Raw genomic sequence first — 114671 nt, forward strand, 5'->3', positions numbered from 1 at the left:
CCCGCCCGCCGGCCCCCCCCCCCGCCCGCCGCGGCCCCCCCCCCGGCCGGGGGGCCCCCCCCCCCCCCCCCCCCGCGGGGGGGGGGGGGGGGGGGCGGCCCCCCCCCCCCCCGCTCTGTGTGCGTCGTCATCGCTGGGACGTCCCGTACTGCCTTAGTTGCTGGCCGTCGCGACGGCCTGGATCTGGTCCAGGACGCCCTTCGGGTCGGAGGTCACGGCCTTGCCGACGATGTCCTTGACCTTCTGCGAGGCCGGGTCCCAGTTCGGGTCCGAGCTCGGGTACCAGGCGGCCGAGGGCAGCGCGTCGATGAACGGCTTCAGGGTCGGGTTCGAGCCGGACAGGTCGCTGGCCGCGTCCTGGGTGGCCGGCAGCAGGTCGTACTCGTTGTCGAACTGCTCCTGGTACTTCTTCTGCAGCGCGAAGTCGAGGAACTCGCCGATCGCGGTCTTGTGGTCCGAGTGGGTGTTGAAGGCCTCGATGAAGTCGGCGACACCCAGCGGGGAGGACACCGGGCCGGACTTGCCGGGGATCTGCGCGGACTTCCAGTTGTCGCCGATGTTGCCCTCCTTGAGGATCGGCACCAGCGCCGGGGAGCCGTTCAGCATGCCGATGTTGCCGGCCGCGAAGTCCTTCCACAGGTCCGTGCGGTCCTTGGTGCCCGGGTCCGGCTCGGTCAGGCCGGGCTTGACCAGGTTGTCGGTCAGCCACTGGAAGGTCTGGACGTTGGCCGGCGAGTTGATCGCCCACTTGCCGGAGGAGTCCTTGTAACCGCCGCCGTTGCCCAGGGTCCACAGGTAGGTCTCGGCCTGCGCCTCCTCCGAGCCCAGCGGGAGGCCGTAGCCGGTCTTGCCCAGCGCCTTGATCTTGGCGGCGTCGGCCGCCACGTCGGCCCAGGTCTGCGGCGCGGCGGTGATGCCGGCCTGCTGGAACAGCTGCGTGTTGTAGAAGAACGCGCGGGTGGAGGTGGTGAACGGTATGCCGTACTGCGCCTGGCTGCCGTCCTGGCCCTTGGTCTGGCCGAGCTGGGCCACGTGCGGGATCAGGTTGGACAGGGTCGACGGGGAGACGATGTCCGAGGCCTTGTAGAGCAGGCCCTGCGCCGCGACGTCGGCGTAGCCGCCGCCCTCGAACAGGTCCGGCGCGTCGTTGTTCTGCAGCGCCGTGGTCAGCTTGGTGGCCAGGTTGTCCCAGGTCGCCATCTCCAGGTTGACCTTGACGTTCGGGTACTTGGCCTGGAAGTCGTTGATGATCTGAGTCCAGTACAGCTTGGTGTCGTCCTTGTCGGTGCTGCCGTAGTTCGGGGCGAGCAGCGTGATCGTCACCGGCTTGGAGGAGCTGCCGCCGGAGGACGAGGACGAGCTGGAAGAGGACTTGCTGGACGAGCACGCCGACAGGGCGAGAGCCGCGGCCAGACCGGTCGCGGCGATAGTGACGAGACGCTTCACCTGGGATCCACCTTTGTAGGAAGGGTGAGGGTTGGGGACTTCAGGTCGTGACGCTGGGACACGCTAATCACCTTTGGCCCGGCGGTATAGACCAGAGGAGCCTCAGGTATAGACCAGTTATCGAACCGTCATCTCGGGATCCCCTCAAAAGCGGACATAGTCGGGCGTAATCAAGCCCTTGAAAGCGTCTTCACGATGAACCGCTGTTGAGCCGCAGATGTTGGCCGGGCGCTCCGGCGCGGTCTCCCGCGCCGGCGAAGGACGCCGCCGGTGTGACCGGATCGTTCCGTATCGAGGCCGGAACGGGTCTGCCGTCCGCCGGCCCGGGCGCCGATCATGGAGGCATGACACAGCGAGCCCTCATCATCATCGACGTCCAGGAGTCCTTCCGCGCCCGCCCGATCTGGCGGCTGATCGACAACCCGGACATCGCCGACGACGTCAACCGCCTCGTGGACCACGCCCGCGCCAACGACGACCTGGTGGTCTGGGTCCTGCACGAGGAGCCGGGCAGCGGCACCGCCTTCGACCCGGCCTCCGGGCACGTCCGCTACCTGGACGGCCTGCGCGAGCCGGCCGCCGGCGACATCGAGGTCCGCAAGACCTCGCACAACGCGTTCACCACCACCAACCTGCAGCAGCGGCTCACCGAGCACGGCGTGACCGAGCTGGCGATCTGCGGCATCCGCACCGAGCAGTGCTGCGAGACCACCGCGCGGGTCGGCTCCGACCTGGGCTACCAGGTGACGTTCGTGGTGGACGCGACCGCGACCAACCCGATCCCGCACCCGGACGGGCCGCAGGACCCGACCCCCGAGGAGTTGGAGGCCGACCCGCGCGCGCTGCCGGCCGCGGCCGTCGTGGAGCGCACCGTCTTCGCGTTGGCGCACCGCTTCGCGACCATCGCGACGGTGGACGGCGTGGTCGGCGCGGTCGGCGCGGTCGGCGCGGGCACCGCGGCCGCGGTCCCGGTAGGCTGACCGGATTGTGAGGGTCGTCTTCCTGCTCATCCCGCGCCTGCACCTGTTGGACCTGTCGGGTCCGGCGCAGGCCTTCTCCACCGCGGACGATTGCGGCTACCCGTACGAGCTGCGGTACTACGCCGAGCAGGAGGACATCGTCAGCGCGCAGGGCGTCCGGCTGCGCGCCGAGACCGAGTGGCCCGGCGCCGGCCCGGAGGACCTGGTCGTGGTCCCGGGCTGGCGCTCGCCCAGCCTCAAGGGCAGCCCGCGCCCGGGACGGGAGCTGCTGCGCCGGCTGGCCGAGCACCACGCCGCCGGCGGCACCGTGGCCAGCGTCTGCTCCGGCGCCGAGGTGCTGGGCCAGGCCGGGCTGCTGGACGACCGGCGCTGCACGACGCACCACGATCTGCAGGACGAACTCGCCGCGCGCTACCCGCGGGCCCGGGTCGAACGCGACGTGGTCTACGTGACCGACCACCGGGTGGTGACCTCGGCCGGCATCGCCAGCGGCATCGATCTGGCGCTGCACCTGGTGGCCGAGCGCCACGGCCCGGCCGCCGCGGCCAAGATCGCCCGCGAGATGGTGGTGTACGCGCGCCGCTCCGGCGAGGAGTCCCAGGACAGTGCGATGCTGCGGCACCGCTGGCATCTGCGCGACGCGGTGCACCGCGCGCAGGACCGGATCGACGCGGCCTACGCCGAGCCGTTGCGGCTGGCGGATCTGGCGCGCGCCGGCGGCGTCAGCGAGCGTACTTTGACGCGGCAATTCGTGGAGAGCACAGGCATGACTCCGTTGCGTTACCAGCAAACGCTGCGGGTGGAGCGCGCCGAGAATCTGATCGGGCACGGCGCGACGGTCGAGGCGGCCGCGCGCGCTGTGGGCTTCGCCGATGCCCGTATGCTGCGCCGACTGCGTTCGCGCGTGATGTAGGACACGCCGTTTCACCCATTTTCATCGCAACCGCGTACCCCGGTGTAAGCGTCTGAGGACCGGCGGGCAATTCCAGCAAGCTGGCGGTGGCCATCAATGAATGGCCATACTCTGAGGCTGGATCGGGGACCGGAGCGAGAGGATTGTGGATGACACCGGCACCGACGGGAAGGACCGGCGACGGCTATCCGGGACGCGGGGTACCTCCGCGGCCGGACCGGCCGCAGGGACCGCCCCGCAGCCGTGACGTACCGCGTCCCCGGCCCCCTCAGGACCCGCGCCAGGGCCCTCCGGCCGAGCCGCGGACGCCGTGGGACGACTACAACCAGGCTCCGCAGTACCCGCAGGGCCGGGACCCGCGGGCCGGGCAGCAGCCGCCGCAGCGTGATCCGCGCGATCCGAGCTACCAGCAGCGCGATCCTCGTGATCCCGGCTACCAGCAGCGCGATCCCCGCGATCCTCGCGACCCGAGCTACCAGCAGCGGCCGGAGCACCCGCGTAACGGCTACCCGCAGCCGGGCCAGCCGCCGGCCCCGGGCCGCCAGCAGGCCGGCCGTCAGCAGCAGGCGCCGAGCTACCAGCAGAGCCCGAGCTACCAGCGCGTGGACCGGGCGGCGCAGGACATAGGCTCGCTGGACGAGACCCACATCCCGCGCGGCACGCGGCGCCGGATCCCTCAAAACCCTGAGGAACTCCGTCACCCTGAGGATCTTCATCCGGCGGAGTACTCCTCGAGCCACCAGGACGGCTACGGCCCCGACGGCTACGACGAAGACGGCTTCGGCCCCGACGGCGAGGACGAGGACGACCTCGCGGAGTCCGGCGAGCGCGGGGGCCGCGGCCGCCGGCGGGCCGGCTCGCGCCGCAAGGACCGGCTGACCCCGGCCCAGCGCCGCCGCCGGAAACTCATATTCCGGGGCGTGGCCGGCGTCATGGCCATATTCCTGTTCCTGACCAGCTACTCGCTCTACGGCGCGCTGAGCGCCCCGGGCAACATGAGCAACCAGGCGCGGATCGCGGAGTGGGCCCGCGGGAAGGGCATGGGCTTCGCCGTGTCCTGGATGGAGAACCAGCAGTACCAGAACAACAAGCCCAAGACCGGCGGCAACCTGTCCCCGCAGCAGCTGGCCGACCTGGCCCCGCCGTCGGCGACGCCGACGCTGGCCAAGAACGACCACCTGCTGCCGCCCATGAAGCCGTTCGTGCCGAACCCGGCGCCCGGCGAGGGCGACTGGCAGCCGGCGGTGGTGCTGAACGGCGCCCCGGTGATCCAGATCGCGAAGCTGCGCTCGGACCCGCAGCACCTGGAGTACCTGTCGGCGGTGGCGTGGATGGACCAGAAGCACGCCAGCTTCATCCTGCACCCCGGCTCCCAGCAGCCCGGCACGTCCGGCTACAGCCAGACCGACCACCTGGCCGGCGACCAGCTCAAGAACCTGATCGCGACGTGGAACGGCGCCTTCCTGCTGAACCCGAACGACGCGCACGGCGGCTTCTACCTCAACGGCAAGACCTACGGCACCCTGATGCCGGGCGCGGCCTCGGAGGTGTTCTACAAGGACGGCACGATGAACGTCGGGTCCTGGAACTCCGGCGCGGGCTTCCAGATGGACCCGAACGTGGTCGGCGTCCGGCAGAACCTGCAGCTGCTGGTGGACAACGGCCAGATCAACCCGCAGGTGAACAGCGACGACAAGAAGCTGTGGGGCGTGACCATCAAGAACGCGTACTTCGTGTGGCGCTCCGGGATCGGCATCACCGCCGACGGCAGCATCGTCTACGCGATGGGCCCGGCGCTGTCCGTGCCGACCCTGGCCGAGCTGTTGCAGCGGGCCGGCGCGGTCCGGGGGATGGAGCTGGACATCAACCCGGAGTGGGTGTCCTACATGACCTACGACGGCAGTAAGGACCCGACGAACCCGGTCCCGACGAAGCTGCTGGACTTCGCCCGCACCGGGCAGCGGTACTTCTCCACCGAGGAGCGCGACTTCGTGGCCGTATACAGCCGTTAACCCAAAGGTCTCTCGCTCTCACGCTCCCCTGTCGCTACCTTGGTTCGGTAGCGAGAGGGGAGCGCTGTTTTCCATGAACGGGACCGTTTTCGGGATCATCCTGATCGTGCTCGCGGCGGCCGGAGGGGCCGCTTTGTGGGTGGACACCATCCGCAAGCGCGACAAGCAATAGTCGGCTGGAGCTCAGTACCCGCCGCCACCGCCACCAGAACTGGAACTCGGAGGACTGCTCGGGTTGGACGGCATCGAGCCGGGTGCTCCGGCTCCGACGGCCAGGGCCGGGGTGGCGACGTACCAAGTGCCACCGCTGCCCTCGCCGTTCGCCTGGCCGGCAGCGCTGTCACCGGTGTACTCGTACAGCGGGTGGCCGTTGTAGACGACCTGGCCGTTCGAGACGGTCAGCTTGCCGGTGACGGTGGTGGCCGCGCTCGGAGTGGCGGCCTTCAGTCCCGGCCAGACCGCGGCGCAGCTGCCCGTGCACGTCGGCATGCCGCCGGCGGTGTCCGGGGTGAAGTAGTAGAGCGTGTGGCCGTCCGGTGCGGTGAGGACCACGGTCTGCGTCCCGTTGACGCCGACCGTGGCGCTGTTCACCGTGGTGCCCGTGGTGCTGGACATGCTCGGCGGGGTGGACGGCGTGCTCGAGGCCGAGGAACTCTTGCCGGACGACGACGAGCAGGCCGAGGCCAGTGCCAGCAGCGCCACCGCCGACACCGCCCCGGCGACACGCGCGGTGCGGGGGATACCCGGCTTGACCATGATCGTGCCTCCTTACGGCAGGTGGAGGTTTCGAACCTCCACTTTTGGCACGTATCGGGGGCCGTCGTGGTTCGGCCGGGCTCCCCGCGCTCCCGCGCGGGCCGGCCGGCTCAGTCGAGCTGGATCAGCGTCAGCGTGGTCCACACCCCGACGTGGATCCGGTACCCGGCCTCGACCGGGAACGCCTGGTTCGCCGGGATCGGGGCGGTGTCGTCGTTGAGCACGGTGCCGTTCATCGACTCCAGGTCCACCACCTGCCAGCCGCCGTCCGGGCGGTGCTGGAGCACCGCGTGCAGATGCGACACCCCCGGGTCGGTCGGCGGGCCGGTCAGGTCGATGTCCACGGTGCCGCGCTTGCCCGTGCGGCCGATGCGCACCGTGTCGCCCTTGAGCTCGAACTGGCGCTCCGGACAGTACGGCGGGAAGGGGTAGGCGTTGGGGTCGATCTCGCCCTCGGCGACCACGGCGTCGTAGTACGCGCGGTCGGCGCTGGCGATCGCGATCCACTGCGCAGTGCTCCCGGAGGCGGCGCCGCCGATACCGGTCGGATCGGACGTGACAGTCCGGGCCAGCGGGTCGGAGTCCGGGTCGGTCTGCGGACCGGGGTTCACCGGGCCGCCGGTCTGGCTGGAGCCGGACCGGCCCGATCCGGTCTGGCCCGAGTTGCTCTGGCCGGAGCCGGTCTGTCCAGATCCGGTCTGCGCCGAGCCGTTCTGGCCCGAGCCGCTGCGCAGGCGCTCCGCCTCCCGCTGCTCGGCCTCGCGCTGTTCGGCCTCCCGCTGCGCCTTCTCCGCCTTGCGCAGCTCGGCCTCGATGTCCAGCTGCGGCTGGTCGACCGTCTTGCCGGTCTGCTCGTCGGCGAAGTTGAACCCGCAGCCCTCGCAGAAGGTGTCGCCTGCCTGCCTGGGCAGCAGGCAGTTCGGGCACGGCTCGCCGGCCGAGCCGTAGTTCGGCGCGCCGCCGCCGCTCGGGGACGAACCCCCGGCCGCGTGCGCCGGCGTGCCGATCGACAGGCCGCACTCGTCGCAGTAGTCGGTCGCGACCGACTGGTGTCCGTCCGGACACTGGGCCATCATCGTCCACCCGCCTCAACGCCGGCCGCGGCACGCCGCCGCGGCTTGTCCACCGTCGCCATCCTCAGCACCCCCGCCAGATCTCAGTTCCGCTTGGCGCGCACGGTCTTGGTGGAGTCCACCTCGAGCTCCATCGCGTCGCCCTTGTCCACCTTGGCCTTGGCCCGCACCTTGGACGTGGCCGGGTCGACCTCGGTCACCTTGCGCAGCATCTTCACGGTGTCCTCGTGCCCGGACTCCACCGCCAGGTCCATGGCGCGGCCCAGGCGCGCGGTGGCGGTGTCCAGGTCTCCGGCGGCCTGGGCGTCCAGGCCCTCCTGGATGGCCGAGGCCATCTCGGCCTGGCCGGTGTAGTGCGCCACCCGGCCGTTGATGCGGGTGGACAGGTCGGTGTCCTCGGTCCACACCGCGCGGATCTTGCCCTCGCCCAACAGCGTGGCGCCGCCGGCGTCCTTGGCCACCAGCTGCACCCGGCCGGCCAGCTTCTCCTGGCCGATGTTGCCCGGCTCGACCTCGACGCAGACGTGGTACTCGCGCGTCTCCGCGCCCCACGCGCCGGTCGGGTAGTCGCCGGTGAGCGGGTTGTCGCCGGGCACGCGCATCCCGGACAGGTCCGCCAGGTTCGGGCTGACCTGCTTGACGTAGCGGACGGTCGCGCCCTTGGGCGCCCACAGCCGCAGCGCGACGTCGGCGACCTCCTTGCCCATGGAGTTGACCATCATCTCGCGGAAGTCGTCGGCCAGCTTGGCCGGCTCGCGGATGATGCCCACGGTGCCCAGCAGCGCGTCGGCGATCTTGCGCAGCTCCTTGGGCTCCCAGTCCTCGCCGATGCCGCGGCAGTCGGCGGTGAAGTTGCCGACGCTGGACTGAATGGCGCGCGCCAGGTCCGCCGGCGTCTCGGACTCGTCCTTGCCGTCGGTGAGCAGGATCGCGTGCTTGATCGCGTGCGGGTGGGTGTCGAAGATCCGGCCGGCCTGGGCCAGCCAGCGGCCCATCGCGGTGCCGCCGTTGGCGTGCAGGCGCCCGACCGCGTCCTTGGCCGCGGCGCGGCTCTGGTAGTCGGCGCGCAGCAGCTGCCCGCCGGTCGGGTAGACCACGCGCGCGCCCTCGGTGCCGGCCACCACCGCGAAGTAGGCGCCGTCGCTCAGGGTGTCGATGGCGACCTTGGTGGCCTCCTTGGCCGCCATCATCTTGGTCCGCGGGTAGTCCATGGACCCCGAGCAGTCGATGATGATGACCTCGACGTTCTCCGTGCCCGAGGCCGGAGCCCCGTAGGAGGCCGCGGCCGGGGCCGGTGCTCCCCCGGCCGCCGCGGTCGCGGTCAGCGTGACCACCGCGTGCACCTCACGCGCGCCGGCGGCCAGGAACTCGTTCTGGTTGATCTCGAAGGCGAAGTCTGGGTACTGGCTCATGGCTGCTGACATGCTCCTGTCATGCGGACGGTTCGGCGGGTGCCTGAACCGGATAGGGAACGAGTACGGCGGTGATGTTGTCGTGGCCGCCGGAGTCCAGGGCCTTCTTGACCAGCCGCGCCGCCGCGCCGAACGGGTCCGTCAGCGCCTCGGGCAGCGCGAGCCCGGCCAGGTCCACGGCCTTCTCCACGTAGTTCCACAGGCCGTCGCTGCACACCAGGACGGCGCCGGGCCCGTCCGGGGTGAAGCGCGCCAGGTGCGGTTCGGGGGTGCCGGAGTCGGCGCCGAGCCAGGCCTCGATGGCGTGCGAGCCCTCCTCGGCGTCGTCCTTGGTCAGCGCGCGGGAGGTGCCGCGCTCGTCGAGCCAGTAGGCGCGGCTGTCGCCGAGCCAGGCCACCGTCACCTCCTGCCCGACGATCGCCGAGACGTAGGTACAGGCCGGCGGGTTGCCGTGGTCGGCGTCGCGGGCCAGGTCGGCGACCGCGCGGTCGGCGTCGGCGACGGCGTAGCGGGAGATCAGGCGCAGGTCCGCGGGCAGCGGTCCCGAAGCCGCCGGCACGCCGGGACCCTCGGGGCTCTCGGGGACCTCGGGGACCTCGGGGCCCTTGCGGCCCTCGCGGCCCTCGGGGTCGTCGGCCGGGACCTGCGGCACCGTGGCCATCACCGCGGTCTCGACCGGTTCGCTGTGCGCGTAGCGCGGCGCGGACCCGCCGGCCGGCTCCGGCAGGCCGGCCGCGATCGCGGTCAGCAGCAGCTTGGCGGCGGCCGAGACCGCCGCGGCCGAGGCCTCGTCGGGCCGCTCGGAGGTGGAGACCCCGTCGCAGACCACGGCGACCACCAGGTTCTCGCCGTCCAGCCCGAGGGCCGGGCGCAGCGCCATGGAGTCCTCGTTGCGGTGGTGGCGAAGGCCGCGGTCGCTGATGCCGGCCACGATCGTGAGATCCACCTCCATCCGGTCGCGGCGCCGCGGCTGCAGGTCCCCGCAGTCGGTGCAGTAGCCCTCGTCGTCGATCTCGGTGCCGCCGCAGGAGACGCACGGCTTGGGGCCGAGGTACTCCGAGGGCTCCTCGTCCCCGGTCCGCGGCTCGTCCACGCCGTAACCGCAGCCCTCGCAGAACCGGGCGCCGGCCTCCATCACCAGGTCCGTGGCCCCGCAGTTGGGACACGTCAGCTGCAACGGCATGGCGGGCTCCGCCTCTCTGGACTCTGGGGAGGCCGACGGCACGCCCGGGAGGCTCCCCAGGGCGGCCGCGGCGGCGGTCTCGATCGTCACGTCAGCGTCCTGGGCCGCACGGCGTTCGCCTGGTCGACCAGCTCGACGCGCTTGGCCCGGTCGGTGGCCAGCCGGGCCAGCGAGCGGTACGCGTGCTCCATGCCCTCGCGCAGCGAGCGGTCGTCGACCTTGCGGTCGATCAGCTTCTGCCCGGGGCGCAGGTCGGCCGGGGTCTGGACGCCCAGGCGCGTCCCGGCGGCGCTGAACACGTCCAGCGCCAGCCAGTTCGCGTGCTCGGGGTCCAGCCGGGCGGCCAGCCAGGCGTAGCGCAGGTCGATGTCGGCCAGGTCGGCGCCGGTCAGGTCGCGGTCCCGGTCCACCAGCAGGGCGCGCAGCGCGGCCTCGGCGGCGGCGGTGTGGTGGGTGGAGGTCTGCGGCACGGCGCCGAAGGCGCGCACCGCCGCGTCCCGCTGCCCGGTCTGCAGCAGCGCGCGGGCCAGGCCGAAGGCAGCGCTGACATAGCCGGGGTCGGTCCGCCAGACCATGTCGTAGTAGCGGCTCGCGGTGGCGTAGTCCTGCTGCAGCTCGGCGCAGGCGGCCAGGGCCAGCTTCGGCGCCGCCTCACCGGGCAGCGCGTCGTAGACCGCCATGAACATGCGCGCCGCCTCGCCGGTCCGGCCGGCGGCGAGCTGGATCAGGCCGCGGTACCAGAAGGTGCGCCAGTCGCCGCCGTTGGCGTTCTCGAAGTCGTCCAGGCGCTGGGTGGCCACGGTGAAGTCGCCCTCCGCGGTGGCGACCAGCACCAGGCGCAGCTGGATCTCCTGGGAGGCGGCCGACAGCGGCGAGCTCTCCAGGGCGAACCGCTGCTCGACCAGATCCACCGCGCCCAGGCCCGCCAGCAACTGCGCGCCGGCGTCCTCGCGGTCCACCAGCGGCACCGGCAGCGCCCGCACCACCTCGCGCACGTCCGGGACCGACGCGGTGGTGCTCGGGACCCGGACCTCGGGCCCGAACATCACCGAGGCGCCGGGGTGCGGCTTGTCCTCCTCCAGCGACAGCACCTCGCGCAGCACCGCGGTCAGCTGCTGCGCCATCTGCTCGGCCGAGCCGAAGCGCATCGCCGGGTCCTGGTCGGTGGCGCGCTGCAGCAGCTTGTAGAACGACTCGTGCCGGCCGAACAGCGGCACCTCGGCCGGCGTGGGCAGTTTGTTCAGATAGGTGGTCTGGTAGGTCCGGGAGTCCAGCGAGGTCAGCACGGCCAGCGTGCGGCCGACGGTGTACAGGTCGGACTCGACCGTCGGGCCCTCCTCGGCGATCTCCGGGGCCTGGTAGCCCTTGGTGCCGTAGATCGCGGAGTCCTCGTCGTCCATCCGGATCACGCCGCCCATGTCGATGAGCTTGAGCTGCTCCTCGTCCTGGATGATGTTGTCCGGCTTGAAGTCGTTGTAGACCAGGCCCAGGCTGTGCAGGTAGCCGAAGGCGGGCAGGATCTCGATCGCGTAGGCGATGGCCTGCGCCACCGGCAGCGGGCCCGCCTGCCCGGCCGGGTCGCGGTAGTCGGCCCGGATCTGCTTCAGGGAGCTGCCGCCGACGTACTCCATGACGATGTAGCCCACCGGGGCGCCGGTGGCGGCGTCCGGGTGCTGCACGAAGTTCAGGATCTGCACGATCGAGGGGTGCTTCACCTCGGCCAGGAACCGGCGCTCGGCGGCCGCGGCGGCCATCGCGTCGGCGTCGCCGGAGTCCAGCAGGCCCTTGAGCACCACCCAGCGGTCGGAGACGTTCTCGTCCTTGGCCAGGTAGATCCAGCCCAGACCGCCGTGCGCGATGCAGCCCAGGATCGCGTACTGCCCGACCTTGTCGCCGGGCTTCAGCTTGGGCTCGAAGGAGAACGCGGTCCGGCACTTGCGGCAGAAGCCCTCGGTGCGCCCCGGGTTGCCGTCCCGGCCCCGGCCCACCGGCGCCGAGCAGTTGGAGCAGAACCGCTTCCCCTCCGGCACCTGCGGGTTGACCATGATCTCGGTCATCGGGTCCTTGGCCGGGACCGGCGGCACCTCGATCAGCCCGGCGCCGAGGTTGCCGCGGCGCGAGCGGCCGGTGCTGCCGCCGCGCGAGCCGCGGGTGCGGCTGGACACCGAGGTGGAGTTGCGGCTGGAGGCCGACGTGGACGTGGAGCGCGTGGCGCTGGTGCGCGTGGAGTTCGCGGTGCGCGACGAGGCCTGGCCGGCCCCGGCGCGCGGTGCTGCCGGCCGCGCCGCCGCCGGAGCGGCGGCGGTGCCGCAGGTGTCGCAGTAGCCGTCGGCGTCGATGGTCCCGTCGCAGCCCGGCTCAAGACAGGCGGTCACTGGTCTTTCCCTCTCCCCTGTAGAACTCTCGTGGAGCCCTGTGTGAAGTCCTGTACCGATCCTCGGTGGCCCTGGTCGTCCTCGACATCAGTGGACACCAGACCTATGACATGCTCGGCAGCGACGCCCCCACGGCTGCCTGGTAGTGGCGGACGGCGGCCTCGGCGCCGCGCAGGTCGCACGGCGCGGACCACAGCAGGTCCCGCGCCAGCCCGTGCGCGGCGGTCAGCGCCGGGGTCTCGGCGATCCCGTGGCGGGCGGCGCGCGCCCGGTAGGCCTCCAGCAGCCCGCGCAGCTCGTCGCGCCGGTCCAGCGGCGCCCGGATCTCGCCGACCCGCTTCTGGGCGTTCTCCAGGATCACGCTGCTGTTCTTCTCCAGAGCCGACAGGTTCCGTCCGAGCAACGTCCAGGACTGCCCGGACCGTTCCCGCAGCAGTTCGTCGACCTTGCCCCGAAGGTGCGCCGCGGCCGCCGAGGCCGGCGGCAGCTTCGGCGCGGTGATCTTCTCCCGCACCTCGGCCCGCACCCGCTCGGCCTCGGCCTCGGCCCCGGCGATCAGCGCTATGACGTCCTGGACGGCGGCCAGCCGCTGGTCGAACTCGGTCCGGGCGGCCAGCGCCTGGTCCAGCTCGGTCTGCACCCCGGCCAGCTCGGCGAGCAGCCGCGCCACCCGGGCCGGGGTGTCCGTCCCGCCGGCCACCATGCCGAGCGGGTCGGACAGCGCCCGGCGCCGCAGGTCCGAGGTCTGGGCCTGGATCCCGGCCAACCGGTCGAAGACCGGATCGGCGCTCACGCCGACCCGGTCGGCGGTGCCGCGCGCGGCCCGGGCCCGGGCCTGGAGCTCGTCCAGCGGCTCCAGCAGCCGGTTCCAGGCGTTCTCGGCGTCCACCGCGACCCGCTTGACCACGTCGTAGGTCCGGGTCATGGACTCCACGGCCTCGTCCAGGGTCAGCAGGTCCTGGGTGCTGGCCGGGTCCAGCAGCCCGCGCCGCTCGAACGGCACGGCCTGCCGGGGCAGCGCCACCGAGCGGCCGGTGAGCAGGTCGGCCATGGCCGCCAGCTCCCGGTCCCCCAGCCGGGTCTTCGGGCCGCCGCGCATCGCCACGACCCGGTCGAGCACCTTCTGGTACGCCTCGAAGACCGTCCACAGCCCGGCCAGTTCGGCCGAGGCCTTGCCCCAGGCCTGAGCCGTGGCACCGGACAGCTGCGCGCCGTCCAGCAGCCGCCGGCCCGGATGGTCGTCCAGTTCCAGCAGACCCGCCGAAACCCCCGAGCGCTCCTGGGCGCGGCGGTCGATCGCGGCGTCGATCGCCTGCCGGGTCCACATGGTCGTCACGGCCGTGCTCTTGCTCCCCCCGTGCCCGTCTGCCTGGAGTCCTTGGTCCGTTCCATCAGATCAGCCACCCAGAGGGTACTGCGCGGGGATCTCCGGAAGGGATGTCGGTGCAGAACCCAAATCCTTTGCAAACAGTGAGCGCCAGCCGTTCGGACCGGTGTCCTGGATCAGGTTCGTCAGGGCGGTGTTCACGAACGGCGTCAGGTCGTTCGGCGGACTGGTGTAGTTCGTGACGATGCCGTAGGGCTGGGACTCTCCGGCCGGCGCGGTGGTCATCGCGACATGCGGGTCCTGACTCTCCATGCCGCGCAGCAGGGCGTCGTCGGTGTAGACCGCGCCGACCTCGTCTTGTTGCAAGTCTGCGAGGCAGTCCAGCGCGTTGGGCACCTGGAAGGCCGCATCGTCGCCGAGGGTCTTCTTGATCTCGGCGACCGGAGTGGAGTTCAGCGTCGCGCAGACCTTGGTGCCGGTGCCCTTCAGCTGGGCCAGCGACGTGCTGCGCGGTTTGCCGTCGTCGCCGCGCGCCATCAGGAGCTTCAGCTCGGCGGTGTAGTAGGGGTTGGAGAAGTTCATGCGCTCCGCGCCCTCCATCCGCGCGCAGGTGATGGTCGTGGTCTGCACCACCAGGTCCACGTTGCCGGAGTGCAGCTGCGCGTACTCGCCGGTCTTGGGGTCGGCGAGGGTGACCACGCGGAACTGGATGTGGCCGTCGGAGCCGAAGATGGCGCGCGCCATCGCCCGGGCGATGTCGACGTCGAAACCCTGCGGGTTGTTGTCGTGCTGCGGGTCGTAGCCGAACAGCTCGGTGTTCAGGTCGATGCCGGCGATCAGGAAGCCGCGCTTGCGGATCTTGTCGAGGGTGCCGCCGGCCGTGACCGCGTCGTTCGGTCCGGGCAGCGACCCGTTCCAGACGGCCGAGGTGGCCTCCGGCCCGCAGGGGGTCGGCGGGGTCTTCGGGGTGTTCGGCAGGGCGCCCGGGCCGATGCCCTGGCCGGCCCGGGGTTCGATGGCGCTGGACGAGGCACCCTTGGTGCTGCTGCACGCCGCGGTCAGCCCGACGGCCGCCACGAGCGCCGCGGCGCCCCAGATCCGCATGCTGACGTGCTTGCCGTTCTTGCTGGTCATCCCCGCCCCCTCAGTGGTATTCCGCGATCCGGCGGCCCAGGCCCCGGACCACCGCCCCGGCCATCGCCAAAGCCAGTACCCCCAGGCCGATCTCCAATCCGGCCAGCGCCCCGGCGCCGTCGGCGGCCTCGGAGGTGAAGGAGGCCTCGGCGTGCTTGATGGCCTGGTCCAGGTCGGACTGCAGCGCGGTGAACGACTCGGCCGCGCTGGCCGCCGGGGCCGTGAAGTCGTGCTGGCCCAGCGCCGAGTCCACGGCCTTCTCATACTGGTTCTGCTGGTCGAAGGCGCGCAGGTCCTGGTGCTGCTTGTGCCAGGCGGCCTCGTCGCTCGCCGCGGCGGCGGCCAGCTTCTGGCCGGGGGTGTCGGTCGCGAGCCCGCCGGCGTTCTTCAGCTCCTGGGCCAGCAGTTCCTCCGTGCCGGGAGTGTGAGTCCCGTCCGCCGCGGTGACGCCGGCGTAGTCGGCCTCCTTGTCGTCCGCGGTGCCGCGGCCGACCAGCGTCAGCATCTCGTCGGTGCGCGCCTGCAGGGACAGGATGCGGGCCGTGGCCAGCGCGCTGACTTGGTCCGAGCCGCGCTTGGCGGCGTCGTCCTCGTGGCTGTTCTGGACCGTCATGTCGACCCCGGCCCAGACCAGCGACAACACGAGCCCGGCCGTGGCGCCCAGCAGCCCCAGGTTGAAGGTCCGGTTGGTCCGCCTCGACTCCCGGACCTGTACCACCAGCAGCGCGATCAGCAGCGCGACGCCGACCGCGATCATCAGCCACGGGAACTGCTTGGCCGTGCTCTCCGCGGACGCGAGGTTCTTGGCCTCGGTGTCGGACAGTTTCTGCGCCGCGGGCAGGATCGTGCCCTGCATCAGGCTCGAGGCCTGAGTCAGGTAGCGGAAGCCGACCGGGTAGCCGAGCAGGTTGTTCGCCGCCGCGGTGGCGTTCAGCTTCACGTACTGCGGCAGCTGCGCGGCGATCGCGCCGAGCGCGTCCTTGGCGGCGGTGTCGCCGCCGGCCTCGTTGGTGGCCGCCAGCAGAGCCGCCTGGGCCTTCTGCAGGTCGGAGTTGTACGTGCCCAACAGGTCCGGGGGCGCCTCGCCGACGTGCAGGTAGATGGTCGTGGAGGTGGCGTCGGCGTCGGACAGGCTGTGGTAGAGCTGCTCGGCCTGCTGGATCAGGACACCGCTGTGCGACTTGGCGTCGCCGGCCCCGTCGGCACGGACCTGGGTCCCGATGATCCCCACGGCGCCGAACAGGAGCGCGCCGGCAGCCAGGGCGGCGCGGACCCGGACCAGTCTGCGGTCCGTACGCTGCCCGGGCGGTTTCGCCGGTCGACCGGACACGGCCGGTACCGCTGCCCGCTGCGCGGCCAGTACCTGGGTCGGCGCTTGTGCGCTGGCTGTCGTCATCCAGAAGCCCCCCTTTGGATCATTCCCGACAGGAGTCGGCTTTGCCTTCTCCCCTGCCTCTGCTCTGGTTAAGGAAAACCTAACGGTTCACCAGCAGGCTGCGGTGCCATTGGTACCAGCCAGTTATAGGATCGAGCACGGGAGGCGATTATGCGCAGACTGCACAAGCTCGCCGTCGCGATGGCCGTTTTGGGCCTGACCGCCGCTTGTGGCGGGGGCGGGAACTCACCGAAGACGGCGTCCGTCGCGCCGGTCGCGAACGGCTCTTCGCCCTCTTCAACAGGGTCTTCGCCCGGCAGCGCGTCGCAGAGCTCTGCGCCGAGCGCCCCGTCGAGCTCGGCCCCGGCCGACACCTCCCCGGCCCTCGTGGTGATCAAACCCGCCGCGAACTCCTCCGATGTGGACCCCTCCTCGCCGATCGCGGTGAGTGTTGCCAACGGGAAGCTGACGTCGGTCACCGCGCAGGTTTCCGGCGGCAGCGCGGTGGACGGCACGCTGGATCCCTCGGGCGCGTCCTGGACGTCGGCCGACCCGGTCGGCATCGGGCACACCTACAAGGTGACGGCGGTCGCCATGGGCGACGACGGGAAGCAGCAGACGGTGACGTCGCAGTTCACCACCGGCACGCCGGGCAACACGTATGCGGGCACGTACACACCGGACCCGGGTACGACCTACGGCATCGCGCAGCCGGTGTCCATAACGTTCGACAAGCCGATCCCGGACGAGGCCGCGGTCGAGAAGCAGCTGACCGTCACCTCCGACCCGCCGGTGACCGGCTCCTGGCACTGGTTCGGCTCGCAGCGCGTGGACTTCCGCCCCCAGCAGTACTGGGCGCCAGGGACCAAGGTGACGCTGCACATGCGCCTGGACGGGGTGAAGAGCGGCAGCCTGTACGGCAAGCAGAACCGGGACGTCACCTTCACCATCGGCCGCTCGCTGGTGGCCACCATGGACGCCAGGACGCACCGGATGACGGTGACCACCGGCGGCAAGACCACGACGCTGCTCACCAGCTCCGGCAAGACCGGCTTCGAGACCTGGAACGGCACGATGGTGGTCCTGGAGAAGGACCAGGACATCAGCATGAACTCCGACACCGTGGGCATCTTCGGCGTGAACGCCTACGACATCCCGAACGTGTACTGGGACGTGCGGCTGACGCCCTCGGGGACGTTCGTGCACGCCGCGCCGTGGAACGCCGGCAAGTTCGGCAACGTCAACGGCAGCCACGGCTGCATCGGCATGTCGACCTCGGACGCGGAGTGGTTCTTCAACCAGGTGATCCCCGGGGACCCGGTTACTGTCGTGAACTCCAAGGACACGGTGCGTGCCGATAATGGCTTCGGGGACTGGAACCTGAGCTGGTCCGACTGGGTCGCCGGCAGCGCGCTGCCGCACTGAGACCGGCGCCGGGAAGGGCGCCCCGGAACGGCCCGGCAGGGGCGCCCTGGAATGGTCCGGGAGCGGGCTCCCGGGAATGTAAAGTCTGCGCATGACCTCGAGCACGCACCCCTACCCCGCGATCGACGATCACGGGCTGATCGGTGACCTGCGCACTTGTGCGCTGGTGGCCGGCGACGGCACCGTGGACTGGTTCTGTCCGGGGCGGTTCGACGCGCCGAGTATCTTCGGCGCGATGCTGGACCACGAGCGGGGCGGGGCGTTCCGGATCCGGGTCGAGGGGGCGGCCTCCCGCCAGTCGTACGTGCCGCGCAGCGCGGTGCTGGTGACGCGGTTCGAGACCGCCGAGGGCGGCGTCGGCGAGATCGTCGACTTCATGGTGCCGCCGGAGGCGCGCACCTCGGCGGCACCCGGTTCGACGGTCATCTACCGGATCGTGCGCGCGGTGGCCGGCGACGTCCAGTTCTCCGTGGACTGCCGGCCGCGCTTCGACTACGGCCGCTCGACCGCCGACCTGGCCCGGCTGCTGCAGCACGGCGGCGGCACGGCGGTGGCCTTCTCCGGGCCGGACAGCGCGGCGACCCTGTTCTCCACCGCTCCCCTGGCCCTGGACTCCGAGACCGGCAGCGCGACGGCCGAGGTCCTGCTGAGCGCCGGCGAGGCCGCGGCCTTCATCCTGGCCGCCGACCTCGCCGAGCCCTCGGGCTGGCAGCCGGACGTCGCCGCCGAGGTGGAGCGCGCGCTTGAGGAGGCGCTCATCTTCTGGCACGGCTGGCTGTCGCAGAGCACGTACCAGGGGCGTTGGACGGACGCCGTGCACCGCTCGGCGATCACCCTCAAGCTTCTGACATACGCGCCGACCGGTGCCTTCCTCGCGGCGGCCACCACGGCCCTGCCGGAGGAGATCGGCGGCCCCCGCAACTGGGACTACCGCTACACCTGGGTCCGCGACGGCTCCTTCAGCGCCCGCGCCCTGGCCGATCTGGGGTTCCAGCAGGAGGCCGAGTCCTTCGCCCGCTGGGTCACCGACCGGCTGGCCGAGGGCCCGAACCCGGTGGGCGAACCGCTGGACATCATGTACCGCGTCGACGGCACCTCGGACCTGGTCGAGGAGGAGCTGCCGCACTGGGAGGGCTACCGCAGGTCGGCGCCGGTGCGCATCGGCAACGGCGCGGCCGAGCAGCTCCAGCTCGACGTCTACGGCGAGTTCCTCTACTCCCTGTCGGACACCGAGCACCTGCACAGCCCCGAAGGCCGGGCCGCCGTCGCCGCCCTGCTGGACTGGCTGGTCGAGAACTGGGCCCGGCCGGACGAGGGCATCTGGGAGACCCGCGGCGGACGCCGTGACTTCACCTACAGCCGCCTGATGTGCTGGACCGCCTTCGAACAGGGCCTGCGCATCGCCCCGACGCACGAGAACGCCGGCATGTGGGCCGTGATGGCGCACTCGATCGCCGCCGAGATCCGGGACAAGGGCTGGGACGAGGAGCAGAAGGCCTACGTCCAGAGCTACGGCGAGGGCGCCCTGGACGCCTCGATCCTGTTCATGCCGGTCGTGGGCTTCACCGCCCCGGACGACGAGCGCTGGGCCGCCACCCTGGCCGCGATCGAGCGCGGCCTGGTGCACGACGGCCTGTGCGACCGCTACAGCCTGGCCGAGTTCAGCGACGGCCTCGAAGGCGAGGAGTCGAGCTTCGACCTGTGCACCCTGCTGTACTTCGTGGCGCTGGCGCAGACCGGCGCGGTCGAGCAGGCGCAGAAGATGTTCGAGGCGTTCCTGGGGCACGCCGGCCCCACCGGCCTGTTCGCCGAGGAGCTGACGCCGCACGGCGAGCAGCTGGGCAACTTCCCGCAGGCCTTCACGCACCTCGGGCTGATCTGGGCGGCGCTGGCGCTGGACAAGGCTTTGGACCGGATTCCGGACAGGGTGATGGCCGCCGCCGTGGAGCACGCCGGGGTGGTGTAGCGGGACGGCGTTCGTCCCGGCCGTCCCGTTCACGCCACCCCCACGCCGTAACCCGTTGGCATGAGTTTCCGATGGCGATGCCTCCTTCCCGGGAACAGTTCCCTACAATCGCGATCGTCACTGCCATCGCCGTCCCTCGGGCACTGCTTGGAATGGGGAGCTGTCTGACGCTGTCGCAGCGTCCCGTGAGAGGAACCCTGAGCATGCACAACCCGGGCAAGTCACGCACCATAGACGCGGTCGTCTTCGACGTCGGGGAGACGCTCGTGGACGAGAGCATCGAGTACCACAACTGGGCCGACTGGCTGGGCGTCCCCCGCCACACCTTCTCGGCCGTCTTCGGAGCGGTCATCGCCTCGGGCCGCTCGCACCTGGAGGCCTTCGAGTACTTCCGGCCGGGCTTCGACCTGGAGGCCGAGCGCCGGGCCCGCACCGTCGCCGGCCGCCCCGAAGGCTACGGGGAACGCGACCTGTACCCCGACGCGCGCCCGACCCTGGCCGCCCTGAAGGAAGCCGGCTATCTGGTCCTGATAGCCGCCAACCAGACCACCGCCTCGCACCGCATCCTGGAATCGCTCGACCTGCCGGTGCACCTGGTGACCACCTCCGGCATGTGGGGCGGCCTGGAGAAGCCCGACCCGGCGTTCTTCACCAAGGTCGTCGAGGTCTGCGACGACGTCTCGCGCGCCGAGGACCGCGGCCCCCTGGTGGACGCCGGCCGCATCCTGTACGTCGGCGACCGCCTCGACAACGACCTGCGCCCGGCCTGGGGCGCGGGTCTGCGCACCGCCTTCGTCCGCCGCGGCCCGTGGGGCACGGTGTACGGCGACCACCCGGATCTGGTGGCCAAGACGGACTTCTATCTGACCGCCCTGGACCAGCTGCCGGGGATGCTCGCCGACGAAGTCTGACGGCGGCTCCGCGGGCCTTCGGCCCCGGCGCCGGACTGAAGGGCTCCGGCGCCGGGGCTTCGCCGCCGTCCGTTCAGACGGCGATCATCGCAGAGCTCTCCTTCACAAAAGCACCATCGCCAACTCCTTCCCCCCGACGGCCCGTCATTCGAACTCGGCTGCCCGCAAGCGCACCGAGACCCGCTCCCGGCGCCGCAGTGCGGCCTCAAGCACGACCCCGCCGACAGTGCACGCGGCGACCGCGCCGATGACGGGTACCAGCCACCCGTCCCTCGGCACGCCCGGGACCTGGGCACCCAGAAGCGGCGCGAACGACGCTCCCATCGCCAGGCCGCCGGCTGTCGCCAGGGCCAACAGCGGCAGCGTAGTAGCGGGGCCGAGCAGCCGCCCCCCTCTTTCAGAAAGACCTAAGACTCGAAGTAGCAGAGCACTGTCACGGGCCGCAGAGCGACTTCCCGCCATCGTCCGCGCCAGGCACAGCAACCCGAAACCGATCGACAGCAGCTCGGCCATGCGCAGGACGGCGTGCGCGGCGGTGGTGCGGCCGTCCGCGTAACCAGCGGCGGCGGCCTGCGCGTAGGAGCCGGACGGGAAGTAGGGCCGGATCCCGGGCAACGCTCGCAGGGCTTTGATATCAGGGCTCCCCGTCACCCATAGCGCGTCCGGCTTCAGCGCCTTGGCGCCCATCTGATCGGCGGGCAGCACGACGTATCCAGGCCCGTATTCGCCGGCGATCACCGAGGCGGTCGGCAGGTCCGCGGCGGCGACGAAGTCCACGTCGACGGTCTCGGTGGGCAACGCCAGTGTGGCGTGCGTCCCGACCAGGCCGGCCAGGTCCGGCGAGACCAGCGCGGTCACCGTCCCGGGCCGGCTGGGCGCGGTCGGCCAGTCGTCGGGCACCCGGCCCGACCGCCCGCCGGACTCGCTCGCGGCGCGCTGTGTCAGGGCCCGCAGTTCGCCGGAGTCGGCGGCGAGCACCGCGACGTTCGCCGGCGCCGACGGGACGCCCGAGATCCCCGCCGCGCCCACGAACGCGGTCAGCACCTGCCCGGCGCCCGGCACGGCGGCGGCCTTCGCGGCGAACCCGTCGGGCAGCGACACCGTGGCGCCGCGGTTCAGCGCGATCGCCGACGGATCGGGGATCGCCTCGACGCGGGCGCCGGCGCCGACCGCGTACAGCGCGTCGTCCCGGACGCCCTGCGTCACCGAGGAATCCAGCCGCGCGGCGAAGGTCGCGGCCGCCGTGGCCACCACCAGACCGGCCAGCGGCGCGGCCAGCACGCGCACCCGACGCCCGCCCAGCGCGGCGGCGACGAACGCCAGCGCCCCGCGCCGCCGCCCGGCGATCGTGAACGGCACCGACCACAGCACCGGGACCAGGCGCACCACCGCCAGCGCCGCGGCGAACGCCAGCAGCGCCGGGGCGGCGATAGCCAGCCAGTCGAAGGATCCTGATCCGTTGTGCGTGCCCCGGCTGCGCATCACGCCCACCGCCGCCGCGGCGCCGAGCGGGACCGCAATGTCGCGGACCAGCCGCGGGATCCGCGCGGCGGCATCGGCATCGGCCTCGGTCGGCTCGCGCCGCGCCGCACCGGGCTGATCGGGGTGGGCCGCGACCCGGCCGAAGACCGAGCCGACCCCGGCCAGCGTCACCAGCACCGCGCCCGGCCAGGCGCGGACGGTCCCGGCCGCGGCGACGCCGGCCGCCGTGGCGATGAGGACTCCGGCCGCCGCGCCGAGCGCGACGACGAACCCTGATTGCGCCGCGAACCGCACGGCCAGCCGGCCCGGCGCCGCTCCCCGTGCCTTGCACAGCACGATCTCGGCCGAGCGCCGGACGACCACGGTCCGCAGCATCAGGAAGAACGCCGCGAGCGCTCCGGCCAGCGTCGCGCCCAGGACCACGTAGTCCAGCTGCCGCGCCTGCCGCTCGACGGAGAGAGCCTGCCCGGCGAACACGTCGAGCCGGGTCGTGGCGGCCACCGGGAACGGATGGCCGCCGGGGTCCTGCAACGCCAGGCCCTGTCCCCCGACCACCAGACGGTGCACCGCGTCGGCCAGGGCCGCCAGCTCCGAGACCGTGATGCGCGCCGGATCGATGGCGAACTCGATGGTCGTGCCGCTCCGGCCGGTCCCGGGGATCAGGCTCATGGCGTCCACGTCGGAGACCGATGGCAGCAGCAGGTCCGTCCGCCATACGGACTGCGGCTGCGCGCAGGACGGATCGTTCACGTAGAAGCCCTGCACGGGATCGTCGTAACCGCAGATGGTGCCCAGGCCCAGCCCTTGCGCGTCGGCGGCGTACCGCCAGAAGGCCGCGTCACCCGGATCGTCGGCGACGTAGATCCCGGTGATGGTGTAGGTGATGTCCTCCCGGCCGCCGGCGGAGCTGCCGGCCGTCTTCAGCACCGATCCGACGTGCAGGCCCAGGGCGTCGGCGGCGGCCTTGCTGATCGCCGCCGCCGTCGTGATCGTGGCGTGCGGCGGGTAGCCGTTGACGTCGTGGACGTCGCTCCGGGCGGTCGGCGCGGCGCCCGCCACGAAGCGGACGTGGCTCTGGTAACCGAGCAGCGCGGCACCCTGGAGGTGTACGGGCATGCCCCGGGGCCCGGCCAGATGCACGATCGGGAACTCGCCTGAACTCACGACACTGATATCGGCCGCGGTCACCAGTCGCGCCAGCTGCGGCGGCATGGCGGTCCGCGACGCGGCGGCGACGGATTCCATGAAGGCGTTGCTGTACTGCTGATCGCTGGGCGCGGTCAGGGTCACGTCCCGGTCCAGGCTGTCCGCCCCGCCGACGGCGTCGGCGACGATCGCCCGGTCCGAGCGGCCGATCTGGTATGGGACCGCGGCGGCGGTGGCCGCCGTCGCCCCGGCGAACAGCGCGAGCAGGGCCAGCACGCCGCGCACCCGCGCCGCCTCGCCCCACCACCGCGGCCGGCGCATCAGCTCACCTCCGCACGCATCGAGGCGCGCCCGCTGAGGGCGTACGTGATCAGGACGGCCAGCGCGCCGAACACCGCCGCCGCGGCCCCGGCCAAGCCGAGCGCCGGCCAGTCGTAGACCCGGACCGGCGGCGGGGTCGGGGGCGCCCCGGAGGGCGTGAACACCATCAGCTTGAACTCCGATCGCAGGGCCAGGGCGCCCAGTCCGAGGCCGGCCAGGGCACCGAGCAGCGCGACGCCGGCTTGTTCGGCCAGCAGCAGGACGGCCGCGCGGCGGCGGGTCAGCCCGAGCGCGGCCAGCACCGCGAGTTCCCGCGCGCGCTCGCGCAGCGTGGAGACGGTGTGCAGGGCCAGACCGAGCAGGACGAAGGCCAGCGCGGCCAGGGTGCCGAGTTTCAGGGTCAGGCTGAAGCCGGCGGCGAAGGGGTAGTCGCGCAGTGCCTTCTCCTCGGTGGCGCGGTCGTCGACCGTCGCGGGCTGGGACAGGTGGGAGGCGGTCAGGGTGCTGCGATACCGGTCGGCGAGGCTCGCGGCACCGGTGCCGTCGGTGTCGGCCCACCATTCGCCGGTGAGCGGTGCGAGCTGCTGCCCGGCGGCCCCCGACCCGGCCGAGGCCCGCTCCGCCGCGCGGTCCAGCAGGCCGATCGGGACGATGAGCGCGTCCTGGCCGCCGGTGCCGGATCCGGGCGCGGCGGCGATCGCGGCGACGAAGCGCAGGGTCACCGGCTGGGAGAAGGCGCCGGTGGCGAAGGTGTCGCCGACCTGCTTGTCCAGAGCGGCCAGCAAGTGCCGGGTGGCGATCGCCGGGACGATCAGGGGGCCGGCGCTCCCGGCTTTGGTGAGTTGCAGGACCTGGACCGGCGCGGAGGTGGTACCGGCCTTCACCGGAGCGGCGGGAGCCGCGGGAGCGGAGTCGGCGGAAACGGCGGGTGCGGTGAACGCCATGCCGGCAGGGATGGTCACCGCCTGGCCGTCGGCCTGGAGAGCGAGGACTTTCAGCACGCCGATGGGACAGGCCGGAGCGGTCGACGACTCCGACAGAGCGCTGATGCTGATCGGGTAAGCGATGCTCTTGCCACTGTCGACGAGGGTTCCGGTCAGCGTGCGCGTAGCGCCGTCAGGAGCGTCAACGGTGCCGAGAACCGCTTCGCCGGGGTAGCCGTAGGCATCGGTGAACTGAGCGGTGACCTGAAGCGGGCCCGGATCGCAGGTGCTGTTCGCACTCGGGCTGTAGGAGAGATCCGCGCTCAGGCGGCTCGGGGTGCCGGGCAGCGGGACTCCGACGGAGCCGTGCGGTTCCCAGCCGTCATTGGCCAGCAGGGTACTGACATCCGGCCAGGTCCTCCCGCCGGCCAGATCGGCGCGGAGGTCGAGGACTCCGCTGGAGCGGACCGGATCCAGGCCGATCACGTCGGCCGTCGGCGTGGTCTCGTCGAGCCCCTGGGACGTCGCGGCCTGGTCGGCGCGGACCATGCGGTAGGGCGCGCGCAGGGCCACGAAGCCCGCGCCGGTGCCGGGCGTGGCCGCGAGCGCGCGGACGGTCTCGGGGCCGGTGGACACCAGCCCCGAGATGCGCACCTGGGCGCCGACCGCGAAGCCGGCCTGGTCGGCGTCCGAGCGGTCGGCCGAGGACAGCAGGACGCCGGCCTGCACGCCGATGGCCACGGCGAGCACCAGGAGCGCCATCGGCAGCGCCTGGGTGCGCGCGGCCCGGCCGAGACGCCAGCCGACCAGCGCCGCGAGCGTGCCCCTGCCGCGCGCCGCGAACCGGCCGGCCGGGGCCGCCACGAACGGCAGCAGCCGCAGGACGATCAGCGCCCCGGCGGACAACAGCACCGCGGGCGCCACCACCTGCGGCCAGGGCAGCGCGCCGGTGCGCGCCGTGTCGTCGCCGGCCTGGAACAGCTCCCACAACGCGGCGAGGCCGAACGCCAGGACCGCCAGATCGATGGTCGCGCGCTGCAGAGCGGTGCGCAGCGTGGACCGGCGGCGGACCCGGGCGACGGTGCTGTAGCTGAGCGCGGAGCGGGTGCCGACCGAACCGAGCAGGACCGCGGCCAACACCGCACCGATCAGCGCGACCACCCACTGCGCGGTCTCGATGTGGTCGGCCCCGTCCACGACCCCCGCGACGCCGGAGTCCCCGTGCGCCCACGCCGCCCCGATGCGCTGCTCCAGCCACCGTGCCGCCCACGGCGCCAGCGCCGCAGGGCAGCGCCAGTGCGAGCCCTTCGCCGATCTGCACCCGGCCCAGAGCACGGACGGAGGAACCGCGGGCGCGCAGCAGGCCGTCCATGGCGTGCCGGCGGTCGGCCAGGGCGCGCGCGATCTGCGCCAGCGCCGCCGCCGACAGCACCCCGAGCTCGGCGGCCACCAGCCACTCCAGGCGCACGCTGACCGCCGTCACCCCGACCAGCGCGGCCATGCGCGGCGCGAGTTGGTCGTTCAGCGCGGGGGTGAAGTCGCCGTCCGGCGAGGACGTGGCCGGCACCCACGCGTCGAAGGCGGCGAGCTGGGCGGCGAACCGCGGCAGCCGGCCGGCCGGGAAGCCGGCGGGGTCCGGCGCCGCGGAGACGGCAGCCTGCGTCAGCAGGATGTCGGGCCGCGCGGTGACGGAGGCGTCGACGAGGACCGGCGCCTCGTCGCCGTCGTGCAGCCAGAAGCGGTCGGCGGGATCCACGGGCTGGTAGACGCCGGCGATGCGGAAGGTGAGGGCGTTGGAGGAATCCCAGCCGGAGCGGGTGGAGACGGTGTCGCCGACGTGCCAGTGGTGGACGGCGAGGGTCGGCTCGGATACGAGGGCTGAGAAGGCGGTCGTGGTCGCGGTCGATGGTGCGGCGGTCGGCCACGCCCCCTGAAGCAGCCGCGCCTTGTCCTTCAGCGCGCCGCTGGACCAGAACGCGACGGCGTCGGTGTTGGAGACGGTGGATTGGAGCAGGACGTAGGGCCCGGACACGACCGTGGTGTCCACTTGCGACCCGACCGCGGCGAACGCGGCGGCGACGTGCTCGTGCAGCTGCGCGAAGAACGCGGTGCGCTGATCGGGCGTCGCCTCCCACTGGGTCCCGGATCCGTAGACCACGCGGACCGTCCGCGCATCCGGCGCCATCGCCTTGAGCGCGCTGCGCACCGACGCGGCCCGCACCGCCGAGGCATGCATGCCGATGAGCGTGACCAGCATCAACGCCGGCATGAGCACCGCCACGGCGGCGGCGAGCATGGCGCGCTGGTGCACGGCCCGGCGGAGCAGGAGACGGGGTGCGGTCATGCGGGTTAGGACGGGGAAGGGCCCGCGGGCCGTTGCGGGTGTTACCGAACGGTGATCAAGACAGGGGTCGCATATGCGGCGCCGGCGCCTCAATCCAGCAGCCCGGCAGGCGCTCGACCGAGAGCCCGGCAGGCGCTCAGTCCGGCAGCCCGGCAGACGCTCGGCCGAGTGCCCGGCAGGCGCTCAGTCCGGCAGCCGCGCCCCGTTCCCGGCATCGAACAAATGCAGCGCCGCCCCGGCCCGCACCCCCAGCACCACGCTCTCGCCCTTCACCGGCACCGGCCCGTTGGCGTGGCGGATCACGAGGTCGCTCTCCTCGCCGTCCACCACCGTCCGCGCCGTCACCAGGTAGTCGCGTCCCGTGTCGCGCACCAGGACCGCCGTCGCGCGGATGCCCTCGGCCTCGGCGCCGATCGACAGGTCCTCCGGGCGGACGCCGATCACCACCCGGTTGCCCGTCAAAGCTGAGGATTGCGTTGAGGTGAGCGCCACCGCGAGCCCTCCGAGCCGCGCCACGCCGTCGGCGGCGACCGCGGTCGCCAGGTTCATGCCCGGCTCGCCGAGGAACTGCGCCACCGCGATGGTGGCCGGCCTGCTGAACACCTCCGACGGGGTGCCCACCTGCTGCACCCGGCCGCTGTCCAGGACCGCGATCCGGTCGGCGATCGACCAGGCGTCGACCGAGCTGCACGTCGCGTACAGCGTCGTGATCCCCAGCTCGCGCTGCAACGCCGCGATCGGCGAGCGGCCCCGCATCATCAGCGGGACGCCCGAGCCGGCCAGCGGCTCGTCGAGGCACACCACGTCCGGGCGGCGGACGATCGCCCGGGCCATCGTCGTGCGCTGGCGCACGTCGTAGCCCACCGCGTCGGGCTTGCTGTTCAGGTGGTCCGCGACGCCGCACAGCTCCGCGACCTGCTGGACGCGGGCCGCCGCGGACTTCACCGAGTTCTTGCGCATGGTCAGCGGCAGCGCGATGTTCTCGCGGATGGTCTGGTTCGGGAACAGGGCGAAGCCCTGGAAGATCATCGACACGCCGCGCTTGTCCGGGGCGGTGCGGCCGACGTCCTTGCCGCCGATCAGCACCGTGCCCCGGTCCATCGGCTCCAGCCCGGCGAGCATGCGCAGCAAGGTGCTCTTGCCGCTGCCGGAGGGGCCGGTCAGGACGAGGAGCTCGCCGTCTCGGACGTCGATGTCGACGCCGTCGACGGCGGGCCGCCACGCCCCGTGGAACACCCTCGTGGCGTCGAGGAAACGGACGTCCGCCACGGTCGTGCGCTCTCCTGCCTTCGTTCGTCGCCTGGTTCGCCTGGTTCGCCGCTAGCCCTTGACCGAGCCGGCCATGAGTCCTTGGACGAAGTATCTCTGGAAAGCGAAGAAGACCACGAGGGGCACGGACAGCGACAGGAAGGCGCCGGGCGCCAGGATGTCGATGTTGCTGCCGAACTGGCGCATGTTGGACTGCAGCGCGACGGTCAGCGGCTGCGTCTTCGCGTTGGAGAAGACCAGCGCCACCAGCAGGTCGTTCCAGACCCACAGGAACTGGAAGATGGCCAGCGAGGCGATGGCCGGCAGGCCGAGGGGGACGATCACCTTGCGGAAGATCGTCCATTCGCTGCCGCCCTCCATCCGGGTGGCCTCCAGCAGCTCGCGCGGGATCGCCGCGAAGAAGTTGCGCAGGAGGTAGATGGCGAACGGCAGGCCGAAGCCGACGTGGAACAGCACCACGCCCAGGATCGTGCCGAAGATGTGCAGGTTGCGGTACAGCGAGGCCACCGGCAGCAGCGCCACCTGGATCGGCACCACCATCAGCCCGACCACGACCACGAACAGCCAGTCCCGGCCCCGGAAGTCGATCCAGGCGAAGGCGTAGGCGGCCAGCGCGCCGAGGAACACGACCAGGGCGGTGGCCGGCACGGTGATCAGGACGGTGTTCCACAGCGACTGGATGATGCCGTGGTTGGCGAACAGGCTGGTGTAGTCCTTGAAGGTGAGCTGCGCCGGGTGCGAGAAGACCGTCCACCAGCCGCTGTTGCTGATGTCGGAGGCCTTGCGCAGGGAGCTGATGAACAGCCCCAGCGTCGGGATCAGCCAGACGACGCCGACCGCCAGCACGATGAGGTAGATCGCACCGCCGGTGAGGCGCTTGGCGACGCGGGTGCCGACCGGGATGCGGCCGGGCACCGCCACGGGACGCGTGACGCTCATCGCCCCTCCTTCTTCTCGTTGCGCAGGCGGCGGATGTTGAAGTACATGGCCGGCAGCACCAGGACGTACAGGAACACGCCGATCGCGCTGCCCAGGCCCTGGTCCGCGCCGCCGCCGAACGACACGTTCCACATCTGCACGGCGAGCACGTTCGCGTTCGGCAGCGTGGAGCCGGGGGCGATGACGTACACCAGGTCGAAGACCTTCAGGACGTTGATGATCTGGGTGACCATCACCACCAGCAGTACCGGCGCCAGCAGCGGCACGGTGATGCGCCAGAACACCTGTCTGTCGTTGGCCCCGTCCACCCGCGCCGCCTCCTGCAGCTCACGCGGGATCGAGGCGAGCCCGGCCGCGATCAGCACCATCGCGAAGCCGGCCCAGATCCACAGATAGGAGGCGATGATCGCCGGGGTCACCAGCGAGGGGCCGAGCCATTGGATGCCTCGGTACGGTTGGGCGAAGTTGCTGCCCGGCAGTTCTAGTCGGTAGCTATCACCGGGTTTCAGTCCCTTGATGGTGAAGGTGCCGTCGTTGTGCGCCGAGGCCGATCCGGCGCTCTTGCCGGTCGCGACGTCGATCGCCTTGACCGAGATCCCCGGCATGCCCTTCTTGCCGGCGTCCAGGTGGTTCGGCGTGCCCCCGCCGCCGTAGATGATGTCCAGCCAGACCGTGCCCTCGATCTGGTCCGCGGCCGGGGCCGCGCTCGGGGCCGCGGCCTGCGCCGCCTTGCCGGGCAGGCCCGCGGCCTGGATGCCGACCAGCGGCAGCTGCGCGACGGAGCCGGCCTGGAAGGTCTGCACCGAGGTGAACGATCCCGCCGTGCCGGGCTTGGCGGTGACCGGACGGGGCCGCGCGCCGGGGTACTTCGACGACGGCGCGAAGGTGTCGTGCACCCCGACGGCCACCGCGTTGGCCACGCCCTGGTGCGGGTCCTGCTGGTAGACCAGCTCGAAGATGACGCCGGCGGCCAGGAACGAGATGGCCATCGGCATGAAGATGACCGCCTTGAACGCGGTGGACCAGCGGATCTTCTCGGCCATCAGCGCGAACATCAGGCCCAGCGCGCAGGCCACGGTCGGCGCGCAGACCACCCAGATGATGTTGTTCTTCAGCGCGGTGAGCGTTGCCGAGTCCGTGAACAGGGTGTGGTAGTTGTGCAGCCCGACCCACTTGGAGCCGTCGGCGTTGTGCACGCTGAGCCAGACCGAGTCGATCGCCGGCCAGATGATGATGGCCGCCAGGATGACCGCGGCCGGTATCAGGAAGCCGGCGCGGACCCGGACCGGTATGCGCAGAGGGCTGCGGCCGTGGTCGGCCAGCGGATGCGGGTACGGGTGCGGGCGCGGGTGCGGCCCGGACCCTTGGCCGGGGACGCTAGCGGGGGCGTTTTCTGGAGGCGGCCCCGCCGCCGGGACGGACCCGGCGGCGGCGGCCGCGGACAGGGGCTCGTCCATGGCTACTGCCAGGTCTCCTTCGCCGCGTCCTTCTCCAGCTGCGCGGCGGTGCCGTTGACGTCGCCGCTGCTCAGGAAGTCCTGCAGGTCCTTCCACTCCCCGGCGCCCTTGGTGCCGCCGAAGCCGACCGGGGCCTGGTCGGACATGTCGAACCGGAAGCCGCTGCCGGCGCTGACGAGCATCTGCGCCTCGGCGCGCGTGGTGTCGTCGGGGTAGGACGACATCGGCACGCTCTTGTCCGGCGAGACGAAGCCGCCGGCCGACGCCCACGCCTCGGCCGCCTCCGGCGAGGCCAGGAACTGGATGAACGCCATCGTCGCCGGGTTGTCGTTGGTGGCCAGCGCGGCGTCGCCGCCGCCGACGACGAAGTCGGTCAGCGAGCCGGCCGCCGGGAAGGCGAAGAACTTGGCGTCGGTGCCGAGCTTGGCCTGGGTGGTCGAGGTGATGACCGAGCCGGAGAAGTCGCCCTCGTAGACCATGGCGGCCTTCGGCGGGCTCTTGAAGGTCTGGGTGACCGAGTCGTTGAAGGAGGTCTGGAGCGCCCCGGACTTGCCGCCGGCCATGAACTGGTCGTTGCCGAACAGCTGCTTCAGCGTGGTCAGCGCCTGGATGACCGAGGGGTCGGTCCAGGGGATCTGGTGGTGCGCGAGCTTGTCGTACATATCCGGGCCGGCCTCGGACAGGTAGACGTTCTCGAACCAGTCGGTGAGCGTCCAGCCGTCCGCACCGCCCACCGAGACCGGGGTGATGCCGGCGTCGGAGAGCGTCTGGCAGTCCTTCAGGAAGTCGGCCCAGGTCTTCGGCGGCGTGACGCCGGCCTGCGAGAACTGCGCGGTGTTGTACCAGAACGTCGACTTGTTCGCGGCCTTGAACATGATCGAGTAGACCTGGCCGTTGACCGTGCCGAGGGTCTTCCAGCTCGGGTCGTAGTCGGCGTCGATCTCGGAGATCACGTTGGCGCCCAGCGGCTTGATCTGCCCGGCCTTGGCGAACTGCGCGATGGCGCCGGGCTGGGCCAGCAGCGCCACGTCGGGGGCGCCGCCGCCGGCCAGCTTGCTGCGCAGGACGGTCGGCGTCTGGTCGCCGGCGCCCTGGTAGCTGACCTTGGCGTGGGTCTTGGCCGTGAAGGCGTCGATCACCTTCTGGAAGTCCTGCTGCTCCTGCCCGGACCACTCGGCGAGGACCTGGATCGACTTGCCGGACAGGTCCGGCAGCGCCGGCCCCGCCGCCGCGCCGCCGGACGAGGAGGAGGACGACGAGCCCGCCGTGGATCCGGCCGAGGAGGTCGAGGCGGCCGCCGAGGGCTTGGAGGAGCTGGAGGAACAGCCGGCCAGTGCCAGGCCGGAGGCCAGTCCGACGGCTGCGACAACCGTGACGGACCGGTGGGAGCGTGCGCCCATGATCAGCCTTCTTTCGTCAACTCGAGTGAGGGAACTGTCGTCTTGCGAAGTGGGGCGGCGATGCCGGAAACGTAAAGGTGACGAAATGAGGGCGTCAAGCGTGTTGCGATTCTGTGATAGACGAACAAATTCGACCGAACTAACCGGGGCTTCAACCCCTGTATTTGTTTGATCCTTGACTAATGGCGCCCTATCGCAGCATCCTCGCTGTCATGAGGACGCCCCCCACGGAGTCCCGTGCCGAGCGCAGCCGACTGGCCGTCGTACGGCTGCTGCGCGAGCGCGGGACCATGAGCCGCGCCGACATAGCCCGCTCGGTCGGACTGTCCCGCTCGACGGTCTCCGGCATCATCGCCGCCCTGGTCGCCGACGACCTGGTGGTGGAACTGGACGCCAAACTGGCCCCGGCCGGCGGCGGCGCCGGCCGCCCGGGGGCCGCGGTGATGCTCAACCCGGCCAGCGGCGAGGCGATCGGCGTCGACTTCGGCTACCGCCACGTCCACGTGATCATCGCCAACGTCGCGCACGCGGTCCGCATCGCCAAGTCGGTCCGCCTCCCGGTCGGCTACGACCCGTCCCAGGGCTTCGACCTGGCCGCCGACCTGGTCCGCACCGCCATCGACGAGGCCGGCACCGACCCCAGCCGCATCCTGGGCGTCGGCGTGAGCGTGCCGGGCCCCTTCGACACCGCGCGCGGCGTCCCCAGCTCCGGCATGCCCTCCCGCTGGGCCGGCATCCCCGTCGCCGCCGAACTGGGCGCCCGGCTGAACCTCCCGGTCCTGGCCGACGGCGACACCCGCCTCGGCGCCCTGGCCGAACGCCGCTGGGGCGCGGCCCGGGGGTGCGACGAGTTCGTCTACATGAAGCTGCACGGCGGCGTCGGCGGCGCCTTCGTCTCCAACGGCCGACTGGCCCGCGGCGTCAACGGCGGCGCCGGGGAGATCGGCCACCTGGTGGTGGACGCCACCGGTCCGCTGTGCCGCTGCGGGAACCGCGGCTGCCTGGAGACCTTCGTCGGCCTGCCGGTGGTGATGCGCGCCCTGGAACCGGCCTACGGCGACCGGCTGACGCTGCGCAACGTCATCACCATGGCCTGGCAGGGCGACCGCGGCTGCATCAGGGCCCTGTCGGACGCGGGCACGATGGCCGGCCGCGCGGTGGGCATGCTCGGCAACATCCTGAACCCGCAGAGCGTGATCATCGGCGGCGCGCTCTCGGCGGCCGGCGAACTGCTGATGGGGCCGCTGCGCGAGGCGGCGGCGACGGCCTCGCTGCCGCTGGCCGGGGACGCGATGACGATCCAGGTCGGGGCGCTGGGGCCGCAGGCCTGCGCGCTCGGGGCGGTGGCGATGGTCTTGGGCGAGACGGATCAGAAGCTGATGGCGGCGCTGGGGTCCTGAACGGACGGCGAGGAGCCGGTCCGACCGCATTCACGCGGTCGGACCGCCGAGCTTGCTCGAACCGCTCCCCTCACGCCTTGCGGAACAGCGTCACCACCGCGGCCCCGCCAAGCCCGATGTTGTGCGCCAGCCCCACGTTCGCGCCCTCGACCTGCCGCGCTCCGGCCCGCCCCCGCAGGTGCCAGGTGATCTCAGCACACTGCGCCAGTCCGGTCGCGCCCAGCGGATGCCCCTTCGAGATCAGTCCGCCGGAGGGGTTCACCACCCAGCGTCCGCCGTAGGTCGTGGCCCCGTCCTGGACCAGCTTGCCGCCCTCGCCCTCGCCGCACAGGCCGAGCGCCTCGTAGGTGATCAGCTCGTTGATCGAGAAGCAGTCGTGCAGCTCGATCACGTCGAGGTCCTCCGGTCCGAGCCCGGCGGCGTCGTACACCCGGCGGGCCGCGTCCCGGCTCATCGGGCGGCCGACGACGTCGATGCAGGTGCGCGTGTCGAAGGCCTCGGCGGTGTCGGTGGCCATCGCCTGGGCGACGATCTCGACGGCCTGATCCGCCAGGCCGTGCTCGTCCACGAAGCGCTCGCTCACCACCACCGCGGCGCCGGCGCCGTCGGACGTGGGCGAGCACTGGAGCTTGGTCAGCGGGCGGTGGATCTCCCGGGCGTCCAGGATGTCCTGCACCGAGTACTCGTCCTGGAACTGGGCATTGGGGTTGTGCACCGAGTGCCGGTGGTTCTTGGCGGCGACCATCGCCAGCTGCTCGGCGGTGGTGCCGTACTTCTCCATGTGCTCGCGGGCGGCGTCGCCGAAGATCTGCGCCGTCGGCGGGGTGGCCTCGAACGAATGCAGCTCGGCCATCAGCGTGTAGTGCCGGGCCAGCGGGGAGGCGGCGAAGTCGTCGTTGTTCATGCCGCCGCCGAGCGCGCCCTTCTTCATCTGCTCGAAACCCAGGGCCAGCACGCACTCGTTGAGGCCGCCGCGGACCCACTGCGCGGCCATCATCAGCGCGGTCGAGCCGGTGGCGCAGTTGTTGTTGACGTTGTAGACCGGCACGCCGGTCAGGCCGAGCTCGTAGGCCGCGCGCTGGCCGCACGTGGAGGGGCCGAAGACGTAGCCGGCGGCCACCTGCTCGACCTGGTCGTAGCGCACGCCGGCGTCCTCCAGCGCCGCGCTCCCGGCTTCGCGCGCCATGTCGAAGTACCGCCACTGGCGGGTCTCGGGCTTCTCGAACTTCGTCATGCCGACGCCGACGACGTAGACCTTGTTCACTGTCGCATCCCCTTTATCAGAGTTCAGAGTTCGAGGTTCGGAGTCGGTCTCAGTCGCGGGGCAGCCCGAGGATCCGCTCCCCGATCACGTTCAGCTGCACTTCCGTAGTCCCACCTGCGATGGTCAGGCAGCGGCTGGACAGGAACCCCTGCGTCCACCCGGCCGCCGCCCCCGCCTCCTCGGTCGCGCCCGCGCCGCCCAGCAGCTCCAGCCCGAGCTCGGCGACGTCCTGCGCGAGCTTCATCGAGATCAGCTTCCTGATGCTCGCCTCGGGCCCCTGCTCCATCCCGGACAGCTGGCGCAGCGTGGTCCGCAGGCCCAGCAGCGCGGCGGACTGGCCCTGGCAGACCAGTTCGCCCAGCCGTTGCGCCACAACGGGATCCAACTCGCCGCGCGCCGCCACCGAGCTGAGCAGCCCTTCCAGGGAACCGCCGAGGACCGGCCCGGAGGCCAGCGACACCCGCTCGTTCCCGAGGGTGTTGCGGGCCAGCGGCCAGCCGCCGTCCACCTCGCCGACCACCAGTTCGTCGGGCACGAACACGCCGTCGAGGAACACCTCGTTGAACATCGACGCGCCGGTGATCTCGCGCAGCGGCCGGACGTCCACGCCGGGGGACTTCATGTCCACTAGGAAGTACGTGATGCCCTCGTGCTTGGGCTTGTCAGGACTCGTACGCGCGATGCAGATCGCCCACTGCGCGAAGTTCGCCACCGAGGTCCACACCTTCTGGCCGTCCAGGCGCCACCCGCCCTCGACCCGGGTGGCGCGGGTGGTCAGCGCCGCCAGGTCGGACCCGGCGCCGGGCTCGCTGAACAGCTGGCACCAGATGACCTCGCCGCGCAGGGTCGGCAGCACGAAGCGCTCGCGCTGCGCGTCGCTGCCGTACTTGACCAGCGTGGGGACCACCCAGTTGCCGATCACGAGGTCGGGCAGGCGCACCTTGGCGGCCGCCATCTCCTGCGCGATGACGATCTGCTCGACCGGCCCGGCCGACAGGCCGTAGGGCTTGGTGAGGTACGGCGCGGCATAGCCGGTGGCGGCCAGCGCCTTGCGCTGCTCCGGGGGAGTCAGGCCCTTGACTCCCGCGAGGGCCGCACGGGCCGCTTCGCGATGGGCGTCGGCCTCCTCGGGGAGCTCGACTCGGAGCTCCCGGCGCCGGCCGGCGGACGTGAGGGCGGCGGCCCGGGCCCGCCAGCGGCTGGTCGGGCCGTGGATCTGCCGCAGGCTCAGGGCCCTGCGAAGGTAGACGTGCGCGTCGTGCTCCCAGGTGAAGCCGATCCCGCCGAGCACCTGGACGCAGTCCTTGGCGCATTCCACCGCAGCGTCCAGGGCGAGCGCCGCCGCGATGGCGATCGGCACCTCGGGGTCGTCGGCGGCGATGCCGGATCCGGATCCGGCGACGTAGGCGGCGTCCCAGACCGCGCTGCGGGCCTGCTCCATCCGGGCGACCATGGCGGCGCAGCGGTGTTTGACGCCTTGGAACTGGCCGATCGGCTTGCCGAACTGGACGCGGACCTTCGCGTACTCGGCGGCGGTGCGCGTGCACCAGTCGGCGATGCCGACGGCTTCGGCGGACGCCAGGAGCGCCGCGATCCGGTCGAGCAGGGCGGTGGCGCCGACGACCACCTGGGCGCGGGGCACGAAGACCCGCCCGACGACCACCTTCGCCACCCGCCGGGTGCGGTCCAGGGAGATCAGAGGACTGATGGCGAGGTCGGCGGACGGGACGAGCGCCTGGATCTCGGAGCCGTCCGAGCGGCGGGCGGTCAGCAGCAGCCAGTCGGCGAGCGCCGCGCCGATAACCGGTTCTACCTCTCCGGCGAGCAGGTACCCGCCTTCGATGGGCTCGGCGACGACGGTGCCCGGGTGCAGCGCGACGGCGGCGGTGGCGCTGCCGTCGGCGAGCGCCGCGAGGATGTCCGAGCTGCCGGAGGTGCCGGAGCTGCCGGAGCTGCCGGAGCCGCCCGCGGCGTGCAGGAACACCGCGGCGGTCACGGTCGGCAGCAGAGGCCCGGGGGTCGCGGCGCGGCCGGTCTCCTCCAGCGTGACGGCCAGCGGCAGAAGGCCTGCGAGGTGGGCGTCGGCGGCGGCGGCCTCGGGGTCGGGGTCGGGGTCGGCGTCGAGTTCGTCGCCGTAAAGAAGTCCTTGTTTCGCCAGATCACCCCAGAACGCAGGGCGTTCCTCCTGCTCGGCGTCCAGCGCGGCGCGCACGGCGGACGGCGGCACGGCCCGGGCCAGCCACCCCCTGACCGCCTCGGCGAGGTCGCGGTGCTCACTGGTGATCCCTATGGAGCCGATTCCGGCGGTCACTGAAGCCACGTGGCGGATAGTAGAACACGTTTCAGTTATCCGGAAGATAGAGTGACCGCATGGATCAACAGCTGCGCGCCGCCGCCGAGGCCGCCCCCGGCTTCATGCCCGCCGACGAGGGCCTGGCCCTGTACGAGGCGGCCGAGCGCGCCGCGAAGGTCGGCGACCTGTTGGAGATCGGGACGTACTGCGGCAAGTCGACCATCTACCTGGCCGCGGCCGCCGCCACCGCGGACCGCGTGGTGGTCACCGTCGACCACCACCGCGGCTCCGAGGAACAGCAGCCGGGCTGGGAGTACCACGACCCGACGCTGGTCGACCCGGAAGTCGGCCTGATGGACACGCTGCCGGCGATGCGCCGCACGCTGCACGCGGCCGGCGTCGAGGACCGCGTGATCGCGGTCGTCGGCCGCTCCCCGGCCGTGGCCCGGCTCTGGAACACGCCAGTCGGCCTGTGCTTCATCGACGGCGGCCACACCGACGAGCACGCGCGGGGCGACTACGAGGGGTGGGCGCACCACGTCGCGCCGGACGGCCTGCTGGTCATCCACGACGTGTTCCCGAACCCCGAGGACGGCGGCCAGGCGCCGTACCGGATCTACCTGCGGGCGCTGGAGTCGGGCGACTTCGTCGAGGAGTCGGTGACGGGATCGCTCAGGGTGCTGCGACGGGTCTAGCCGGGCACTGTCGGGGTTCAGAAGACAGCCTCGCGCGCCGCGTTAAGGAACGCGGTCTGCGGCTCGTCCGACACATCCCACAGCCTGCCGCCTTCGGCGATCTCGTCGGGATCGCGCCACATCACCCTGTTCACGGCGGTCGCGTATTTCCAGGCTCGCTGGTACAGGTCGCGGGAGAACAAGATCTGAATCATCCGCTCGGTCACGAAGAGGCGGTCGATCACGTCGCGGGCCGCGGCGAACCACTCCGGGGTGCCCGCGGCGGCCCAGTCGGCGGCGATCTCGCGCTGCTCGGCAATGCGGACACCCTGCTGGGCGATGGTGATGAAATCGCGCAACAGCTGCAACTGTTCCTCGCGGCGCGCTTCGGCACGCTGGTCCGCGCGTCTCCGATCCTCGTTCCTCGATGTCAGACGGGCCGTGCTGAATTGGGTCAGGTAGGTCAGGGCGCCGCCGACGGCTACACCGGCCAGCCCGATCCACTCCTGGGTCTGCATGTCAGTTCTCTACCACGCAGAGTTCCCACCACGCAGGGTCGAGCAGCTACATAGGCAATCCCTCGAGCTTGCCCCGCAGCACGGCCTGCTCGCGCTCGTTGCCGCAGAGCTTGACGGCGTGCTCCAGCTCCACACGCGCCTCGTCGAAGCGCTCCAGGCGGATCAGCAGCTCGCCGCGGACGCTCGGCAGCAGGTGGGAGTTCGCCAGCGCGCCGTCCGCCGCGAGCTCGTCCACGGCTTCCAGCGCGGCGGCCGGCCCGCGCGCCATCGACACCGCGACCGCGCGGTTGAGGGCGACGACCGGCGAGGGCGCCAGGCGGTCCAGCGCGTCGTAGAGGACGACGATGCGCTCCCAGTCCGTGGCCTCGACCGAGGCGGCGACGGCATGGCACTCGGCGATCATCGCCTGCAGCCCGTACGCGCCCACGCCCCGGCCGCCCTGCTGCGCGCGGGCCAGCGCGGCCCGGCCGCGCCGGATCGCGGCGTGGTCCCACCGGCCGCGGTCCTGGTCGGCCAGCAGCACCGGCTCGCCGTCCGGTCCGACCCGGGCCGGGAAGCGCGCGGCGGTCAGCTCCATCAGTGCCAGCAGCCCGTGGACCTCCGGTTCGTCGGGCACCAGGCGGGTCAGGATGCGCGCCAGCCGCTGCCCCTCGCCGGCCAGGTCCAGGCGGATCAGCGCGTCGCCGGCACTGGCCGACGAGCCCTCGGTGAAGATCAGGTAGACCACGCTGAGCACCGACCCCAGCCGCTCGGCCCGCTGCTCCGGCGGCGGCACCTCGAAGGGCACCCCGGCCGCGGCCAGCGTCTTCTTCGCGCGGGTGATGCGCGCCTGCACGGTGGCAGTCGGCACCAGGAAGGCCTTGGCGATCTCGTCGCTGGTCAGCCCGCCGACCACGCGCAGGGTCAGCGCGATGCAGGCCTCGCGCGAGAGCACCGGATGGCAGGAGACGAACATCAGGGCGAGCAGATCGTCGTCGATCTGGTCCGGGTCCCACAGCACCGCCTCGCCGGCCCGGAGCGGATCGAGGGGCTCGCCGCCGGTGGCCGCACCGCCCTCGCCGAGCTCCTGGGCGAGGACCGCGTACTTGCGGTCCTGCACGGCGTGGCGGCGGAAGTGGTCGATCGCACGCCGCCGCCCGACGGTGAGCAGCCACCCGGCCGGCTGCCGCGGCACGCCCTCGCGCGGCCAGGTGACCAGCGCCTCGGCGAGCGCCTCCTGGGCCACGTCCTCGGCGAGGGCGAAGTCGCCGGTGTAGCGGGCCAGGGCGCCGACGATGCGGGCGGACTCGATGTGCCAGACGGCGGCGACGGCGGCGCGGCCGGTGGGGTCGGTGGTGCGGGCTGCGGAGTCGGTGGTGCGGCCGGTGGGGTCGGTGGGGTCGGTCATGACATCTCCCCGGCCCGGCCGACACCGCCGCCTACCCCGCCGCGGACCCCGCTCAGATCTGCCCGGTGGCCTCGCGCCACGCCCGCTCCTTCTTGATCCACTCGTTGTCCTGCGGCATCTCGTCGATCGTCGTCACCCGGCGGATCTCGGTCTTGAAGCCGGGCCCGGTGATCGGCGAGCGCTTGGCCCACTCCACCGCCTCCTGCTTGGAGGCCACGTTGAGGATGTAGAAGCCGTTGAACAGCTCCTTCGTCTCCCCGTACGGCCCGTCGGTGACCACCGGCGGCTCCGAGGAGTAGTCGACGACGACCGTGTCCTCCGGCTCGGCCAGGCCCTCGGCGGCCAGCAGGACGCCGGCGCGGATCAGCTCGTCGTTGAACTTCCCGACGGTGGCGATCATCTCGCTGAAGTCGGCGGTGGCCATGGACTCCATCGCCTTGTCGTCGGCGCGGAAGATCAGCATGTACTTCATGGTCGGTCTCCTTCGGCTCGCGAGCCCCTGGTCGGGGCCGCTCTCATCCCTAGGTCGAACGGGCTGTGCCGCGGATCGACATCTGGCCACACTGAATCTCGCCACACTTTAGGCGATGAAATCGGCCGCCCCCGATCGTCTACATCTTTCGGGGCACCGATGCCCCCGCACCGAACCGGAGGCACCATGACCGAGAAGCCCGAGAAGATCGACAAGCCCGAGAACACTCCCCCGCTCCCGCCGATCACCGACCGCCAGAGCTGGCAGGCCCGCCTCGACGAGCTCGCCGTCCGCGAGAAGGCGCACACCCGCGAGGGCGACAAGCTCGCCGCCGAGCGCCGCCGCCTGCCGATGGTCGAGGTGGACCCCTCGATCCCGGTCCTCGGCGCGAAGGGCCCGGTCCGGCTGCGCGACGTGTTCGAGGGCCGGCGCATGCTCACCGTCTACTACGCCATGTGGCACGACGACCGCTCCTCGAAGGACCAATGCGAAGGCTGCACCTTCTTCACCGCCGAGGTCCGCGAGCTGTCCTACCTGCACTCCCGCGACGTCACCTACGCGATCTTCTCGCAGGGCCCGTACGAGCAGAGCCGCGCCTACCACGACTTCCTCGGCTGGGACGTCCCCTGGTACTCGGCCCGCGACTCCGCCGAGCAGCTGCTGGCCGGCCGCTTCTTCGGCATGCGCGTCAGCTACCTGCGCCGGGGCGACCGGGTGTTCGAGACCTACTGGACCACCGGACGCGGCGTGGAGCGCGCGGCGCCGAGCTACGCCATCCTGGACGAGACCGCCTACGGCCGCCAGGAGACATGGGAGGACTCTCCGGAGGGCTGGCCCCGGGAGTTCGGCGTCACCGGCGAGCAGTTCCGGGTCGGGGGCCGGCCGACGGCCCAGTGGGTCCAGCTCACCGCCGGCAAGCCCGAGCCTTTCTAGGCCCGAGCCGTTCCGGGCCGGCGCTGGTAGAACCCTGTTTCCCGTTTCCTGATCAGGCGAGAAACAGGCAACACCTGAAGATCTCCGGGAAGTCCGGCGAGATCGTATGAGGATCACCTCCGCGCAGCGCCGCGCAGGCGTCGCCTTCGCCGTCGTGGCCGCGGCCCTGATGGCCGCCGCGGCCCCGGCGTCCGCCGACACCGGCGGCAGGATCACGCCGGGAACGCCGGCCATCAAGGCCGGCCCGGACCACGCGGCGAACGGCCGCCCCGGGCATGAGCCGGGACGCGTGAAGGACTGAGCCCGGACTCAGTCCTTCACGTTGTACTGGTCGTGCTCCAGGAAGAACGCCTCGCCCATCGTGTTCTGCATCCCCTCGACCAGGCCGCGGAAGTAGTTCTCGCGCGGCGCGCCGGGGGCGAACATCAGCAGCATCGAAGCCGGCTCGCCGGATTCGTTGCGGAACGCGTGCAGCCCGCCGGGCGGCACGAACAGGTAGTCCCCCGGCGTGGCCTCCACCCACTTCTCGCCGTTGAACAGGCGCACGGCGCCCTTCAGGACGAAGAAGGCCTCGCTCATCGTCTTGTGGAAGTGCGTGCCCGGACCGCTCGGCGCCGCGGCGAAGTCCCAGCGGTAGAGCCCGTACAAGCCGTCGGAGCTGTCCGAGGTCGACAGCAGGCTGCAGGTCCCGCCGGAGGCGAAGGTGATCTCGGGCTCGGCACCGGCCGGCCGGAACGTGGCGCTGACCTCACCGGTGTCGGCGAAATAGCGCGGGCCCGGGTAGGACATGTACGCATTCCTTCCTGAGTACTTCGGCGGATGTGATCAACACGCCGCTTCCGTAGTCTGTCCGATGTCGGAATCACCGTCGACCCGGGGGGCTTTCGTGAGTGGTGCAGATCATGACTGAAGCAGCAAAAGCCGGCCGCCTGGTCGGCGGCCGGTACCGCCTCGTAGACCGGTTGGGCGCCGGCGGCCAGGGCCGCGTGTGGCGCGCCCATGACCAGACGCTGGGCATCGACGTGGCCGTCAAGGAGGTCTCGCTGCCCTTCATGCTCTCCGACGCCCAGCTGGCCGAACGGCTGCGGCGCGCCGAGCGCGAGGCCCGTAACACCGTGCGGCTGCGCGACCAGCCGGGCATCGTGACAGTGCACGACGTCGTGATCGACGACGACGCGCCGTGGATCGTGATGCAGCTGGTAGCCGGCCGCTCGCTGGACGAGCACCTGACCGAGCACGGCCCGCTGAGCGTGGAGAACACCGCGAAGGTGGCCGACACGATGCTGCGCGCCCTGGCCGCCGCGCACGCCGCCGGGATCGTGCACCGCGACGTGAAGCCGGCGAACGTGCTGCTCGCCGACGACGGCCGGGTCCTGCTCACCGACTTCGGCATCGCCCACCACCAGGACGACAGCTCCCTGACCATGACCGGCGCGGTCATCGGCTCGGCGGAGTACCTGGCCCCCGAGCGCGCCCGCGCCCAGGAGGCCGGGCCGCCCTCGGACCTGTTCTCCCTGGGCGTGACGCTGTACCAGGCGGTCGAGGGCGTCTCCCCGTTCCGGCGCGACTCGCCCACGGCGACGCTGACGGCGGTCCTGTTCGAGCAGCCCAAGCCGCCGAAGAACGCCGGCCGGCTGACCGGCCTGCTGGCCGCGCTGCTGGCCAAGGAGCCCGGGCAGCGGCCGACGATCCAGGCGGCGCTGGCGATGCTGGAGGGCAGGCCGGCCGGCGGCGCGGGCCCCGCCCTCACACAGGCCGCGGTGCCCTCGCCGGCCGAAGCGCCGACGCGCGAGCTGACCCACTCGCCGAACCCTGCGAACGTGCCGCCCTACCCGCCGGGACCGCTACAGACGACGCCGTACCTGGCCTCGCAGACCCTGAACCGGCCCCCGTCGAAGAAGGGCAGCGGCCCGAAGGTCGCCCTGGCGGTGGCGGCGGTCCTGGCCGTGGCGGCACTGGCGACGCTCGGCGTCACGCAGCTGGGGCACCACACCACGCCGCAGGCCGGACCGACCACGACGACGGGCTCGACCACCACCGCGCCGACCGGCACGCCGGACTCCTCCGCGACGACCGACGCGACGACGCCGACCAGCCCGGACTCGCTGGACACCTCCGACAACCAGGACACCTCCACGACCAGCTCCCCGCCGATCCCGGACGGCGTCAAGGCCGGCTGCAGCGAGGCGCTCGACGACCTCAAGGCCTTCAACACCGCCGACCCGGCGGCCAACGGCGGCAAGGACTTCCAGATAGCGGCCGACCACAACCTGGCCGACAAGCTGTCCGCCGACGCCGCCATGGCCACCGACCCGGCGGTGAAGACGGCGATCCAGGCCGAGGCGGACAGCTGGAACACGTTCGCGAACGACTATCAGAACAACGACACCGCGGGGATGCAGCAGACGATTCCGCAGACGACCAAGGACATCAACGCGGTGAACGCGGCTTGCAACAGCTGAGGCGGCGGGACGGCTGAGGCGGCGCGACGGTCGAGGCAAACGCGGCAGCTGAGGCGGCGCAGCGCCCTGAGCCGCCGGGCAACCGAGACAGCGCAGCCTCCTGAGCCGCCGCCTACACACGCGCGGTCAGGCACGCCCCCACCTCAGGCCGCGACGCACTCCGCGACCGAGCAAGCCACCGGCAGCCCCTCGGGCAGCCCCTCCCCGCCGAACACCGCGACCGTGGCCTTGTCCTCGGCGAGCACCGCGAGCGCCAGCAGCAGCGCGCCGGCCGTCCAGGCCGTCTTCTCCTGCGGCCACAACGCGGGCTCGTTCCCCTGGTCGTCGCCCTCGTAGACGCGGCCGGTCCAGTACATCCCGTCGGTCTCGTCCCGCAGGTGCTGGATGTCGCGCAGCAGGGTCCGTGCGCGCTCCGCGTCGCCGATCGCCCACAGCGCCAGTGCCAGTTCGCAGGTCTCGCCGCCGGTCACCCACGGGTTCGTCGAGACGCACCGCACGCCGAGGCCGGCGACCACGAAGCGGTCCCAGCCCTCGGCGATCCGCTCCTGCGCAGCCTGGCCGCGCAGCGCCGTCCCGAGGACCGGGTAGTACCAGTCCATCGAGTACGTGCCCTTGTCCGCGAACCGCTCCGGATGCGCGGCCAGCGCGTGCCCGAGCCGGCCGCAGGCCAGCTCCCAGTCCGGGCGGGCGCGGCCGAGCCGGTCGGCGACCGCCAGCGCGCAGCGCAGCGCCTGGTACATCGACGAGCAGCCGGTCAGCAGCGCCTCGTCGGCCTCGCGGCCCTGCTCGTCGCGGCACCACACGATCTCCCCGCCGGGGGTCTGCAGGCTCAGTACGAAGTCCGTGGCCTGCCGCACCGGCTGCCACATCCGGGCCAGGAACTCCTCGTCGCCGGTGACCAGCCAGTGGTGCCAGACGCCGACCGCTATGTAGGCGCTGAAGTTGGTCTCGCACAGCCGGTTGGCCGGCTCGGCGATGCCCTCCGGCGCGTCGGCGTAGGCCGCGAACCAGGAGCCGTCAGGGTTCTGCGACGCCGCCAGCCAGCGGTAGGCGGCCGCGGCCCGGTCCGGGAACCCGGCTGCGTCCAGCGCCATCGCGGCCTCGATGTGGTCCCAGGGGTCCAGGTGGCCGCCGTGGAACCACGGGATGGCGCCGTCGGGCCGCTGGAGCGCGGCTATCGCCTCGGCGGTGGCGCGGACCTGCGCGGCGCTGAGCACCCCTTCGCAGGCCAGCGACTCGGCCGCGGCGGCGCGCCCGGCGGCCGTCGGTGCGGAGCCCAGCCTCATGCGGCCGGCTTGTCCGCGTAGACGACCAGGCTCTTGCCGAGCACCGGGTTCAGCAGCGCCTCGCTGGCGCGGGTGAGGGCCGGGGCCTTGATGATGTCCCATTCCAGGAGCTTCTTGTACGCCTTCACCGGGGCGTTCTCGTTGTCGACCCCGACCGCGCACTTGAGCCACCAGTACGGCGCGTGCAGCGCGTGCGCGTGGTGCAGCTCGCGGGGCACCACGCCGGCGTCCCGCAGCTTGCCGACCATCTCGCGCCGCTTGTAGATCCGGATGTGGCCGCCCTCGACCTCGTGGTAGGCGTCCGACAGCGCCCAGCACACCTTCTCCGGGAACCACCGGGGCACCGTCACCGCCAGCCGGCCTCCGGGCTTGAGGACCCGGACCAGCTCGGACATCGCCAGCCGGTCGTCGGGCAGGTGCTCCAGGACCTCGGCGGCGACGATCGCGTCGAAGGTGCCGTCGGCGAACGGCAGGCCGTAGGCGGTGCCGCGCACCGCGACCGCGCCGGCCCCGGCCGGCACCTCCCCGGCCGCCTGCATCGCCGCGAACCACTTGGTCACCTCGGCGACCTCGTCCTGGCTGTAGTCCAGGGCGACCACGTCAGCCCCCTGACGCAGCAGCGCGAAGGCGTGCCGGCCGAAGCCGCAGCCCATATCCAGCACCTTCTCGCCCTTGGCGATCGGGAACTTCTCGAAGTCCACGGTGAGCACGTCAGACCCCTGCCTTTCGTTTGCGACGGAGCCTGTCGGCGGCCATGCGGTCCCAGTCGACCGGGTCACGGCCGGCCTCGATGAGCGCCCGGTAGCGCTCGGCGGTGGCGATCGCAGCGGCGCGCCACGTGAACTTCTCCAGGACCCGCTCCCGCGCCGCGGCACCCAGCCGGGCCCGCAGATCCGCGTCCCCGAGTACCCGGGTCAGCGCCGCGGCGAGCGCCGAGGGGTCGCCCGGCGGCACCGCGAGGGTGGTCTCGCCGTCCCGGCCGGCCACCTCGGGGATCGCGCCGCCGGTGGTGGACACCAGCGCGGTGCCGCAGGACATCGCTTCGACGGCGGGCAGCGAGAAGCCCTCGTAGAGCGAGGGCACGCAGGCCACCTCGGCCGAGCGGATCAGGTCGACGAGTTCGGCGTCGGAGATGCCGTGCACGAAGCGCACCGAGCCGGAAAGGCCCAGGCGCTCGATCGCCTTGGCGACGACGCCGTCCTCCTTGGCCTTGCCGACGACCACCAGGTGCGCGTGCTCGTTCTCGACCCGCACCTTGGCCAGCGCCTCGACCAGCGGCAGCAGGCCCTTCAGCGGCACGTCGGCGCTGGCGGTGGTGACGATCCGCCCGGGGACCTCGGCCACCGAGGCGTCCGGGGAGAAGGCGTCGGTGTCGGCGCCGATCGGGATGGTCGTGATGCGCCGCTGCGGGACACCGAGGTACTGCTCGATCTCCGCGGCGGAGGACGAGGAGACGGTGATGATCTCCGGAAGGCGCCGCGCGACGCGGGTCTGCATCGCGGTGAAGGCGTACCAGCGGCGCACGGAGGCGCGCTTGCCCCTGGTCGGCGCGGCGGCCAGCTCCAGCTCGCGGTCCACCTGGATCGGGTGGTGGATCGTCGCCATCGTCGGGAAGCCCAGGCGCGGCATGCCGAGCAGGCCGTAGCCCAGGCACTGGTTGTCGTGGACCACGTCGAACTCGCCCTTGCGGCCGGACAGGTGGCGCAGCGCGCGCAGCGAGAAGGTCAGCGGCTCGGGGAACCCGGCGGTCCACATCGTCCCGACCTCCAGCATGTCCACCCAGTCGCGGTACTCGCCGCGCTTGGGGGTGCGGAAGGGGTCGGGCTGGCGGTACAGGTCGAGGCTGGATATCTCGGTCAGCTTCACGCCGGGCTCGGGATCGAGCACCGGATACGGCTGGCCGGCCAGCACTTCGACGGAGTGGCCGAGCTTGGCGAGCTCACGGGAGAGATGCCGGACGTAGACGCCCTGGCCTCCACAGAAAGGGTTCCCCTTATACGCGAGCAAGGCTATGCGCAGCGCGTTGTCTGCCATGCTCAATCACCTCGCTCCGTAAGTCCGTGTCCCGCCTTCACGGCTTAGACGGCGTCACGAGCGGGTCAACGGAGCATAATCCGTGGCGCTAATCTAGAACAAGTTCCTACTTGCCCCGCGCCGCAGGTGGCAGAGTTGGCACGTGACACAGTTCACAGACGGTTCACATCCGGCTACCACCGCGAACACCGTCCGTGAACCACCACTGATCAGGTGCGGAACTCCAGTGCCCAGAATTGATCGAGGTTGAGGAAAGCCCATGACGGTTGACGCGTCGGCAACGGCCGGCACCCCCGCTTCGGCGCCGTCGCCGGTCCCGGCCCTGACGGAGCGTCAGGAAGCCCGCCGCCAGCGCATCCTGCGTGCCACCCAGCAGCTGGCCGCCCGCGGCGGTTTCGACGCGGTGCAGATGCGCGAGGTCGCCGAGCTGTCGGAGGTGGCCCTGGGCACCCTCTACCGCTACTTCCCCTCGAAGATCCACCTGCTCGTGGCCACCATGCAGGACCAGCTGGAGCAGCTGCACGACCAGCTGCGCCGCAAGCCCCCGGTGAGCGCCGACCCCGGCGAGCGCGTGGCCGAGACCCTGATGCGCACCTTCAAGGCGCTGCAGCGCGAGCCACACCTGGCCGAGGCGATGATGCGGGCCCTGACCTTCGCCGACCGCTCGGTCTCGGCCGAGGTGGACTCGGTGAACCGGCTGATCACCGACGTGATCGCCGACGCCGTCCACTCCGGCCGGCCGCTGACCCGCGCCGAGCTGGCGGCGGTGCGCGTGGTGACGCACACCTGGCACTCGACGCTGATCACCTGGCTGTCCGGGCGCGCGTCGATCTCGCAGGTGAAAGCGGACATCGACACGGCTTGCACGCTGGTCTCGCAGGCGGCCGCGGCCGAGTGAGGCCCTGAAGCCGGGCGAGGCCCTGAAGCCGAGTGAAGGGCTGAAAGCCGGCTCGCCTCAGGCCGCCGCGGCTACCAGCTATCGCCCCAGTCCGCGTCGCGCGCGGCCCGATACGTGTCGCCCTGGCGCTTGGAGACGAGTTCCTGCGCGACCGTCCCGTCCGGCTGGCACAGCTGCATCATGACCAGCCCCTTGCGGATCTGCGGATGCCTCAGAATGCGCGCCTGCGCCGCCGCGACCGGCAGGCGGGTCGCCACGACGTAGGCGAACTTCTCGTCCTCGTACTGAAGATCCGCGCTTTTGAGGCGGCGGTGCAGCGGCGTGCGGTGGATGCGCGAGGCGAAGTGGCACCAGTCGCGCGTTCCGAGCAGGGGGCAGGCATCCGAGTGCGGGCAGGGCGCCGCGATGTGCAGCCCCATGCCGGCCAACACGTCGCGCGCCGCCATGATCCGCTGGTAGCCGTCGGGGGTCCCGGGCTCGATCACGGCGATGGTCTGGGCATCTGTTGCGGAAGTGCTGACCAGCGCCTGCTGTGCGTCCGGCGCGAGCTCGCTGAGGACGTACGACACGGTCACCAGATCCGCGCCGGGGATCTCGGCCGGGAAGCGCACCTGACGCCACTGCGCGTGCCGCAGCGCGCCCGCGAACGCGTCGCGGGCCAGTCCCCGCCCCAGGTCAAGGGCCTCGGCCACCTGGTCGAGGACCGTGACGTCCTTGAGCGACCCGCCGAAAACCGCCGCGGCCGCCCACGCCGCGGCCCCGGTGCCGCCGCCGACGTCCACCAGGCTCTGCGGGGCCAAGCCGGGCACCCGCGCCGCGGCGGCGGCCAGCGCCGCGCGCACCGCGCCCCACGTCGCCGGCATCCGGTACGCGGCGTAGGCGGCGGCGTCGATCCGGCCGGCGAGGATGGGGCGATCAGCACGCCCCGGGGTCCGGTAGCGGGCGATCAGGCGATCGACCGACGCCTCCAGCTCACGCAGCGGGATGTCGGCGGTGGCAGCGTCGAGCGCGGCGGCGAGATCGGTGGGGATATCGGCGGAGAGGTCCATGGCGGATCCATCCTGCCATCCGGCCAATGCCGCCCCGCGCAGGGCCGAAGTGGCGGCTACGCCAGCTCCAGAACCCACTCCTGCTCCACCAAGTGGTGCCCCCACATCTGCACCGCCGCCTGGTGCACGATCTCGAACCCGAGCGAGTGATAGATCCGGTGCGCCGCCGTCAGCCCGTCCACCGTGTACAGCATCATCCGCCGGTATCCGGTCTTGCGCGCGAACTCCACGCACTCCTCGACCAGCCGCCGCCCGACGCCCAGGCCGCGCGCCGCGGGGTCGACCAGCAGGATCCTGAGCTGCGCCGTGTCCACGCCGTCGTCCGCGGGCCGGCGCACGCAGGCGACGCAGCCCACGCGCCGGCCCGACACCTCGGCGATCCAGAACGCCTCGCGCTCCTCGTCGTGCGAGCCCGCGTAGTCGGCGACGATCCGGGCGACGTCGGCCTCGAAGGTCTCGTCGAAGGCCCGCTCGGCGGCGTACAGGGTCCCGTGGCGCTCCACCACCCAGCCGTAGTCGCCGGGCTGCGGCGCGCGCAGCGTCACCGGCCCGCCCACCGCCTGGAAGTCCAGCAGCGCCCCGATCTGCCCCATGGCCTCGACCATCCGCCCCCGCTCGCCGGCGCCCAGGCGCGACAGCCAGGCGCCGACCTGCTCGCTGGAGCGTTCGTCGAGCCCTGAGAAGATCCCGCGTCCGCGCTCGGTGAGCTCCACGGTGCCGCGGCGCGCGTCGGTCGCGGCGCGCCGCTTGAGCACCAGCCCCTCGGTGTCGAAGCGGGCCAGGATGCGGCTCAGGTAGCCGGCGTCCAGGCCGAGGTCCTCCCGGATCCGGGCGACGGTGGCGCCCTCGGGTCCGGCGTGCGCGATCTCGAAGAGGACTCTGACCTCGGTCAGGGTGTAAGGGCTCTTCAACAGCCCTTCCTCCAGGACGCCGATGACCTTCGTGTAGCTCCGGTTGAACGAACGGACGGCCGCCACCGCGGGCGCGAGATCCACCATGCCGCCCATGCTAGGCAGCATCGTTTGACTGAGTCAATGACTCAGTCAAGGAGTTTCGGGCCCCGGCGGAGGTGTCAGTCGGCCGGCGGGAACACCACCAGCCCGCTCCCCTCCTCCACGATCGTGATCGCCTCCACCGGGCAGTTCTCCGCGGCGTCCAGCACCTCGCCGGACGCCCCCAGCACCTCGTGCCGCGGACAGGACTGCCGCGCCGCGTCGAGCTCGAACCCCTCGGGCGCGCGCAGCACGCAGCCCCCGGAGCCGATGCACAGATCGGTATCGACAGTCACCCGCCACTTGGACGCTGACACCGTTTCAATCTCGGACACCTGTCAGAACCCTTCAGGGGTGTAGCCATTCGGCAAGTGCACGGTCTTCGTCTCCAGATATACCCGCAAGCCCTCGGGCCCGAACTCCCGGCCGATCCCCGACTGCTTGAACCCGCCGAACGGCGAGTTGAACTCCATTCCAAAGGTATTGACACCATAGTTTCCGGTCCGCACCCGCCGCGCCACCGAAAGCCCGTGCTCCACGTCCCCGGACCACACCGAGCCCGACAGTCCGTAGTCCGAATCGTTGGCGATCCGGACCGCGTCGGCCTCGTCCTCGTACGGGATCATCGCGACCACCGGCCCGAAGATCTCCTCCTGCGCGATCACCATCCGGTTGTCGACGTCCGCGAACAAGGTCGGCTCGACGAACCAGCCCTTCGCCGGCCCCGCCGGACGCCCGCCGCCGACGACCACCCGCGCACCCTCGCCGACGCCCTTGGCGATGTAGGACTCCACCCGATCGCGCTGCCGCTCGGCGACCAGCGGTCCGATCTGCGTCTCGGGATCCAGCGGATCACCGGTCTTCAGGCCCCTGACAGCCTCCGCCATCGCGTCGACCGTCTCGGCGTACCGATCGCGCTGCACCAACACCCGCGTCTGCGCGACGCACGCCTGTCCGTTGTTCATGTACGAGTTCGGCAGCAGACCGGGGATCGCAGTAGCCAGATCCGCGTCCGGCAGGATGATCGCCGCGGATTTGCCGCCGAGTTCCAGCGTCACGCGCGTCAGGTTCGCCGTGGCGGCCGCCATGACCGCCTTGCCGCCGGCCGTGGATCCGGTGAAGGCGATCTTGTCCAGCCCGGGATGCGCGGCCAGGTAGGCGCTGTTCTCCCGGCCCGCCGGCACGATGTTCAGCACGCCCTCCGGCAGCCCGGCCTCGATGGCCATATCAGCCAGCAGATACGAGTCCAGGGCCGTCTCCGGCGAGGGCTTCACCACCACCGCGCAGCCGGTCACGAGCGCCGGGGCGATCTTGCTGACCGTGATGAACTGCGGCACGTTCCAGGCCACGATCCCGGCCGCCACGCCCACCGGCTCGCTGCGCACCACCGTCGGCCCGAGCAGGCCCTGGCGCAGCTCCTCCCAGGGATAGTCGGCGGCCATGCCCAGGTAGTAGTCCCAGATCATGATCGGCGCCCACACCTGCGCCAGGATCGACCAGGAGTACGGCGAGCCGGTCTCGGAGCTGATCAGCCTGGCCAGCTCGTCCGCACGCGCCTCGTACTGGTTCCTCAGCCGGCGCAGGATCTCCACCCGCTCGGCCACGCTCATCCGCGGCCACGGGCCGTCGTCGAACGCGCGCCGCGCGGCGGCCACCGCACGGTCCATGTCCGCCACCGAGGCCTCCGGCGTCCGCCCGAACACCTCCTCGGTGACCGGCGAGATCATCTCCAGCTTCGCGTCGGTCGCCGGGTCGACGTAGGAACCGCCGATGAACAGCTTCCCGTGCTCGGTCACGGTGCCCATGGGAGTGCCTCTCCGTGATGTGACGAGCCGCCAGAAGGCGGTCTTTTAGAACAGATATCAGTTCCCACCTGCAAGCTCAATGACCGCCTGGCCGCCTCCAGAACGGGCGAACCTTTCGCCTGGCTAACTAGTCATGAGAACGTGTTCTCACCACCGCCGAGCGAAGGAGCCCCCACCATGACCGACGCCCCGCCCGCCGAGGCCGCGTCCGCCGAGGCCCCCGGCGTCTGGTCGATCCGCGTCCCCTTCCCCGACAACCCCCTCGGCTACACGCTCGTCTACGCCCTGGAGACGACCGCAGGCGGCCCGGTACTGGTCGACGCCGGCTGGGACGACCCGGTGTCGCTGGCGGCCCTGGAGCGCGGCCTGGAGGCCATCGGCACCTCGGTGTCGGACGTGCACGGCGTGCTGGTGACCCACCACCACCCCGACCACCACGGGCTGGCCGGGCGCATCAGGGAACTGAGCGGCTGCTGGGTGGCGCTGCACGAACAGGACGCGAAGGTCGTCGACATGGTGCGCACCGCCGAGCGCGAGCCGTGGACCAAGCGCTACAAGGCTCTGCTGGAGCTGTGCGGGGCCCCGGCGGAGGCCGTGGCGAGCGCGGCGGCCGCGATCCCCTCCGGGGCCAAGCCGGCCGTGCCGGACGTGCTGATCGAGGACGGCGCCCTGATGGACGTCCCGGGACGCACGCTGCGCGCCGTCTGGACCCCGGGCCACTCCCCCGGCCACACCTGCTTCCACTTGGAGGACACCGGCGCGCTGCTGACCGGCGACCACGTCCTGCCCGGCATCACCCCGGTGGTCACGGTCTACGACGACCACGTGGTCGGCACCTCCGACCCGCTCGGCGACTTCCTCGCCTCGCTCGAGAAGGTGTCGCGGCTGTCGACCACCCGCGCCCTGCCCGCCCACCGCGCGCCCTTCGACGGCGTCGCCGCCCGCGCCGCCGAGATCGCCGAGCACCACGCCCGCCGTCTGGAGCAGATCGAGGGCCAACTGGCCGCCGGCCCGAAGACGCTGTGGAGCATCACCGAGGGCATGGAGTGGAACAAGGGCTGGGAGCGCCTGGACACCTTCGCGCGGCACCTCGCGCTCGGCGAGGCCGGCTCGCACCTGCGGCACCTGGTCCTGACCGGGCGTGTACGGCTGGCCTCGACCGAGCCCATCGAGTTCTCACTGCCCGCCTGAGCCGCTTCGCGGGGCCGACGCTTCACCCCGTGAAGCGTCGGCGTACGCTGATGAACCATGCCGGTCCACAACTCGCATTGCTCCTACTGCGGCACCGCCTTCGCCGCCGACGCCGCGTGGCCGCGAACCTGCGCGACCTGCGGCCAGACCACCTGGCTGAACCCCCTGCCGGTGGCCCTGGTGATGATGCCCATCATCGGCACCGACGGCCGCACCGGCCTGCTGACCGTCCGCCGCGGCATCGAGCCGCAGCTGGGCCGGATCGGCCTGCCCGGCGGCTTCATCGAGGAGGGCGAGAGCTGGCAGCAGGCCGCGGTCCGCGAGCTGTGGGAGGAGACCGGCCTGCGCGCCGAGGTGGAGGAGGTGGAGCTCGCCGACGTGCTGAGCGCCCCGCACTTCGTGATCCTCGTCTTCGGCCGGGTCAAGCCCCGCCCGATCGAGGACCTGGCGGACCTGACCCCCGAGCGCGTGCACGCCCTGTCCAACGGCGAGACCCAGGAACTGGTCGTGGTCGACCGCGCGCAGCCGCTGGCCTTCCCGCTGCACACCGAGATGAGCGATCGATTCTTCGCCGGTCTGGCCTGACCCGCCATGCGGGTTACCCCCGAACCGCGACCCCCGACACCCCCGCCGACCACGCCCGGAGCCGCCCCGAACGGCCGCCGACCACCGCCGGGACCCCGCCCGACCGGGTGGATCTGTGCGCCACGAGAGTGACGACACGGCGCCCACCTTGCCATTTCACCTATCGTCGCCGAGCTGGTAGTGCTACCGTGACGCTCGGTCGCACTGGGCAGTCGGTTCATGAAGCACATCCGGACTCACTCCAAGCTCGACCGGTATCGGCGCGACAGGCGCTGGTACCCCACCACCGGTCCCGCTCACAGCGGGAGTGATTTCCGAGGTAGAACGCAGCATGGCAACTGGCACGGTCAAGTGGTTCAACGGCGAGAAGGGCTACGGCTTCATCGCTCAGGACGGCGGCGGCCCGGACGTCTTCGTCCACTTCTCGGCCATCGAGGGCTCCGGTTACCGGAACCTCGAGGAGAACCAGCCGGTCGAGTTCGAGATCACCCAGGGTCCGAAGGGCCCGCAGGCGGAGAAGGTTCGGGCGCTCGCCCAGTAACCGGACCCAATCACTCACAGTTGCCCCCGCGACGCTTGTCGCGGGGGCTTCTTGGGCTTGTCCGGCCTACTCCCCGAACCCCGCCGGCAGCACCCGGTCCTGCGGCCCGTCGTACCACTCCGGCCCCTGCATCTGCAGCGACAGCGGCTGCACCATGTCCGAGTTCTCCGAGGCGCGCCACCCCCTCTCGCGCGTCGACTCCTCGATCGAGTGTGCGCACAGGGACAGCGACCGCGCGGTGATGAACATCGCCTTCATCTCCAGCGGCGAGTAGCCCGCGTCCAGGCCGATGCAGCCCATCGCGCCGGGCCCGTTGATCCACAGGCGGCGGCCGAAGACCGGCTCGGTGGCGTCCTCCATGGCACGGGCGACGGCCACGTACGTCCCGCTGATCCCCCACTTGTCGCTGAGCTCCAGCAGGCGCACCGTGCGCGGGTCGCGGATGTGCTGCGCGTGGTGGTAGCCGGGCATGTTCTCGCGGCGTGCGCGCATCTCCTGCACGGTCAGGGCCGCGGCCTCCGGCATCGGGATGCCTTCGTCGGCCGCGCGCTGCTCCACGCCGAGGAACATGGTCGCCGGGCGGTCGGCCGTGCCGTGCAGGCGGCCGATCGCCGCGACGCCGGCCGACACCGCGCCGTTCAGCTCGGCGCCGCCGGAGGTGGCGAAGCGGACGGTGGCCGAGGAGGGCGACATCGCATGCTCGGCCAGCGAGACCATCATCGCGTTGGTGATCCTCGCCTGCGCCTCGGTCGGCAGTTCGCCCTTGAGGACCAGGAACAGCATCTGGCCGAAGTCCAGGTTGCCGGTGAGCTCGTTCACGTCGTAGCCGCGGACCACGATCCGGTCGCGGTTCTTCCACGCGATGTCGGACTTCCAGTGGAAGGGCGTCTTCTCAGTCATGGGTGTTTCCGTTCTTCAGTCGTTCCGGGAAATAGCGGGACTCGGGGTCCAGGACGTCGCGCAGCAGCGCGAGGTCCTCGGAGGAGGGAGCGGCGACCACCGCCAGCCGGTCGGCCACCCTCGGGGTGAACCCGGTGTTCGCCAGCACGTCCTCGACCGTGGCGCCGGGCATGAGTGCGGTGACGGTCAGCTCGCCGACCGTGTCGTCGCCCTCCATCACGCACAGGTCGGTGACCACCTTCACCCGCACCGGGTTCAGCCCGACCCGCCTGCGGGCGCCGGGCCCGTCCAGGAAGCCGGGCGAGGTGATGTAGTCACAGCGCTCCGGGAAGCGTCGCTTCTCGTGGCTGGTGAGCACCACGATCGTGGCGCAGTGCGACGCGATGTCGTTGGCGCCGCCGCTGCCGGGCAGCCGCACCCGGCCGCTGCCGCGCTCGATCCAGGTGGAGTTGATGTTGGCGTGCGCGTCGATCTGCGCGCCGCCCAGGAACCCGGTGGCCACCAGCCCGCGCTGCACGAATCCGCCGAGCGACTCGATGAGCGAGCCCAGCTTGCTCGGCGCGTGCATGATCCGCGGGTCCACCACCGACAGCGGCGTGGGCACCACCTTCGGGAACACCACGCCGGACTCGATGAGCAGCCGGGCGCTCGGCGCGTGCGTCCGCTGCGCCACCAGCCCGGCCAGCAGCGGCAGCCCGGTGCCGGCGATCACGCAGTCGCCGTCGGCGATCTGCCGCGCGCCCTCGAACACCAGCAGTTCGCGCGGCAGCGCGGCGGCCGGGACTCCCGTCCCAGGCCCGCTAAGCCCGCTCCCAGGTCCGCTACCAGACCCGCTCACAGGTCCGCTCACAGGCCCGCTGACAGCTCCACTCACAGCCTCGGCCACGGCTCCGCCCACAGCCCCTGCCACAGGTCCGATCGCGCTCACAGCAGCCTCCGCATCTGTTCGGCCATCGCGGCCCGTGCCGACCCGCCGGGATCGCTGGCGGCCAGATAGCCGTCGAAATCGGCGTGCGCCGCGACCTGCTCGGCGAGGAACGCCCGCGGGCCCTCGTCGCCGGCCTTGGCCCGCTTCTGGTACCCGTCGATCTCGGATTCGTAGTAGTCGTACCTGCGATACACACTGGTCGGCCACGCGCCCCACGGCTGCTCCACGACCGCGCTGATGTACGCGCCGGAGATGGTGACGCGCTCGGGCTGGTCGTCGAACGCCCCGGCCGGCAGCACCTCCTCCACCGACACGATCACGTGCCGCGAGGCCCGCACCATGTCCACCTCGTGGCTCGTCACGCCGTCGATGACCACGTTGCCGTCGGCGTCGGCGGCGTTGGCGTGGATCAGCGAGACGTCGGGGGTGCAGGCGCGCACCAGCACCACCGGCTCGCCGCTCCAGGGGTCGGAGGTGACCACCGCGTCCTGTTCGGCGACGAGGCGCTCCAGCACCGAGGAGCCCAGCAGCGAGCGCACCGGCATGAACGGCAGCCCCATCGCGCCGGCCAGGAACCGGGAGGCCATCGACAGGTGCGAGTAGTCGCGCACCTCGATGCGGTTCGCCTCCACCGCCCGCCGCCAGCTGAACAGCGTGCCGAACTTCTCCAGGTTGCCGCTGCCCTGCTCGGTGCGGGCCACGAGCCCGGCGGCGACCAGGTGGTCCAGCGGCAGCGACAGGTTGCAGCCGACGACCGTCAGGTCGCCGATGTCCTGCCGCACCACCTCGTGCACCAGCGCCATCGGGCAGCGGTTGATGTTCTGGCCGCCCAGGCCCAGCACCGCGCCGGGCTCGACGAAGGCCTGCACCGCCTCGGCGGCGCTCATCACCTGCGCCTGGCCCAGGGGATTCAGAAGCTGATGCACGCCGACCGCCATTCGGTGTAGAAGTCCCAGACCTCCGGCGAGCACTCCGGCGCGCCGTACTGCGACTGCTTGGCGCCCATGTGCGGCAGGTGCGCGTAGGCGCCGACGCCGGGCCGGTTGACGTGGAGCATGCCGGCCTCGAAGCGTTCCAGCGCCTCGAAGATGTGGGCCGGGTTCTGCGTGAAGATCGTGCCGGACATGCCGTACTTCACCGAGTTGGAGATGCGCATGGCGTCCTCGAAGCCGTCGCAGTCGATGACCGACAGCACCGGGCCGAAGATCTCCTCCTGCGCGATCTCGCAGTCCCAGGGGACGTCGCGCAGCACGGTCGGCTGGACGTAGTAGCCGTCCGGGACGCCCTGGGTGTGGCGGTGGCCGCCGACCGCGACCTTCGCCCCGGCTTCCTGGGCCTTGGTGATGGCGTTCAGGCACGCGGTCATCCGGTCCTCGTTCACGACCGGGCAGACCTCGGCGTCCGGATCGAAGGGGTTGCCGACCTTCAGCGCGGCGGCCTTCGCTACGACCTTCTCCAACAGCGCCTCCTTGACGGCGGCGTCGACCACCACCCGGGACGTCGCCGAGCACCGCTGCCCGGCCTGCCCGAACGCCCCGAACACGATCGCCGCGGCGGCCTTGTCCAGATCGGCGTCGGCCAGCACCAAGACGGCGTTCTTGCCGCCGAGCTCCAGCTGCGTCTTCATCAGCCGGCCGGCGCCGGCGATGTGGATCGCGCGCCCCACCGGCAGCGAGCCGGTGAAGGAGATGCCGGCCACCCGCGGGTCGTCGGTCAGCGCCTCGCCCGGCTCCCGGTCGCCCTGCACCAGGTTCAGCACGCCGTCGGGGACCCCGGCGTCGGCGAAGGCCTGCACCAGCAGCGCCGCGGAGTAGGGGGTGAACGGCGAGGGCTTCAGGACGCTGGCGCATCCGGCCACCAGTGCCGGCGCGACCTTCCAGATCGGGATGGTCAGCGGGAAGTTCCACGGCGTGATCAGCCCGACCACGCCGATCGGCTGCCGGAACGTCATCGCGACGGTCCGCGGCTCCTCGGCCGGCGTGGTGTGGCCGTTGAGCCGGCGGCCCTCGCCGGCGGTGAAGTCCAGGATCGCCATCCCGCGCCGGACCTCGCCCAGCGCCTCCTTGTAGAGCTTGCCCTGCTCCCGGCTGATCGCCCGGGCGAACTCGTCCTCGCGCTCGCCGATGATCCGCTCGGCCCGGCGCACGATCTCGGCCCGCTTGATCGGCCCCAGCGCCCGCCAGGCCGGCAGCGCGGCCGTGGCGGCGTCCACCGCACGCACCGCATCGGCGGCCGTGGAATCGGCGAAGCGGCCGAGCACGTCGGAGGTGTCGGCGGGACTCACGTCGGCCCGGGTGCCGCCGGCCTCGGCCGGGCCCCAGACCCCGCCGACGAAGTTGCCGAGGTGTTCGGGGCGGACAGGGAGATGATCAACCATGGTTCCTACCTTGGGATAAGCGCGGGCATCCGCCAAGACCGCTCTTCGGCATGGAAGTGATAGCGGCTCGCTATGCGGCAGCAGGCGCATCGAAGCACATCAGCGAGCAGTTGGATGAACAGTGCGTTAACCCCGGGGTGACCTGTCGTACCTGCCTGCGGCAAGGCCTTCCGCTATAGCCCTCATAGCCGGTACCCCGGTTGGCGGCTTATGTGCGCGAGGGAAAACTGCGGTTCACGGAGCACCTGCGACGACCACTCGGAAATCACCTTTCGGTCACTTGCAGACCTTGGCTCTGGATCACGCTGTCCATGGAGATTCCCCTAGAAGGGTTCGTCAATGTCGCACGTACTGTCCCGCCCGCGCACCCGCCGCACCGGCGCCCTGATCGCCGTCGGCGGACTGGCGCTGACCGGACTGACGGCTTGTGCTTCCGCCAAGAACACTCCCGCCGCCGGCACCAGCACCGCCACCTCCGCGGCGGCCGCGGCCACCTCCTGCCCGGCCCTCGGCGCCGCCGCGCCGACCGCGCCGGCCAAGGCCGACGGCTCCGGCGGCCAGGTGACCATCTACAGCGCCGACGGTTTGTACGACGCCAAGGACGACAACAACTGGTACAACCAGGAGTTCAAGAAGTTCACGGCCCTGACCGGCATCCACGTGAACTACTCCGAGGACGGCTCCGGCGGCGTGGAGACCAAGGTCGACTCCGAGAAGTCGAACCCGAAGGCCGACGTCATCGTCACCCTGCCGCCCTTCATCCAGAAGGCCGAGGCCTCCGGCCTGCTGCAGCCGTACGCCCCGGCCTGCGTCGACAAGGTCGACCCCTCGCTGGTGGACAAGAACGGCGAGTGGGAGGCGGTGATGGGCAACTACCTGTCCTTCATCTACAACACCAAGGCGCTGCCGGACGGCCCGCCGAAGACCTGGAACGACCTGCTGGACCCGAAGTTCGCCAAGAAGCTCCAGTACTCCACGCCCGGCGTGGCCGGCGACGGCACCGCGGTGATGATCGCGGCGATCCACGCCTTCGGCGACAACCGCGACTCCGCCTGGGACTTCTTCAAGAAGCTCCAGTCCAACAACGTCGGCCCGTCCAAGTCCACCGGCGCGCTGGAGAGCAAGGTCAACACCGGCGACCTGCTGGTGGCCAACGGCGACGTGCAGATGAACTACGTCGACAGCACGACGCAGTACCCGAACAACAAGATCTTCTTCCCGGCGGGCAACGACGGCAAGCCCAGCACCTTCTCGCTGCCGTACATGGCCGGCCTGGTCAAGGGCGCGCCGAACGCCGACAACGGCAAGAAGCTGATCGACTTCCTGCTCTCCGAGGGCGCGCAGCTGGACGCCTCCAAGGTGGCCTACGGCTTCCCGGCCCGCACCGACATCAAGCCCACCGACAGCAACTACGCGGCTCTGAACGCGCTGATGCAGGGCGTGACCGTGTTCCCGGTGGACTGGAACGAGGTCGCGCAGAACTACAACAGCGACGTCAAGGCCTGGGACACCGCGACCGGCACCCCGAGCTGAGCGCACCAGCCCACCGTTTCCACACTGTTTTTTCTCGACCAGTTTTCCTTGACCAGGAGTGAGCATGGCCGCCACCGAAGCCGACCCATCGGCCCGACGATCAGGACCCAGATCCGGAGGCATCCGCTTCGACGACGTGACAGTCGCCTACAACGGAACCGTCGTGCTCGACTCCTTCACGCTGGACGTCGCCCCCGGCGAGGTGGTCGCACTGCTCGGGCCCTCGGGCTCGGGCAAGACCACCGCGCTGCGGGCGGTCGCCGGCTTCGTGCGGCCCGCGTCCGGCCGCGTGTACGCCGGCGGCCGCGACGTCACCGACCTGCCGCCGTACAAGCGCGGCCTGGGCATGGTGGTGCAGCAGTACGCACTGTTCCCGCACATGCGCGTGGAACAGAACGTCGCCTTCGGCCTGAAGGCACAGAAGGTTTCCAAGTCCGAGATCCCCGGCCGCGTCGCCGAGGCCCTGCGCATGACCGGCATGGCGCAGTACGCCAAGCGCTACCCGCGCGAACTGTCCGGCGGCCAGCAGCAGCGTGTGGCGATCGCCCGCGCCCTGGCCATCGAGCCCGCGGTCCTGCTGCTGGACGAGCCGCTGTCGGCACTGGACGCACAGCTGCGCAGCGGAATGCTCGCCGAACTGGCGCGCCTGCACCGCGAACTGCCGGATGTCAGCATCCTGTATGTCACGCACGACCAGATCGAGGCCCTGACCCTGGCCGACCGCATCGCGGTGATGAACGACGCGAAGCTGGTCGAGGTCGGCACGGCGCGGGACCTGTACAAGCGGCCCGGCACGGAGTTCGCGGCCGGCTTCGTGGGCAACTCGAACCTGCTGCCGGTGACGGTCGCGGAGTGCACGCCGCACGCCGACGGGTCGTTCCGGGCCCGGGTGCGGATCACGCCGGACGCCGACCCGGTGACGGCCACCTGCACCGAGCCGGCCGGGGCCGGCGAGCAGCGGACGCTGTGCCTGCGGCCGCACTTCCTCGGTCTGGCCGCCGCCGACCACCACGACAACGCCTTCCCGGGCACCGTGACCGAGGTGCAGTGGCGAGGCTCGGCGCACCGGATCTTCACCGACGTGCACGGCCACGAGGTGCGGCTGGACACCAACGAGCTGCGGAACCCGCCGGCGATCGGCGATGAGGTGTGGCTGCACTTCTCGGCCGAGGACGCGGTGCTGATCCCGGCACAGGTTGCGGGCGGCTCCCGATGACCGCCGTCACCGAACTCCCTCCTGCCTCGCCGGTGACGCCCGGCAACCGTGGCGCGGCGCTCGCCAACAAGCCCCGCCGCTCCACCGCCTGGCTCTGGTCCACTCCCCCGGTCCTGTTGCTCGGCGCAGCTTTCCTGTATCCGCTCTACCTCGTCGTCAAGCAGGCGATCGAGGGCAGCCCGCCGGATCCGAGCAATCCCTTCAAGGTGACCACGTCCTTCTCCGACACCCTGAAGGACCCGGGCACCCGGACCGTCATCAAGAACACGATCCAGATGGCCGTCTACTCCACGGCTGGCTGCCTCGTCCTGGGCTTCCTGCTCGCGCTGATCATCGCGTTCGTGCCGTTCCCCGGCGCCAAGGCGGTGTCGCGCTTCATCGACGTGTTCCTGTCGTTCCCGTCGTTCCTGATCACCGTGTCGATCATGTTCCTGTACGGCCGGGTCGGCATGGTGAACCACATCGCCGCCTCGCTGACCGGCGGGCGGCACGACACGCCGATCAACTTCGTCGAGTACTCGCCGTGGGGCATCTGGCTGGCCGAGCTGATCTACTTCACGCCGTTCGTGATGCGGCCGCTGCTGACCGCGTTCTCGCAGATCGACACCGGGCAGCTGGAGGTCGCCGCCTCGCTCGGGGCCCGGGCCGGCCGCGTCGTCGTGCAGGTGATCCTGCCCGAGGCGCTGCCCGCGCTGTTCGCCGGCGGCTCGCTGGTGCTGATGCTGACGATGAACGAGTACGGCATCGTCTCCTTCACCGGCGCCAAGTACCAGACACTCCCGGTGCTCATCGAGAACTTCGCCAAGGAGCAGACCAACTACGCCGGGGCGTGCGCCCTGGCCGTCATCAACATCGTGCTGTCGCTGGCGCTGTTCACCGGCTACCGCGTCCTGCTCGCCCGGATGTCTGGAGGCCGCCGTGCTGCTGTACACGCGTAGATCGCAGCGGATCGCGTGGGCGGTCTTCGGGTTCTTCTTCCTGCTGCTGTTCGGGCTGCCGTTCGGCGTGCTGGTCCTGGCGGCCTTCACCCGGCAGTGGAACGGCGCCTTCCCCTCCTCCTACACGTTCTCCAACATCACCGCGGCCTTCCACACCGACCCGCTCGACGGCCTGGAGACCTCGCTGATCACCGCGCTGCTGTCCAGCGTGATCGCGCTGGTGGTCGGGACGTGGGCGGCCCTGGCCCTGGACGCGGTCCGCAACCGCGCCGGCAAGACGCTGGTCCAGACGGTGTTCATGCTGCCGATCGCGGTCCCGTCGGTGGTCGTCGGCCTGGCCCTGCTGGTCGCGTTCTCGCAGGGCCCGGTCCTGCTGAACGGCACCAACACCATCGTGGTGATGGCGCACGCGATCCTGGTCACCGCCTACGCCTTCCAGCAGGTCTCGGCGGCGGTGACGCGCCTGGACCCGGCGTTCGAACAAGCAGCGGCCTCGCTCGGCGCGCGGCCGTACTACACGCTGCTGCGGGTGAAACTGCCGCTGCTGCTGCCGGCGCTGACCGGCTCGCTGGCGCTGTGCTTCGCGCTGTCGATGGGCGAACTCGGCGCCACGGCGATGGTGTACTCGGCCGACTGGACGACGCTGCCGCTGCGCATCTACGCGCTGGACGACCGCGGGCACCAGTTCGTCGCGGCGGCGGTGACCGCGGTGATGATGACGATCACCTTGGCGGTGCTGCTGGTGTTCTCGCGGATTCGGACACGCGCGAACTATCGGTGACTTCGGCGGAAGGAGCCGAGGGCCCGGGTCGCCACCGGGCCCTCGGAGCTCCTTTCCGCTAGATCAAACTTATAACGCTGATGAGGGTGATCACGGAGGCTTCCTCATCAACCTCATATTCGATGAGGCCCAGAGAGCTCACCGCCCAGGCCCGCTTCGTGACTCCACCAGCTGTTCTTTCGGCGACGTCGCCACCTTGTCCGTAGGGGTCGTTGCCGATCTCCAAACAAGCCATCACGAACATCGCGTGTGCCATCTCAGGCATTGCGGCGATTGCCTCAGTCAACGCCATCTCGAAGATAGTGCTGTACCTCATGCCGCCTGTTGGGCCCGCTCTTGCTCCCAGCGCTCCCGGTAACCAGGGAATGCCTCATCGAACGGGATGCCGTTACCCGTGGCAAGGCTCCGGTCCGACCGGAACGCTTCCAGTCGGCCTGCCTTGTTCAGCACAGCGATGATGAACCAGTACCCGAAGGTTTTCTGCAAATCGTCGATGTGCGCCGACTCGATGGCCGCATTGAACTCGGCGACCTCATCCTCGGGCAGCGCTTCGCGGACTGCGACGATAGTGCGGTCTAAGCGGACCGTGTAGTGACTCAACTCTTTCTTCCTTTCCTTGCCGGCCCGCAGCCACCTCCACTGTGACACCCGCAACACCCCCGTGTCGCCTCAAGCCGCACCCCACCAGGAAAGTTACCCGCTGGTAGCCTTCCCTCATGACTTCAGACCCGGCCGCGCTGTTCAACCCGCGCACCCTCGACTTCTCGCGCTTCGACGAGGAGACCCAGCGGCTGCTCACGGCCGTCGTCGACTGGTTCGAGGGGCGGGGCAAGCGGCGCCTGCTCGCCGAGGACCTGGACCGGGTCTGGTACGCCGACTTCCTGGAGTTCGCCGCGAAGGAGAAGCTCTTCGCGACCTTCCAGACCCCCGCGACCGACGCCTTCGGCCCGGCCGCGCCGGCGCAGCGCTGGGACACCGCGCGCAACGCCGCGCTGAGCGAGATCCTCGGCTTCTATGGGCTGCCGTACTGGTACACCTGGCAGGTCACCGTCCTGGGCCTCGGGCCGGTCTGGATGTCGGAGAACGCCGCCGCGCGCGAGCGGGCCGCGCGGCTGCTCGACGAGGGCCATGTCTTCGCCTTCGGCCTGTCGGAGAAGGAGCACGGCGCCGACGTCTACTCAACCGACATGATCCTCACCCCGGACGGCGACGGCGGCTACACCGCCACCGGCGGCAAGTACTACATCGGCAACGGCAACGTGGCCGGTCTGGTCTCCGTCTTCGGCCGGCGCTCCGACGTCGAGGGTCCCGACGGCTACGTCTTCTTCGCCGTGGACAGCCGCCACGAGAAGTTCGAGCTGGTGCAGAACGTCGTCGACTCGCAGATGTTCGTCAGCGAGTTCAAGCTGCACGAATACCCGGTCACCGAGGCCGACATCCTGCACGCCGGCGCCGACGCCTTCAGCGCCGCGCTGAACACCGTCAACGTCGGCAAGTTCAACCTGTGCACGGCCTCGGTGGGCATCGCGGAGCACTCGTTCTACGAGGCCATCACGCACGCCCACAACCGCATCCTGTACGGCCACCCGGTCACCGACTTCGGCCACGTCCGCGCCTCCTTCGTCGACGCCTACGCCCGCCTGGTCGCGATGAAGCTGTTCAGCGCCCGCGCCGTCGACTACTTCCGCAGCGCGAACGCCGAGGACCGCCGCTACCTGCTGTTCAACCCGGTCACCAAGATGAAGGTGACCTCCGAGGGCGAGCGGGTCGTGGACCTGCTCTGGGACGTGATCGCGGCCCGCGGCTTCGAGAAGGACACCTACTTCAACGGCGCCACCCACTACATCAGGGCCCTGCCGAAGCTGGAGGGCACGGTCCACGTGAACCTCGCGCTGGTGCTGAAGTTCATGCCGAACTACCTACGCGTCTTTGACGGCATTGAGCACAGCGCGCCGCAGGACTACCCCGAGGTGCCCACGCGCTCCGACGCCGCCGACGACGCCTTCCTGTTCCACCAGGGCCCGGCGCGTGGCCTGGGCAAGGTGCGCTTCCACGACTGGCGCGCGGCCTACCGCGAGGCGGCCGGTGTGCCGAACGTCGCGCGGTTCACCGAGCAGGCCGAGGCGCTGACGCAGTTCCTGGCGACCTGCCCGCCGGACGAGGCGCAGCAGAAGGACCTGGACTTCCTGCTCAACCTCGGGCACCTGTTCACGCTCGTGGTCTACGGCCAGCTGGTGCTGGAGCAGGCGCGCCTGACCGGGCTGGAGGACGAGGTCGTGGACCAGATCTTCGACTTCCTGGTCCGTGACTTCTCCGAGTACGCCGTCGCCCTGCACGGCAAGGCGTCCTCGACGCCGGAGCAGCAGGCGTGGGCGCTGGGCGCGGTGCGCAAGCCGGTCGTGGACGAGGCGCGGTTCGGCCGGATCTGGGAGCGGGTGGCGGCTTTGTCCGGCGCTTACGAGATGCGCCCCTAGAGTTCACCGGAGCCCTCTACCATCCCCGCATGGGGGACTTGTTCATCGTGGTAGGGGGCAACGCCCTCGCCAACAGGCTCACGGTCGAGTTGACCCGACAGTACGGCGTCCGGACGGCGGCCATCGTGCCCGCCCAGGAGACGCCGTACACCATCCAGATCGCCAGGGTGCTCGGCGCGGAGAACACGATCACCGACGCCTACGTGTCGGAGGAGGCCCTGCGCCAGGCCGGGATCGACCAGGCGCAGGCGATCGCCTTCGTCGACGGCGACGACCGGACCAACATCCACGCCGCCATGCGCGCCGCGGCCCTGCGCCCCGGTATCAGGGTCGTGATCCGGATGTTCAACCAGCGGCTCGGGGTGCACATCGCGCAGCTGGTGGACAACTGCACGGTGCTGTCGGCGTCGGCCACGGCCGCGCCGGCGTTCGTCAACGCCGCCCTGCAACGCCCGCACTCGGTCAGCGCGGGAGGCCGGGCGCTGCGGGTCGCGATCGGCCCAGACATCGACATGCGGCAGACGCCGTTCCTGATCGCCGACGGCATCGACCGGGACCGGCAGTCCGAGATCGAGATGTTGCCGGTGGCGGCGGCGCGCAGCCGCACCCGGGAGTGGATGCTGTTGCAGGAGCGCTCGCCGCGGCACGCGGCGCTCCAGTTCCTGGACGTCACCGACATGGTGGTGCAAGGGAACGTGTACAAGGCCTCGCCGGCGGCCCGCCTGCTGTGGCGCGCGTCGGACACGCTGAAGTTCTTCACCAGCGCCAAGCTGCGGACGATCCTGATGGCGGCGGTGGCCACGCTGGTGGTGTCGTTCACCGGGATCTGGTTGCTGGCGCGGCCGTTCGGCTGGGCCGTGTACGAGTCCTTGCTCGACGTCGCCGGTTCCGCGGTCCCGGACACCTACGGCCAGCCGAGCTCGGTCGGCGGGAACCTGCAGCGGTTGTTCCAGGTGGCGATCACGCTGTCCGGCATCGTGCTGATGCCGGTGGTGACCGCGGTGTTCGTGGAGAGCACCGCGACCCGGCGCAGCGTCCGCACCCGGCAGCCGAGCACGGGCCTGCGCGGCCATGTCGTGGTGGTCGGCCTCGGCAACGCCGGCACCCGAGTCACGGCGCTGTTCCGCGAGCTCGGCGTTCCGGTGGTGGGCATCGAGCGCGACGCCGACGCCCGCGGGATCGCGGCGGCGCGCGGCCTGGACGTCCCGGCGGTGGTCGGCGACCGGCCGATCGACGACGCGCTGCGCCGCGCGCAGATCGGCCGGGCCCGCGCGGTCGTGGCGGTCACCGGCGACGACGTGACCAACCTGGAGGCGGCGCTGGAGGCCCGGGCCATCAACCGCGAGGTGCGGGTCGTGGTGCGGCTGTTCGACGACGACTTCGCCTCGCACGTCTACAAGGAGTTCGGCAACACCGCCTCCCGCTCGGTGTCCTACCTCGCGGCCCCGGCCTTCGCCGCCGCGATGATGGGACGCGAGGTGCTGGGGACGCTGTCGGTGTATCGCAAAGTCCTGCTGATCGCCGAGGTCGCCGTCGAGGCCGGCTCGGAGCTGGCCGGGCGGGAGCAGCACGACCTGGACAAGCCGGGCCTGACCAGGGTCCTGGCGGTGCGGCGGGCCGGGAGCACGGCGTTCGACTGGTCGGGGGCCGACCGCGGGCGGGTACTGGTGGCCGGCGACCGGCTGATCCTGGCGGCCACGCGCGCCGGTTTCGGCGCGCTGGCGGGGCGCGTCGGAGACGGGAATGAGGGGAATACGGAAGCGGAGCCGGAATCAGGAGACTGAGGCTGAGGCTGACAAGGGAGGAACACGACTGTGAGCGAGAGCCCTGGAGGCGGAACGGATTCCGGCGTTGAGGGGTTCGCCCCGCCGGACGGTGGTTTCGCTCCCGTAGGGCGCTCGGTTCAACAGACATATCCCGTGTATCCCGTGTATCCCAGCTACACCAGCGGCTACTACGGGCCGCCGCTGCTTCGGAAGCAGACCAGCGGTCTGGCGGTCACCGGCATGGTGCTCGGGATTCTCAGTCTGCTGCTGTTCTGGGCGTCGCTGCTGGCGCCGTTGCTCGCGATCCTGGGGATCGTCTTCAGCCTGACCGGGATATCGCAGGGTTCGAAGCCCGGCTGGACCGGTACGGGGATGGCCGTCGCCGGACTGGTGTGCTCCCTGCTCACCGCGGCGATCTGGGTCATGTTGGCGGTCATCCTGGCCACCCTCATCGCCTGACCCGCTCGGCCATCCCCGAGGCGTCAGTCCTCAGCAGTCCCGGAACTCCGGCGACTGGTTCAGGATCTGCGCCCGCTCCGACGTGAAACGCCGGTACGCCTCCGAGTCGGCGGCCTCCGGACGGAACACCGCGACGCGGTGGCAGTTCTGGAAGGCGAGCTTCACCGCGAAGCGCCGTTCCAGGCTGCCGCGGATGGAATCGGAGGCCAGAGCGCGCAGGAGTTGGCCGCGCTCGGCCTCGGACGGGGCGATCTGGTTGTCCGCGAACTGCTTGGCGGGGTCGGCGTGCAGTTCCGCGGCGAGCTTCTCGACCATGGTGTGGGCGTACGGGAGCGAGGCCGCGACGGTGTCGGCGAACGCGGTCTGGTCCACCTCGCCGGCCTCGGCCTGCTCGAGCAGGTGGGGTGCGACGTCCAGGGACATGCTGGGGCTTCCTCTCTCGAAAATGAATGTCGTTTTCAAGAGAAGGATAGACCGGGGCCGGGAACCGGGGCTCGCGCTTTGGTCAGCTCGGCGTGTCGCGCGCGGTGAACAGCACCGCGAGCTGGGTCCGGCTGCCGCAGGAGGTGGCGGCCAGGACGCGCGTCAGGTGCTTCTTCACGGTGTCCACGCCGATGAACAGCCGCGCCGCGATCTGCCGGTTGGTCAGCCCCTGCGCGGCGAGGTCCGCGACGTCCCACTCGCGCGGCGTCAGGTCCCAGTCGCCGCGCGACGCCTCGCGCGAGCGGTGCCGCGCCAGTTGCTCGACGGCCAGCGGCGTCAGGTGCCGGCGCAGCACACGGAGCACGGCGAGGTCGCGGTCGGGGACGCGGCCCGCCCCGGCCATCCCCAGCGCCGGGACCGCGAGGCCGACCCAGAGCACCCCGGACGGCGCGGCGTCGACGAGCATCGCGGCCTTGTCGGCGATCCCGCGCGGCAGCAGGAACTCGTCGCGGAAGCGGGAGCCGTCGGCCACGTCGGTCAGCCGCACGACGCCGACCTCGCCCAGCCACCGCAGGAAGGCCTCGTCGCGGAACGGGTCCCGCCGGGCCCAGCCCTCGGCGTCATAGGTGCGCAGGAACTCGGCCGAATACCCGGCCAGCACCCCGCAGCCGTTCTCGACCGCGTCGGACGCGGTGTCGCCGTGCAGCACCGTCACGCCGTTGTAGCCGAACCAGCTCTGCAACGCCGTGACCAGCCGCTCCCGGAACTCGGCGAGATCCCCGGCCCGGTCGACGGCCTCCACCACCCCGACCGCCCGCCGGTAGTCCTCCGGACTCAGCGGCTCGTCGGCGGGCAGGGGGCGGGGACGCGGCGCGGGGCCGGGCAGCGCGATGGTCACCCTTCGATGTTCCACCTTCGGGCCATACCGCGGCCACCGCGGTCCGTCCCAAGATGGACACCATGACAGACGCGATCCACACCCCCCGCCGCTGGTTCATCACCGGCGCGAACAGCGGCTTCGGCCTGGCCCTGGTCCACGCCGCCCTGGCGGCCGGCGACGAGGTGGTGGCCGCCGTCCGCCGCCCGGAGACGATGACCGAACTGGCGGCGGCATCGGCGGGGCGCGTATCAGTGGTCGAACTCGACGTCGGCAAGCACGAGCAACTCGCGGCCGCCGTCGAGGCCGCGGGCCGCATCGACGTCCTGGTGAACAACGCCGGCTTCGGCATCCTCGGCGCCATCGAGGAGACCAGCCAGGCCGAACTCCGCAACGCCATGGAAGTGATGTTCTTCGCCCCGCTCGAACTGACCCGCCTGGTCCTGCCCCAGATGCGGGCCCGCCGCAGCGGCACCGTCATCCAGCTGACCAGCATGGGCGGCATGCTCGCCTTCCCTGGCGTCGGCGCCTATTGCGCCGCCAAGGGCGCCCTGGAACTGGCCAGCGAGGCCCTGGCCGGCGAGGTGGCCCCACTGGGAATCAACGTCCTGATCGTCGAACCGGGCGCCTTCCGCACCGGCTTCGCCGCCCCGGCCGCGCTCCAGGCCGTGGACGCCCGCATCGCCGACTACGACGCCACCGCCGGCGCCACGCGCGACGGCCTGCCGACCTCGCACGGCGCGCAGGAGGGCGACCCGGCGAAGGCCGCCGCCGCGGTGCTCGAGGTGCTGGAGTGGAAGGAGCCGCCGCTGCGCCTCGCGCTGGGGAACGACGCGGTGGACGAGATCCGGAAGAAGCTGGCGGCGGTCGGCGCCGATCTCGATGCGACGGAACATCTGGGACGCGCGATGGGGGCGTGAGCCCTCGCCTCAGCCGAGATCCGCCTCCCCGGCGAACCGCTCCGCCGTCCCGTGAACCGTGCAGGCGAAAGCCCCGCACGCCAGCCCGCGCCGCATGCACTCCTCCACCGGCGCCCCGCGCAGCACCCCGGACATGAACCCGGTCACGAACGCGTCGCCGGCCCCGTTGCTGTCCACCACCGGCGCCGGCGGCGTGACCGCCGGGAAGTGGCGGACGCCGGGGACGTCGCGCAGCGCCAGGTACGCCCCGCGCGCGCCGTCCGTGGCCACGACGGTTCGGGCCCGGCCTCGGGCCAGCACGTCCGCGAGCGCCGCGTCCCGCCGGGCGCCCTCGCCCAGGTTCGCCGCGCTCATGAACACGTGGTCCGCGGCGTAGGCGAAGTCCTTGTGGTGGTCCGCGACGCCGTCCCAGTCGTGGAGGTCCGTCGAGATCGTCGCGGTGTGCCGGAGCGCCGACGGCAGCACGTGGCGTGCGTGGTCGGCGATGCACACGTGGACGTGCCGCGTCCGCGCGAGCCAGTCCTCGTAGAAGTCCTCCGGCAGGCGCTGGCCCGCCACGCCGCGCGGGTCGTAGAACGACATGCGCCGGCCGTCGGCGGACACCAGGTTCACCGCGCGCGTGGTGCCGGCGGCCGACGGGAGCCAGGAGAAGTCCAGCCTCTCCTCGGCGAAGCGGCGGCGGACCAGGTCGCCGAAGGGGTCCTGGCCGAGGAAGTCCACGAACTTCACCCGCAGGCCCAGCGCCCTCGCTCCGAGGGCCACGGCCGTGCCGGTGTGCGCGACGTAGGACTCGATCGGGTCCACCAGCAGCGAGTCCGCGTACGGCAGCGGCAGGTCCGGGACGCGGACGATCGTGTCGATCCCCGCGCCGCCGACCACCATGACATCGAACTCGACTTCAGTATCCTGCGACACCACGAAACCGCCCCGCCCCTGAGGTGAGAAACCGATCTACCGCCGCACCCGCGGCCCGGACCCCGTCGACCCGCGCACCACCAGCTCCGGTGCGAACACGAACTCCGTGTGCGGGGCGTGGCCGCCGCCGACCTCCTCCAGCAGCGCGCGCACCGCGGCCGCGCCCATGGCGGCGACCGGCTGGCGCACCGTGGTCAGCGGCGGGTCGGTGTACGGGATCAGCGGCGAGTCGTCGTATCCGACCACCGAGATGTCGCCCGGGACGGCCATGCCGCGGGCGCGCACCTCGGCGATGGCGCCGAGCGCCATCATGTCCGAGGCGCACACGATGCCGGTGCAGCCCTTGTCCAGCAGCTTCGCCGCCGCCGCGCGGCCGCCTTCGAAGCCGTACAGCGAGTACTCGACGAACTCCTCGGGGTTCGCCACCCCCAGGGTGTCGCGCAGCGCCGCCGTGAATCCCTCTATCTTGCGGATCACCGGGACGTAGCGCTTCGGGCCGACCGCCAGGCCGATGCGCTCGTGGCCGAGGTCGGCCAGGTGGTTCACCGACAGGCGGGCCGCCAGCGCGTCGTCCGGGGAGATGAAGGGTGCCGCGATGCCCTCGGCGTAGCCGTTGATGAGGACGAAGGGCACGCCCCGGTCGGACAGCCGGTGGTAGCGGTCGCGGGAGGCGGTGGTGTCGGCGTGCAGGCCGGAGGCGAACACGATGCCGGCGACGCCGTGCTCGATCAGCAACTCCACCAGGTCGTCCTCGGTGGCGCCGCCCGGGGAGACCGTCGCCAGCACCGGGGTGTAGCCGTGGTGGGTCAGGGCCCGCTCCACCGCCTGGGCCATCGCCGGGAAGATGGGGTTGTCCAGCTCCGGGATGATCAGGCCGATGAGGGCGGCGGTGCGCTGGCGCAGCCGGGTGGGCCGCTCGTAGCCCATGACGTCCAGCGCCGCCAGCACCGCCTGCCGGGTGGCGGCGGCCACCCCCGGTTTGCCGTTCAGCACCCGGCTCACCGTCGCCTCGCTCACCTTCGCCTGCGCGGCGATGTCCGCGAGTCGTGCGGTGGAGGGCAGTGAGGCGTTGTCCGTCATGGCGCCCATTCTTTCGCTCCCGGTCCTGGAAAATGCTAGATCCGCCACCAGGCGGCCGAGTCTGCGGGCAGGACGACACGGTCGGCCGTGACCGACACCTCGGCCGAGGCCACCAGCACCGTGCCCGGAAGCGGCAGCTCCACCGCCGCCGACCCGGTGTTCACCGTGCAGACGAACCCGTCGCCGCGCCGGAACGCCAGCACGCCCTCGGGCGCGGGCAGCCACACCAAAACCGTGTCGTCGGTCTCGGCGCCGAGCGCGGGCAGCTGCCGGCGCAGCGCGAGCGCCGAGCGGTACAGCTCCAGCATCGAGCCGGGGTCGCCGGACTCTGCTTCGACCGACTGCCCGCCCCAGGACGCCGGCGCCGGCAGCCACGAGGCCGTGGAGCCCTCCGGCCCGAAGCCGTACGTCGGCGCCTCGCCGGTCCACGGCAGCGGCACACGGCAGCCGTCACGGCCCTTCGAGGGGTCGCCGGACTGGATGCCCTGCGGGTCCACCAGGAACTCCACCGGGATGTCCAGCACCTCCGGCAGCCCGAGCTCCTCGCCCTGGTACATGTACGCCGACCCCGGCAGCGCCAGCATCAGCAGCGCCGCGGCCCGGGCCCGCGCCCGGCCCACGGCGCCGCCGCCGTAACGCGTGACGTGCCGCTTCATGTCATGGTTCGACAGCACCCAGGTCGAGGGCGCGCCGACCGAGCCAGCGGTGGCCAGCGAGTGGTCGATCGCGGTCCGCAGGGAGGCGGCCTCGAAGGGCCGGCCCAGGAAGTCGAAGTTGAAGGCCTGGTGCAGCTCGTCCGGCCGGACGTAGTTCGCCAGCCGCTCCGGCGTCGGCGCCCACGCCTCGGCCACGCCGATGCGCTCGCCGTCGTAGGAATCCAGCAGCAGCCGCCAGGCGCGGTAGATCTCGTGCACGCCGTCCTGGTCGAAGAACGGCAGGACCGCGTTGCCGATCATCTCGACGTGGTCGGCGTGCCCGACGTCCGGGAGCCCGGGGGCCTTGACCATGCCGTGCGCGACGTCGATGCGGAAGCCGTCGACGCCGAGGTCCAGCCAGAAGCGCAGGACGTCCAGGAACTCCGAGCGCACCTCGTCCAGGTCCCAGTTCAGGTCCGGCTGCGCGGGGGCGAACAGGTGCAGGTACCACTGGCCGGGCGTGCCGTCGGGGTTCACGGTCCGGGTCCAGGCCGGGCCGCCGAACACCGATTCCCAGTCGTTCGGCGGCAGCTCGCCGTGCTCGCCGCGGCCCTCGCGGAAGATGTAGCGGTCGCGGGCGGCGCTCCCCTCCGGCGCCGCCAGTGCTTCCACGAACCAGGCGTGCTGGTCCGAGGTGTGGTTCGGGACCAGATCGACGATGATGCGCAGGCCGCGGGCGTGCGCGTCGGTCATCAGGGCCCGGAAGTCGGCCAGGTCGCCGAAGACCGGGTCCACGGCGCGGTAGTCGGCGACGTCGTACCCGAAGTCGGCCATCGGCGAGGAGAAGAACGGCGTGATCCACAGCGCGTCCACGCCGAGGTCGGCCAGGTACGGCAGCCGGGAGCGGATGCCCGGCAGGTCGCCGACCCCGTCCCCGTTCGAGTCGGCGAACGAGCGGATGTAGACCTGGTAGATCACCGCGTCGCGCCACCAGTCGGTGCGCCGGGCGCCGGATTCGGACGCCAGGACGGCTTCGACGGCGAGTGTCTCGGTTGTCATGAACTCACGTGCCCCAGATTTTGTCGAACGCAGAGATAGTCGAACGGTGTGCGCGCATCAGCCCTTGGCGCTGCCGGAGGTCAGGCCGGCCACCAGGTTGCGCTGGACGAGCAGGAACATCACGCCGGCCGGGATGGCGATCAGCACCGACGCCGCGGTCATCAGGCCCCATTGGTCGGTGTACTGCGAGACGAAGGTGCGCAGGCCCACGGCCAGCGTGTACTTGTCCGTGCTCTGCATGAACGTGTTGGCGAAGGCCACCTCGGCCCACGCGGTGAGGAAGGAGTAGAAGGCGACGACGGCCAGCCCCGGCCGGGCCAGCGGCAGCACCAGGCGCCAGAAGGTGCCGAACGGCGAGAGCCCGTCGACCTTGCCGGCCTCGTCGATGTCGATCGGGATGGTGTCGAAGTAGCCCTTGAGCATCCACGCGCAGTACGGCACCGCGGTGGTGCAGTACACGAGGATCAGCCCGGCGAAGGAGTTCACCAGGTGCAGCTTGGACATGATGTTGTACAGCGGCACGATCAGCACCGCGACCGGGAACATCTGGACCACCAGCAGCAGCCACATGGTGGCGCGGAAGCCCGGGAAGCGCATGCGGGACACGGCGTAGCCGCACGTGGCCGCGATGAACACGCCCAGGACCATGGTGCCCAGCGAGATGATCAGCGAGTTGCGGAACCAGGTGAGGAAGTCGGTGTTCTCCAGCACCTGGGTGTAGTTGCCGAAGTTCAGGTGGCTGAAGTCGCCGGGGTGGGCCCACTGGCCGTTGCCGGTCTTCAGCGAGGTCAGCGCGACCCAGGCGATCGGGAACACCGCGATGAAGGACGCGGCGATCAGCGTGGCGTGGATCGCGATCGACGCCAGCGGCGAGCGCTTGGTGCGCGAGGCAGTCCTCACACCACCACGCGCGCGGTCGGAACGTCCCCGCTCGGCGGACTTCGCGGGCTCAGTGGGCTTCACGGACTCGGTGGGCTTCACGGACTCGGTGGCGGCGCTCATGCCTGCACCTCCAGCTTGGCCTGCGAGCGGCGGTAGACGGTGGCGAAGACGAGCAGCATCGACAGGATCACCACACCGTAGGAGGCGGCCTCGGCGTACTGCCGGATGTTCGCGAACGCGATCTGGTAGGCGTGGGTGACCAGGATGTCGGTGGATCCGGCCGGTCCCCCGCCGGTGAGCAGGAAGATGACGTCGAACTTGTTGAAGGTCCAGATGACGCCGAGCAGCGTCACCGTCATCATCACCGGCCGCAGCCCGGGCAGCGTCACCATCCGGAAGCGCTGCCAGGCACTGGCGCCGTCCATCTCGGCGGCCTCGTAGAGCTCCTTCGGGATGGTCTGCAGACCGCCGAGGAAGGAGACCATCATGAACGGCACGCCCAACCAGACGTTGACCGCGATCACCGCGATCTTCGCCGAGGTGGGCTGGGCCAGCCACTGCACGCCGTGCATCCCGAAGTACTTCAGCACGGAGTTGAACACGCCGTTGTCGTTGTACAGCAGGCGCCAGGCGAAGGCCGCCACGAAGCCGGGGACCGCCCACGGCAGGATCAGCATCAGCCGGTAGCCGCCGCGGAAGCGGATCTTGCGGTTCAGCAGGACCGCCAGGCCCAGGCCTATGGTGATGTGGAAGAAGACGTTGACGAAGGTCCAGATCAGCGTCCAGGTCAGGGTGCTGTAGAAGTGCCCGTCGTTGCCGGACAGGATGTCCCAGTAGTTGTGCAGGCCGACCGACTTGTAGCTCGGCGGGATGTGGTTCACGCCGATGTCGTGGCCGATGTTGGACTCGTCGGCGTTGGTGGTCGACAGGTACAGGCCCCAGACGAAGGGGTAGCCGACCAGCACCAGCATCACGATGACGACCGGCGCCGCCATGGCCCAGCCGTACCAGTATTTGTCGAACGAGCGGCCCAAGCTCTTGAGTGGACGCATTTCTATCCTTCGGACTTCGGACCCTGTCGTGCCGTCATGTCGTTTCGGCGAGGAGGTGAGCCGCGCGGGAACCGGGACCCTCACTTCCCGGTTCCCGGCGCGGCCGGCTTGCGCGGACCTCAGCTCTTGCTGAAGTCCGGCAGGATCTGCGCGAACTGCGTCGCGGCGTCGTTCAGCCCGTCCTGCGCCGACTTCTGGCCGCCGAGGATGGCCTGGTAGTCGGTGTCCAGCGGGGTGAACAGGTCCGAGGCGCCGGGGACCGGCGGGCGGCCGACGGCGCTCTTCAGCGGGCCCTCGAACGCCGAGAGGATCTTGTTGTTCGCGACCTGCGGGTCGGAGTAGGCCGAGGTGCGGGTCGGCAGCACGTTGTTCTTGGCGGCGATGGTGGCCTGGTTCTGCGCGTCGTTCAGGAACGCCACGAACAGGTAGGAGGCGTCGAGGTTCTTCGAGCCCGCGTAGACCACCAGGTTGTGCCCGCCGACCGGGGCGCCGGCCTTGACCGAGCCGGCCGGGACGGTGGCGATGCCCAGGTTGTCGGCGTTGGAGAACGCCGAGCCCTTCAGGTCGTCGGAGGTGGACCACGGGCCGTTGACGACCATGGCGACCTTGCCGTCCTTGAAGGCGGTCTGCATGTTGCTGTAGCCGTCCTTGGTCACGTCGGTGACCGCGGCGCCGGACTTGATCAGGTCCTGCGCGATCCCCACAGCCTTGAGCGTGGTGGCGTTGTTGACCGTGATCTTCTTGGCCGAGGCGTCGATGATGTCGCCGCCCTCGCCGTAGATGAACGGCAGCAGGTAGTAGGACGCGGCGTCCAGGAACGTGCCGTCCACCCCGGTCTTGGCCTTGATCTGCAGGCTGTCGCTCTTCAGCTCGTCCCAGGTCTTCGGCGGGGTGGTGATGCCGGCCTTGGTGAGCAGGTCCTTGTTGTACAGCAGCGTCAGCGTGTCTGTGACCTGCGGAACGCCGTAGATCTTGCCGTTGTAGTGGTCCGACGCGTACGGCCCCGGCATGTAGTCGGAGGCGTCCTGGAGGGCCGGCGTGTTGTCCAGCGGCTGCAGGTAGCCCAGCTGCGCGAAGGCCGGCGTCCAGCCGACGTCGGCGCGCAGCACGTCCGGGGCACCGCTGCCGGACTGCGCGGCGGTCTTGAACTTGTCCTTGGCGTCCGCGAACGGGACGTTGACGTAGTTCACCTTGATGTTCGGGTACTTGGCCTCGAACGCCTTGATGATCGGCTGGTAGCTCGGCGCCTCGTTGGTGGCGTCGGAGGTGTCCCACCAGGTGACCGTGCCCTTCACCGAGGCCGGGTCCTTGGCGGCGGCCGACGCGCCGCCCGATGACTTGCTGCTGCTGCAAGCACTTGCAGCAAGCGCCAGTACCGCTATCGCCGCAATCCCGGCGCCACGCCTTGCAGACATGCTCCGTCGCATCGAAGACTCCTTGAGGGGCCACTTGAGGGGACAGCCGCTGCTATCTGCGCGGCGTGGGTCCCGACGGTAGCAACGGGCGCGAGCTCGTGAAAGACCTTGCAGCAAGATTCTTGCAACTTGCGGATAACGATGCGGCAACACGGACTTCACATAAGCGCGGCGTGGGGCGGACGGTCGCGGGGCGACAGCGCTCCGCAGTGGTTGCTGCAAGTTTCAGCGGAGAGTTGGTGGGGCTGGGTCGTGTGGGAGCGACTCGTTTCGCACTGGCGGTCGACGGTCGTTGGTATGAGAAAACCCGGGGCGCGATGTGGTCACGCCCCGGGTCGGGAACTTCGCTAGGCCGGTCCCATGGACTCAGCCGCTCTCAATCGTCCCGCTCCGCCAGCACCAACTCGCCGACCTCCTCGGTCAGCACCTCCCGCGCCTCGCGCGGCAGCCCGTCGTCGGTCACCAGCACCGCGGCCTCGCCGAGCCCTGCGAAGGCCGACAGCCCGACCACGCCCCACTTCGTGTGGTCGGCCACCACCACCAGGTTGCGGGCGGCGGCGACCAGCGCCCGGTTGGTCTCGGACTCCATCAGGTTCGGGCTGGTGTAGCCGGCCGCGGCGTCCATGCCGTACACGCCGAGGAACACCTGGTCCAGGTGCAGGGTGCGGATGGCCTGGACCGCTATCGGGCCGACCAGGGCCTCCGAGGGCGTGCGCATGCCGCCGGTGAGGATCACCGTCTGGTTGGTGCCGGGCTGGGCGCTCTCGTGGGCGTGCAGCACGTCGGCGACCCGCAGCGAGTTGGTGACCACGGTCAGGTCGGGGACCCCGACCAGGTGCCGGGCCAGGGTGTACGTCGTGCTGCCGCCGCTGATGCCGATCGCGGTGCCGGGGCGCACCAGCGCCGCGGCCTTGCGGGCGATCGCGTCCTTGGCCGGCTGCTCCATCTCGGCCTTGACCGTGAAGGCCGGTTCGTCGGTGGAGCCGGCGCGCCGCACCGTCGCGCCGCCGTGCACCTTGGTCAGGAGTCCGCGCGAGTCCAGGACGTCCAGGTCCCGGCGCACCGTCATGTCCGACACGCCCAGCAGGCGCGTCAGGTCGTTGACCCGCACGCCCCCGGTCCGTTGGACCTCCTCGAGGATCCGCGCCTGCCGCTGCGCTGCCAGCATCGGATTGTCCCTGTCCCCTTCACGCTGCCCCGGCTGCCCGGCCGGCCTGGTTTCCGGCTGAACGCACGGTAACACGCTCACCAACGCTTACAGGCCTGGTAGAGCGCCAGACCCGGGATCCGGGCCGAGCGCACCCGCCGCGGCGGGTCGAAACCGGCGGCGGTCAGCCAGGTCCGGAGCTCCTCCGCGGTGTACACGGTCGAGCCGGAGGTCAGCCGGACGAACAGCGCCAGGTGCGTGGCGGCCGCGTTCGCCCGGGTCCGGCCGGGCCGCGGCGGGTCGGCGAAGGCGTCCAGGACGGCCAGCGTGCCGCCGGGCTTCAGCGCCGCGGCGGCGCGGGCGAACAGCACCGGGATCTCGGCCTCGGTGAGGTGGTGCAGCAGGTTGAAACACAGGACCGCGTCCTGGCCGTCCGGGAACTCGGCGGTGCGGGCGTCGCCCTCGAGGAACGTCACCTGGTGGGCCAGCCCCGCGGCCTCGATCACCTCCCGCCCGACCCGCGCGCTGCCGGGCAGGTCCAGCACGGTCGCCGTGAGACCGGGGTGCCGCCGGCACAGCATCGCCGAGTACCAGCCGTGGCCGCCGCCGACGTCCAGCACACTGGCGGCCCGCTCCGGCAGCGCCAGCCGCCGGGCCACCTCGGGCGCGGACAGCCGCGCCAGGTCCAGCTGGCCCATGATGTAGCGGCGCCAGTAAGGGTCCTCAGCTCCCCGGTCGTGGTGCTCCACGGAAGCGCCGGTCTCTATCAATCCGTCCAGGTCCCGCCACCAGTCGAAGTAGTCGCCGCAGGCGTTCACGAACCGCGCCACGCCCACCTCGGACTCCGGGTCCAGCCAGCGCCGGTCGCGCCGGGCCAGGCGCACCCGGCCGTCCCGGGACCGGCGCGCGTGCCCGGCGGCGACCAGGCAGTCCAGCAGCAACCGGGTCGGCGTCGGCGCCAGGCACAGGTCCCGGGCGATCTCCTCGGGTGTGGCCGGCGCGCTCGCCAGGCGCGCGACGACCCCCGTGCGCACCGCCGCCACCAACACGCCAGAGGCCGCAACACCACCCCATGCTTCGGCGGCGGGAGTCGGGACTAGGTTGGCGCGCAGGGCGATGCGCTCCAATAGGGTGCCGCCACGCAGGGCCAGTCGCATGGTCCTTGCATACCCCTGCCGAGGAGAACTTGATGCCGATCCTCAAAGCACTGTTCCGGACCTGCCATCCTCTGCCCTCGCTGGCGATCACGGCGATGTTCGCGGCGCTGATCGTCCAGGCCGCCCCGCACGGCATCGGCCCCGCCGCGGCGATCCCGGCGGTGCTGCTCGGCGAGTTCTCGATCGGCTGGTCGAACGACTACTTCGACGCCGCGCGCGACGCGATGGCCGGGCGGACCGACAAACCGATCGTCTCCGGGGCGATCGCGCAGCGGACCGTGCTGATCGCCGGGGCGGTGGCGGTGGTGGCCTCGGTGGCGCTGGCGTTCTCGATCAACAGCGCCTGCGGGACCGTGGACCTCACCCAGATGGCGGCGGGCTGGTTCTACAACGCCGGGCTGAAGATCACACCGGTGTCGGGGCTGGCGTACGCGGTCGGGTTCGGGCTGATCCCGGAGTTCGCGACCAGCACCGCCCCGGGCGTGCCGGCGGCGCGGCCCGCGGTGCTGATCGCGGCGGCGCTGCTGGGGGTCGGCGGCCACCTGGCCAACGCGCTGCCGGACCTGGAGGGCGACCGGATCGCCGGCGTCCGGGGGCTGCCGAACGTGCTGGCGGACCGCTTCGGCGCGCCGGCGGTGCGCATCATCACGGTGCTGCTGTTGCTCGGCGCCTCGGGGTTCCTGGCGTTCTCCGGATCGCCGTGGCTGTGGCTCGGGTTCACACTCTCGGCGGTGATCGCCTGGCTGGGCCTGGGCGGCGAGGGCCGCGCGCCGTTCCTCGCGGCGCTGGCCATCGCCGGGATCGACGTGGCGATGTTCGTCTTCGGCGGGGTGCCGCTGTCCTGACCCGCGCATTATTCGGCCGCACACGGGTACCGGGTCATCTGACGCGCCCGCGTCAGCGATTCCGGCCACCCGGCGAGGGAGTGAGATTGTCCCGCATCGCGGCAGTCACCTCAGCACTCCCCACGCACCGCCACCGCCAGGCCGAACTGGCCGCCGCGACCGCCGACCTGTGCGCGCTCCCCGCCACCCGGCGCGCGCTGCTGGACCGGTTCTACGCCAACGCCGGGGTCGACACCCGGCACACCGTGCTCCCGCTGGCCGGCTACCGGCAGCTGAAGAGCCTCGACCGCGCGAACGACACCTACATCGAGCACGCCACCGACCTCGGCGAGCAGGCCGTCGACAGCGCCCTGCGACAGGCCGGGGTGGCCGCGGAGGACGTCGACCTGTTCGTCACGACCTCGGTCACCGGCGTGTCGGTCCCCTCCCTGGACGCCCGGCTGGTGCCGCGGCTGGGGATGCGGCCGGACGTGAAGCGGGTGCCGATGTTCGGCCTGGGGTGCGTGGCCGGCGCGGCCGGGCTGTCGCGGATCCACGACTACCTGATGGCCTGGCCGGACCACACGGCGGTCCTGCTGGCGGTCGAGCTGTGCTCGCTGAACGTGCCGCTGGTCGACGCCACAGTGCCCGACCTGGTGGTCAGTGCCCTGTTCGGGGACGGCGCCGGGGCCGTGGTGGTGCGCGGCGCCGGCCGGATGCGCGGCGCCGGCGGGAGCGGATCGGGCGTCCGGATCGTCGCGACCCGCAGCGAGCTGTGCCCGAACACCCACGACGTGCTCGGCTGGCGCTTGGGCCCGCACGGGTTCCGCATCGTGCTGACCACCGAGCTCGCCGAGGTGGTGGAGCGAGAGCTCGGCAGCGTGGTCAAACGTTTCCTGGCCGACCACGGGCTGCAGGTCCCTGATGTGGTCGCGTGGGTCGTGCACCCCGGCGGCCCGAAGGTGATCGACGCGGTGCGCGACTCGCTGGAGCTGTCCGAGGACCGGGTGGCCACGGCGCGCGCGGCACTGGCCGAGGCCGGCAACCTGTCCTCGGCGTCGATCGTGCACGTGCTGGGCAAGGAGCTGGCCGCGCCGGACGCCGGGCCGGGCCCGATGATGGTCGTGGGCCTGGGCCCCGGGGTGAGCATCGAGCTGCTGCTGCTGGAGCGGCTCGGATGATCGTCTACTACGCGCTGGTCGTCGCCACGTGCTTCGAACGGCTCGCGGAACTTGTCGTGGCCAAGCGGAACGCGGCATGGAGCCTGGCGCGCGGCGGGGTGGAGAGCGGCCGCGGGCACTATCCGCCGATGGTGCTGCTGCACACCGGGCTGCTGGCCGGCTGCCTGATCGAGCCGGCGGTCGCGCACCGGTCGTTCGTCCCGGCGCTCGGGATCCCGATGCTGGTGCTGGCGATCGGCTCGCAGGCGCTGCGCTGGTGGTGCATCAGGACCCTGGGGCATCAGTGGAACACCCGCGTGATCGTGGTGCCGGGCCTGCCATTGGTGGACGCCGGGCCCTACCGGTGGTTCGCGCATCCGAACTACGTGGCGGTCGTGGTCGAGGGCTTCGCGCTGCCGCTGGCCGGTTCGGCGTGGGTGACGGCGGCGTGCTTCACGGTACTGAACGCCGTACTGCTGACCGTGCGGCTGCGCTGCGAGACCAGGGCGCTGGGTTCGGCGGAAGAGCTGTGTTCGACGTCCTGATCGTCGGCGGCGGCCCGATCGGTCTGGCGACGGCGTGCTACGCGACCGAGGCGGGGCTCACGGCGGCCGTCGCCGAGCCCCGGACCGGTCCGATCGACAAGGCCTGCGGCGAGGGACTGATGCCCCCCGCGGTGGCCGCTCTGCGGGCGCTCGGCGTGGATCCGCCCGGCCGGCGGCTGCGCGGCATCCGGTACCGCGACGCGCGCCACAGCGTGGACGCGGAGTTCCGCAGCGGCCCGGGGCGCGGGGTCCGGCGCACCGTGCTGCACGAGGCGCTGGCGAAGCGGGCGGCGAGCGCCGGAGTCGTCATGCTGCCCGAGCGGGTCACAGAGTTCCGGCAAACAGAGTTCCGGCAAACAGAGTTCCGGCAAACAGAGTTCCGACAAACAGAGTTCCGGCAGTCTGGCGGCGGCGTGCAGGCCTCGGGGATCACGGCCCGGTACCTCGTGGCCGCCGACGGCCTGCACTCCCCGATCCGGCGTGCCTGCGGTCTGGACCCGGAGCCGGCCCGGCACGCGCGGTACGGCCTGCGCCGGCACTTCCAGACCGCGCCGTGGACCGACTTCGTCGAAGTGCACTGGTCCTCACTCGGACCCGCTTCGGAGGCCTACGTCACCCCGGTCGGCGACGGCCTGGTGGGCGTGGCGATCCTCGGCCCGCCCGGCGCCGCCTTCGCCGACCGGCTGGCCGCCTTCCCGGAACTGCGCGAGCGGCTCGCCGGGGCCGCGGCCGGGCCGGTGCGCGGGGCCGGGCCGCTGCGGCAGGCGGTGCGCCGCCGGGTCGCGCCGGGCGGCCGGATCCTGCTGGTCGGCGATGCCTCGGGCTACGTGGACGCGCTCACCGGCGAGGGCATCAGCGTCGGGCTGGCGCAGGCCCGGGTGCTCGCGGAGTGCCTGGCGGCGGGCCGTCCCGGGGACTACGAACGGCAGTGGCGCCGGGTGTCCCGGCGCTCCAACGCGCTGACCGCCGCGCTGCTGGCGGCCCGCCGCAACCCGGTGCTGGGCCCGCGCGTCGTCCCGGCGGCCGGGGCGCTCCCGGCGGTGTTCGGCGGCGCGGTGCGGCTCATCACCGGCTGACCTGGCCATCGCCGGGGTTGTCAAGGGTATTCACCCGTACGGGTGTTCACCGGTGATCACCGAAGAGTTCACAAGAACCTGCCGTGAGAGTACATTGACGTACCGTGGCACGCGCAATCACCCAGTGTCACGGAAACCAGGGTGTTGACACGCAGCCGTAGGTCGGATCCTGGGCGCCGAGAACCGGGGGATGGGGGAGCATGGCCGACTCTGACAAAGCACCGCTCCCCCGCCATTTCTGGTGGTACTTCGTCGCCGGTGCGGTGTCCTGGCTCGGCGACGGCGTCATCGTCGTCGGCTTCCCGCTGCTGGCCGCCGGCCTGACCTCCTCGCCGCTGGGGATCGCGGCCGTGGTCGTCACCCAGCGGGCGGCGCCGATGCTGCTCTCGCTGCCGGCCGGGGCGCTGGCCGACCGCTGGAACGCCCGGGTGACCGCGGTGGCCACCAACGTGGCGCAGGCGGTGCTGTTCACGGTCGCCGCGGTGCTGGTCGCCGGGAACCACATCGGGCTGCTCTCGCTGATCGTCATCGCGTTCCTGGCCGACGCGCTCGGGACGCTGTTCACCTGCGCCAACGGCGCGCTGCTCGCGGACGTGGTGGAGCCGGCGCAGTACGGCGCGGCCAACACCTGGATCCGGGCCGCCAACACGCTGATCGCGTTCGTCATCGGCCCCGGCGTCGGCGGCCTGCTCTACGCCACCGGCCGCCAGCTGCCGCTGATCATCGACGCCTGCTCGTTCCTGGCCGCGGCCGCGGTGCTGACGGCGCTGCGGCTGCCGAACTCCCGCCCGCAGCCGGCCCGCACCGGCCGGCACTTCCTCACGGAGGTGAAGGAGGGCCTGCGGATCTCCTTCGGCCCCGGCCCCATGCGCCTGATGGCCGCGATGATCGGCACGATGACGCTGGCCCAGGCCGGCTCGGTCGCGGCGATCGTGGTGCTCGGCACGCACACCGTGGGGCTGGGCAAGACCGGCTTCGGCTGGACGCTGGCGGCCGGGAACGTCGCGGCGGTGGCCGTCATGCTGTCCATCGGGCGGCTCGCCAAGCTGCGGACGTCCTCGGCGGTCCTGGTCTGCCTGGTCTTCGGGATCATCGGCGAGCTCCTGCTGGGCACCGCGCACAGCGGCCCGCAGATGTCGCTCGGCCTGGCCATGGACGCCGCCGGGGTCCTGATCATCACCGTCGCGCTGACCACCGCGCGCATGCGCCTGGTCCCGCGCGAGATGCTCGGCCGGATGACCGGCGGCTACCAGACGCTGATGTACACGGCCGGCACGGTCGGCACCCTGGTCGGCGGGGCGCTGGCCGAGTCCAGCGGGCGGCTGCCGTACCTGGTGTGCGCGGCGGTCTACGCCGCGGTGCTGGCGACGTCTTTCCGGCGGGTGCGCGGGCTGGACGCGCAGCCGGAGCCGGCCGCCGCGCCGGTCACCATTCCGGCCCAGGGCGCCGCGGCCGTCGAGGTCGTGGACTGAGGCCTGAGACACCGCCGCCACGGCGGAGGCCGAGGGGCGATGTCCCAAGCGGGTCCCGTCCTACGTCGCCGAGAAGGGCGGCATCGTGGTGTCGTTGATCACCGCGCTCCACAGCTGCGCGGACTTGGTCTTGTCCCACAGGATGCAGGACCCGACCCCCGGGACGTTGTAGTCCTCGTTCGCGATCGGCACCACGATGGTGTGGCCGCTGCCGCCGCTGACGCCCTTCATGTGCTGGAACATGTCGTACAGGTCGCCCAGGCTGGTGCCGTCGTTCACCTTGAACGCGGCGAGCGAGTTGTCCAGCACCGGGACCAGCTTGAACGGGTTCATGATCACCCCGGCGGAGGACACCTTGTGCGCCAGGGCCGCCAGGAAGGCGCGCTGGCGCTGCATCCGGCCGATGTCGCCGAGCGGGTCGGCGTACCGCTCCCGCACGTAGGCCAGGGCCTGGGCGCCGTTGAGGGTCTGGCAGCCGGCCTTGAGGTTCGCGCCGGACAGCTCGTCCTTGATCGGCTTGTCCAGGCACATGCCCACGCCGCCGACCGCGTCGGTGACCTTCACGAAGCCGCCGAAGCCGACCTCGGCGAAGTGGTCGATGCGCACCCCGGTGGTGACCTCGATGGTCTTGATCAGCAGCGGGGCGTCCCCGAAGGCGTAGGCGGCGTTGAGCTTGTTCTTCGACTCCTTGTGCTGCTTGCCCTTGCTGTCGGTCCAGGCCGGGATGGTGACGTAGGAGTCACGCGGCAGGCTGATCAGCGAGGTCCCGTCGGACCCGGAGTGCAGGATCATCATCGAGTCGGTCCGCGAGGTGTCCCCGGTCACAGCCCCGGTCCCGGTGTGCAGCGCGTCCTGCTGGTCCTGGGTCAGCCCCTCCCGGCTGTCACTGCCGACCAGCAGCCAGTTGGTCCCCTTGCCCTCGGCCGGACGGCCCGGGTAGTCGGAGATCACATTCTCGTGCCGGATCTCCCCGGAGGCATGGAAGTAGAGCCAGGTCGCATACCCCCCGACCAGCAGCACCAGGGCCAGCGTCCCGGCCAGGATCCGCCGGGGCCAGCTGAAACGGCGCACCTTGGGCGGCCGGGGACCACCCCCGCCGCCCCGTCCCCCCGGCCGACTCCCCCGCAGCCGGTCCCACCTGGAGGGCGGACGCAACTCCACGGTGGGCTCGGGCTCCTGCGGGGTCCAGCCACCCGGCTGCTGGGGATTCCAGCCACCGGGCTCCTGCGGGGTCCAGCCATCACCACCATATGCACCACTCATGACACCGACCCTGCCATCCCCAGGTCCCGAAAGCCCCAAGACCGGGTAATAAGTCGGCAACGGTGCCCCGGACCCGCCCCCGGTGGCCACGACGTGGCCGAACCCCGACGTCCGGTTAACGATTTCGGGACGCGGGCCGTGGTCTGCTAATGTTTCACCCGTCAACGCGACACCGGCAAGATCAAGCGCCGCTAGCTCAATTGGCAGAGCAGCGGACTCTTAATCCGCGGGTTCGGGGTTCAAGTCCCTGGCGGCGCACCCGTAGCACATCCCCTGGCAGCTCAGCTGGCCGGGGGTTTTGTGTTTCCGGCCTCGAACTCAGCTCACCTCGTCTCTTTCCGCCGGGTGGCTACCTTACCGAAAAGTGGCTACTTCCCATCGGTAAGTCACCAGGTCAGCATGAGCATGTGCCGCGGGAGGCCGCGGCGGAAACGAGGATTCGTTCATGCTGCGACGGACACTGGTGACCCTGGCCGCGACGGGGGTCGCCCTGGCCGCCCTCCCGGCCACGGCCATGGCTGCGACCGCCCGACACCACAAACAGGGTCCTTACACGATCACCGTCGACGGCCAGAACGCTTTCCCCGAAAGCATCGCGGCCGACACCCACGACATGTACACCGGGAGCATCGACGACGGCACCGTCTACCGCGGACGCCTGGGAACCAAGACGCTCGAACCCTTCCTCCCGGCCGGCACGGACGGCCGCACCCAGGTCACGGGCATCAAAATCGCCGGCGACCGGCTCCTGGTCGCGGGCGCCTTCACCGGCCGCTTCTTCGTTTACACCAAGACCGGCAAGCTCGTCGCCTCCTACACCGTTCCCGACACCGGCGAGAAGACCCTCGTCAACGACGAGGCGGTGGCCCCGAATGGAGACGTCTACATCACCGACTCCCTGCGTGCGGTGGTCTACCGCGTCCCGGCCGCCGAGGTCCACGCCCGGGCCACCGGAATCCACCGCGCCCTGCAGGTCGCCTATCACCTGCCGGACTACGTGGCCGGCACGTCCAACGGCAACGGCATCGTCGCCACCCCGGACGGCAAGTCCCTGATCATCGGGTACTGGTACAGCGGCGCCCTCTACCGGCTGACCCTGGCCACCGGCGAGGTCCGCAAGATCGACGCGCCGCCGCTGGCCAGTGCCGACGGGATGGTGCTGCACGGCGACACCCTCTACATCGCGCGTTCCGTGAACAACGACGTCGCCACCCTGCGGCTGTCCCAGCACGACAGCCGCGGCACGCTCGTCTCCGAGCGCACCTACCCGGGAGCCGACACCACCACCGGCATCGCCGTCGCCGGGGACCGATTGCTGGTGACCAACTCCCAGATGGACACCTACCTCTACGGCGCTCCGCTGACCAGCCCCGTGTTCACCGTGGAGAACCTGCCGTTGCGTTAACGGCACAACAGCCCTTCCAGCAGCGGCTGGTAATGCTCGAACCCTGGGACGTCGGCGTCGGGAACCTTCGCCGCCTCGTCCCAGCGGCGCAGGGCCACCGCCTGCTCCGCATAGGGACCCCCGGCGAATCGCTCGGCCTGCTCGGCGGTCATCGGGCCGCCTTGCACGTTCAGCGTGTGGACGGACGCTTCGGACAGCTCGCCGAAGTATCCGGGCTCGACGGCGCACAAGTAGCGCTTCGCCGCCACGTGCAGCCGGACCGGTTCGGTGACCGCTTCCGGGAACCAGGCGGCAAGCCAGTCGGCGCCGGCGTGGCTGTGGCGGTTGTCGGTGCCCGCCATCAGCTCCTGGCCGCTGATCGGTCCGGTGAAGTGGCCGATGTCGTGCAGGAGGGCGGCGGCCACGAGGGAATCCGGCGCGCCGGCGGCCGCGGCCAGGGCGGCGGCTTGGAGCATGTGCGCGGCCTGGGTCACCGGCTCGCCGAGGTAGTCGCGGGCGCCTTGGTCGGCGAACAGCGCGGCTATCGTGTCGATCGGATTCATTGTGTCGATCGGATTCATTGTCCTGATCCAGTCGTCGGGCGGGTCTGGCGACGCAGGACCGCGAGGTTGCTGTACGCGCCGTCCAGGTCGGCGTAGCAGCCCTGAAGGTGACGCCGGCCGGCCGCGCGGAAGCCGGTGCGCGCGTGCAGGACCCTGGTGTTGTCGAAGACCAGGCAGTCCCCCGGCTCCAGGCGGAAGGAGAGCTGCGCCTCACCGCTGTACATGAGTTCGGCGAATCGCCGGTAGGCGGCGTAGAAGGCTTCGATCCGGTCGGCCGGCAGGGCCACGGGCAGCATCGAGCGGTTGTTGAACCGCACCTCCCGGATACGTCGGACCGGGTCCACGCCGATCAGCGGCCGGGTCGCACTCAGCTCCGCGGCCGCGTCGGCGTAGCGGAAGGTCACCGGGGTCCGGGTGACCGTCTCGAAGGCCAGGGGGTCCTCGGTGCGCAGCCGGGCGGCTGCGGCGAAGCCGTCCACCAGTCCGGAGTCCCCGCCGTCGGCGGCGTTCACCAGACAGTGCAGCAGTTGGATGGTGGGGACCGGATCGCGGTACGGGTTGTCGGTGTGCGGGGTGATGGGCAGGCTGCTGAACGCCAGGTTGGTGGGCTGCTCCTCGACCCGGACCTCGAACAGCTCGCCGTAGTTGGTCCGCCGCACGTAGCCGAAGGACTCGGCGACGCCCAGCACCGCCCGGTCGGTGACCGGGACACCGCGCAGAAGGACGAATCCCAGGCGCCGCAACGCCTCCAGGCCCGCGGCCCGCCGCGCCGGATCCGCCTGGAATGCCGGCCACATCTCGGTCGGCATCGAGCCGGCCAGATCCGCCGCCTGCCACAGCTGTTTCGCGTCCTCGGTCCGGTCGTCGGCCGGAGCCGACCCCGACCCCGAAGCCGGGCCATCGAGCCGGCGCGACGCCAGCCAGTCGCCGGCGAACCGGCTCCGGTGGCCGTCCGGCTCGAACTCGACGGTCACGGCGTCCTCGGTCTGCTCGACGGCGCGAATACGGATGTCCGGCGGCAGGTCGGTGATGCCGTACAGCTTCTGGCCGCTGCCGGAGTCCACACACTCGGCGCAGGAACAGTTGTCACGCAACCAGATCGCGGGATACCGGGCCCCTCCGGCGAGTTCGAGCATCGACGATGAAGAGGTCATGAGTGTTCCTTCGTGAGGTGGTTGCGGACGAGCGGCGCGGCGGCCAGGGAGTTGCGGACGGTGAACGCGACGGCGTCCGCGCGATAGAGGTCTTCGGACCACTCCAGCGGCCGGCCGTCCGGATCGGTGGTGCGCCGCCGCTCGCGCAGCAACGCCGCGCCCGGCTCGACGCCGAGCAGGCCGGCGAGCTCGGCGTCGGCGTTCACCGCGTCGATGACGTGCTCGGCGTGCGCGAAGAAGATGCCGTACTCCTCCAGGCGCTCGGACACCGATTCCTGTTCGAGGTCGACGAAGCCGAGCAGCGACCCGGCCCGGTCGGCGTACGCAGTCCGCTCGAGCATCACCGGCCGACCGGACAGCATGCGAACCCGCACCAGGTGGACGATCGGGTCGCCGGGCGCCAGGCCCAGGTGGCCGGCCTCGTCCTCGGTGGCCGCCCGCCGCTCCAGCCGGACCACCCGGCCGGAGGGCTGCTCGCCGATGAGCCGGGCCCACCGGGAGAACGATCGCAGCTCGCTGAAACTGTGCAGCCGCGGCTCGGCGATGACGGTGCGCCGCGATCCCTGGTGGGAGGCGATCAAACCGTCCTCGCGCAGCACGGCGAAGGCACGCCGGACGGTGTTCCGGGAGGCGCCGAAGCGCTCGGCGATCTCGTGTTCCGACGGCAGGCGCGAGCCCGGCGGATAGCTGCCGTCGGCGATCGCGTCACGCAGCTTCGCCGCCACGTCCTGGTAGAGGGCCGCCGCCATGGAATCTCCTGATCGCCGTTCGGTGAACTTGTAGGACCAAGTCAGAACCTGGTCCTGCAAGATTCCGGCCGAACGGCGATCAGGCTTTCCGCGGGTGAACAGCGGGGGAACAAGATCCGCCGGTCACCGTTCCTCAGGGACCACCGCTCGGATCAGAACCCGCCGACGCCGTTGGGCGTGCCCAGGCCGGTCGGACCGTCCCAGCCCACGCGCGCGTGGCACAGCTGGCTCGGCGAGCACGAGCCGTTGGAGCCGGTCGTGATGTCGAAGAACGTGCTCGCGGAGTGGTGGGTGTAGGGGTAGTTGTTGTTGATGCTCGCGGCGTTGCCGGCCAGCGCGTACACCGAGGCGATGATCGGCGAGGCCACCGAGGTGCCGCCGTAGACCTGCCAGCCGCTGCTGCCGTTGTACGGGGTCGAGTCGTAGACCGCGACGCCGGTCGCCGGGTCGGCCACGGCCGAGACGTCCGCCACGGCGCGCCGGGCGCAGCCGGTGCCGTAGCTCGCCTGGCCGCTGAGCGCCGGATTGTAGGCCGAGCAGCCGGAGCCGGCGCCGGACCAGGCGGTCTCGGTCCAGCCGCGCGTGTTCGAGGCCCGGGTCAGCGAGGTGCCGCCGACCGCGGTGACGTAGCGCGAGGATGCCGGGAACTCCACGCCGTAGCCGCCGTCACCGGAGCTGGCGGTGATCATGATGCCGGGGTGGTTGTAGTACGGGGCCGAGCTGTCGGACAGGTCGCCGCCGCCGTAGCTGTTGGAGATCGTGTTGGCGTGCAGCGCCGCCGCCTCGTTCACCGCCGCGCCCAGGTTGGCGTACGACGCCGAGGTGGCCTCGACCAACAGGATGTGGCACTTGGGGCAGACCGCCGAGACCATGTCCAGGTCCAGCGATATCTCGGTGGCCCAGCCGGGGTCGGTCGGCGGATAGCTCGTGCCGCCGGTCTGGTTCACCTTCTTGAAGCAGCCGTTGGCCGTGGTGCACGCCGGCAGGCCGTACTGCGCCCGGTACACGCCGAGGTCGGCCTCGGCGGTCGGGTCGTTGTTGGCGTCGACGATCGCCACGGTCTGGCCCGCGCCGTTGGTGCCCGAGGGCAGCTTGTACGCGGACTGCAGATCGGACGGTCCGTAGCCGGACGGCACGAGGTCCGAGTGCAGACCGGGCGCGGCGTGCCCGGGCACGAACAGGGGGTGCGCGAACGTGGTGGCCGCGACTGAGGCGTTCGCGTCGGCGAACGCCGGCACGGCCATGGCCAGCAGAAGCGCGGCGAGCATTGAGAACAGGAGCCTGATACGAGCTGTCACTGAAATCCTCCGAGAGGCGGACCTGTGGGGGGACGACCGGGCTGGTGGCCGGGCCGCGGTGCGGTGTGACGAGTTCGAAACGGCCGCGGACGGACCGCGAAGCGGCGAGATCGCTCCGGCGGGAGTCCGACACCGGTGTCGGCTGTCCGGCGGCGGGGTCGGGGGCCGCGCCGTGGGCATCGCTCCCGTTTTCCGGCACGCCGGCGGGCCGGCGGATCCACGATGCTTTCCGGGCGGCCCGGAGGGAACCGTCAGCAGATCGACGGTGATGTGGGGATACGCCACCCTGAAAGGGAAAGGCCAGGCCCCTCCGGTCCTCGCCGGAGCCGGTACCCGGTCCTCAAGCGTTTCAGGGTTCGTATTTAAGCGGAACGTAGCAGCGCGGACGCGGAGGGTCAATGGCGCGCGTCAGAGTGACTCAGGGCTCTGTTTTTCGCGCCGGTCCGATGCCATGATGCGGCTAGCCCCCCTCATCCCTGATCGGAGATCTCGATGATCGCACGACGCGTGTTCCGTCTGACCGCGGCGACCGCCCTGGCCGCGTCCCTCACCGGCTTGGGCATCGGCACAGCCTCCGCGGCGGCGGCCGCATCGAGCTTTCCCTGCTCGGACTCCGGGACCGGAAGCACCCTGGGCATCGCCGTGAACAACGCGGAACAGAACCTCAGGGGCGACTACACGGTCCTGTCGGGCATCTCTGTCTCGTACGACACCCAGGAACCGGACGGCTCGTGGTACGCCGTCGTGTCGGCGCGGTGCGGCAACCCTCGCTAAGGGTTCTTCAGGGCGCGGCCGGATCGACGATCCTGGCCTGCGGGCTCAGCCTGCTGTCGACGGACTCCGCCGGCGAGGGCCAGATGCGCGCGGTCTCGCTCTGGGTGCGGCGTCGGCGGCCGGGGCGGCCGCCGGGGCCGCTGCTCGGCGCCGCGCTGGTGGACGTCACCGGCTGGCAGGGACTGTTCTGGATCGACGCGGCCATCGCCGCCGCCTGCGTCCCGCTGACCCTGCGCATTCGCCGCCGACCGGGTTCGCCCGGTCGGCGATCGGTCTACCAAGGGGGGCAGGTGCTCCCGGTGTGGCAGAACGGGTGGATCACGGTGGCCGACGCCGGGGCCGCGGTCATGATGCCGGCCGTGAGTGCCGAGACCAGGAGCGCGGCTGCCGCGAGCCTGCGGTAAGCCTTCTTCATAGAGCTCTCCCTCCATTCGACGCCTCAGGTCCCGGTGGCGGGCGGCTGAGGCAGGGAGCTCCAGAATCAGCGCGCGGCGGGGGCGGCGGCAACGAAAATCACGACGTGTGTCGCAGAGCTCCGCTATAGGGCGATGTCGGGCATTCGGGGCCGCGAGTCAATGGGCCATACTGCGTATCAGTGCTCGATGGATCCGAGCCTGGTCCGGGTGCTCGGGGTCGGGCCTGGCGAACCAGGAGGCGACGGTTCGTCGCAGGGCACGCCGACGGCCCCAAGGGCATCGGCCGTTGCCCGAACGGGCATGCGGGACGGGACGTCGGGGCCGGGAACCTCAACGACCGCCGTACCTGCCCTGACCAGCCCGTAGGGTGTCCGCAAAGAATACAGATCGTCAGCGGGCGGGGAGCAACGGATCGTGTGGGTTGACCTGAACCCGGTGACGGCGGACGTCGAACCGGGCGCCGAGGCCACGGTGACCATCACCGTGCGCAACACCGCCGAAATCGTCGAGGAATACCACCTGCAGGCCACCGGCGACCCCGGACAATGGGCCGCCATCGAACCGCAGACTCTGCGCCTGTACCCCGGCACCACCGGCACCGCACAACTCACCTTCACCCCGCCCCGCAGCGCCGAAGCCCAAGCCGGACCCCAGCCCTACGCGGTCAAAGTCACCCCCCGCGAAGACCGCGAAAACACCCACGCCATCGAAGGCACCCTGCGCGTCGCAGAATTCGCCGACCTGCGCGCCGAACTCCTCCCGACCCAGACCCGAGGCTGGCACCGCGGCCGCGTCAAACTCGCCGTCGACAACTTCTCCAACGTCGCCACCAGCGCCGCCGTCTCGACCACCTCCACCAACACCAACCTGCAAGTCGACATCCGCACCCCGGCGCTGCGCCTGCAACCCGGACGCGCGCAATTCACCAAATTCACCGTGCGGCCGGGGCGGGTGCTGTGGTTCGGCGTCAAGGCGAAGCACCAGTACAACCTGACGGTGACACCCTCCGGGCTGGGGCAGCCGATCAGCTTGCAGGGCACGTATATGCAGTCGGCACTGCTGCCCCGCTGGCTTCAGCGCCTGCTGATGTTCCTGTCGGCAGCGGCCGTGGCGATCCTGGCCCTGTGGTTCGGCATCCGCCCCTCCTTCGCCACCAGCGCCCAAGCCTCACCCCAACCCGCCGCGGCCACCGCACCCACCGTGATCGTCATCCAGCCGACCCCGCCGGCCTCCTCCAGCAGCCCGTCACCGAAGCCGGCGCCGACTTCGGCACCGAGCCAGGCCGCACCGCCCGCGCCGACCACGTCCAAGGCCGCCTCGCCGCCCGCCACGCACTCCTCCAGCGCGGCTCCCCCGGCGGCGCCGACGTCCTCGTCGCCGCCGAAGCCGGCGCAGATCAAGACGACCAACATCCTCAACTCCGCGACCAACGACTCGGTCGACGTGTACCAGAACAACTTCACCGACGGCCAGCAGATAGACCTCTGGGACACCCTGCACAACGACGCGCAGACCTGGACCGTCTGGGTCTACGCCGACGGCAGCATCGTCATCCAGTCCAACGACCAGCCGGAGAGCGCCGGCACGAAGGTCCTGCAAGTGGACCAGAACAACGACCCGAACAACACCGACGTCGACATCTCCGACGACTGGAACGGGGTCGCGGGTCTGCAGGCGCACCTGACGGTCGACTTCCAGCAGTGGACCCTGACCAGCGTCCCGGGCAACACGACCTACGGCGTGCTGAAGAACAAGAAGACCGGGACGTGCCTGGCCGGCTCCGGTGCCCACGGATGGCTCACCATGGCCCCGTGCAACACCGGCGACCAGAACCAGTGGTTCTGGCTGTTCGCGCTGTAGACGCCACCTCGCAGGCCGTAGGCTCACCCCATGGTCGACACTCTGATCGCGCGCGAGTGGCACCTGCGCCTGCTGGAGTCGGCCGTCGGCGAGCTGAAGGCCGGCGTGGGAACCGCGGTGGCGCTGCCCGGCGAGCCGGGCATCGGCAAGAGCGCGGTGCTGTGGGCGGCGGCGAACACGGCGCGCGGGGCCGGCGTGGCGGTGGTCGCGGCCCGCGGCTCGGACCTGACACAGAATCCTGATATCAGTGCGGCGTGCGCGCGGGTCGTCGAGGCCGTCGGCGTCCACACCGCCGCCGGGCAGCCGGTCCTGGTGACCGTGGACGACCTCCATCTGCTCGGCGCGGACGAGGCGGGCCTGGCCGCGGCGCTGTTGCGCTGCGCGGCGAACGGGCCGGTGCTGTGCGTGCTGGCCTACCGGCGGCGCCAGCTCGCCCCGGGGCCGGCCGCCGTGCTCGCCGACGCCGCGTCCGGGCTGCTCCGGTTCGCGCCGCTGGATCCGCTCACCCGCGAGCAGGCCTCGGGGCTGCTCGGCGAGCGCCCGGACGCCGATGAGATCCACCGCGAGGCCGCGGGGAATCCGCAGTACATCAAGGTGCTGTGCGCGCTGCGGGACACCGGGGCCACCGCCGAGGCCGGGGCCTCGCTGTTCGCCGAGCTGGCCGGTCTGGAGCCCGGGGCGCTGGCGGCGGTGCGGGCCGCGGCGGTGCTCGGCGAAGCGTTCTCCATGGCGTTGCTGGCCGGGGTCGCGGAGCTCGACGAGGCCGCGGCCGTCCGGGCGCTCGACCAGCTCGCCGGAGCCGACCTGATCCGCCCGGCCGAGCGCGGGCCGCACCTGGCGCTGCGGCACCGGGTGCTCGGCGAGGCCGTCTACGAGCGGCTGGAGCCCAGCCTGCGCCTCGCGCTGCACCGGCGGGCGGCCGACGCGCTCACCGGGAACGGCGGTACCGTCGGCCAGCGCGCGCGGCACATCGCCAAGGCCGCGGATCCGCAGAACCCTGAACATCTGACCACGCTGATCGCGGCGGCGCGCGGGGTGATCTACACCTCGCCGGCCACGGCAGCCGAATACCTGCAAGCCGCCTTGCCGTTGCTGGGCACCGGAAACGACCACGCGCACGAGGTGAACGTCCTGCTTGCCCGCGCGCGCCTGCTGACCGGCGAGCTCGCCGAGGGCCGGGCTCTGCTCGACGCGCTGCGCTCGGCCGGCCCGGCGGACCGCCCCGGCGGCGCCGAGCTCGACTCCAGCCGGCTCGAGCGGCGGCTGGGGCGGCACGTCGAGGCCGGGGCGCTGGCCCGCTCCGGTCTGGCCGCGCTGGCCCAGACCGATTCGGCGACCGCCGCCGCGCTGCACACCGAACTGGCCGACACCGCGTACGACGTCCAGGACTACGAGAACTCCCGGCTGCACGCCGAGACCGCCGCCGCCCTGGCCGCCCGGCACGGGGACCGCGTCGGCGAGGCGCACGCCCTGGCCCAGTCCGCGCTCGGCCACCTGTTCACCGGCGACGAGGCCACCGCGCTGGTCCGCGCCACGAAGGCGGCCGAGCTCATCGACGCCGCCTCGGACACCACGCTGCTGACGAACCTGCTCGCCTCGCTGCAACTGGGCATGACCGAGGGGCTGCTCGGCCGCCTCGCCGACAGCGAGCGCCACCTGGCGCGGGCCGAGGCCCTGGGCCGGCGCACCGGCCAGAACTACCTCGACGCCTCGCTGCTGACCGTGCTGGCCAACGCCCAGTGCCGGCTCGGCAAGCTGAACCCGGCCCTGGTCACCCTGGAGCGCATCGCCCGGCGCCGGCGGGCTCCCGACGAGCACGGCGGCAACACGTCCGAGGCGGCGGTCGCGGCGAACGTGCGCGCCGCCACGCTGTACTGGCGCGACGAGCCGGGCGACGCCGAGCGGGTCCGGGCCGAGGCGGACCGCGCGCTCGCGCTCACCGGCAGCTCGACCACGTCCTGGGCCGTGGCGGTGCGCTGCTTCCACGCCGAGCTGGTCCTGTTCACCGGCGATCCGCTGCGCGCGCGTTCGCTGCTGCTCGAAGCCGCCGGGGAGGAGTTGGCGGGGATCAGCCCGTGGCGCCGTCCCCGCTGGTGCGACACCCTGGCCGAGATCGCCATGACCGTGGGCGAGGGCGTGCGGGCCGAGCGGTGGGCCGACCTCGCCGAGAGCGCTCCGCAGCACCCTTCGACGCTGCGTGCCTACGTGGTGCGTACCCGGATGTGGGCGTACGCCGCGCTCGGCGACTACGACGCGGCCCTGACGCGTGCGCAGGAAGCGGTCCGGGAGTTCGCGGCGCGCGGTGAGCGGATCGAGGTGTGCCGGACGCTGCTGGCGGCGACCGAGTTCACGCTGCGGGCGGGGAACGCGCATCCGGCGTCCGGCTGGCTGGACCGGGTGGCGTTGTTGGCCGAGCAGTGCGGGGCGGGGCGGCTGGCGGCGGAGGTCGCCCGGTACCGGTCGCGTCTGGCCGTCCTGGATTACGCGCGGCCGGAGACGTCGTCCGTGTCGGCGCCCCTGACCGCGCGCGAGCAGGAGATCGCCGACTTGGTGAGCCGGGGCATGACCAACCCGGCGATCGCCGAGCGGTTGTTCTTGAGTGTGCGGACCGTGGAGTCGCACCTGCGCCAGATCTACCGCAAGCTCGACGTGCCGAACCGCGCCTCCTTGACCCGCGCGCTGCTGGACGGCGACCGCGCGTCGCGTCCGCGGACTTTCTGAGCCGCCGCTCCTCCGCTCCCCTGTCCCTCGCTCCTCCTGCGTGCCGACGTCTGCGTGGTCGGCCCAGTGGTTTCGCCGATGCGGGGCGGCCCCGAGCACGCAAAACTCGGGGTCGCTTCACCGCACACGGAACAACAACACCTTTCGGAGGGTTCGGATGGGCCTGGCAGAACGCCGCAGCGCCGAGCGGTTCAAGAACGAGGACTACCCCGGCTGGAAGTCGCGGATCGACGAGGCCGCGGGCTTCGAGGTCTCCATCGACATCGCGTGGGACGAGCTGGCCGTCCCCGACTACGCCGACCGCTACGCCGAGTACTTCCCGGCGGTGTTCTTCCAGCCGCTGCTGGACGCGTTCGGCGCGATCGGCGTGGACGACATGGGCAAGGACGCGCTGCGCGAGGGGGTGTCGAAGGTGGTCGTGAAGAACTCCGGCCAGTACTTCAGCCCGACGGGCTTCACCTTCGCCGACGGCGTGCTGACGCTCGACCACATGTCGGACAGCAACACCCACCATGTGGAGGAGCGGACGAAGGCCATCCAGGCCCTGCTGGAAGCCGGGCTCTGAGCCCGACGGGGCCCCGCTGTCCCGCGCCGCCGGCGTGTCCGACGCGCAGCCCCTGGCCGTTCTCACGGCCAGGGGCTGTCGGCTGAGGTCGTTCCCTGAACAGACAGGCTTTCTGTCCTCCGCAGACAGGCGGTCATCAGTACCGTTCTGCCATGTCGAAGTTCCGGCGATTCGGGGGCGGGAAGGCTCAGAGCACGCTTGAGCGATGCCGCGGTTGGGCACACGTGGTCGACCTCGCCGAGGAGGAGACGCGCCGCTTGTCGGATGCCGCGCTCCGGCAGGCGATCAATACGCTGAAACAGCGCCATCAGAACGGCGAGAGCCTGGACGCTCTGCTTCCGGAGACGTTCGCGATCGTCCGCGAGGCATCGGTGCGGACGCTCGGCGAGCGTCCCTATGCGGAGCAGCTCATCGGCGGCGCGGCCTTGCATCTGGGCGCGGCCGTGGAGATGAAGACCGGTGAGGGCAAGACGCTGACCGGGGTCCTGACCACCAGTCTGCACGCGTTGACGGGCCGGGGCGTCCACGTCCTGACCGCCAACGACTACCTCGCCGCGCGAGACGCCGAGTGGATGGGGCCGGTGTACGGCCTGCTCGGCTTTCGCAGTGTCCTGTTGGCCAGGGGCGGCGGCCAGGTCGAGCGGCAAGGTCTCTACGCCGCGGACGTCGTGTACGGCACCGCGGGTGAGTTCGCCTACGACTACTTGCGCGACCACCTGGTCCGTGAGCAGAGCCAGGTTGTGCAACGGGACCGCTTCTCGGCGGTCGTCGACGAGGCGGACCTCGTCATGCTCGACGAGGCCGGCACCCTGCCGCAGACCTTCAAGAAGGCCGACCTCGGGATCGACTACGCCGGTCCGGCGGCACTGGCGGCACGGCTCGAACCGGGCGTGCACTACGTCGTCGACAAGACACGCTGGACCGTCGCGCCGACGGAGCGGGGCATGGCGGTGATCGAGGACTGGTACGGCGGGCCCGTGTACAACGGCGGCGACGTGGGTCTGGCGCACCGGGTGAGCCTGGCGTTGCGGGCGAAGGAGTTGTACGTCAAAGACCGCGACTACGCGGTCGTGGACGGGGCCGTCCAGACCATCGACACGACCACCCAGCGGCTGCTCCCCGACCGGACCCACGGCGGCGGCCTGGATCAGGCGCTGGACGCCAAGGAGGGCCTGAAGGTCCGGCCCGAACAGCAGTGCTTGGCGGCCATCGATGTCCACGCCTATCTCGGGCTGTACTCGCGGCTTGCAGGGATGACCGGCGTGATCGAAGGGGAGGCCGACGCCTACCAAGACTTGTACGGCATGGAGTGTGTCATCGTCCCGCCGCATCACCCGGTCCGACGTGTCGACCACGATCCGACCATATTCGCCAACGACGGCGCCATGCTCCGCGCCGTCCGCAAGACCGTCCAGACCCAGCGCACGGCTGGACGGCCGGTGCTGGTCGGGACGGCGTCCGACGAGATGGCCGCACGGATCTCCCAGACCCTGCTGGCCGCCGGCATCGAGCACGCCATTCTCGACGCCCGGAGCCACGAGCGGGAGGCCGAGATCATCGCCCGCGCCGGCCGGCCCGGCGCGATCACGGTGTTGACCCGCATGGCCGGGCGCGGCGTCGACATCCGGCTCGCCGAGCCCGAGGGCGCGGGGCTCTACGTGCTCGGCGTCGGGCCGCTGGACTCCCGGCGGATGGAGCTGCACCTGCGCGGACGCGCCGGGCGCGGCGGCGACCCGGGCGAATCAGCCTTCTATTTCTCCCTCGACGACACGCTCTTGAAGACCACGAAGACGGTCCAGCGGCTCACCGGCACCGGTAAGGACGAGCCCATCGGCCCCAACTTCGCGCTCACGCGCTCGCTCGTAGCCAGACTCAACGCGGTGTCGGCGCACCGAACGCAAACGCTGACCCAGCATCTGCGCTTCTCCGCGGTGCGGGAAGAGCAACGCGCGGCGGTCTACGCCAGACGCGAGGAGGTGCTGCGGGACGGGATCCCGCCGGACCGGATGGACGGCATCATCCAAAGCGTCATACAGACCCTGGTCCTCGCCGCCCGCACCGGCCCGCAGGACGTGGACCGGCTGGTGCAGGCGCTCGGCCGCCTCTGCCCGGCCACGATCAGCCGCGACGCGATCGCGGCGGGCCTGGCCGGTTCTCCCACCTCGAAGGCCCGAGCAGACCTCGTCGAGGCGGTGGTGCGCGACGTCCGGGCTGCCGATACGACTCGCGAGGCGGAGCTCGGCCCGGACACGGCCGCCGGGCTGAGACGGCGCGTCATGCTCTCCGTCCTCGACCGTCTGTGGCGCGGCCGACTGCGCGACCTGGAGGACGCATACGACGGCCTCGCGCTGCGCACAGTGGCCGGCGGCGACGCGTTGGGCGAGTATCAGCGGACCGCGTCGCGGCTCGCGGCGACCATGTGGGAGGAGATCGAGGAGCAGTTCGTCGGGTACTGGTTCACCGTGAAGGTCTGAGTGAAGGTCTGAGCAGGCCTGGTGGACCACAGAGGAGCTGCGATGAGCCGAACAGACACACCGGATCCCGTGACCTGGACGCTCAGCGGGTTCGGCGACGAGATCGGGCCCGACCCCGACGTGCAGTTCGCCGTGTTGCAGGCGTTGGGGGCGCGGCACGTCGAGGTGCGCGGGGCTTGGGACACCAACGTCGTCGATCTGGCCGACGAGCAGGTCGACGCCCTCGCCGCGGCCTTGGAGCGGTGGGGAATGGGGGTCTCCGCGATCGCCTCGCCGATCGGGAAGGTGAGCATCGTCGGGGATCCCGAGGACGAGGCGCGGCGGCTGGCGCGGGCCATCGCGGTCGCGCAGCGGTTCGGGGCCCGCTACATCCGGATGTTCTCCTTCTACCGGCCGGACGGGATGAGCGCGCGAGACGTTCGCGATCCGGTGCTCAAGCACATCAGCGGCCTGGCACGGATGGCCGAGCGGGAGGGGGTCGTCCTGGTGCACGAGAACGAGAAGGACATCTACGGCGACATCCCCGAGCGCGTCCTGGACCTCATCGAATCGGTGGGCTCGGACGCGCTGAAGGTGGCGTGGGACAGCGCCAACTTCGTGCAGGTCGGGGTGGCGCCGTTCACCGACGGCTACGCGATGCTGCGGCCGCACCTCGAGTACCTCCAAGTGAAGGACGCCATCGCGGCGACCGGCGAGGTGGTGCCCGCCGGAGAGGGCGACGGGCAGGTGTTGCAGACCCTGACCGCGCTGCGGGACGACGGCTACGCCGGCTTCGCCTCGCTCGAGCCGCATCTGGCGCTCGGGCACGCGATGGGCGGGTTCTCCGGCCCCGCGCTGTTCGGCCGGGCGGCGCGGGCCTTCACCGGCCTGCTCGACACGATCGGGGTGGCGACCGCATGATCGGTGTCGCCATCGTCGGCGCCGGGACGATCGGGCTCATCCACGCCGAGGCCGTGCGCCGCCATCCGCGGCTCCACGTCGCGGCGATCATCGATCCGGATGCCGCCGCGCGCCGGAAGCTGGTGGAGCACATCGGAAACGCCGCTGAAGCCGATGAAGCAGCTGAAGCAGCCGAACCGGCTGAAACGGCCGAAACGCCTGAAGCCGCTGAAGCCGCCAAGGCTGTCGGCGCTCCCGCTCCCGATTCCGCAAACCCCTCCCGCTCCCTCGCGCCGGCCGAGTTCGCATCCCTGGCCGAGGCCCTCGCCGCCGGCGGCATCGACCTGGTCGCCGTCTGCGTCCCGAGCGGTCTGCACGCCGCCGCCGTCGCCGAGGCACTGGCCGCCGGGGTCCACGTCCTGGTCGAGAAGCCCGTCGACGTCTCGCTTCCGCAGGCCCGCCGGCTGGCCGCGCTCGCGGAGCGGGCCGCGCGGCGCGGGGTGCTGTGCAGCGTCGTCAGCCAGCACCGCTTCGACCCGGCGGCCGCGGTGGTCGCGGCGGCGGTGGCCGAGGGCCGCATGGGCCGGGTCACCTCGGCGGTCGCCTCCGTCGCGTGGTGGCGCGGCCAGGACTACTACGACTCGGCGCCCTGGCGCGGCACCCGGGCCCTGGACGGCGGCGGCGCTCTGATGAACCAGGGTGTGCACACCGTGGATCTGCTGGCTTGGCTGCTCGGCCGGCCGGTGGAGGTGTCCGCGCACACCGCCCTGCTGGCGCACGAGGCGATCGAGGTCGAAGACGTCGCGACCGCGACCATCCGCTTCGCGTCCGGGGCGCTGGCCGTCCTGCACGCCACCACCGCCGCCTACCCCGGCCTGTCGGTGCGGCTGCAGATCCACGGCAGCCGGGGCTCCGCGGTCCTGCACGACGACCAGCTGGAGTACTTCCACGTCGCCCGGCACGGCGGCGGCACCACCGCCGGGCCCTACGGCGGCGCCGAGCCCGACAACCAGGCGGCCGACGTGGTACCGGCCTCGGAGTTGCGCGGCCACCCCAAGGCCGCCGACGCGATGGTCGTCGGCCACCTGCGCCAGTACCAGGACGTGGCCGAGGCCATCGAGACCGGCCGGCCGCCCGGCGTCACCGTCCAGGACGGGCTCATGGCGGTGGCGATCGTGCGCGCCGTCTACGTGTCCTCGGCCTTGGGCCGCCCCGTCGATATCAATGCCCTGCTGAACGGGGACTACGACGACGCGGCCCTCTGATCACCCGCAGCCACTATGCTCGCGGGAGATTCGCCGGGAGGGGAGAGTCCATGTCCGACGGGGAAAGCCCTCTGATCAACGCGCTGCGGCAAGCGGTGCGCTCCGCACCGGAGCAAGCCGAATTCCGGGTCGCGCTCGCCGAGGCGCTCATCGGGGCCGGTGACACGCAGGGGGCGATCGTCGAGCTCGGTGCGGCGCTGCGGCTGGAGCCGGGGTCGGCGCGAGCCAGGGGGCTGATGCTCTCGGCCTTGAGCGGGGGAACAGGAACGGCGACCCCCGAGACAACCGCCGAAGCGGCACCGGCAGCCTCGTCCGGCGAAGAAGACACGGCCCCGGCCCCCAAAACCGACTCCGCCTCCGACTCCGCGTCTGACCCCGCCTCCGCCTTCGACTGGTCCGCCGCCGAGGCCGAACTCGGCGACATCGCCCCGCCGCCCCGCTTCACCTCCGCAGCCAAGCCGGTCGCCGCCGACGACGCGGGCGAGGACCCGCGGGGCGTCCCGGCGCACGAGGTCGAGCGCCCGGCCCTGACCCTGGCCGACGTCGGCGGCCTGGCCGAGGTCAAGGAACGCCTCCAGGTCTCGTTCCTGGCCCCGATGCGCAATCCCGAGCTGCGCCGGATCTACGGCAAGTCGCTGCGCGGCGGTCTGCTGCTCTACGGCCCGCCCGGATGCGGCAAGACCTTCATCGCGCGGGCGGTGGCCGGCGAGATCGGCGCGTCCTTCATCTCCGTGGGCATCTCCGAGGTGCTGGAGCTGTGGTTCGGGGCGTCGGAGAAGAACCTGAGCGAGCTGTTCGAGCTGGCCCGGCGGCAGACGCCGTGCGTGCTCTTCTTCGACGAGCTCGACGCCCTGGGCCAGCGGCGCAGCCAGACCCGCAACTCGATGATGCGGACCGTGGTCAACCAGTTCCTCGCCGAGCTGGACTCGGTGGGGGCGGACAACGAGGGCGTGTTCGTGCTCGGCGCGACGAACGCCCCGTGGGACGTCGACCCGGCGCTGCGCCGTCCCGGCCGCTTCGACCGGACCGTGCTCGTGCTGCCGCCGGACGCCCCGGCCCGCGCGGACATCCTGCGCTACCACCTGCGGGACCGGCCGATCGCCGGGGTCGACCTGGAGTCGCTGGTGGCGCGGACCGACGGGTTCTCCGGGGCGGACCTGGCCTACCTGTGCGAGACGGCGACCGAGAACGCGCTGATCGACGCGGTGCGCACCGGCGAGGTGCGGATGATGGGGATGCCCGACTTCGAGGCCGCGCTGAAGGACGTGCGCCCCTCGACCGGGCCGTGGTTCGACGCCGCGCGCTCGGTCGCGCTGTTCGCGAACGAGGGCGGCGCGTACGACGACCTCGCGGCGTTCTTCAAGAACCGCAAGGGCGCAAAGGACCTGTGATGGCGGACGAGGAATCGCTGCGGGCCGCCGTCGAACGCGCCGTCGCCCTGATCCGGCTGGAACGCTACGCCGAGGCCGAGCCGATGCTGCGCACGGTGCTGGCGGCCGATCCGGAGCACTTCGGGGCGCTGGCGAACCTGGCGTGGCTGCTCGACCTCGTCGACCGCCGCGCGGAGGCGCTGGAGACCGCGCGGCTGGTGATCGCGCGCTGGCCGCAGGACACCGAGGGCTTCTACCGCGCGGCGCTGGTCCAGAAGCAGGAGCAGGAGTTCGACGAAGCTCTCGCTCTGCTTCAGCGTGCGCTGGAGATCGCGCCGGACGAGGGCCGGGTGCTGCGGCTGTACGCGCAGGTGCTCGACCGCTTCCCCGGGCGCCGGGCCGAGGCGCTGGCCGCGGCCGACCGGGCGATCGAGGTGGACCCGCAGGTCGGCGAGAGCTTCCAGGCCCGGGCCATGGTCCTGGTCGACGAGTACCGCTGGCGGGAAGCCGAGGCCGCCATGGAGCAGGCGCTCCAGCTGGAGCCGCTGAACACCGCGTTCCTGATCCAGGCCGGTATCGTGAAGCTCCGGCTCGGGGCCATCGAGCGCGCCCGCGAGGCGTTCACCTCGGCGCTGCGCCTCAGGCCGAAGCCGTACCGGGTCCGCGAAGTGCTGGACACCCTGGAGACGCAAGGGCTTCCGGCGCCGATGCTCGACGTCTACACCCTCGGCTGCCAGGCGCTGGACATCCCCGACCTGGGCACTCCGGGCACCGCCGGGACGGACCGGGAACTGCTGCGGCGGCAGGCGCGCATCGCGGCGTCGATGTGGCGCGCGGCCGTGTACAACCATGCCTGGTCGAAGGACTCGCGCGACCGCTGCCGGGCGCTCGTGACCGCGATGCTGGCGGCGGACCCGACGCTGGTCCCGGCCCGTCTGCTGGCCGCCGAGATCGCCAGCGACGACGACCGCTACGAAGACCTCGTCGCGCTGGGGCTGCCGCTGGTCGAGGAGGGCGAGGCGACCCCCGCGCTGTTCCGCTGGACCGTCTACGGCCTGGAGGACCTGGAACGCCTCGACGAGGCCCTCGAACTCGCCACCGAGGGCCGGCGCCGCTTCCCGGACGCCAGCGAATCGGTGTCCCTGCAAGGCCGGATCCTGGCCGAGACGGGCCGCCGCGACGAGGCCGTGGCCGCCGCGAAGGACGCGATCGAGCTGGCCGGCGACGACCCCGGGGCCCTGACGTCCGCCGCCGACGTCTACAAGCGCCTGCACATGAATGACGAGGCCAAACAGGCCTACAAGGCCATCCTGCGCGTGGCGCCGACCCAGACGACCACGCTGTTCCAGCTCGGCTCGCTCTACATGCTCGCCTACCAGGACCACCGCGCCGCCGAGCGCCTGATCCAGCGCATCGAGCTGCCCGACGTCGGCGGCGACCGCACCGCGGTCCTGGGCCAGATCCGCTTCCAGCTCGGCAAGTGGGACCAGGCCATGGCCGACTTCGAGACGGCCCTGGCCACCCCGATGCGCGACCCGGTGACGGTTCCGGGCATCATCCTGGGCCTGCAACTGTTCGGGCCGCCAAAGCGGTTCCAGCCGATGCTCGACAAGTGCGTGGAAATCCGCGGCGACGGCGAACCGGCCGAGCCGGTGACCATCGAGAAGCTGCGGCTCGCGGCCTTCACCCTGGTCAAGTACGGCGCGCTGTCCGAGGCCGCGGAGGTACTCGAGCAGATCCTGGCGATGGATCCGGAGAACTACGAGGCCACGATCATGGCGAAGGTGGTCGCCGATCCGGAGGAGCCGGAGCACGCGGAGGCGATCGCGGTGGTGTTCGTGCCGGACGCGCACGACGAGCTGCTTTGAGAAACGGGCCGGTGGCGGTCGATTCCACCAAACACCCGCTCTGAACATCAGGGCCGCAAACGGACATCTTCTTGTCGGCCGCCAAATCGTCGCGGGAATGCGCGTAACCGAAATACGCGAGCACTGACATCCCCAACGCCAGTACCGCGACGATCCCCTGCCACATCCCGGTGTATCTCCAGCGGTCCCCGATCAGTTCGAGCCCGCCCCAGAAGTTGATCAGCTCGCACCTACTCGGGTCGCGACCTCACAATGAGGTCCGCCAGCAGAGCCATCGACGCGATGATAAGTCCTGACAAGAGCAGTAGCGCAGTGTTCTGCGCGAACCGGAACGGATGCACCACCAGGTCGAACACCGCCTTCACAACGCCGATCCCGATCAGCCACAGTGCCGGCGGCATCAGGACCTTCAGCGGGTTGAAGTACATCACCATCCGCAGCACCTGCAGGATGTACCGGTAGGCGTCGGTCACGAACCGGAACTTCGACTTGCCGGCCCGCTTCGCGTAGTCGATCGGCATGTACACCACGGGATGCTGGTTGGACATGAACGCCAACGTGATCGTGGTGACACAGGAGAACCCGGGCGGCAGCAGCCGCAGATACGGCAGCGCCACCTCACGCCGCATCGCCCGCAGCCCCGAGTTCAAGTCCGGGATCTTCTGGTTGGTCAGCTTCTCCGCGATCTTGCGGATCACCCACTTGGCCGGGATCCGCAACAACCGGTGCGACCCCATCTCGGCCTTGCGAGCACCCACCACCTGATCTATGTCCGCATCGAAATCGAGCATCTCCACCAACTCGGGGATCCGCTCGTTCGGATACGACATGTCGGCATCGGTCCACACCACGATGTCGCCCCGGGCCATCTTCGACCCGATCCGCCGCACCGTCCCGGCCCCGCCGTTCCGGTTGAAGGCCACCACCTTCACCGACGGATACTCGATCTCCGCCTTGCGCAACACCTCCAGCGTCTTGTCCGTGGAAGCGTCATCGATCGCCAGCACCTCGTACGGGTAGTCCATGGCGTCCAACGCCGCACAGATCCGCTGGATCTCCAGCAGAACGTGCGCCTCCTCGTTGAAACACGGCAGAACCACACTGACATGCGGCCGGACTTTCGCATCCTCGAGGTCCCGGGCGGCCGCTGTGTCCAAGTCTGCGATCGTCACGAAGTGAAACCCTTCCTCATAAACAGAAAACCAACGTGCCCCGGAAATCTCTCATCACGCCTCATCCCCCGGTCTGGCCGCGACGACGTCGGGATCCCCCGGACGACGCCGGCGGCGCTCCCACCACCACTCGCCGGCCGGCACCGCCGCCAACGAAAGTCCGACGGCGCCTGAGGCCCAGGTGCCGACGGTCTGCTGCGGCAGGCTATACCGCAGGGCAACCGTGTGGGTCCCGGCCGGGACGTCCACCGCGACCAGCCCCTGGTCGGCCTTCACCAGATCGGCCCGGCGACCGTCGACGGCGGCCTGCCAGCCCACCTGGTCGGCGTCGGCGACCACCAGGTAGCCCGAACCCTGCGCGTCGACCGTCGTGGTGATCGAGTCCGTACCGTCCGCGAGCACCTGGACCGACGCCGGCCGGCCGGACGCCGCCGGTCCCGGATCGGACAGCACGACCGCGTCGTCCGCCACCGTCCCGGACGCCAGCATCGTCACCCGCTGGTCCTGCGAGGGGACGACGGTGCTCTGCGAGGCCCAGCGGATGCGCGGCAGGGCGTTCATCCGCTCGTAGATCACCGACGAGCCGACGTAGGCCAGGCGCAGGCCGTCGTCGGCGGGGCTGATGGTGTCGACGGCCGGGACGCCGTTGTCGGCGTCCACGGTGAGCGGGGAGTCGGCGTGCAGCGTGATGGTCGCGGTCAGCGGGGTGCCGGCCGGCAGGGTGTCGGCGGCGACCGCGACCTGGAACGGGGTTCCGGCCCGGGCCCCGGTCAGCCGGCTGGAGGCGGCGACCTGCTTGCCGTTCGCGTCCCGGATCACGACGTCGACCGTGGTGTCCTTGGTCAATCCCGCGATGCTCCAGGGGACGGACCCCTCCGGCGTGAACCCGATGCCGCGCACCGGGCCGGTGATCGGGACGGTCACCGGCTTGCCCGGGATCAGCTGCGTCGTGCCGCTGCGCGGCGCGTCGACGACCGTGCCGAAGACGCCGTCGGTGGGGCCGGAGACCCAGTACTTGGTGCCCAGCCGGTCCAGCACCGGGCTGGTGACCTGCTTGACGTCGTGCGCCTGGAAGTCGACGTAGGTCGGATAGGGCACGGCCCCGTCCGGCACGCCCTGCATCAGCGCCGCGAAGTCGGCGTTCAGGAAGTTGTGGCCGTTCACCGACCGCAGGTCGTACGCGGTCGAGGTGCCGAAGGTGATGGCGTCGTAGGAGGAGGCGTAGCGCTGCTCGCCGAGGTTGTCGGCCAGGAACGTGTGGGTGTCGGTGACCGGGTAGAACGTGGCCTTGTCGGCCTTCGGGTAGTAGCCGTCCATGAACTGCGCGCCCTGGACCGCGGTCATCACGATCAGCGTGGCCGCGGCGCCGAAGCGCAGCGCCGAGGCCTCCCGCCGGCCGGCGAACGCCTGGCGGCCGGCCACGACCAGCGCGATCACGCAGGCCACGGCGATCACGACGATGACGCCCGCGCTGCGGATCTGGCTCCAGTACAGGTCCAGCGCCTTGCCGGCGTCCTGCCCGGAGGTCCCGGCGGAGTAGTGGACCGTGCTGCGGCCGTGCACCACCATGGCCGCCGCGAACGCCACGAAGCCGGTGACGACCGCCGTGGTCCACAACCGCCGCTTGGGCCATGCCGTCCACGCCGTCAGCGCAGCCGCCAGCCTGCGCCCCTTCGAGGACGCCGCGGCCCGGGCCGTCCTCGGCTCCTGCGCCCGCATCCGGACCAGCACCTCGAAGCCGACCGCCACCAGCACCGCGAGCAGGAACCCCAGGATGCTTCTGGCCCGGCCTATGAAGTTCTGCTCGAACAGCGTCCGCAGCCCCGGCAGCTTCTGGAACAGCTCCAGCGGAGGCCCGCCGAGGTAGATCAGCTCGATCCAGGCCACCGTGGCCGCCATGAAGAACAGCCAGGTGCCGACCGGCATCAGCCCGCGGCCGCGGCGCGGCATCGCGATGGCCACGACCACCAGCACGACGGCCGCCGCCCCGAGGTAGGCGACGGCCTCGACCATGTTGGTCTTCAGCACGAACTGGACGGGATCGTGCTCGTCGACCGTTCCCAGCGACCACGGCGCGACCATCGTGAGCGCGCTGGAGACCGGCAGGGTGGCCGTCGCCGACTGGCTGCGGCCCTCGATCATCCACGTCCCGAAGAACCGGAGGAAGGGCATCAGCTGGAACAGCGTCAGACCGATGCCCGCGGCCATCCCGGCGCCGAGATACAGCACCGGCCGCACCAGCCGCCGCAGGTCCGAGCGGTACTCGCCGGCCAGCCGGACCAAGGCGTAGGCGACGGAGGTCAGCAGCGCGTATCCGGCGACCGACGGGAAGCCGCCCAGGAACAGCGCCGCCACCGGCAGCGCCGCCAGCGCCGCGTCCCGGGGCCGACGCTTCTGGACGAACCGCTCGACGGTCCAGAACAGTGCCGGGATGAAGGCGGCCACGCGCGTCTGCGGGAAGCCCAGCCACGCCACCATGAAGCCGCTGCCGGCGAAGGTGATGCCGCCCAACAGCGCGGCCGGCCGCGAGAGCGAGACCCGGCGCAGGAACAGGAAGGTACCGCCGACCGCGCACACGATCTCCAGCAGCCGCTCGTACGCCGGGGCCAGCCAGCTCGGCATCACGTAGAACGGGAGCGTCAGCGGCGAGTAGAACGCGTAGTCCGGGATGGCGCCCAGCGCGCTGCCGGCGGCGCCGTAGGGGTTCCACTGCGCCACCTTGCCGTGGTCGAGCTGCTGCTTGAACAGCATCTCGCTGGGCAGCTCGGAGGTGTAGATGTCGTCCAGGTAGGTGTTCGAGGGCACGGTCCCGGCGAAGCCGGAGCTCACCCAGGGCCCGTTGGTGACCATCTCGTCGGTCGGGGTCAGCGTCGAGGCGCCGAACAGCGGTCCGCCGATGCCCCACAGCGAGAACAGCAGGACGCCGATCACGGCCACCACCGTCAGCGCACGCGGCCGGTGCTTCCAGGCCCGGCCGCGCCACCGTCCGGTCCGCCTCCCGGCCACGACCCGCGCGCGCCCGCCTCCACCGCCTCGGCCGCCGCCGCGAGGTCCGTCGACCGTGCTCGGCTGCGTCACGGTGACAGCCGCCGCGACGAGAGGCTCGCCGGCGCTGGACTCACGAATTCCCGTCATGCCGATCCGTTGGTGAGAGGTGCGTCGCTGATGCGGCGACGGCGATGCGAGGGACCGTAGCCAGGAAATCTGAGGAGTAGTTAAATCCATTCCCGGCTTCAGCGCCAGACTCTCGCTAATCTGCGGGTCGCAATGGGGGCTTAATCCGCGTCGGCGCATCGGGGTAGTCCGCCTATGCGGGGGGCGGCGCGCGGGCATGCTTCTTTGACAATGTCCTTTCGGTATTGCCGCGGCATGGTGAGCCTCCGTACAGCGGGCGCGCAATCGTTGATCGTTACGTGAGCGCTTCCACCGCCGTGCGTCGATCACACAATCGGATACTCCGAACGGGTCGCGGCCGTGCGGGCCGCGGGCTGCCCGAGGTGCTGCGCGAGGAACAGCGCCGCACGGTCAAGGGCCTGACCCGCCTCGTCCAGCGCGTCGCCGAAGGCCTGGAACACGTGCGGCACCCCGGCGGTGACGTCGAGGATCACGTCGACCTCGGCCTCGACGGCGCGCGCCGCGAACCGCACCGCGTCGTCGAGCAGCAGTTCGTTCGTGCCGACCTGGAGCAGGACCGGCGGCAGGCCGGCCAGGCCGCCGAGCACGGCCGGGGACAGCAGCGGCTGCGCGGGGTCCTGCCCGGCCAGGTACATCCCGCCGGTGTAGGCCATGCCCTCGGCGGTGAAGTAGGGGTCGATGTCCGCCTTGGTGGTCATCGTGGCGCCGGTGCGCGTGAGGTCCAGGCCCGGCGAGAACGCCACGATCGCGGCGGGGAGCGGCAGTCCGGCGTCGCGGGCGGCCAGGCTGGTCGTCACCGCCAGGTTGCCGCCGGCCGAGTCGCCGGCGAAGGCGATCGAGGCCGGATCGGTGCCGGCCTCGGCATCCACCAAGCTGCGGTAGGCGGCCAGGCAGTCCTCGATCGCGGCCGGGAACGGGTGCTCGGGCGCCAGCCGGTAGTCGAGGGAGATCGCGGTGACGCCGGTGCGGCGGACCAGGCCGGCGGTGTTCACCATCCCGGTCTCCGGCGAGCCCAGCGCGAAGGATCCACCGTGGAAGTACAGGATGGTCCCCGGACGCGCTGTGCCGGCGTCTTCCGGCTCGACCCGGATCGCGGGACGTCCGGCCAGCTCGGTCGGGGTGCGGCGGACTCCGGCCGGGATCGGGAACCCCGCCATCATCGCGGCGAAGCCGGCCCGCATGCGCTCGACGGGCACAGGTGTGAAGCCGTTCGCCTCCTTGCGCAGCATCTTGTCCAGCTCGCGTCGTTGTGCCCAGGTCATCGGGGGTCTCCTCGGAGTCGTCGGCATGTATATGCCCAGGAAGTACATTCCCAGGCATGTATGAGAAAATATATGCCGTGGCATCTACTTCGGCAACCGGCGGCCCCTCGGGCCGCTCCGACCTCGCCGCGTTCTTCGACGACCTGGTGCGCTGCGAGACCCGGATCTACAACGCGGTCACCGACCGGCTCCGGGCCGAGCACGGGATCGTCGCCTCGCAGTTCGAGATGCTGCGCTTCCTGCGCGACCACCCGAAGTCCCGGGTCGCCGACCTGGCCACGGCCTTCGCCATCGGCATCGGCGCGGCCAGCAAGGGCGTCGACCGGCACGAGGCGGCCGGCTGGGTCGCGCGGCTGCCCAACCCCGCCGACCGCCGCTCCTCGCTGATCAGCCTCACCGACCGCGGCGCCGCGCTGGTGGCGGAGGCCGAGCAGACGTTCCACGGGCACCTGGAGGAGCTGATCACCGCGACGCTCGGCGCCGAGCGCGTCGACGCGGTGGGGGCGGCGCTCGGCGAGTTGCGGCGGGCGTTGGAGGAGGCGCGGGTGGGGGTGCCGGTCGGGTAAGCGGACTCCAACCCGCTCCCCGCGCCGAGCGATCGCCACGGCGAAGCTCATCATTGACTTCAAGCGCATGTCAGGCACTTCTAAGATGACTGCCATGCAACTGGACCTGAACCTGCTCGCCGCCCTCGACGCCCTGCTCGAGGAGGGCAGCGTGGCCGGCGCGGCCGACCGCCTGCACGTCACCGCGCCCGCGATGAGCCGCAGCCTGGGCCGCATCCGGCGCACCACCGGCGACCAGATCCTGGTGCGCACCGGCCGCACGATGACGCCGACGCCCTACGCGCTGGCCGTCCGCGAGCCGGTGCACGCGCTGTTGCAGCAGGTCCAGGGGGTGCTGGCGCCGAGCCGCGAGCTGGACCTGGCCACCCTGGAACGCACGTTCACGCTGCGCTGGCACGACTCGCTCGTCGCGTTCGGCGGCGCCGCGCTGCTGGCGGCCGTGCGCGAGCAGGCGCCGGGCGTACGGCTGCGGTTCGTCGCCGAGTCCAGCGTCGACACCCCGGGGCTGCGGCGCGGCGAGGTGGACCTGGAAGCCAACGCGAACCCGCCGACCGGCGCGGACGTCCGCGCCGCGAAGGTGGCCGAGACCGCGCAGGTGGTCGTCGTGCGGCCGGATCATCCGCTGGCCCGCGGCCACGCGCCAAGCGCCGAGGGGTACGCCGCGGCCGACCACGTCGCCGTCTCGCGCCGGGGCAACGTCAGCGGCGTCCTCGACGAAGCGCTCGCCGGGCTCGGCCTGGCCCGCCGGGTGGTGGCCACCGCGCCGTCGCAGGCCGCCGCGCTGGAGTTCGTCCGGGACTGCGGCCTCGTGGTCACCGCCCCGGAATCCACCACGCGCCGCGCGATCGCCGGCCTCGGCCTGGTCGCGCTCCCGCTGCCGCTCGATCTGCCCGCGGTGGCGGTGTACCTGTCCTGGCATCAGCGCTATGACACCGATCGCGCGCACGCCTGGCTGCGCGATCTGGCCCGCACCGCGCTGGCCGACGCGGTCGGGGACCCGTCGGCATAGCAGCCCGGTCGACCAGCCGATCGCTCACAGTGACGCCGATGCCCACTCCCCGCCGCCCATGGCAGGATCGGCGCGTGCAGATCGCGATGCTGGGGCCTTTGGAAATCCGCACCGAGGCCGGCGGCTCGGCCGACGTGCCCGGCGCGCGGCTGCGCGGGGTGCTGATCGCGCTCGCGCTCAGGCCGAACCAGGTGGTGCCGAAGGCCTCGCTGGTGGACTGGGTCTGGGGCGAGAACCCGCCGGCCGACGCCGCCAACGCCTTGCAGCGCCTGGTCTCCCGGCTGCGCAAAGCTCTGCCGGACACGGCGATCGACGGGCTCACCGACGGCTACCGCCTGGCCGTGGACCCCGACGCCGTGGACGCGGTGCGCTTCGAGCGCCTGGTGAGCGCGAGCCAGGCCGCCGGCCAGGACGTCTCGGAGCGGGCCCGGCTGCTGCGTGAGGCGTTCGCGCTCTGGCGGGGCGATGCGATGCAGGACGTCGGCCTTCAGGAAAGCGGTGCTTTCGAGGCCGTGGTGGTCCGGCTGGAAGGACTGCGGCTGACCGCCGGCGAGGAGCGCTTCGACGCCGAACTCGCCCTCGGGCGCGGCGCGGGGCTGGTCACCGAGCTGACCGACCTGGTCGCCGCGCATCCCACCCGGGAGCGGCTGGTCTCGGCCCTGATGCGCGCGCTCAACGCCGCCGGCCGCGACAGCGAGGCGCTGCAGGTGTATCAGCGCACGAGGGAGGCACTGGCCGACGAGCTCGGCGTCGATCCCTCCCCGGAGCTCTCGGCGCTGCACGTCTCCCTGCTGCGCGGCGAACTCGGCGGCCGCCGGGAGGAGACCCGCAAGACCAACCTGCGCACCGAGCTGACCAGCTTCGTCGGCCGGGAGGCCGAGGTGGCGGCGGTCCGCGCGCTGGTGGAGGGGAACCGGCTGGCCACCGTCATCGGTCCGGGCGGCGCCGGGAAGACCCGGCTGGCCGTGGAGACCGCGCGCGCGGCGCTCGGCGGGCTGCCGGACGGGGCCTGGCTGGTCGAACTCGCGGCGATCGGGCCCGACGCCGACGTGGCCCAGGCCGCGCTGTCCGGACTGGGCCTGCGCGACACCCTGCACGGCGAGAACCCGAGCGCCGGGCCGACCGAGCGCTTCATCGCGGCGATGCGCGAGCGGCGGGCCCTGATCGTCCTGGACAACTGCGAGCACGTCATCGAGTCGGCGGCGCTGTTCGCGCACCGGGTCCTCGGCGAGTGCCGGGAGCTGCGGATCCTGGCCACCAGCCGCGAACCGCTCGGCATCACCGGCGAGGTGCTGTGGCCGGTGACGCCGCTGGCACTGCCGGCCGAGGACGCGACGCCGGAGGAGATCGAGTCCTCCCCCGCCGTGCGGCTGCTGCGGGACCGGGCCCAGGCCGTGCGCCGGGACCTGGCCGTGGACGTGCGGCAGCTGGCGACGATGGCCCGGGTATGCCGGGCGCTGGACGGCATGCCGCTGGCCATCGAACTGGCCGCGGCCCGGCTGCGGACCATGTCGGTGGAGCAGTTGGCCGGCCGCCTGGACGACCGGTTCCGGCTGCTCACCGGCGGCAGCCGGATCGCGCTGCCGCGGCACCGGACGCTGCGCGCGGTGGTGGACTGGAGCTGGGAGCTGCTGTCCGACGACGAACGCGCGGTGCTGCGCCGGCTCTCGGTGTTCGCCGGCGGGGCCGGTGTGGAGGCGGCCGAGCACGTCTGCTCCGGCCAGGAGATCGAGCCGGACTTCGTCCTGGAGCACCTGACCACGCTGACCGAGAAGTCGCTGCTGGTGGCGGACGACATGGAGGGCGACGCCCCGCGCTTCCGGATGAGCGGCACGATCCGCGAGTACGCCGGGCAGCGCCTCGCCGAAGCCGGCGAACAGGAATCGGCCCGCCAGGCCCACCTGGACTTCTTCACCCTGCTGACCGAGACCGCCGAGCCGCGCCTGCGTCTGCGCGAACAGGTGGCGTGGCTCGCGGCGCTCCAGACCGAGCACGACAACATCGCCGCCGCGATGCGCGGCGCGCTCGCGGCCGGCGAAGCCCAGCCGGCGATGCGCCTCGGGGCCGCCTCCGGCTGGTACTGGTGGCTGGCCGGGTACCGGACCGAGGGCCTGGAACTGCTCACCGCCGCCGCCGCGCTGCCCGGCCGGACCTCGGCCGAGGTCCGGGCGCTGGTCTACGCGCTGATCGTGATGTTCGTGACCTCCGGCCGCGGTGACGAGCACTCCGCCGAGGACTGGATCCACAAGGCCTACGAGGCCAGCCACCAGGTCGAGCCCGGGACCCGCAAGCACCCCGGGATGGCGCTCGTCGAGCCGCTGGAGCGCATGCTCCGAAACCCGGCCGAGGCGCTGTCGGCGTTCGAGCCGCAGCTGGACGACGACGATCCCTGGGTGCGCGCGCTGGCCCGGCTCCAGACCGGGAAGATCCGGGTGATGTACGGCCACGGCGGGCTGGACGCGGACGAGCACCTGGAGACTGCGTTGCGGGAGTTCCGCGCGCTCGGCGAGCGGTTCGGGATCTCCCTGGGCCTGACCGAGCTGGCCGACCGGATCGCGGTGCGCGGCGAGTTCGCCAGAGCCGCCGAGCTCTACCGGGAGGCGGTCGCGGTCGTCGCCGAGGTCGGCGCCCCCGAGGAGGTCATCCGGATGCGGGCCCGGCAGGCGCTGATGCTCTGGATGGCCGGGGACCGGGACGCCGCGGCGGCCGCGATCGCCGACGGCGAGCGGAGCGCGCAGCGCGTGACCTGGCCCGGCGCGCTGGCCGAGCTGGCGCTGGCGAAGGTGGACCTGGCCCGCTGGGCCGGCGACCCGGCCGGGGCCCGGCAGCAGATCGAGGCGGCCACGTCCCTGCTCGGCGCCGAGGCGGAGCAGGCGCACTACCGCGCGCTGCGGCTCGACCTGCTCGCCCGGGTCACCGACGACCTGGACCAGGCCCGGGCGCACGGCGCGGCGGCGCTGGCGGCGGCGAACGAGGTGGGGCTCCCGCTGCTGACCGCCATGGCGGTGGTCGGACTGGCGGATCTGGCGCTGCGCCGCGACCAGCCCGAGCAGGCGGCGCTGCTGCTCGGCGCGGCCGCGGCCCTGCGCGGACTGCCGGACAGCGCGCATCCCGACGTGGCGCGCATCGAGGCCGAAGCGCGGAACCGCCTCGGCGACACGGGGTTCGCCGAGGCGGTTCTGGAGGGGACGCGGACCGAGCTCTCCGAGCTCACTCAGGTCACGCTCGCTTCTTGAAGGTCGACACCGCCCACAGGTAGCCCAGGAGCGCGAACCCGACGCACCAGGCCAGGGCCTGCACGGTGTGGCTGGTGGAGATGTGGCCGCCGGACAGCAGCCCGCGCAGGGTCTCGATGATCGGTGTGAAGGGCTGGTACTCGGCGAACTGCTTGATGCCGGTCTTCATGGTGGCGGCCGGAACGAACGCGCTGCTCAGGAAGGGCAGCATGATCAGCGGGACGGTCGCCAGCCCGGCGGACTCCACCGACTTGGCGGCCAGGCCCATGGCCACGGTGAGCCAGCTGGTGGCGAAGGCCAGCAGCAGCACCAGCCCTATCGCGG

Annotated in this window: 97 protein-coding genes and 1 tRNA gene (1 of these 98 running past the window's edge); 45 read left to right on the forward strand and 53 right to left on the reverse strand. The window is 71.5% G+C overall.

The annotated features are described in order from the left end of the window. Nucleotides 1-153: 153 nt before the first annotated feature. Nucleotides 154-1446 (reverse strand): extracellular solute-binding protein, encoded by a 1293-nt coding sequence (locus ABH926_RS27835; RefSeq protein WP_370368762.1) that lies wholly within the window; start codon nt 1444-1446, stop codon nt 154-156. A gap of 344 nt (nt 1447-1790) precedes the next feature. Between ABH926_RS27835 and ABH926_RS27840 the strand changes: the two genes are divergently transcribed. From ABH926_RS27840 to ABH926_RS27850, 3 genes are all read left to right on the forward strand, one after another. Next, nucleotides 1791-2426 carry an isochorismatase family protein gene (locus tag ABH926_RS27840; protein WP_370368763.1) on the forward strand — a complete coding sequence of 212 codons (636 nt, stop codon included), beginning with the start codon at nt 1791-1793 and terminating at the stop codon, nt 2424-2426. A 4-nt stretch (nt 2427-2430) separates the two neighbouring features. Further along, nucleotides 2431-3339, forward strand: coding sequence for a GlxA family transcriptional regulator (locus ABH926_RS27845; RefSeq protein ID WP_370369012.1), 909 nt, complete (start codon nt 2431-2433; stop codon nt 3337-3339). Between the two features lie 149 nt (nt 3340-3488). Further along, nucleotides 3489-5351, forward strand: coding sequence for a phosphodiester glycosidase family protein (locus ABH926_RS27850; protein ID WP_370368764.1), 1863 nt, complete (start codon nt 3489-3491; stop codon nt 5349-5351). A gap of 183 nt (nt 5352-5534) precedes the next feature. Here ABH926_RS27850 and ABH926_RS27855 read toward each other — a convergent pair whose 3' ends face one another. From ABH926_RS27855 to ABH926_RS27890, 8 genes are all read right to left on the reverse strand, one after another. Continuing rightward, nucleotides 5535-6107: a hypothetical protein gene (locus ABH926_RS27855; protein ID WP_370368765.1), complete on the reverse strand. Its 573-nt coding sequence runs from the start codon at nt 6105-6107 to the stop codon at nt 5535-5537. Nucleotides 6108-6217: 110 nt separating this feature from the next. Further along, nucleotides 6218-7183 (reverse strand): FHA domain-containing protein, encoded by a 966-nt coding sequence (locus ABH926_RS27860; protein ID WP_370368766.1) that lies wholly within the window; start codon nt 7181-7183, stop codon nt 6218-6220. A gap of 80 nt (nt 7184-7263) precedes the next feature. Continuing rightward, nucleotides 7264-8592, reverse strand: coding sequence for a VWA domain-containing protein (locus tag ABH926_RS27865; protein WP_370368767.1), 1329 nt, complete (start codon nt 8590-8592; stop codon nt 7264-7266). A 19-nt stretch (nt 8593-8611) separates the two neighbouring features. Further along, nucleotides 8612-9865: a protein phosphatase 2C domain-containing protein gene (locus ABH926_RS27870; protein ID WP_370368768.1), complete on the reverse strand. Its 1254-nt coding sequence runs from the start codon at nt 9863-9865 to the stop codon at nt 8612-8614. Then, nucleotides 9862-12150: a tetratricopeptide repeat protein gene (locus ABH926_RS27875; RefSeq protein ID WP_370368770.1), complete on the reverse strand. Its 2289-nt coding sequence runs from the start codon at nt 12148-12150 to the stop codon at nt 9862-9864. The genes ABH926_RS27870 and ABH926_RS27875 overlap by 4 nt, the downstream gene beginning before the upstream one ends. A 103-nt stretch (nt 12151-12253) precedes the next feature. Further along, nucleotides 12254-13486, reverse strand: a complete 1233-nt coding sequence (locus tag ABH926_RS27880; RefSeq protein ID WP_370368771.1) for a hypothetical protein — start codon at nt 13484-13486, stop codon at nt 12254-12256. A 60-nt stretch (nt 13487-13546) separates the two neighbouring features. Beyond that, the gene (locus ABH926_RS27885; RefSeq protein WP_370368772.1) at nt 13547-14611 is read right to left on the reverse strand and encodes a glutamate ABC transporter substrate-binding protein; all 1065 of its coding nucleotides are present in this window, start codon (nt 14609-14611) and stop codon (nt 13547-13549) included. 10 nt (nt 14612-14621) lie between these two features. After that, on the reverse strand, nt 14622-16007 hold the full coding sequence (locus ABH926_RS27890; RefSeq protein ID WP_370368773.1) for a hypothetical protein: 1386 nt from the start codon (nt 16005-16007) through the stop codon (nt 14622-14624). A gap of 150 nt (nt 16008-16157) precedes the next feature. Between ABH926_RS27890 and ABH926_RS27895 the strand changes: the two genes are divergently transcribed. The 3 genes from ABH926_RS27895 (at nt 16158) to ABH926_RS27905 (ending at nt 20288) form a co-directional block, all read left to right on the forward strand. Continuing rightward, nucleotides 16158-17411, forward strand: a complete 1254-nt coding sequence (locus ABH926_RS27895) for an Ig-like domain-containing protein (RefSeq protein ID WP_370368774.1) — start codon at nt 16158-16160, stop codon at nt 17409-17411. Between the two features lie 91 nt (nt 17412-17502). Beyond that, complete coding sequence (locus ABH926_RS27900) at nt 17503-19377, forward strand: glycoside hydrolase family 15 protein (RefSeq protein WP_370368775.1); 1875 nt, start codon at nt 17503-17505, stop codon at nt 19375-19377. 203 nt (nt 19378-19580) lie between these two features. After that, on the forward strand, nt 19581-20288 hold the full coding sequence (locus tag ABH926_RS27905) for an HAD family hydrolase (RefSeq protein WP_370368776.1): 708 nt from the start codon (nt 19581-19583) through the stop codon (nt 20286-20288). A 144-nt stretch (nt 20289-20432) separates the two neighbouring features. Here the strand turns inward: ABH926_RS27905 and ABH926_RS27910 are convergent, their stop codons facing one another. Beyond that, complete coding sequence (locus tag ABH926_RS27910) at nt 20433-23237, reverse strand: hypothetical protein (RefSeq protein WP_370368777.1); 2805 nt, start codon at nt 23235-23237, stop codon at nt 20433-20435. Continuing rightward, nucleotides 23237-25495, reverse strand: a complete 2259-nt coding sequence (locus ABH926_RS27915) for an FtsX-like permease family protein (RefSeq protein ID WP_370368778.1) — start codon at nt 25493-25495, stop codon at nt 23237-23239. The genes ABH926_RS27910 and ABH926_RS27915 overlap by 1 nt, the downstream gene beginning before the upstream one ends. 35 nt (nt 25496-25530) lie before the next feature. On the opposite strand from ABH926_RS27915, the gene ABH926_RS27920 reads away from it, so the two are divergent. Next, complete coding sequence (locus ABH926_RS27920; RefSeq protein ID WP_370368779.1) at nt 25531-25926, forward strand: hypothetical protein; 396 nt, start codon at nt 25531-25533, stop codon at nt 25924-25926. Nucleotides 25927-25935: 9 nt separating this feature from the next. Continuing rightward, nucleotides 25936-26094, forward strand: coding sequence for a hypothetical protein (locus ABH926_RS27925; RefSeq protein ID WP_370368780.1), 159 nt, complete (start codon nt 25936-25938; stop codon nt 26092-26094). Nucleotides 26095-26687: 593 nt separating this feature from the next. On the opposite strand, the gene ABH926_RS27930 is transcribed toward ABH926_RS27925, so the two are convergent. From ABH926_RS27930 to ABH926_RS27945, 4 genes are read right to left on the reverse strand one after another with little or no spacing between them, the layout of a single operon-like run. Next, nucleotides 26688-27773: an ABC transporter ATP-binding protein gene (locus tag ABH926_RS27930; RefSeq protein WP_370368781.1), complete on the reverse strand. Its 1086-nt coding sequence runs from the start codon at nt 27771-27773 to the stop codon at nt 26688-26690. A gap of 51 nt (nt 27774-27824) precedes the next feature. Next, complete coding sequence (locus ABH926_RS27935; protein WP_370368782.1) at nt 27825-28712, reverse strand: carbohydrate ABC transporter permease; 888 nt, start codon at nt 28710-28712, stop codon at nt 27825-27827. Continuing rightward, the gene (locus ABH926_RS27940; RefSeq protein ID WP_370368783.1) at nt 28709-30169 is read right to left on the reverse strand and encodes an ABC transporter permease subunit; all 1461 of its coding nucleotides are present in this window, start codon (nt 30167-30169) and stop codon (nt 28709-28711) included. The genes ABH926_RS27935 and ABH926_RS27940 overlap by 4 nt, the downstream gene beginning before the upstream one ends. A gap of 2 nt (nt 30170-30171) precedes the next feature. Next, a complete protein-coding gene (locus ABH926_RS27945; protein WP_370368784.1) occupies nt 30172-31569 on the reverse strand; it encodes an ABC transporter substrate-binding protein in 1398 nt (465 codons plus the stop codon). 212 nt (nt 31570-31781) lie between these two features. Here ABH926_RS27945 and ABH926_RS27950 point away from each other — a divergent pair, with 212 nt between their 5' ends. Beyond that, nucleotides 31782-32969, forward strand: a complete 1188-nt coding sequence (locus ABH926_RS27950) for an ROK family protein (protein WP_370368785.1) — start codon at nt 31782-31784, stop codon at nt 32967-32969. A gap of 70 nt (nt 32970-33039) precedes the next feature. Here ABH926_RS27950 and ABH926_RS27955 read toward each other — a convergent pair whose 3' ends face one another. Further along, nucleotides 33040-34233 (reverse strand): lipid-transfer protein, encoded by a 1194-nt coding sequence (locus ABH926_RS27955; RefSeq protein ID WP_370368787.1) that lies wholly within the window; start codon nt 34231-34233, stop codon nt 33040-33042. Between the two features lie 49 nt (nt 34234-34282). Continuing rightward, nucleotides 34283-36553 carry an acyl-CoA dehydrogenase gene (locus tag ABH926_RS27960; protein WP_370368788.1) on the reverse strand — a complete coding sequence of 757 codons (2271 nt, stop codon included), beginning with the start codon at nt 36551-36553 and terminating at the stop codon, nt 34283-34285. Nucleotides 36554-36603: 50 nt separating this feature from the next. Here ABH926_RS27960 and ABH926_RS27965 point away from each other — a divergent pair, with 50 nt between their 5' ends. Beyond that, nucleotides 36604-37221 carry a class I SAM-dependent methyltransferase gene (locus ABH926_RS27965; protein WP_370368789.1) on the forward strand — a complete coding sequence of 206 codons (618 nt, stop codon included), beginning with the start codon at nt 36604-36606 and terminating at the stop codon, nt 37219-37221. Nucleotides 37222-37238: 17 nt separating this feature from the next. On the opposite strand, the gene ABH926_RS27970 is transcribed toward ABH926_RS27965, so the two are convergent. From ABH926_RS27970 to ABH926_RS27980, 3 genes are read right to left on the reverse strand one after another with little or no spacing between them, the layout of a single operon-like run. Next, nucleotides 37239-37718, reverse strand: a complete 480-nt coding sequence (locus ABH926_RS27970; RefSeq protein WP_370368791.1) for a hypothetical protein — start codon at nt 37716-37718, stop codon at nt 37239-37241. A gap of 46 nt (nt 37719-37764) precedes the next feature. Further along, nucleotides 37765-39105 (reverse strand): RNA polymerase sigma factor, encoded by a 1341-nt coding sequence (locus ABH926_RS27975; RefSeq protein WP_370368793.1) that lies wholly within the window; start codon nt 39103-39105, stop codon nt 37765-37767. Between the two features lie 52 nt (nt 39106-39157). Continuing rightward, nucleotides 39158-39577, reverse strand: coding sequence for a YciI family protein (locus tag ABH926_RS27980; RefSeq protein WP_370368795.1), 420 nt, complete (start codon nt 39575-39577; stop codon nt 39158-39160). A gap of 186 nt (nt 39578-39763) precedes the next feature. Here ABH926_RS27980 and ABH926_RS27985 point away from each other — a divergent pair, with 186 nt between their 5' ends. Together ABH926_RS27985 and ABH926_RS27990 are read left to right on the forward strand one after the other, a co-directional pair. After that, on the forward strand, nt 39764-40510 hold the full coding sequence (locus ABH926_RS27985; RefSeq protein WP_370368796.1) for a DUF899 family protein: 747 nt from the start codon (nt 39764-39766) through the stop codon (nt 40508-40510). A 106-nt stretch (nt 40511-40616) separates the two neighbouring features. After that, entirely contained in the window at nt 40617-40811 is a 195-nt protein-coding gene (locus ABH926_RS27990; RefSeq protein ID WP_370368797.1) for a hypothetical protein, read from the forward strand. A gap of 8 nt (nt 40812-40819) precedes the next feature. On the opposite strand, the gene ABH926_RS27995 is transcribed toward ABH926_RS27990, so the two are convergent. Beyond that, nucleotides 40820-41299, reverse strand: a complete 480-nt coding sequence (locus tag ABH926_RS27995; RefSeq protein WP_370368798.1) for a cupin domain-containing protein — start codon at nt 41297-41299, stop codon at nt 40820-40822. Between the two features lie 113 nt (nt 41300-41412). Here ABH926_RS27995 and ABH926_RS28000 point away from each other — a divergent pair, with 113 nt between their 5' ends. Then, on the forward strand, nt 41413-42972 hold the full coding sequence (locus tag ABH926_RS28000; protein WP_370368799.1) for a protein kinase: 1560 nt from the start codon (nt 41413-41415) through the stop codon (nt 42970-42972). A 143-nt stretch (nt 42973-43115) separates the two neighbouring features. Here the strand turns inward: ABH926_RS28000 and ABH926_RS28005 are convergent, their stop codons facing one another. The 3 genes from ABH926_RS28005 to ABH926_RS28015 are packed head-to-tail and all read right to left on the reverse strand — an operon-like array spanning nt 43116 to nt 46292. After that, nucleotides 43116-44258 (reverse strand): prenyltransferase, encoded by a 1143-nt coding sequence (locus ABH926_RS28005; RefSeq protein WP_370368801.1) that lies wholly within the window; start codon nt 44256-44258, stop codon nt 43116-43118. After that, nucleotides 44255-44968, reverse strand: coding sequence for a class I SAM-dependent methyltransferase (locus tag ABH926_RS28010; protein WP_370368802.1), 714 nt, complete (start codon nt 44966-44968; stop codon nt 44255-44257). Before ABH926_RS28010 ends, ABH926_RS28005 begins: the two co-directional genes overlap by 4 nt. 1 nt (nt 44969) lies before the next feature. Further along, nucleotides 44970-46292: a glycosyltransferase family 4 protein gene (locus ABH926_RS28015; RefSeq protein ID WP_370368803.1), complete on the reverse strand. Its 1323-nt coding sequence runs from the start codon at nt 46290-46292 to the stop codon at nt 44970-44972. A gap of 259 nt (nt 46293-46551) precedes the next feature. On the opposite strand from ABH926_RS28015, the gene ABH926_RS28020 reads away from it, so the two are divergent. Then, nucleotides 46552-47190, forward strand: a complete 639-nt coding sequence (locus ABH926_RS28020; RefSeq protein ID WP_370368804.1) for a TetR family transcriptional regulator — start codon at nt 46552-46554, stop codon at nt 47188-47190. A 71-nt stretch (nt 47191-47261) separates the two neighbouring features. On the opposite strand, the gene ABH926_RS28025 is transcribed toward ABH926_RS28020, so the two are convergent. The 4 genes from ABH926_RS28025 to ABH926_RS28040 form a co-directional block, all read right to left on the reverse strand. Beyond that, complete coding sequence (locus tag ABH926_RS28025) at nt 47262-48239, reverse strand: small ribosomal subunit Rsm22 family protein (RefSeq protein WP_370368806.1); 978 nt, start codon at nt 48237-48239, stop codon at nt 47262-47264. A 56-nt stretch (nt 48240-48295) separates the two neighbouring features. Continuing rightward, nucleotides 48296-49237, reverse strand: a complete 942-nt coding sequence (locus ABH926_RS28030) for a GNAT family N-acetyltransferase (protein WP_370368807.1) — start codon at nt 49235-49237, stop codon at nt 48296-48298. 74 nt (nt 49238-49311) lie between these two features. Beyond that, on the reverse strand, nt 49312-49566 hold the full coding sequence (locus ABH926_RS28035) for a ferredoxin (protein WP_370368808.1): 255 nt from the start codon (nt 49564-49566) through the stop codon (nt 49312-49314). Nucleotides 49567-49569: 3 nt separating this feature from the next. Then, nucleotides 49570-51036, reverse strand: a complete 1467-nt coding sequence (locus tag ABH926_RS28040; protein ID WP_370368809.1) for an aldehyde dehydrogenase — start codon at nt 51034-51036, stop codon at nt 49570-49572. Between the two features lie 177 nt (nt 51037-51213). Between ABH926_RS28040 and ABH926_RS28045 the strand changes: the two genes are divergently transcribed. From ABH926_RS28045 to ABH926_RS28055, 3 genes are all read left to right on the forward strand, one after another. After that, on the forward strand, nt 51214-52227 hold the full coding sequence (locus ABH926_RS28045; RefSeq protein ID WP_370368810.1) for an MBL fold metallo-hydrolase: 1014 nt from the start codon (nt 51214-51216) through the stop codon (nt 52225-52227). A 57-nt stretch (nt 52228-52284) separates the two neighbouring features. Beyond that, nucleotides 52285-52812: an NUDIX domain-containing protein gene (locus ABH926_RS28050; protein ID WP_370368811.1), complete on the forward strand. Its 528-nt coding sequence runs from the start codon at nt 52285-52287 to the stop codon at nt 52810-52812. 331 nt (nt 52813-53143) lie between these two features. Beyond that, entirely contained in the window at nt 53144-53353 is a 210-nt protein-coding gene (locus tag ABH926_RS28055) for a cold-shock protein (RefSeq protein WP_012786341.1), read from the forward strand. A gap of 66 nt (nt 53354-53419) precedes the next feature. Here the strand turns inward: ABH926_RS28055 and ABH926_RS28060 are convergent, their stop codons facing one another. The 4 genes from ABH926_RS28060 to ABH926_RS28075 all read right to left on the reverse strand — a co-directional run bounded on the left by ABH926_RS28060 (nt 53420) and on the right by ABH926_RS28075 (nt 57558). Then, nucleotides 53420-54253, reverse strand: a complete 834-nt coding sequence (locus ABH926_RS28060) for a citrate/2-methylcitrate synthase (protein ID WP_370368812.1) — start codon at nt 54251-54253, stop codon at nt 53420-53422. Beyond that, complete coding sequence (locus ABH926_RS28065; RefSeq protein ID WP_370368813.1) at nt 54246-55091, reverse strand: CoA-transferase subunit beta; 846 nt, start codon at nt 55089-55091, stop codon at nt 54246-54248. Before ABH926_RS28065 ends, ABH926_RS28060 begins: the two co-directional genes overlap by 8 nt. Nucleotides 55092-55177: 86 nt before the next feature. Then, entirely contained in the window at nt 55178-56107 is a 930-nt protein-coding gene (locus ABH926_RS28070; RefSeq protein WP_370368814.1) for a CoA transferase subunit A, read from the reverse strand. Continuing rightward, on the reverse strand, nt 56092-57558 hold the full coding sequence (locus ABH926_RS28075) for an aldehyde dehydrogenase (protein WP_370368815.1): 1467 nt from the start codon (nt 57556-57558) through the stop codon (nt 56092-56094). Before ABH926_RS28075 ends, ABH926_RS28070 begins: the two co-directional genes overlap by 16 nt. Nucleotides 57559-57897: 339 nt before the next feature. Here ABH926_RS28075 and ABH926_RS28080 point away from each other — a divergent pair, with 339 nt between their 5' ends. The 4 genes from ABH926_RS28080 to ABH926_RS28095 all read left to right on the forward strand — a co-directional run bounded on the left by ABH926_RS28080 (nt 57898) and on the right by ABH926_RS28095 (nt 62026). Next, the gene (locus ABH926_RS28080; RefSeq protein WP_370368816.1) at nt 57898-59091 is read left to right on the forward strand and encodes a 2-aminoethylphosphonate ABC transporter substrate-binding protein; all 1194 of its coding nucleotides are present in this window, start codon (nt 57898-57900) and stop codon (nt 59089-59091) included. Nucleotides 59092-59155: 64 nt separating this feature from the next. Beyond that, entirely contained in the window at nt 59156-60307 is a 1152-nt protein-coding gene (locus ABH926_RS28085; protein ID WP_370368817.1) for an ABC transporter ATP-binding protein, read from the forward strand. Then, entirely contained in the window at nt 60304-61245 is a 942-nt protein-coding gene (locus ABH926_RS28090; protein WP_370368818.1) for a 2-aminoethylphosphonate ABC transporter permease subunit, read from the forward strand. Before ABH926_RS28085 ends, ABH926_RS28090 begins: the two co-directional genes overlap by 4 nt. Next, a complete protein-coding gene (locus ABH926_RS28095; RefSeq protein ID WP_370368819.1) occupies nt 61226-62026 on the forward strand; it encodes an ABC transporter permease in 801 nt (266 codons plus the stop codon). The genes ABH926_RS28090 and ABH926_RS28095 overlap by 20 nt, the downstream gene beginning before the upstream one ends. Nucleotides 62027-62084: 58 nt before the next feature. On the opposite strand, the gene ABH926_RS28100 is transcribed toward ABH926_RS28095, so the two are convergent. Together ABH926_RS28100 and ABH926_RS28105 are read right to left on the reverse strand one after the other, a co-directional pair. Then, nucleotides 62085-62318: a hypothetical protein gene (locus tag ABH926_RS28100; RefSeq protein ID WP_370368820.1), complete on the reverse strand. Its 234-nt coding sequence runs from the start codon at nt 62316-62318 to the stop codon at nt 62085-62087. Between the two features lie 20 nt (nt 62319-62338). Then, a complete protein-coding gene (locus tag ABH926_RS28105; protein ID WP_370368821.1) occupies nt 62339-62626 on the reverse strand; it encodes a hypothetical protein in 288 nt (95 codons plus the stop codon). Between the two features lie 116 nt (nt 62627-62742). Between ABH926_RS28105 and ABH926_RS28110 the strand changes: the two genes are divergently transcribed. The 3 genes from ABH926_RS28110 (at nt 62743) to ABH926_RS28120 (ending at nt 66725) form a co-directional block, all read left to right on the forward strand. Next, the gene (locus ABH926_RS28110) at nt 62743-64500 is read left to right on the forward strand and encodes an acyl-CoA dehydrogenase family protein (RefSeq protein ID WP_370368822.1); all 1758 of its coding nucleotides are present in this window, start codon (nt 62743-62745) and stop codon (nt 64498-64500) included. Nucleotides 64501-64529: 29 nt separating this feature from the next. Next, nucleotides 64530-66284, forward strand: a complete 1755-nt coding sequence (locus ABH926_RS28115; protein WP_370368823.1) for an NAD-binding protein — start codon at nt 64530-64532, stop codon at nt 66282-66284. Nucleotides 66285-66428: 144 nt separating this feature from the next. Beyond that, nucleotides 66429-66725 (forward strand): DUF4190 domain-containing protein, encoded by a 297-nt coding sequence (locus ABH926_RS28120; RefSeq protein WP_370368824.1) that lies wholly within the window; start codon nt 66429-66431, stop codon nt 66723-66725. A 30-nt stretch (nt 66726-66755) separates the two neighbouring features. On the opposite strand, the gene ABH926_RS28125 is transcribed toward ABH926_RS28120, so the two are convergent. Together ABH926_RS28125 and ABH926_RS28130 are read right to left on the reverse strand one after the other, a co-directional pair. Next, nucleotides 66756-67148, reverse strand: coding sequence for an SCO5389 family protein (locus ABH926_RS28125; protein WP_370368825.1), 393 nt, complete (start codon nt 67146-67148; stop codon nt 66756-66758). An 82-nt stretch (nt 67149-67230) separates the two neighbouring features. Next, the gene (locus ABH926_RS28130; RefSeq protein WP_370368826.1) at nt 67231-68046 is read right to left on the reverse strand and encodes a LuxR C-terminal-related transcriptional regulator; all 816 of its coding nucleotides are present in this window, start codon (nt 68044-68046) and stop codon (nt 67231-67233) included. A gap of 53 nt (nt 68047-68099) precedes the next feature. On the opposite strand from ABH926_RS28130, the gene ABH926_RS28135 reads away from it, so the two are divergent. Continuing rightward, complete coding sequence (locus tag ABH926_RS28135; RefSeq protein WP_370368827.1) at nt 68100-68945, forward strand: SDR family NAD(P)-dependent oxidoreductase; 846 nt, start codon at nt 68100-68102, stop codon at nt 68943-68945. Between the two features lie 9 nt (nt 68946-68954). On the opposite strand, the gene ABH926_RS28140 is transcribed toward ABH926_RS28135, so the two are convergent. The 8 genes from ABH926_RS28140 to ABH926_RS28175 all read right to left on the reverse strand — a co-directional run bounded on the left by ABH926_RS28140 (nt 68955) and on the right by ABH926_RS28175 (nt 78287). Then, the gene (locus ABH926_RS28140; protein WP_370368828.1) at nt 68955-69860 is read right to left on the reverse strand and encodes a carbohydrate kinase family protein; all 906 of its coding nucleotides are present in this window, start codon (nt 69858-69860) and stop codon (nt 68955-68957) included. Between the two features lie 36 nt (nt 69861-69896). After that, complete coding sequence (locus tag ABH926_RS28145) at nt 69897-70949, reverse strand: LacI family DNA-binding transcriptional regulator (protein WP_370368829.1); 1053 nt, start codon at nt 70947-70949, stop codon at nt 69897-69899. A gap of 26 nt (nt 70950-70975) precedes the next feature. Beyond that, nucleotides 70976-72634: a glycoside hydrolase family 13 protein gene (locus ABH926_RS28150; protein ID WP_370368830.1), complete on the reverse strand. Its 1659-nt coding sequence runs from the start codon at nt 72632-72634 to the stop codon at nt 70976-70978. A 57-nt stretch (nt 72635-72691) separates the two neighbouring features. Next, nucleotides 72692-73636: a sugar ABC transporter permease gene (locus ABH926_RS28155; protein ID WP_370368831.1), complete on the reverse strand. Its 945-nt coding sequence runs from the start codon at nt 73634-73636 to the stop codon at nt 72692-72694. Next, complete coding sequence (locus ABH926_RS28160; RefSeq protein ID WP_370368832.1) at nt 73633-74568, reverse strand: carbohydrate ABC transporter permease; 936 nt, start codon at nt 74566-74568, stop codon at nt 73633-73635. Before ABH926_RS28160 ends, ABH926_RS28155 begins: the two co-directional genes overlap by 4 nt. Nucleotides 74569-74687: 119 nt before the next feature. Next, nucleotides 74688-75983: an extracellular solute-binding protein gene (locus tag ABH926_RS28165; RefSeq protein ID WP_370368833.1), complete on the reverse strand. Its 1296-nt coding sequence runs from the start codon at nt 75981-75983 to the stop codon at nt 74688-74690. Nucleotides 75984-76359: 376 nt separating this feature from the next. Continuing rightward, the gene (locus tag ABH926_RS28170) at nt 76360-77151 is read right to left on the reverse strand and encodes a DeoR/GlpR family DNA-binding transcription regulator (RefSeq protein ID WP_370368834.1); all 792 of its coding nucleotides are present in this window, start codon (nt 77149-77151) and stop codon (nt 76360-76362) included. 77 nt (nt 77152-77228) lie between these two features. Continuing rightward, entirely contained in the window at nt 77229-78287 is a 1059-nt protein-coding gene (locus tag ABH926_RS28175) for a class I SAM-dependent methyltransferase (protein WP_370368835.1), read from the reverse strand. A 32-nt stretch (nt 78288-78319) separates the two neighbouring features. On the opposite strand from ABH926_RS28175, the gene ABH926_RS28180 reads away from it, so the two are divergent. The 5 genes from ABH926_RS28180 to ABH926_RS28200 all read left to right on the forward strand — a co-directional run bounded on the left by ABH926_RS28180 (nt 78320) and on the right by ABH926_RS28200 (nt 83364). Then, nucleotides 78320-79132, forward strand: a complete 813-nt coding sequence (locus ABH926_RS28180) for a UbiA family prenyltransferase (protein ID WP_370368837.1) — start codon at nt 78320-78322, stop codon at nt 79130-79132. 80 nt (nt 79133-79212) lie between these two features. Then, the gene (locus ABH926_RS28185; protein WP_370368838.1) at nt 79213-80292 is read left to right on the forward strand and encodes a type III polyketide synthase; all 1080 of its coding nucleotides are present in this window, start codon (nt 79213-79215) and stop codon (nt 80290-80292) included. Next, complete coding sequence (locus tag ABH926_RS28190) at nt 80289-80816, forward strand: isoprenylcysteine carboxyl methyltransferase family protein (RefSeq protein WP_370368839.1); 528 nt, start codon at nt 80289-80291, stop codon at nt 80814-80816. Before ABH926_RS28185 ends, ABH926_RS28190 begins: the two co-directional genes overlap by 4 nt. Beyond that, complete coding sequence (locus tag ABH926_RS28195) at nt 80801-81892, forward strand: NAD(P)/FAD-dependent oxidoreductase (protein WP_370368840.1); 1092 nt, start codon at nt 80801-80803, stop codon at nt 81890-81892. The genes ABH926_RS28190 and ABH926_RS28195 overlap by 16 nt, the downstream gene beginning before the upstream one ends. Before the next feature lie 200 nt (nt 81893-82092). Further along, nucleotides 82093-83364: an MFS transporter gene (locus ABH926_RS28200; protein ID WP_370368841.1), complete on the forward strand. Its 1272-nt coding sequence runs from the start codon at nt 82093-82095 to the stop codon at nt 83362-83364. A gap of 60 nt (nt 83365-83424) precedes the next feature. On the opposite strand, the gene ABH926_RS28205 is transcribed toward ABH926_RS28200, so the two are convergent. Beyond that, complete coding sequence (locus ABH926_RS28205; protein ID WP_370368842.1) at nt 83425-84627, reverse strand: LCP family protein; 1203 nt, start codon at nt 84625-84627, stop codon at nt 83425-83427. Nucleotides 84628-84812: 185 nt separating this feature from the next. On the opposite strand from ABH926_RS28205, the gene ABH926_RS28210 reads away from it, so the two are divergent. Then, nucleotides 84813-84885: transfer RNA gene (locus ABH926_RS28210), tRNA-Lys, on the forward strand. A gap of 187 nt (nt 84886-85072) precedes the next feature. Further along, on the forward strand, nt 85073-86032 hold the full coding sequence (locus tag ABH926_RS28215; RefSeq protein ID WP_370368843.1) for an SMP-30/gluconolactonase/LRE family protein: 960 nt from the start codon (nt 85073-85075) through the stop codon (nt 86030-86032). Here ABH926_RS28215 and ABH926_RS28220 read toward each other — a convergent pair. The 4 genes from ABH926_RS28220 to ABH926_RS28235 form a co-directional block, all read right to left on the reverse strand. Continuing rightward, on the reverse strand, nt 86029-86574 hold the full coding sequence (locus ABH926_RS28220) for a phosphonate degradation HD-domain oxygenase (RefSeq protein ID WP_370368844.1): 546 nt from the start codon (nt 86572-86574) through the stop codon (nt 86029-86031). The two genes, ABH926_RS28215 and ABH926_RS28220, sit on opposite strands and share 4 nt — an antisense overlap. Before the next feature lie 14 nt (nt 86575-86588). Further along, nucleotides 86589-87728 (reverse strand): TauD/TfdA family dioxygenase, encoded by a 1140-nt coding sequence (locus ABH926_RS28225; RefSeq protein ID WP_370368845.1) that lies wholly within the window; start codon nt 87726-87728, stop codon nt 86589-86591. Then, nucleotides 87725-88477: a GntR family transcriptional regulator gene (locus tag ABH926_RS28230; RefSeq protein WP_370368846.1), complete on the reverse strand. Its 753-nt coding sequence runs from the start codon at nt 88475-88477 to the stop codon at nt 87725-87727. The genes ABH926_RS28225 and ABH926_RS28230 overlap by 4 nt, the downstream gene beginning before the upstream one ends. A gap of 152 nt (nt 88478-88629) precedes the next feature. Next, a complete protein-coding gene (locus ABH926_RS28235; protein WP_370368847.1) occupies nt 88630-89775 on the reverse strand; it encodes a peptidase S8 in 1146 nt (381 codons plus the stop codon). 492 nt (nt 89776-90267) lie between these two features. On the opposite strand from ABH926_RS28235, the gene ABH926_RS28240 reads away from it, so the two are divergent. The 10 genes from ABH926_RS28240 to ABH926_RS28285 all read left to right on the forward strand — a co-directional run bounded on the left by ABH926_RS28240 (nt 90268) and on the right by ABH926_RS28285 (nt 103967). Beyond that, a complete protein-coding gene (locus ABH926_RS28240; RefSeq protein WP_370368848.1) occupies nt 90268-90549 on the forward strand; it encodes a hypothetical protein in 282 nt (93 codons plus the stop codon). Beyond that, a complete protein-coding gene (locus ABH926_RS28245) occupies nt 90531-90953 on the forward strand; it encodes an MFS transporter (RefSeq protein ID WP_370368849.1) in 423 nt (140 codons plus the stop codon). Before ABH926_RS28240 ends, ABH926_RS28245 begins: the two co-directional genes overlap by 19 nt. A gap of 426 nt (nt 90954-91379) precedes the next feature. After that, nucleotides 91380-92825, forward strand: coding sequence for a hypothetical protein (locus tag ABH926_RS28250; RefSeq protein ID WP_370368850.1), 1446 nt, complete (start codon nt 91380-91382; stop codon nt 92823-92825). Nucleotides 92826-92855: 30 nt separating this feature from the next. Further along, nucleotides 92856-95546, forward strand: coding sequence for a LuxR C-terminal-related transcriptional regulator (locus ABH926_RS28255; RefSeq protein WP_370368851.1), 2691 nt, complete (start codon nt 92856-92858; stop codon nt 95544-95546). Nucleotides 95547-95703: 157 nt separating this feature from the next. Next, nucleotides 95704-96111 (forward strand): hypothetical protein, encoded by a 408-nt coding sequence (locus ABH926_RS28260; protein WP_370368852.1) that lies wholly within the window; start codon nt 95704-95706, stop codon nt 96109-96111. A gap of 152 nt (nt 96112-96263) precedes the next feature. Then, on the forward strand, nt 96264-98585 hold the full coding sequence (locus tag ABH926_RS28265) for a hypothetical protein (RefSeq protein WP_370368853.1): 2322 nt from the start codon (nt 96264-96266) through the stop codon (nt 98583-98585). Nucleotides 98586-98627: 42 nt separating this feature from the next. After that, the gene (locus ABH926_RS28270) at nt 98628-99485 is read left to right on the forward strand and encodes a sugar phosphate isomerase/epimerase family protein (RefSeq protein ID WP_370368854.1); all 858 of its coding nucleotides are present in this window, start codon (nt 98628-98630) and stop codon (nt 99483-99485) included. Further along, entirely contained in the window at nt 99482-100729 is a 1248-nt protein-coding gene (locus ABH926_RS28275) for a Gfo/Idh/MocA family protein (RefSeq protein ID WP_370368855.1), read from the forward strand. The genes ABH926_RS28270 and ABH926_RS28275 overlap by 4 nt, the downstream gene beginning before the upstream one ends. A 50-nt stretch (nt 100730-100779) precedes the next feature. Next, nucleotides 100780-102120, forward strand: a complete 1341-nt coding sequence (locus ABH926_RS28280) for an AAA family ATPase (protein ID WP_370368856.1) — start codon at nt 100780-100782, stop codon at nt 102118-102120. Further along, nucleotides 102120-103967, forward strand: coding sequence for a tetratricopeptide repeat protein (locus tag ABH926_RS28285; protein ID WP_370368857.1), 1848 nt, complete (start codon nt 102120-102122; stop codon nt 103965-103967). The genes ABH926_RS28280 and ABH926_RS28285 overlap by 1 nt, the downstream gene beginning before the upstream one ends. 230 nt (nt 103968-104197) lie before the next feature. Here the strand turns inward: ABH926_RS28285 and ABH926_RS28290 are convergent, their stop codons facing one another. The 3 genes from ABH926_RS28290 to ABH926_RS28300 form a co-directional block, all read right to left on the reverse strand. Next, nucleotides 104198-105133: a glycosyltransferase family 2 protein gene (locus tag ABH926_RS28290; RefSeq protein ID WP_370369013.1), complete on the reverse strand. Its 936-nt coding sequence runs from the start codon at nt 105131-105133 to the stop codon at nt 104198-104200. 60 nt (nt 105134-105193) lie between these two features. Beyond that, complete coding sequence (locus tag ABH926_RS28295; RefSeq protein WP_370368858.1) at nt 105194-108274, reverse strand: YfhO family protein; 3081 nt, start codon at nt 108272-108274, stop codon at nt 105194-105196. Between the two features lie 305 nt (nt 108275-108579). Beyond that, nucleotides 108580-109536 carry an alpha/beta hydrolase gene (locus ABH926_RS28300; RefSeq protein WP_370368859.1) on the reverse strand — a complete coding sequence of 319 codons (957 nt, stop codon included), beginning with the start codon at nt 109534-109536 and terminating at the stop codon, nt 108580-108582. Between the two features lie 56 nt (nt 109537-109592). On the opposite strand from ABH926_RS28300, the gene ABH926_RS28305 reads away from it, so the two are divergent. From ABH926_RS28305 to ABH926_RS28315, 3 genes are all read left to right on the forward strand, one after another. Continuing rightward, complete coding sequence (locus tag ABH926_RS28305) at nt 109593-110102, forward strand: MarR family winged helix-turn-helix transcriptional regulator (protein ID WP_370368860.1); 510 nt, start codon at nt 109593-109595, stop codon at nt 110100-110102. Between the two features lie 94 nt (nt 110103-110196). Then, nucleotides 110197-111111 (forward strand): LysR family transcriptional regulator, encoded by a 915-nt coding sequence (locus ABH926_RS28310; protein ID WP_370368861.1) that lies wholly within the window; start codon nt 110197-110199, stop codon nt 111109-111111. 74 nt (nt 111112-111185) lie between these two features. Continuing rightward, nucleotides 111186-114347: a BTAD domain-containing putative transcriptional regulator gene (locus ABH926_RS28315; protein WP_370369014.1), complete on the forward strand. Its 3162-nt coding sequence runs from the start codon at nt 111186-111188 to the stop codon at nt 114345-114347. On the opposite strand, the gene ABH926_RS28320 is transcribed toward ABH926_RS28315, so the two are convergent. Beyond that, a protein-coding gene (locus ABH926_RS28320) for an ABC transporter permease (RefSeq protein WP_370368862.1) crosses the window boundary here: on the reverse strand, nt 114331-114671 show its final stretch. 424 nt of this gene lie beyond the right edge of the window; the window shows 341 of its 765 coding nt (coding positions 425-765); its start codon lies beyond the right edge, outside the window; the stop codon is at nt 114331-114333. The genes ABH926_RS28315 and ABH926_RS28320 overlap by 17 nt on opposite strands.

This window comes from Catenulispora sp. GP43 (genome assembly GCF_041260665.1).
Taxonomy (GTDB): domain Bacteria; phylum Actinomycetota; class Actinomycetes; order Streptomycetales; family Catenulisporaceae; genus Catenulispora.

What these genes read in the sequence shown, in the direction of transcription:
- ABH926_RS27840 (WP_370368763.1), top strand. Translation starts at nt 1,791, where the DNA reads ATGACACAGCGAGCCCTCATCATCATCGACGTCCAGGAGTCCTTCCGC.
- ABH926_RS27850 (WP_370368764.1), top strand. Translation starts at nt 3,489, where the DNA reads ATGACACCGGCACCGACGGGAAGGACCGGCGACGGCTATCCGGGACGC.
- ABH926_RS27855 (WP_370368765.1), bottom strand. Translation starts at nt 6,107, where the DNA reads ATGGTCAAGCCGGGTATCCCCCGCACCGCGCGTGTCGCCGGGGCGGTG.
- ABH926_RS27860 (WP_370368766.1), bottom strand. Translation starts at nt 7,183, where the DNA reads ATGATGGCCCAGTGTCCGGACGGACACCAGTCGGTCGCGACCGACTAC.
- ABH926_RS27865 (WP_370368767.1), bottom strand. Translation starts at nt 8,592, where the DNA reads ATGAGCCAGTACCCAGACTTCGCCTTCGAGATCAACCAGAACGAGTTC.
- ABH926_RS27885 (WP_370368772.1), bottom strand. Translation starts at nt 14,611, where the DNA reads ATGACCAGCAAGAACGGCAAGCACGTCAGCATGCGGATCTGGGGCGCC.
- ABH926_RS27890 (WP_370368773.1), bottom strand. Translation starts at nt 16,007, where the DNA reads ATGACGACAGCCAGCGCACAAGCGCCGACCCAGGTACTGGCCGCGCAG.
- ABH926_RS27895 (WP_370368774.1), top strand. Translation starts at nt 16,158, where the DNA reads ATGCGCAGACTGCACAAGCTCGCCGTCGCGATGGCCGTTTTGGGCCTG.
- ABH926_RS27900 (WP_370368775.1), top strand. Translation starts at nt 17,503, where the DNA reads ATGACCTCGAGCACGCACCCCTACCCCGCGATCGACGATCACGGGCTG.
- ABH926_RS27905 (WP_370368776.1), top strand. Translation starts at nt 19,581, where the DNA reads ATGCACAACCCGGGCAAGTCACGCACCATAGACGCGGTCGTCTTCGAC.
- ABH926_RS27910 (WP_370368777.1), bottom strand. Translation starts at nt 23,237, where the DNA reads ATGCGCCGGCCGCGGTGGTGGGGCGAGGCGGCGCGGGTGCGCGGCGTG.
- ABH926_RS27920 (WP_370368779.1), top strand. Translation starts at nt 25,531, where the DNA reads ATGGCGTGCCGGCGGTCGGCCAGGGCGCGCGCGATCTGCGCCAGCGCC.
- ABH926_RS27925 (WP_370368780.1), top strand. Translation starts at nt 25,936, where the DNA reads ATGCGGAAGGTGAGGGCGTTGGAGGAATCCCAGCCGGAGCGGGTGGAG.
- ABH926_RS27935 (WP_370368782.1), bottom strand. Translation starts at nt 28,712, where the DNA reads ATGAGCGTCACGCGTCCCGTGGCGGTGCCCGGCCGCATCCCGGTCGGC.
- ABH926_RS27940 (WP_370368783.1), bottom strand. Translation starts at nt 30,169, where the DNA reads ATGGACGAGCCCCTGTCCGCGGCCGCCGCCGCCGGGTCCGTCCCGGCG.
- ABH926_RS27945 (WP_370368784.1), bottom strand. Translation starts at nt 31,569, where the DNA reads ATGGGCGCACGCTCCCACCGGTCCGTCACGGTTGTCGCAGCCGTCGGA.
- ABH926_RS27950 (WP_370368785.1), top strand. Translation starts at nt 31,782, where the DNA reads ATGAGGACGCCCCCCACGGAGTCCCGTGCCGAGCGCAGCCGACTGGCC.
- ABH926_RS27965 (WP_370368789.1), top strand. Translation starts at nt 36,604, where the DNA reads ATGGATCAACAGCTGCGCGCCGCCGCCGAGGCCGCCCCCGGCTTCATG.
- ABH926_RS27970 (WP_370368791.1), bottom strand. Translation starts at nt 37,718, where the DNA reads ATGCAGACCCAGGAGTGGATCGGGCTGGCCGGTGTAGCCGTCGGCGGC.
- ABH926_RS27975 (WP_370368793.1), bottom strand. Translation starts at nt 39,105, where the DNA reads ATGACCGACCCCACCGACCCCACCGGCCGCACCACCGACTCCGCAGCC.
- ABH926_RS27980 (WP_370368795.1), bottom strand. Translation starts at nt 39,577, where the DNA reads ATGAAGTACATGCTGATCTTCCGCGCCGACGACAAGGCGATGGAGTCC.
- ABH926_RS27985 (WP_370368796.1), top strand. Translation starts at nt 39,764, where the DNA reads ATGACCGAGAAGCCCGAGAAGATCGACAAGCCCGAGAACACTCCCCCG.
- ABH926_RS27990 (WP_370368797.1), top strand. Translation starts at nt 40,617, where the DNA reads ATGAGGATCACCTCCGCGCAGCGCCGCGCAGGCGTCGCCTTCGCCGTC.
- ABH926_RS27995 (WP_370368798.1), bottom strand. Translation starts at nt 41,299, where the DNA reads ATGTCCTACCCGGGCCCGCGCTATTTCGCCGACACCGGTGAGGTCAGC.
- ABH926_RS28000 (WP_370368799.1), top strand. Translation starts at nt 41,413, where the DNA reads ATGACTGAAGCAGCAAAAGCCGGCCGCCTGGTCGGCGGCCGGTACCGC.
- ABH926_RS28005 (WP_370368801.1), bottom strand. Translation starts at nt 44,258, where the DNA reads ATGAGGCTGGGCTCCGCACCGACGGCCGCCGGGCGCGCCGCCGCGGCC.
- ABH926_RS28015 (WP_370368803.1), bottom strand. Translation starts at nt 46,292, where the DNA reads ATGGCAGACAACGCGCTGCGCATAGCCTTGCTCGCGTATAAGGGGAAC.
- ABH926_RS28020 (WP_370368804.1), top strand. Translation starts at nt 46,552, where the DNA reads ATGACGGTTGACGCGTCGGCAACGGCCGGCACCCCCGCTTCGGCGCCG.
- ABH926_RS28025 (WP_370368806.1), bottom strand. Translation starts at nt 48,239, where the DNA reads ATGGACCTCTCCGCCGATATCCCCACCGATCTCGCCGCCGCGCTCGAC.
- ABH926_RS28030 (WP_370368807.1), bottom strand. Translation starts at nt 49,237, where the DNA reads ATGGTGGATCTCGCGCCCGCGGTGGCGGCCGTCCGTTCGTTCAACCGG.
- ABH926_RS28040 (WP_370368809.1), bottom strand. Translation starts at nt 51,036, where the DNA reads ATGGGCACCGTGACCGAGCACGGGAAGCTGTTCATCGGCGGTTCCTAC.
- ABH926_RS28045 (WP_370368810.1), top strand. Translation starts at nt 51,214, where the DNA reads ATGACCGACGCCCCGCCCGCCGAGGCCGCGTCCGCCGAGGCCCCCGGC.
- ABH926_RS28050 (WP_370368811.1), top strand. Translation starts at nt 52,285, where the DNA reads ATGCCGGTCCACAACTCGCATTGCTCCTACTGCGGCACCGCCTTCGCC.
- ABH926_RS28055 (WP_012786341.1), top strand. Translation starts at nt 53,144, where the DNA reads ATGGCAACTGGCACGGTCAAGTGGTTCAACGGCGAGAAGGGCTACGGC.
- ABH926_RS28060 (WP_370368812.1), bottom strand. Translation starts at nt 54,253, where the DNA reads ATGACTGAGAAGACGCCCTTCCACTGGAAGTCCGACATCGCGTGGAAG.
- ABH926_RS28075 (WP_370368815.1), bottom strand. Translation starts at nt 57,558, where the DNA reads ATGGTTGATCATCTCCCTGTCCGCCCCGAACACCTCGGCAACTTCGTC.
- ABH926_RS28080 (WP_370368816.1), top strand. Translation starts at nt 57,898, where the DNA reads ATGTCGCACGTACTGTCCCGCCCGCGCACCCGCCGCACCGGCGCCCTG.
- ABH926_RS28085 (WP_370368817.1), top strand. Translation starts at nt 59,156, where the DNA reads ATGGCCGCCACCGAAGCCGACCCATCGGCCCGACGATCAGGACCCAGA.
- ABH926_RS28090 (WP_370368818.1), top strand. Translation starts at nt 60,304, where the DNA reads ATGACCGCCGTCACCGAACTCCCTCCTGCCTCGCCGGTGACGCCCGGC.
- ABH926_RS28100 (WP_370368820.1), bottom strand. Translation starts at nt 62,318, where the DNA reads ATGGCGTTGACTGAGGCAATCGCCGCAATGCCTGAGATGGCACACGCG.
- ABH926_RS28110 (WP_370368822.1), top strand. Translation starts at nt 62,743, where the DNA reads ATGACTTCAGACCCGGCCGCGCTGTTCAACCCGCGCACCCTCGACTTC.
- ABH926_RS28115 (WP_370368823.1), top strand. Translation starts at nt 64,530, where the DNA reads ATGGGGGACTTGTTCATCGTGGTAGGGGGCAACGCCCTCGCCAACAGG.
- ABH926_RS28125 (WP_370368825.1), bottom strand. Translation starts at nt 67,148, where the DNA reads ATGTCCCTGGACGTCGCACCCCACCTGCTCGAGCAGGCCGAGGCCGGC.
- ABH926_RS28135 (WP_370368827.1), top strand. Translation starts at nt 68,100, where the DNA reads ATGGACACCATGACAGACGCGATCCACACCCCCCGCCGCTGGTTCATC.
- ABH926_RS28145 (WP_370368829.1), bottom strand. Translation starts at nt 70,949, where the DNA reads ATGGGCGCCATGACGGACAACGCCTCACTGCCCTCCACCGCACGACTC.
- ABH926_RS28150 (WP_370368830.1), bottom strand. Translation starts at nt 72,634, where the DNA reads ATGACAACCGAGACACTCGCCGTCGAAGCCGTCCTGGCGTCCGAATCC.
- ABH926_RS28155 (WP_370368831.1), bottom strand. Translation starts at nt 73,636, where the DNA reads ATGAGCGCCGCCACCGAGTCCGTGAAGCCCACCGAGTCCGTGAAGCCC.
- ABH926_RS28160 (WP_370368832.1), bottom strand. Translation starts at nt 74,568, where the DNA reads ATGCGTCCACTCAAGAGCTTGGGCCGCTCGTTCGACAAATACTGGTAC.
- ABH926_RS28165 (WP_370368833.1), bottom strand. Translation starts at nt 75,983, where the DNA reads ATGTCTGCAAGGCGTGGCGCCGGGATTGCGGCGATAGCGGTACTGGCG.
- ABH926_RS28170 (WP_370368834.1), bottom strand. Translation starts at nt 77,151, where the DNA reads ATGCTGGCAGCGCAGCGGCAGGCGCGGATCCTCGAGGAGGTCCAACGG.
- ABH926_RS28175 (WP_370368835.1), bottom strand. Translation starts at nt 78,287, where the DNA reads ATGCGACTGGCCCTGCGTGGCGGCACCCTATTGGAGCGCATCGCCCTG.
- ABH926_RS28180 (WP_370368837.1), top strand. Translation starts at nt 78,320, where the DNA reads ATGCCGATCCTCAAAGCACTGTTCCGGACCTGCCATCCTCTGCCCTCG.
- ABH926_RS28190 (WP_370368839.1), top strand. Translation starts at nt 80,289, where the DNA reads ATGATCGTCTACTACGCGCTGGTCGTCGCCACGTGCTTCGAACGGCTC.
- ABH926_RS28200 (WP_370368841.1), top strand. Translation starts at nt 82,093, where the DNA reads ATGGCCGACTCTGACAAAGCACCGCTCCCCCGCCATTTCTGGTGGTAC.
- ABH926_RS28205 (WP_370368842.1), bottom strand. Translation starts at nt 84,627, where the DNA reads ATGAGTGGTGCATATGGTGGTGATGGCTGGACCCCGCAGGAGCCCGGT.
- ABH926_RS28215 (WP_370368843.1), top strand. Translation starts at nt 85,073, where the DNA reads ATGCTGCGACGGACACTGGTGACCCTGGCCGCGACGGGGGTCGCCCTG.
- ABH926_RS28220 (WP_370368844.1), bottom strand. Translation starts at nt 86,574, where the DNA reads ATGAATCCGATCGACACGATAGCCGCGCTGTTCGCCGACCAAGGCGCC.
- ABH926_RS28225 (WP_370368845.1), bottom strand. Translation starts at nt 87,728, where the DNA reads ATGACCTCTTCATCGTCGATGCTCGAACTCGCCGGAGGGGCCCGGTAT.
- ABH926_RS28230 (WP_370368846.1), bottom strand. Translation starts at nt 88,477, where the DNA reads ATGGCGGCGGCCCTCTACCAGGACGTGGCGGCGAAGCTGCGTGACGCG.
- ABH926_RS28240 (WP_370368848.1), top strand. Translation starts at nt 90,268, where the DNA reads ATGATCGCACGACGCGTGTTCCGTCTGACCGCGGCGACCGCCCTGGCC.
- ABH926_RS28255 (WP_370368851.1), top strand. Translation starts at nt 92,856, where the DNA reads ATGGTCGACACTCTGATCGCGCGCGAGTGGCACCTGCGCCTGCTGGAG.
- ABH926_RS28260 (WP_370368852.1), top strand. Translation starts at nt 95,704, where the DNA reads ATGGGCCTGGCAGAACGCCGCAGCGCCGAGCGGTTCAAGAACGAGGAC.
- ABH926_RS28265 (WP_370368853.1), top strand. Translation starts at nt 96,264, where the DNA reads ATGTCGAAGTTCCGGCGATTCGGGGGCGGGAAGGCTCAGAGCACGCTT.
- ABH926_RS28270 (WP_370368854.1), top strand. Translation starts at nt 98,628, where the DNA reads ATGAGCCGAACAGACACACCGGATCCCGTGACCTGGACGCTCAGCGGG.
- ABH926_RS28275 (WP_370368855.1), top strand. Translation starts at nt 99,482, where the DNA reads ATGATCGGTGTCGCCATCGTCGGCGCCGGGACGATCGGGCTCATCCAC.
- ABH926_RS28280 (WP_370368856.1), top strand. Translation starts at nt 100,780, where the DNA reads ATGTCCGACGGGGAAAGCCCTCTGATCAACGCGCTGCGGCAAGCGGTG.
- ABH926_RS28285 (WP_370368857.1), top strand. Translation starts at nt 102,120, where the DNA reads ATGGCGGACGAGGAATCGCTGCGGGCCGCCGTCGAACGCGCCGTCGCC.
- ABH926_RS28295 (WP_370368858.1), bottom strand. Translation starts at nt 108,274, where the DNA reads ATGACGGGAATTCGTGAGTCCAGCGCCGGCGAGCCTCTCGTCGCGGCG.
- ABH926_RS28300 (WP_370368859.1), bottom strand. Translation starts at nt 109,536, where the DNA reads ATGACCTGGGCACAACGACGCGAGCTGGACAAGATGCTGCGCAAGGAG.
- ABH926_RS28305 (WP_370368860.1), top strand. Translation starts at nt 109,593, where the DNA reads ATGTATGAGAAAATATATGCCGTGGCATCTACTTCGGCAACCGGCGGC.
- ABH926_RS28310 (WP_370368861.1), top strand. Translation starts at nt 110,197, where the DNA reads ATGCAACTGGACCTGAACCTGCTCGCCGCCCTCGACGCCCTGCTCGAG.